Here is a 115,343-nt window from a genome sequence, read left to right on the forward strand (position 1 = left end):
GGTAGAAGTCCTAGATGGAATCCCAATCATTTCAATTCGGAACATCCCACTCCGTTTGGGTTACAACCTAGTTTTAAAACGAAGTTTTGACATTGTATTTTCATTATTTTTTATCCTGTTATTCAGCCCTTTTTACCTTCTGATAGCGATACTTGTAAAAGTGACAAGTAAAGGTCCGGTCTTTTACAAACAAGAAAGAGTGGGATTGGACAACAAAGTATTTGGTATGATCAAATTTCGTTCGATGGTCGTGCAGGCAAAAGAAAAGTCTGATACACTTTGGACTGTCAAAGATGATCCAAGGGTAACAACCGTTGGTGCTATCCTACGCAAACTATCATTAGACGAAACTCCTCAATTTTTTAATGTATTACTTGGTGATATGTCCGTTGTAGGTCCAAGACCGGAAAGACCGTTTTATGTCGAAAAGTTTCGAAACGAACACCACCAATACATGCGTAGGCATGCGGCAAAAGCGGGGATCACTGGTTGGGCCCAGGTACAAGGATTTCGCGGTGATACCTCAATCGAAAAACGGATTGAGGCCGATATCTTTTATATAGAAAATTGGTCGTTATTACTTGATATCAAAATCATTTTACTCACACCACTGAAAGCAATCATAGATAGGAATGCGTACTAGGAAACCATATGGATGAAAAAGAATTAAAAAACATTGCGAATCTAGCAAAACTCAATATTAACGAATCTGAAATTTCAGGAATGTTAAATGACTTCTCTCGCATTGTGCAGTATGTGGATGAAATCAAAAACCTGGACACATCAAATGTGGGTGATGATGAGATTTACGAACAAATCTTTTACGAACTTAGAAAAGATGTAAGCGAAAATGCTCTCAAAAGAGATGATTTGGCAAAAATTGCACCATCGTATGAAAATGGTTATGTGGTCGTTCCAAAGGTAATTGAAACATGAAAGATTTAATTTATTTATCGTATTCTGAAATCAAAAAAAAACTTAACGATGGTTCAATTACATCGAAGGACTTAGTATCCTCATACCTCAAACGAATAGAAGATACTGATTCTAAAATCAAAGCCTTTTTGGCCATTGATAAAGACAAAATCCTTAAACAAGCAGAAGAAAGTGACAAAAGGAGAAAGGAAGGAAAACAACTCTCTCTGTATGACGGAATTCCAATAGGGATAAAAGACAATATCTGTATCACTGGAGAAATTACCTCTTGTTCTTCTAAAATTTTAGAGAATTTTGTTTCTCCTTATGATGCTACCGTTATCTCCAAGTTAAAAGATAAGGGATTTGTATTTTTTCCAAGGCTCAATATGGATGAATTTGCAATGGGTTCCTCAACAGAAAACAGTGCTTTCCAAACTTCCAAAAATCCATTTGATCCAGAACGTATCCCTGGAGGTTCTAGCGGTGGTTCGGCGGCGGCAGTGGCGGCATCCATGTTACCTGTATCTTTAGGTTCTGATACTGGTGGATCGATCCGCCAACCTGCCTCACTTTGTGGGATTTGGGGATTAAAACCTACCTATGGCAGAGTGAGCCGTTATGGTCTCGTTGCGTATGCGTCTAGTTTGGACCAAATCGGACCTTTTTCCAATGATATGGAAGGGATTTCTGATTTACTTGAGATTCTTTCTGGCCTTGATCCAAAAGACCAAACCACAGCAAAAGTAAATCCCTTTGAAGCAAAATCTGTTACAGAAATGGATTGGAAAGGGAAAAAGATTGGTGTGATGAAAACAGAAGAATTTAATTTCTCTGATGATGTTAACAAACGTTACTTGGAAGTTTTAAAATCTTTGGAAGAAAAAGGAGCAACACTTGTTCCATTAGACTTTTCACTATTAAAGTATGCAATTCCAGTCTATTATCTCATTGCAACAGCAGAATGTTCCTCAAACTTAAGTCGTTTTGATGGAATCCGATATGGTTTAAGAAAGGAAGGATCCGGAAAATTGGACGATTTATATGCGGAGTCAAGAACCGCTGGATTTGGAAATGAGGTGAAACGTAGGATTTTACTTGGAACATTTTCACTTAGCTCTGGTTATTACGATGCTTATTATGGCAAGGCACAAAAAGCAAGAGTTCTCATCCGGAAACAATATGCAGAATTTTTTAAATCAGTAGATGTTATTTTGCAACCAACTTCACCTACAACAGCCTTTAAAGTGGGAGAAAAAACAAAAGATCCAATCCAAATGTACCAAGCAGATATTTTAACAACCTCTGTTAACCTAAGCGGAGTCCCTGCCATCAGTTGCCCTGCGGGTCTAAACAAAAACGGATTGCCGATTGGAATCCAATTGACCACTTCCCATTTTGATGAAGTAACATTACTCAGTTTTGCAAAAGCCCTTTCAAACTTAGAAATCTGTAAAACTCCGTTACCAAAAGAGATTTCCTAATATGGATGAATTGACCAAAAGAGTCATTCCTTGTTTGGATATCAAAGGGGGAAGGGTTGTCAAAGGAGTACAGTTTGTAAACTTAATCGATGCAGGGGATCCTGTATCTTGTGCCATCGCTTATGAAGAAAACAAAGCAGACGAACTTTGTTTTTTAGACATTACTGCTTCCTCAGACAAACGAGACATTCTTTTGCATCTAGTGGAAGAAGTGGCAAACAAACTATTTATCCCATTCACTGTTGGTGGTGGGATACGTACGATAGAAGATGTCAAAGCTGTCCTAAACAAAGGTGCCGATAAAGTTTCGATCAATACAAGTGCCTTTCAAAATCCAAAATTACTAAAAGACGCGAGTGAAATTTATGGTTCACAATGTATCGTTTGTGCCATCGATGTGAAATTCCATCCGGAACGAAAACGCTACGAAGTGTATCTCAATGGTGGTAGAAAGGAAACAGGCAGAGAGGCCTTGGATTGGGGAAGGGAAGCATATGAAATGGGAGCTGGGGAAATTCTACTGACTTCTATGGACAAGGATGGTACAAAAGATGGATTTGATATCACCTTAATGAAGGCCTTTACGTCTCATTTATCCATTCCCATCATCGCATCTGGTGGAGCGGGAAATCCAGAACATATGGCAGAGGTAATTTTACGTGGTGGTGCTGATGCAGTACTTGCAGCTTCTATTTTTCATTTCGGTGAATTTTCAATCCAAGAAACAAAACAAACGATGAAAGAGATGGGAATCAAAGTGAGATTATGAATTCCTTCCATCCACTCGATTACGTTTTTTTTCTCCTTCCTTTTTTTGTTATTTTTTTCATCTTAATTCGGTTTCGTTCGAAACACCAATCCACAAAAGAGTATTTCCAAGCCGAAGGGAGTTTGAGTTGGTTTGTTGCAGGAACTGCAATGGTTGCCACAACATTTGCAGCAGATACCCCGCTTGCCGTAACAGAAATTATACGAAACCAAGGAATTTCAGGCAATTGGATTTGGTGGTACATGGCCGTTGGAGGTTTTGTCACTGTTTTTTTCTTTTCTAAACTTTGGAAACGTTCTGGTGCAAGCACCGACTTAGAATTGATTCAAATTCGTTATAGTGGAAAAGAAGCAAATTTTTTAAGGGGATTCAAAGCCTTCGTCATCGGTTTTTTATTAAACTTGGTGATCCTCGGTTGGGTCAACTTAGCAATGCTAAAAATTATCCCTGTTTTTTTTCCAGGGTATGATGCGACTCAGATCCTCATTTTGTTACTCGTGTTTGGTGTGTTTTATACCGCAATCGCAGGACTTCGAGGGATCTCTTATATTGATGTCTTTCAGTTTTTCCTTGCTTGGATTGGCTGTATCTTATTTGCTTATTTTGCAATCAATCTTTCATCCATCGGTAGTTTGGAAAGTTTAAAAAACAAATTACCAGAAAACAAACTTCTCTTTTTTCCTACGGGAGAAAATGGTTCTTTGCCTTGGGATCATTTTTTAATCCTTCTCACAGTCCTATGGTGGTCTAGTTGGTATCCAGGTTCTGAACCAGGTGGTGGCGGTTATATCGCTCAACGGATACTTGCTACCAAAAATGAAAATGCTGCTTTAAAAGGTAGTTTGTGGTTTGTGATAGCCCATTATTTTGTAAGACCTTGGCCATGGATCCTAGTGGCCCTCGTATCACTCGTGTTATATCCTAATTTAACAGAAGTGGAAAGTGGTAAAGGATTTTTAATGGTTTTAAAGGAAGGTATGCCGAATGGTATGATGGGGTTAATGTTAAGTGCATTCCTTGCTGCTTATTTATCTACATTGGCAACACATTTAAATTGGGGTGCATCTTATCTAGTGAACGACCTGTGGAAACCTTTGCTTCGGCATAAACAGTCGGATTCTCATTTGATCAAGTTATCTTATTTCATCCAATTGGTAACAGCGGCTTTTTCTTATGTTTTGGCAGTTTATGGATTGGATACAATCAAAGGTGCTTGGGTGTTTTTATTGGAAGCATCATCTGGAATTGGTTTTGTTTTGATTTTCCGTTGGTATTTTTGGAGGATCTCAGCTTGGACAGAAATACTAGCTTTAATTCTATCACCGATTTTTTACCTTCTCTATTCACAGTATTTACAAATTCCTTTTCCGTATTCGATTTTATTTACTTCCTTAAGTTCCGCATCTGTTCTCATTTTTTCAAGTTTTCTCCTTCCAGAAACAAAACCAGAAATCCTTTTTACTTTTTACGAAACAACCAAACCACCTTACTTTTTTTGGAGAGGTTTTTTTGCCAAACATCCAAAATACAAACAAACCATTTACCATAACCAAATGATGGTATCACTCTTTGGGACTCTTTCTGGTTTATCATTTGTATTTGGTGGATTGTACTCTGTCCAATGCCTATTATGGAAAGAAGGGAATTTGTTTTGGGGAATTTTGTTCTTTTTCGTAGGAATTGTTGGTTTGTATTTTACAGTTCAAAAATCAGAATCAAATCGGATTTCGAAATAAACCCAAACTATGGATAGTTTCGAATTTCAGAAATGACTGATGAAAACAAATTCCTACTTTTTATATCATCAACGCTTAATGTTTGAAATGCCATCATAGAATGATCACAATCACTTACATTGATTTGTTTATAACTTAAATTTCCGAGCCTTGCGCTATTGGATGTCACAATTCCATCCGAACTTGTAAATCCAGCATTATTTAATAATGTACAACCTGTATTATAATAAAATGTTTCACCAACCGTACAATTGGATAAAATCCCTGCAAAACTGATAAATTTTGAATTCAAACCAGAATTTAAATACGAATCATTGAGAAGATCCAAAACATCATTACTGGCTCCAGATAAATTCGTTTGTAGATTCCCATTGTTTGTATAAGCAAGCTCTTGTCCACCTTGTGTATCCACTAAGTAAGAACCCAATTCATTCACAAAATTATTTGAATTCAAAAAACTTTTGGAAGCAAACGGAGAACCAAACTGTGGGCTTGCCAATGTGACCACCAATCGCACAAAAGGTAAGGAACCTGTTTCCTTTGCCATAGCAACACGTGTCACAAGCCCTCCCATTGAATGGGCAATGATTGTCACTGAATCCGAATCGGAAAAATTGGATCGTAAGGTTGAATGGAACTGCCGTCCATTGACAAGAATGCTATTGGATGTTCGATACGTATAAAGGTAAATATCAAATTCGGAGTTTGCAGAATCCCTTCCTTCTTGGAAGTGTATAAGTCCATTGGAAAATGTATTTTTAATATTTTGAATTTTTTTTTCGTCATTGGTTATCGGATCAGAATCCCTCTCTGCAGGATTCCATCCATGGACAAAAACTAATTTCTTTTTATTTGATTTAGGAAACCATTCTGCATTTAAAAATTGAGAATTGGACAGGTTCCTTGAAGTTCCGGGGATAAATCCAAATAATTTTTGGTTTGGATTCGGAAGGATTCCAAGAAGGGCTAATAGTAAAACTTCATCGTTCTTTTGTTTCTCGGAAACAAATTCTTTACGGTAAAAATCATAAATACAAGTTTGAAAAACAAAAGAAAAAACAATGAAATGAAATAATAATTGGAGGAATCGCTTATTGCGAAACATGATGTAGCCTATCCAATGTAATTCCGCATGCGACCACAACATTGAGTGAGGTAACAGCTCCATACAAGGGAATTCTAGCAACATAATCGGCATCTTCAAGTAAAATCCGTTTTACACCTTCACCTTCATTTCCCATAATCACAGCCATTTGGGAAATGTCAGGGAGTGTATCCCATATCTCCTCATCCCCTTCTTCGTCGGTTGCTAGAATCCAATAGTCATTTTTTTTGAGGAATTCAATCCCATGTTTCAAATTGGCAACGCGGTAAATTTGGATGTGGTGGATGGCCCCCGCTGAAACTTTTTCCACAACAGGTGTGATAGGTGATGTATCGCGATCAGACATTAACACGTGTTTAACACCCATACATTCTGCCGTACGCAATAAATTTCCCATATTTCCAGGATCTTGGATGCGGTCTAAAATGAGAATTGGGCCTTCATTTGGACTTATATTTTGTTTGAATTGCTCAAAACCAAGTGAGGAAAAAGACTTTTGTTTTGTCCGAATGATGACATATCCTTGGTGGTTTTTATCATGCGCAATTCTGTCCAATTCACGACTGGAAACCGTAGTAAACTTAATGGAATTCGGTAAATAGGATTTGATCCTTTGTTTTTCTTCGTTTCCAATCCCATCCTTTACAATCACTTCACGAATGGTTTTTATCCCTCGTTCGGGTGCCATTTGTTCTAAGGATTCTAAAAATTCATAAAAATTACGTTTCCCAAAAAGTATTTCTACTGGGCTTTTTTCCATGTTGTTTTTCCTTCCTTTGTATCGGCGAGAAGGATACCTTTGTTTTCCAACTCTTTTCGGATTGAATCCGCCATCGCAAAATCTTTGTTTTGTTTCGCTACTTTTCGTTTTTCAATTTGTTCCAAAATCCAATCTTGTGAAATTCCATCTACAGAATCACTTTCCGGTTTCTGAAATTGAAAGATCCCAAACAAGGCATTCATCTTAACAAATAGCGAAAGGCATTCTTTAAAAAACTCCTTTGGTTTTTCAGAACTGGTTTGGTCCAATGATTGGTTCACAATCCGAACCAGTTCAAACACAGTCGCAAGGGCCTTCGGAAGATTTAGATCATCCGCCAGTGCATTCAAAAAATCCATGTTCAATTTTTGGATCTCTGGAATCAAAAAATTGATCCCTTCAAAAGTAGCAGGTATTTCATCCCAAAAGGAGTAGGTATCTAATATTCGATAAATTGTATTTTGGATTCTGTCCAAGGCAACTTTTGATTCACCTAACTTTGCCAATGAAAAGTTCAACTTACTTCGGTAATGAGCAGAAATCAAATGGAACCGAATCACTCTAGGATCAAAACCTTTCTCTAAAATATCTCGTAAGGTATAAAAATTACCCTTACTTTTTGACATCTTTTCACCATCAACTAACAAATGTTCACAGTGAAGCCAGGTTCCAACAAACTCTTCTTTGGGATACGCACCAGTTGTTTGGGCAAATTCATTTTCATGGTGTGGGAAAAGTAAATCTATCCCACCTGTATGGATGTCGATGCCTGATCCGTAAATTTTACGAATCATAGCTGAACATTCTAGATGCCAACCAGGCCGACCATTCCCGATTTTCGTATGCCAACATTTTTCAGATTCCGATTTTTGATTTTTCCAAAGGACAAAATCTCGGACATCATCCTTATCATATTCATCCGCATCATAACGAACACCAGATTTCATACCAGATACATCGATCTTAGATAACTCACCGTATCTTTCAAACTTCTGAATGGAAAAATAAACATTTCCTTCTCGTTCATAAGCAAGTCCATTGGTTTGTAATGTTTCAACGAGGGACACCATATCATCTATGGATTCTGTTGCCTTAGGATAATGTTCTAATTTTTGGACATTCAACGTATCTAAGTCTTTGAAAAAAGCCTCTGTCCAAGGTTTTGTAAATTCTTCTACACTGATATTCCGTTTGATGGACTCAGCAATGATTTTATCATCAATATCAGTGATGTTCATCGATTGGTTTAATTTATAACCACCGAGTAACAAGGACCTACGCAAAACATCGACAAACAAAAACGATCTGATATTTCCGATATGGGCAAAATTATAAACAGTTGGCCCACAAGAATAAATCGTCACTTGATTTACATCTTTAGGTTGGAATCGTTCTTTTTTTCCTGATTTCGTATTTTGAAAGAAAAAGGGAATTGTTGTCATAAAGCAAAAATTTCTTTCACAAACTCTAAGTTGGCTTGTGGTTGTTTCTCTTTTCCCGCTTCGTTTCCTTCCGTTGGATACAACTGCATCCGTTTATCACAGTTCATATGGTTAAACAAAGCAAAGGTAGATTTCGGATGAGACATTTGGTCTTCCATACCACAGGAAAAGAGGGCAGGGATTTTGATTTTTTTGGCAAAGTTCATCGCATCAAAATAGGATAACTCTTTTTTATAATCGATTTTTTTAGTGGCACGTTTTTCAAAAAACGGTGTGAGTTCTCGAACCCAAGGATTCCCTTTTAGCGACATTTGATCTTTGTCAATGTAACTAAAAGAAGCTGTCTCAAGGATCAAACCCTTGATTCGATCCGAATATGCAGCACCAAACACTGCCAAGGCTGAACCTAAAGATTTCCCATGTAAAATGATTTGGTCACCATCAATTCCATCGGTTAACCTTAAAAATTCAATGGTTCGAATCACATCCAAATACAGTTTTCTCATGTAAAACTCTTCTTTTTGGTCAAGTCCATGCGCAAAGTAATTTGGAGTCCAACCGATTGGGGATTTACCAGTGACCGGATCCACTGGCATTTGGACCATCTCCTCGCCATGACCCCGTAAGGTGATGTGAAGCTGCGCCACACCTAAATCAGAATATCCCTTTTGGATTTCTTCAGGTGTTGCTAGATAATCGTGGAAATAAACGACAACTGGCCTATCACCTCGTTTTCTTGGAATTGCAAGTTTACCATGTAACACATGATTGTCGATACTTTGAAAACTAACGTCATTCAAAGATTCCCAGATAAAACTTCCTTTCAAAACTGTTTTGTATGTGGCTTTGATAGGGACTTTTTTAAGTTCCGAGATCCCACTTTTCCAAAATGTATCTAAATCACTGGGTGGGTCCAGTTTTGGAACTGTTTGAAAACACTCGTCAAAACTAACGATTTGAGGCATGAGAATCCAACTTCGGAGAAAATTGACCTAAAAAACTATACATCGTTTGCAAAAGCAGGACAGAAATTGTCATAGGTCCCACACCACCTGGCACTGGTGTGTAATAAGAAGACTTATCTTTTGCCTTTGAAACTTCAATGTCACCCACATTCCCAACATTGTACCCCGCATCCAAAATGACAGCACCCTCTTTGATCCAATCTGCCTGAATGAATTCTGGTTTGCCAACAGCACCCACAACAATATCCGCTTGTTTCACAAGTTCTGGTAGGTCCTTTGTTTTAGAATGGCAAAGTGTAACCGTTGCATTCAAATTGGTTAACATGATGGCCATAGGTTTTCCAAGAATGGGAGACCTTCCGACAACTACAGCATGTTTTCCAGTCACATCGATTCCATATTCTTGCAAAAGTAAAACCATCCCGTACGGAGTGCACGGATAGTACGCCTCGCTATCCATCGACAATTTCCCAAATGAAATCGTAGTCACACCATCCACATCTTTTTCTAAAGCAATTTCATCAAAAGCCTTTCGTTCATCAATTTGGTGAGGGACCGGGTGTTGTAATAAAATTCCATTGATAGAAGGGTCTGCATTCAATTTGCGAATTTCCGTTAAGAGTTCTTCTGTAGTTGTTTCTTCTTTTAATCGGATGTATCTTGAATTCATTCCTACTTTTTCACAGGCTTTCACCTTCATGTTGACGTAGGTTTCGGAAGCAGGGTTATTCCCAACAAGGATGGTGGCAAGGGTAGGAATTCCCTTACCATCTGCTTTTGCTTTTGCTAATGTTTCTTGGATTCGATTTCGGATTTTTTCGGAAATCGCTTTACCGTCTAATAGGATGCTAGATTTCATTCTGTAAGTTCAAAATTTCAGAGAAAATTGAACTGGCAAACAGAAAAAACCATCCATGATTCCAAGTTTAGATCCAAAAGAGACCAAAACCTCCCTCAGTAAAAATTCCCTTCCCTTACAAGGTTGGGTGCAAGGCCTTCGCGGCAATAACCATGTCCAGTTTTTACAACTTCGCACCAACGGGGAAATCTTCCAAGTTGTCTGTGAAAAAGAGAAATTGGGAGAAGAGGTGTTCAAACAAATCAAAACCCTCCCGCAGGAAACCTCATTAGAAGTTGCCGGGACTTGGCAAGAAAACCCCAAGGCACCGGGTGGCGAGGAACTGCTCCTCTCATCTTTCCAGATTGTAGGAAGCTCTGCTGATTATCCCATTACGCCCAAAGAACATGGTCCTGATTTTTTACACAACCATCGCCATTTGTGGTTACGCTCCAAACGCCAACTTGCCATCCAAAGGGTTCGCTCCGAATTGTCTTTTGCCATCCGCGAATTTTTCCGTAACGATGGTTACACCCTGATTGATACACCCATCTTGACAGGTTCGATTGGAGAATCGGCCGGGACTCTCTTTTCAACAGAGTACTTTGATTTAGGCCAAGCCTACTTAGCCCAAACGGGTCAGTTGTATTTGGAGACGGCAGCGTTTGCCCATTCCAAAGTATATTGTTTTGGACCGACCTTTCGTGCCGAAAAAAGCAAAACCAAACGCCACCTGACGGAATTCTGGATGTTGGAGGCAGAAACCGCATTCCTCGGCCAAAACGGGAATTTGGACCTGCAAGAACGATTTGTGAAATCGGTTCTGAAAACCACAATAGAACGCACCAAAGACGATTTAAAGACTCTGGATCGTGACCCAGAACCCCTTCTTAACTACTTGGAGAAACCTTTCCCTCGAGTGGACTACGGAGAAGCCATCCAAGTCCTAACCAATGCTGGAGAGGCGATCACATGGGGCGAGGACATCAATGCAGAACGCGAACAAATCCTCACAAATCACTTTGGCACAGCCATCTTCATCCAAAATTTCCCAAGGGCCATCAAAGCCTTTTATATGAAACAAAATCCAAACGATCCAAGGACTGTTTTGTCTGCTGACCTCATTGCTCCCGATGGGATTGGTGAAATCATTGGTGGTTCAGAACGGGAAGAATCCTATGAAAAAATCGTGGACCGACTGAAAGAAGAAGGCCTGCCTCCAGAAGATTATTCTTGGTATTTGGATCTACGTAAGTATGGATCGGTTCCACATTCTGGTTTTGGAATGGGTCTCGAACGTGTGATTGCATGGGTATGTGGTTTGCCTCATATCCGCGAATGCATTCCATTCCCAAGGATGATTTACAGACTGACTCCTTAATTTTTTTTAAGGGAAAAAATGCCATAAGACCGATCCTTTTAAAGAAAGAGAGGTACCTTATGGCACAACAAGCAACCCAAGTTTTATCCACATCCGTCGAAAAAGAAGCTTGGGATTTATATGAGGTAGGTTCCAACGAAGATGTTGTGGTCCTTGCCAAACGCCATCCAGACAATTTTTATGTGCAACACCTAAGTTACCTAGCTCTTTACGAACTGACAGGTCGAGCTACCATACAAGCACCGAAAGGAATTTCGAATTTAGCACCACTCGTTGATGCAATCCAAAATTTTGAACTGGGAAAAACTGCGGAAGCGAAACAAAATTTAAACTTGTACTTCCAAACACAAACAAATCCTCTTTGTTTTTCCATCATCCAAACTGCGATCAAAATATATTTCAGACAAGAAGCATATGAAGATGCCAAAAACATCCTTACACGTTATAAAAAAGAATGGAATGATCTCTCTTTTCTTAAAGAAGAATTAATTTGTAGTTATTATCTCAAACGATACGATAAAGTCATCAAATTGTTTCGTGATAACATGAAACTTTTAAATGATTCGGATATCCATAAACTTGTGGGAATGGCTTTACTCTTTTTGGATCGCCACAAAGAAGCAAATCTTATCTTTGAAAATATTCCCAATAAATTAAACCTTCCAAGTTTTGAAGAGAAACGTAAAATGTATGACTCCGTGTATCGTAATATTGCTGAGTTAGAAAAAAAATCCAACTCCTTAGCTCATAAAGATTTAGAGGATATGGGTTTTGCGTATCTTTTTAATGGTGAGTATGGAAAGGCTGAAAAAATGTTTTTATCTCTTACTGAGAAACTAAAATCAAAACTCTGCACCGTGTGATATTCTTTCTAGATTCGGGGTGGCTAAGGAATTTGGCTGCCTCATCTGTCGGGATGATCAAATCAGTTTGGTTTTTCCCTGCTGTCGAAAGTGCCAGAACAAAATACGGATTTTTTCCTACCTTCGTTTCATAAGCCTTACCATTTTGGTCTGCTCGGTAAACAATATACCCAGTTTCAACGGCATACGCGTCTTTTACGTAAAGTGGGGAATACACATCTAGTCCACGATCTGTTTGGATTTTTGGAAATAACGCACGTTTTACGAAAAGATGCCTTGCATCTACTACAAGACCTGAAAACTCAACAGGGATCACATCTTCACTGAATTCGGGAACTCGTTCTGTTCCATATTCCATGGGAATGTGTGCAAGGATTCCATCTTTCCCTTTAATGGGAAGGCTTGCCTTTGCTTCCAAAACGTTTTTTACAAATTGAAAATCGTATTCTTCTTTCTCCGCACCAATATAGGAATTGAGTCTGAGGCGGGCTTGTTGGTTGACTTGGGTGTATTCAAAAATCGTATAATCGGCATTAAAAAGAATGGATTCTAACCTCTGGCTAAGCCTTACCTTTAGTTTTTCTTTGGCTTTTTTCCTCGCCATCGAATGGGCTTTGCCTTGGCTAGTGGCAGTGTTTTTTCCAGAAAACTCTGGATCATCTTCATCAAATACAATTTTAGGAATTGTCTCTTTTACATTTGAAACGATCAATTGGTCTGTCCAATTGACATAGGATGCATAAATGTCCTTATCCTCAATTGGTTTGGAGCCAAGTGACACACTGAGTATGATAAGGGATAAGAGAAGGGAAATCAGGCGGATTCGTTTCATACCTTTCATTTCGGCAATAAATGGAATTTTCTTTCCAATTCGTTAAATTCCGTTATGAGGGGAACTCCTTTCGGCAAACTTTGCAAGATGTTTTTTCCATAGGATTTGGTGTGAATCCGAGGGTCTAGGATACTCACCATTCCTGTATCCGTCTGGGAGCGAATGAGGCGTCCAAATCCTTGCCTTAGGAGTAAACATGTCTTTGGAACCTGCATCTCCCAAAATGGGCTTTTTCCTTTTTTTTCCATATCCTCCATTTTTGCTTGGAGCACAGGTTCTGTAGGAACTTGGAAGGGGAGTTTTGTTACGATGACATTTCTTAATTTGTCACCTTTGATATCCACACCTTGCCAAAAACTGGAAACACCAAAAAGCACACTGTTCTCATTGGCAAGAAACTCTCGTTTGGCGGCAATAGGACCCATTTCCGTTTGGGCAAATATCGGATAGGGAACCAAATTCCGAATCTCTTCATACAATTCAGAGAGTAATTTATTCGATGTGAATAAAACAAATGCATCCCCTTCGGATAGTTTTAATAACCTTGTGATCCAATAAGATAGATCCGTTTTATTTCGTTTTGGATCAGAGACTGGGTCGGCAATTTGTTTTGGCACAAACAATAAGGAATGGGTGTTGTATTGGAAAGGAGAATGTAGGGTTTTTGTTTTCACTTCCGTTGTCCCTACTTCTTTTAGGAAGTATTGGAAATTTCCAGCGGTTGGGGAGAGAGTAGCAGAGGTTAAAACCACGGAATCCATGTTTGGAAATAGGGTATTCGCTAAAATTTCATCTGTGTTCTTCGGTTGGGAAAACAAATAATAAAATGGATCTTTTGCGGATTGTGGAGGAGGTTCAATCCAGAATACTAAATTGGGATTGGACTTCAAACGAAAGTCATTGAGAAACGAGGAAGCCTTTTTTAGATTCAAAGCGACCATTTCAAGTCCCATTGCCATTTCTTTTTCTTCTATATCCTCACTGTCTTTTTTGTATTTGGATAATAATCCTTCTAATACGGAAGCCAAATCTCCTATGGTATCTTCCAATGCTCCGTTATCCAATTTGATTCGCTCCGTATGCCGACTTGCAAATTGATTGAATTGGAGTGGTATCGCGGAAAGTAACATTCGAAAAAAATCATTCGCATAACCAATGCTTGCTTCTACCAACTTGATTATTTTTTCATTGGATTTGATTTTTAAGACAAGTCCGGTTCGTTTTTCAGGGAAATAGAGGTAATGTAATAAATTCAAAATGAATTCATAACGAATTTCCGAACCAAAGGCTTTTCCAACGATTTCGGGGAAAACATGCGCTTCATCAATGACAAGTTGTGAAAACGGTGGTAATAATTTAAAATCACCAGCTAAGTGACTGGCAAGCAAATGGTGGTTGACGATGAGAATATTTGCTTTTTTCCATTTTTCTTTTTCTAAAAAATAATAAGAAGAACTGAAGTTGGGACAATTTCTCCCCAAACAGTTGTCAGACTCCCTTGCCACAGAAGACCAAAAAGAGTTGGAAAGAAATCCATCATACTCGGCTCGGATCCCACTTTCTGTTTGTTTTTCCCAATTGACAAAATAGGGTAAAGAAGACTCCATTTCGGGTCCAAAATCCCCACGTTCCATCACACGATTGTACTTTCGTTTGCAAAGGTAATTACTGGCACCAAGTGCCACCATGGCATTTATCGGAACCCCAAGCGCTTCTGAAACAAGAGGGATGTCTTTATAGAGTAACTGGTCTTGGAGGGACTTTGTTTCTGTTGAAACAACAACTGTACATTCATTTTCCAAAGAAAAAAGGGCACTGGGGATGAGGTAGGCAAGTGACTTACCAACTCCCGTTCCTGCCTCAATGACCCAATTGGTCCCACCATTAAAAGCAGATTCGATAGACTCGGACATCTCCATCTGTTCCCGACGAACTTCATAGTCCTTCCAAAGTTTTGGAAGTTGTTTGGTAAAAACTGTTTTGACGTCCAAAATTTAATGCCTATTTCGAAACAGAAGCATAACACAAATAACTGTTAAACTAGTAACTGAAAGTAGAGAAACAGTCATGATCAAAATTCCCTGCCAATTGAGTTCAGAAGTAATCAATGTGAAACCACTCCTTTTTCTTTGCGATTCTCTAGAGCTTTTACAACGAGAAAATAGATAAATCCGTAAATCAAAAAGAGAGAGATCACAACAGACCTGGCAACCACTGCCTTTGTTTTTGCATCATCCACATTTTTTCCTTGGTTTTCAGCAAGTAAACCCATAACCTCAGGATTCATTTTGTCTAGGTATTCAGGAAGGTTCATATAACAGAACGAAACAAAGATAAAAAGTAAAAACCAAGGAGTGATGTATTTTAAAACAAATTGAATGAGTTTGGGGAATGGGATTAGACTTCCTTCATTCGCATCCTTAGCCCCTCGTTCCACACCAATCTTAAAAACAAAGATAAATATTTGGATGGAAGCCAGAATATAAATCATAATGGTTCCAATATAAAAATCTGCAATGTCTAGTGCCGCAAAATCTTTGTTAAAATATATAATGGGTAAACACAAAACAAAGGTAAACAAAAACAATAACAAAGAAGACTTTCGCCTTCCAATGCGAAACCCTTCTTCTAAAAATAATATCCCAGGTTGCAACATGGTAACCGATGACGTGATGGCAGCAAGGAACAAAACCAAAAACCAAAGCCCACCAAAAAAATTCCCACCAGGCATCATTCCAAATACAGAAGGCAATGCGATAAAACCCATTCCAAAAGTCCCAAAGGAAGTTACCTGCATTCCCAAAAAGAGAAACGCAACTGGAATGGTAATCATACCACCAAACACGACTTCTGCGAATTCATTGAGCGAAGCGGAAGACAAACTTGATAAAACAACATCGTCTTTTTTCTTTAGAAAACTCGAAAAAACGAGTGCAATCCCAAATCCAGTCGATAAAGAGAAGAAAATTTGTCCTGCAGCACTGATCCAAACCTTAGGTTCGGTAAGTTTTGTCCAATCTGGATTCCACATCACAGCAAGGCCTGCTTCAATCCCAGGAATCGTGAGTACACGAACCAAAATGATCGTGGCACAAATCCCCATCAGGGGCATGGCAAATTTCGCAAATGTCTCTAAACCCTTTGACAATCCCCGGTATACTAGTAAAAAATTAAACAATACACAAAACAAAAAGAAGATGATGATGGGCGAATGGAAACTAGATCCATTTTGTCCCGCTCCCGTTAGGGTCATAAAAAATTGGGAAGCAATCTCAGTCATACCATCCCGTGAGGTTGCCGATAAGGACATTTGGCCTGTTAAAAAATAATACGCATATGCCAAACACCAAGATTCGATGAATACATAGTATACATAGATCATCACAGGAATCATCACACCGATGGCACCTGATAGTTTGAGGGGAAATCCTTTTAGGTATTCACGGAAGATAAAAGGGGTGCTATGGCCATGTTTTCCCCCCATCCTTCCCATGGTCCATTCTGCCAAACAAACAGGGATTCCAAGCAGAAGGAAACTGATGATGTAGGGAACCATAAACGCTCCGCCACCGTTTTGTGCCGCTTGTCCCGGAAAACGCAAAAAATTTCCAAGCCCAATGGCACCACTTGCAACCGCTAAAATCAAACCAATGCGACTGGCCCAACCTTCTTGGTGTTCCGCTTGTCTCTCTTTCATCTGGGACTATTGAATGGTTTTGGAATTATGTGACAAAATCTTTTTGCCGGGGAGGTGAGAAAAAGCAAGGTCCTTAGACCTTGCTTTGTTTATTTTCAATTTAGCCTAAAAAAAGCTCGTTTTTTTCCATTTTGAGAACTTTTGAAACCAGATTCTTAAAATCTTCTGGTGGTTCTAAAAGTCCAAGTTCCACTTTTGACAGAAACGGAGTCGAAACTTTTAATTTCTTTGCGAAATCATATTGTTTGATTCCTAACTCACGTCGGACTGCCCAAAGTTTGTTTTTCAATCCATTGGAAAACTCAGGGTAGATGTCTTCCACAGCGCTTTCGTTGAAGAGTTTATCAACGGACGTTTTGAGATATTTGGCACAAGACGACTTAAATTTTTCAGTCGGATCTTGGGCACCAGTCTCAATTTTGGAAAGATAACTCGGAGATACCCCCAAAGCCCTTGCCATATCGTACTGTTTGATGCCTCTCTTCTTGCGAAGCATGTAAATGTGATTGTTCATTTATCCCCCCTAACAGTCAAAATATGTCAAATATGGCAAAATTCAATAAAAAAATTTTGCCATATTCCAAATCTTGTGGGAGGTTATAGTGTAACTTCTTTTAGTCGGTCACTGGCGATGACTAAATTATAAGTGGTTTTGAGACCAGAAACCTTTTGTTCAATGAAAGAATTTCGTTGTGCACCTTCCATTTCCGATTTAATCCTTTCCCGAACGGCAGCATAAGGCATTGGAATGCGGTTTTGAGGATTTCTTGGATCTTGGTCGGAGTAGGCATATAATTTCCCAGCTTCATACGCATCACGCATCTGTGATTCTGTTACATTCACAGGAATCGCTTTGATTTCATCTTGGAGTGATTTTAATGCCAAACTCACCTTCATTTTATCCAATTGCATGAGGTAACCAATTTCGGATTCAATTCCTTGGACACGTTTCGAAGTTTCTGCAATTTTACCTTGGAGGATGGTAGATTGGAATAGATTTAACATATCCCATGTTTTTGCTTTTTCTGTTTTGTATTCTTGTTTGAGTTGGAATGGAATGGCTTCAAAATCACCAGTTAGGTCTTTCCAAGTGTAAGACTTTCCATCTTTGTAAGAGAATAAAGCATAATCTGGTGTAAACAATTTTGGATCTACATCATCTGGACCAGTGAACCTAGGAAGATTTGCAACCGTGATCCCACTTTCTTCCGTGATTTTTTTCAGTTCTTTTTGGTACAATCCTTGTTCATACTCTTTCATTGTATGCGAAGCAAATTGATTTGCCTTGTCAGCAGATTCACCCTCAGTGAAATAAGCGATGCTTGCTTTTGTTTCTGCATCGTCATGAGTTTTTCCGTATTCAATCGCTTCTGCTTTGAATGCATCAAAAACAGATGTAAAATACTTTCCAAGTCTTTCTGGGTGGACTTTTTCCGTTCCAAGGGAACGAACAACGTAAGCCACTCTGCCTTCACCTTGTTTTGCGTAGGCGATGAATTTACCTTCTTTCACAACTCTCACTTCATTTAAGATATCTTCCAATGGAGTTTCAGCACAGTTTGTACAAAATGGTTCTAATTTTCCACCAATTGGTTTTCTTGTCATGTCATCAGTTACTTTTGCAATTTCGGTTAAAATGTCTTTGTCTGACATTCCATTCAAACGATCCGCCAAGTCTTTTGCATTTTTTAGATTTTCCGTTTCATTTTCTCCACGAACAAGCGCAAGTTGGAGGTTGATGAATTCTAATGGTTTTTGTTTTAGTCCATTTTTTACATACTCACGCATATAAACATTGAGTTTTAAAAAATCTTTCACGAGGGATTCAATTTTGGCAACATCAGCTTCAGAAACTTTTTTTGAGGAAATTGCATCTTTTAAAAGGATTTTTTCCAAGGCGATACTTTCTAAAATTTTTGCTTGGATGTCTGCGCTAATCGGTTGTGGTTCCGAGTTGCCACGTTTAGACGCTTCAATTACAAAATTCATCTCTCTTCGTGTCACCGTACCACCATCAAAGGTTGCGAGGATTTCTGAATCCTTGGAACAATTGAGAAGGGGAAGGAGAATCAAACCAAGTAAAATCACTCGGTGTATATGGTTGTTTCGAATCATTGGGTTTCCTTGTCTTTTACAGTCTTTAAAATTGATTAATATTTGCGAACGGGGCGTTCTTGTTTTTTTGGTTCCTCATGGACTGGAGGTTCCTGTTTGGCCTTTTCGTTGGAAGCCTGTGCCATAGTGGCAACAGCGGATTTTCCTTGTTTGGAAGTAAGAGTGGCTTTTTCTACCCGGAGTCCTAAAATTTCCGTTTTTTGGTCTTCCAATTTTGTCATTTCGGATAAAAAAGTTTCTTTTAGGATGGGAGAATATTCTCTGTCAGTAGCAAGCCTATCTGTGAGTTTTTTTAATTCCACCACATCGCGGTCGAGTTCTTCCAGTTTTTTATAAAGATGAGCAACAGTAACCTTCAAATCGCACTTCCTTCCAAAACTTTTATTTACTTGCAATAGAGTGCAAGAATGAAATAAGAAAAATAGAAAAATTTATGAGTTTAGACGATTTAGTAGTTTCCACTGAAAAAATAGATACAGTTTACGTAACCAAATTACAGGGAAATCTAAACAACTTCACAGCTGAAAAATGCATCAAATCGGTCACCAATTCCTTAAAACATGGTTCTGTCATTTTGGATTTGGAAGAATTGAATATGGTCACCACCCAAGGGATCGTCGCCTTCAAAACCTTAAACGAAGAAGCCTTTTTACAAAAACACAAAATCATTCTCATCAATCTTCCGTTAAGCGTTCGCCAAGCCTTCCTTATGGCTGGAGTTCGCAATTTATTCCCCATCGCTAATAATGAAGAAGCCGCATTTAAAATGGCATCAAGACCCAGTAGGTAATTGCTTATGAGTTCAGGATTTAATTTTTTTCGTAAAATTTGGCATGTCCTTGGCCTTGTCATCCCCGTAACATTGTATTTGGATCCTTTCCAAGGTGCATTTGATCTCGTTTATGCGACAAGGGCAATCCTTGTCACTTCCCTTGGTATCTTTCTGATTTGCCTAATTCTATTAGAAATTGTGAGGCTCACTCACAGTGGGTTTGAAGCCTTTTTCTATCGGTATTTTGGATTTCTCATGAAGGAATCGGAGCGCCAAAGGTTTAATGGTACGGTTCCTTATTTTTTGGCAAACCTAATCGTTGTTTGTTTTTTCCCCGCTGAAGTTGCCATTTTGGCCATTCTCTTTCTGGTGATAGGAGACCCTTTTGCGGCATATGTTGGTAGCCGATATGGAAAACATCGTTTCTATAATGGGAAATCCATCGAAGGTGTTTTTGGTTTTTTAATCCCTGCGTTTTTGTTTTCAGTCCTTGTGCTGTATCTCATCACGAAGTCCCATCCAGAAAGTTTTTTATCCCTTTATGACCACCACGGGTTTACTTGGACACCCATTGCCATCGTGTTTGTATCTGTCCTTGTTTCTTGTGCGACAGAATTTTTTTCCAATACCACTGCAAAAGGACTGATCGACGATAATCTCCTCATCCCTGTGTTTGGTGCCATTTCACTATCTGTTTTATCTTTATTGTATTTGGATTACACACCGATGGACTTTTTCTTTGACCCAAGTGCTTTGTACATCCAAAAGTAGTGAGGGCATTCTAAATTTCCTTTTCCATTCACCGTCACAATCACAGCAAAACTGGGATTTACCTTTTAAGACACAAGTCCTAAATTGGTTATTTCCATTGTAACCGTAAGGTTCTTTCTTTTGTGATTGGTTTTTGGCCCGGAATTTCAATGACGTATGTTAGGTGAATATCACCCAATGTTTCCATTCGAAAGGGTTTGGATGCGATCCCAGTATGACGAAATTCCTCTTTTAAAAGTGCTCCTAAATAATGAAATGAAACCACTGTATGAGGCTTTAATTGATTCCCTTCCATTCGTTCCTTGGAACTGCCATAAGACAAATAGGCATGGTAGTTGGACTTAAATTCATAAGCTTCTACCCCATTCCAAGGGTTTGTGAATTCCACACGAATCCCTGGTGTTTCCCTGGCAGTGAAGTATAAAAAATTACCAAAATCTTCGAAACTTGGATTTTCCTTTTTAAACTTGGTTTGGTCTAAGAACACCAAATCGTTTTCAGTTTTGGGTTCTGTGCAGTCGAGTGCTTCGTTAAAATTATCACAAAACTGAAATACCAATGATTCTTTTTCTTTGCACTGGAAAATAAAAACACTACTGAGGACCAAAACAAAAGAACATACTAATTGGCAAACTTTTGGTTTGCAAGAATCGAATCGATTAAGACTTAAATTTATTAAACTCATAAGATTCTCGTAAGGTATTAAAAAAATAGATCACATCTTTTTCTTTAAAATAACTTTGTGCGTAGGGAAGGGGGGTCAATTGCCCACGGGAAAAGTAGTATACAGTTTCTGCATAAACACCTTGGAACAAGTACATCCTATGAAAATCATCTTTAGATTTCGCGACAACAATGTTATGCGAAGTAACATATCCTGGAACTAATAGGCAACTCATATCTTTTTTTTGTAACAAAGATTGGAATTCTAAACATTCCTTTTTTTTCTCTACAATTTCTTCTCTGTGGATCCTTTGTTTGAAAGACAATACCTTAGTATATCGCCCAGGGTAACTAAACTCGCGTTCCGTTTCATCTGGTGTCCATTTCGGCAAAAGGACAGATTCATACATGATCTTAGAAAAACGTTTTTCTGCTAGTGCCTTTAATTCGAAAAAAATATCCTCATTCTCATAAGACAGGATGAGAAAAAAGGAAGCACCCGCTGGCCTTTCTAAAATTTCTTGAGGCATTTAGTCTTCCGTGACCCCAGTGACCGTAAACCCATCAAGTAACATGTAAGGAACAAAGGAAGATTCACCTAAAAGTTCACCTTCTTTGGAGATGGCTTCAATTTGGTGGAGGGCATCAAAGGCATTGCCTACAATTTGTACTTCACGAACAGGGATTTTTTCTCCCCCTTCCAAAAGGTACCCACCCTTCACCACTCCAGAAAAATCACCTGAGGCCCCATCCTTTGTTCCCGAGATACGATTTACAAACAGTGTTTTCCCTGGTTGTTTGAAAAACTCGTCTTTGGAAGAGGTGCCGGGTACTATTTGTAATTGTTTTGGGCCACAACCAGGTAGGCTTTGTGCCCCACCAGTGGCACAGCCATTGGAAATTGGAAGGCCCGCTTTTTTTGCTTCGTAAGTATTATAAAAATAGGATTCCAAAACCCCATTACTCAGAACTTTTTTCACACTCGTAGGCATTCCCTCTCGATCAAAACCGGTGGAACCCATAAAACCAATATTTGTTGGATCATCAAAGAGAGAGAGCAGAGAAGAGGCTACTTTTTCACCTAACTTTCCTTCCATTTTTGATTTCCCTTTTCGAAGGCTTGTCCCGTTCAAAGAACCCACAAAAAGTCCAAGGAAAAAAGAATACACAGCCTCAGGTGGGAGGAGGACCTTTCCTTGGAAACTAGCAGTTGGTTTCGCATACAAAGCTCCCATACATTTGTCTCCAAAGTTATGGAACGCTTTTTTCCATAAGGATTGGAACTGCTCTTTGTTGAACCCACTCGCCGAATCATAGTCAAAACTTCCTACCAGTTCTCCGTCAACGCCCATACCCATAACGGATGCAGAAAGTTCTGCCCCAAGTTCATGTGCCATCACACCTTTCGAAGAAACAATTAATTTATAACCTTTGCTAAGCGAAAAGTCACCTGAATCAATGTTTACTTTTCCATAAAGGTCATTACGCCAACCAAGAGCTTCTTTTGCATAAGAAACCAAATCCTCGATACCCATAGAATCAAGTGATGGGTCATACGTGTTAAATTGGTTTGTTATTGGCCGTACATCTGGTAAGGTTAGATCAAGATCTGGAGTGGATTGGCTTTTTGCCAATTGGTAAGCTTCCTCAATGGACGTATACAAACTTGGAATATGATTTGAAATGAGAAACCCTTGGTTTCCTTCATGAATCACCCGAATCCCGAACATATTTTCTTCTGTCGCTGTGCAGTTATTGAGATCGTTTTTCTCTAAACTCACATCTTCGGAAAATCCATAACTGGAATAGATCTCCACCTGTTCGATTCCATTTGATTTTGCTTTTTGGATTAAATGAGTCAGTAAATCTTTTTGGTCGTTTAAACGTTTTTCTATCGATCCACGATCCATTTATTTACCACCAAGCAATACTTTCGTGCGAACATATGGCCCACCAGCATCCACTTTTGCAGGTTGTCCTTTTCCACAGTGCCCTGAACCCAAATCCCATTTAAATTCCTTTGATACCATATCCACATTCTGTAAAACATCAAATGCAAGACCAGATACAGTGACACCTTTTAGCAAATGGGTGATTTTCCCATTTTGGATACGGTATGCTTTTTGTACGGCAAACATAAATTCACCAGTGGCATCTGCTTGCCCATTCTTAGCTCCATCCAAGTAGTACCCGTCCTTCGTATTCGCAATCATTTCCTCCAAACTTGAATTCCCAGGGAGTAAAAATGTATTTCGCATCCGTATCAGAGGAACATCGCCGTATTCCCAAGCCCTTGCAGAACCAGTAGGTGCCACTCCAAATCGCTCGGCTGTTTCACGGTTATGCAAATAAGAGGTTAAAATTCCGTTTTTGATGATCACAGTGTTTGTTGGAACCACCCCTTCATCATCTACTGGGATCGTACCACCTGCACCTTCATAGTATTCGGAAAAACCAGAGTCGCATAACGTCACCAAGTCGGACCCAACACGGTGTCCAATTTTCCCTTGTGCCACAGATCCAGATAAAACAAAATCAGCTTCCACTGTATGACCAATGGCTTCATGAACGAGTAGGCCCACAATCGAAGGGGAAAGGATCACTGTGGAAAGGCCACCATCCGGCAGTTCACTGGAAAGTAGGTCGACTGCTGTTTTACATGCTTCTTCTGAAATTTGCGTTGCAGTTTGTGATCGGAAGAGACAATCCCATCCCCCTGTCACTCCAATGGAATGGGAACCAGATTCCAATTTTCCATCGTCTTTGGCTACGGCAGAAACACGAAATTCAGGTCTTACCAAACTAAAAAAACTATCGGCCCCATCTGTTGTGACTATGGCCTTTTCTTCATAAATTTCGGAATACCCACAACCAACTGATTGCAGTTTGGTGGATTGTTTACTAGCCTCATTTTGGATATCGAGGACCATCTTCAATTTTTCATCGACGGAGCGACCACGAAAGTCTTCGATCCCTTTTCCAATGAAATCACCAATTGCAAAATTGGCTTTGGGAAGGTTTGGAATTTTGTCTTTCCGGAGAGCTGATGATAATCTGGCTGCCTTTTTGGCGATATGAATGGCATTTTGGATGGAAACCTTTGAAATTTCACTTGTCGATGCAAAACCCCAAGTACCCGATTCTAAAACACGAACGCCAACACCAGTGCGCTTTCTTAGGGCAGTGGATTCCACTCGGCCTCGTTCTGCAAAAAAGGAACGGCTTTCTTTGTGGTGGTATCGCAACTCAACAAATCCGGATTCTTCCGATATACATTCTTTTAATAGGTCACGCATCACACACCGTCCTGGAATTTTAATTTAATTTATGAATGGGATTTGATTTTGGAATCAAAAAAATCGAGGAGAATTTTTGGTAACCATCTACCTTCAGGATTCTCAGGAGATGGATCACTGATAAATCCAACATGCCCCCCTTTTTCAGTAAGGACAGTTTGTAATAATGGATAAGATTTCCAACGGATTTCATGCCAAACTTCCGATGGCACAACAGGATCATCATCAGCATGGACAATGAGACCTGGAATTTTGATGCCAGACAAGTATTTTACGCTCGAGCAAATATTATAGTATTCGAGAACATTCGCATAACCAGAAACAGGTGCCGTAAAAAAATCATCAAAGTCAAAAAAAGACTTACTTTTTAAAACCTGTTCCTTTCGTTTTTCTGTGATATCATATATGCCAAGGTTTACCTTTTCTTTCATGGTCTCAAGAAAATGGTCTCGGTAAAAATTACCAGCCCTAGAATCAATAAAATCACAACTTCGTTTTAAGTCGAGAGGTGGGGATGTGGCCGTAAATGCCTTTGCATAATGTTCTCTTTTTTCACCAAAAAATTTTAACACCATATTGGCCGATAAAGAAAAACCAGATACAAATATAGATTTCGTAAAATGTTTAGAGATGTATTTTAAAACTACGTCAATATCTTCCGACTGGCCTGCGTTATATGGCTTTTTAGCTAGTCCTAATCCACGTCCACAATTGCGTAGGTTCATGCGCACAACTCCGTATCCTCGGTTGAGTGCTTCTTTTCCGACACTAACCATATAATGGGATTCGGAACTTCCTTCCATACCATGGACTAACATGATGTATGATCCATTCCAGGGAGACATTTTATTACGGACTTGGGATAGAGGAGGGTTATGTTCTAACCAAAGCAAATCCCCAGACCCATCATTTGTGGGAATGAGGATACTTTCTGAAAAGTACTCATCCTCCAACGCGTTGTCTGGAGGAAATAGTACATTGTAGACAGTTTGAAGGTGACGACCTTCTAAAAATCTTCTTGGTTTAAATTCTTTGTTAGACGACGTCAATTTTGTTTACGATTTTATCAACGATGCCATAAGCAAGCGCTTGTTCTGCATCCATATAATAATCTCGATCGGTGTCTTCCACCAATTGTTCATAGGATTTACCACAAGCGTCAGCTAACATCTGATTGAGTTTTTCTTTCGTTTTCACAATGTCCTGGGCATGGATGAGCAAATCCGTGGCAGGAGCTTGGATTTGTCCACCGATGGAAGGTTGGTGGATCATCACACGACCATTTGGCCAGATGTAACGATTCCCCTTTTTCCCACCAATGAGTAAAATGGATCCCATAGAAGCTGCCATCCCCATACAAACTGTATGCACAGGGGAGGTGATCATTTGCATGGTGTCATAAACCACAAGGCCTGATGTGACCACACCACCGGGGCTATTGATATAAAACGTAATTGGTTTTCCTGGATCTACCATTTCCAAATACATCAGTTTGGCAGTAAGATCTTTGGAGGATTCGTCAGTGACAGGACCCCAGAGAAAGATTTTCCGTTTTTCCAGGAACTTCTTTCCCATGTTTTTATCGCTTATGAGGTCTTGGATGGTTTCGGTGATTTCTTTTTCTGGTGTTTCTTCTTCTGGCATATTAGTTCAGTCTTTTCTGGTTAGACATATGAGGCAAGCGTTTCAGCTTGTAGTACACACCTAGAATCAGGAAAACACTAAAAGAAATAAAAAAGAAACGGAGTAAAAAGAGCGGTGGCTCTTTCCACTCTCCACCAAAACCGGCAGCACGGATGGATGCGGGAATGGCCTTGGGTTTGGTTACGGTTTTTTCCGGAAACTCTTCAAACTTTAAGACATGGGCAGTTTCGGAAAGTAAGTAGTATTTACGAGCTTCTTGTTCCAAGGCATAGGCATCATTTTTCAGACGCCTTTCCTTTTCTTCGAGTCCCTGATTCTCCACCAAAAGCCTCTCCACCTCAGCATTGAGAGTGATGAGTTCTTTTTCCAAACGCAAACGTTCCGCCATCCCCGACTCAGACAAAAGCCCAAGGTAGAGGCAGGCACAAACGTAGGTTAAGAGAAGAGAGGCTTTGGTTGCTGTCATTTTATCTTAGGTTGTAAAACGTACCCACTCCACTGTAGGTCGCATTTTTTCCGAGTTCTTCTTCGATGCGAAGGAGTTCGTTGTACTTTGCGATCCGATCGGTTCTGCTTAAGGAACCCGTTTTGATCTGACCAGAATTCGTGGCAACGGCAATGTGGGAAATCGTTGCATCTTCTGTTTCCCCAGACCTGTGAGAAACGACTGCCGTGTACTGCGCTTTTTTAGCCATTTCAATGGCACTCAGGGTCTCTGTCAAAGTTCCAATTTGGTTCACTTTGATGAGGATGGAATTACCGATCCCTTTTTCGATCCCTTGTGAGAGTTTTTTGATATTGGTTACGAACAAATCATCCCCCACAAGTTGGATCTTTTTCCCGAGTTTTTCGGAAAGTTTTTTCCAGCCTGTCCAATCATTTTCATCCAGACCGTCTTCCATGGTAATGATCGGATACTTGGATACTAAATTTGAGTAGTATTCTACAAGTTCTTCGGCTGTCTTTTCTGGTTTTTTCTCGGCTTTTAAAACATACTTTTTCTTTTTCTCATCATAAAACTCAGAAGCAGCACAATCGAGTCCAATTTTGATGTCTAGGTCTGGTTTGTAACCTGCCTTTTCGATGGCCGTGAGGATCACTTCAATTGCTTCACTATTGCTTGTTAGGTTTGGTGCAAATCCACCTTCGTCACCCACAGCGGTATTTAGGCCTTTGCCTTTTAATACAGATTTTAGGCTATGGAAAACTTCAGCACCCATCCGAAGGGCTTCGCGGAAATTCGGTGCCGAAACAGGAAGGATCATAAATTCTTGGAAGTCGATATTATTGTCCGCATGGGCACCACCATTGATGATGTTCATCATGGGAACAGGAAGTTCACGGGCAAATGTCCCACCGATATAACGGTAAAGTGGAAGGCCTGTATGTGCTGCTGCTGCTTTTGCCACTGCCATGGAAACACCCAAAAGTGCATTGGCACCTAACTTCGATTTATTGGCAGTTCCATCAAGGGAAATCATGGTTCCATCGATGAGAAGTTGGTTTGTTGCCGAAAGGCCAAGGATGGATTTCGAAATTTTGGAATTCACATTTTCAACGGCTTTGAGTACTCCTTTTCCAGAGTATCTTTTTTTATCACCGTCACGAAGTTCAACGGCTTCGTGTTCCCCAGTGGATGCCCCAGAGGGTACCGCCGCACGACCAAAAGAACCGTCTTCTAACGTGACATCCACTTCAACGGTTGGATTCCCTCTGGAATCCATTATTTCACGGGCTCTGACGGAACGAATGCTATCTTTTTGGGACATCGGGAATTGTTTCTCCTAAGGGATAATTTCCTTCCAGTCTTAGGAAATTTAAGCCTCTGACAATAAACTTTTTCGACAAAGAGCCTCGTTCCAGGAAAATGACTTAAAAAGAAGAGGGAACCGTGAACGAACGCCAAAAATTCACCCGCAATTTTTCCATCATTGCCCATGTCGACCACGGAAAGTCCACTCTGGCGGATCGTTTGCTTGAGATTGGTCTTGTCACAGACCAACGTACGAAAAAAGACCAAATCCTCGATTCCATGGACATCGAAAGGGAACGTGGGATCACAATCAAAGCAAACAATGCATCCTTTGATTACCATGCCAAAGACGGAAATATATACCACCTGAATTTAATTGATACTCCGGGCCACGTGGATTTTACGTACGAAGTCTCTCGTTCGCTTGCAGCTTGTGAAGGGGTGCTCCTCATCGTCGATGCAAGCCAAGGTGTGGAAGCACAAACTTTAGCAAACCTGTACCTTGCGATGGACCTTGACCTTCGCATCATCCCCGTGATCAATAAAATTGACCTTCCATCAGCAGACATCGACAAATGCAAATTGATGATTGAGGAATCTCTCGGTCTCAATCCCGAAGAAGCCATTCCTATCTCAGCAAAAACAGGGCTCAATGTCCAAGAAGTACTCGAAGCCATTTGTTATTTGTTACCACCTCCCAAGGGGGATGTGGAAGCACCTCTCAAAGCCCTAATCTATGATTCCTTTTTTGATACCTATATGGGTGTTGTCGCCAAAGTAAGGTTATATGATGGAAAACTTCGCAAAGGCGAAGTGATCCATATGATGAACATTGGCCGACAGTTTACCGTGACGGAAGTGGGGATCAACAGGCTCTCCATGGTGGCTTGCGAAGAATTACAAGCGGGGGACGTTGGGTATGTGGTTGCGGGGATGAAAAAGATGGGAGATGCCAAAACGGGGGATACCATCACCCATGCCAACCGCCAAACCGCTGAAGATGTCAAAGGGTTTAAAGATGCAAAACCCATGGTATTTGCTGGTCTGTTTCCGATCAACGGGGAAGACTTCGATGCGCTTGTTGATGCCATCGAAAAACTCAAATTAAACGACTCTGCCCTTACGTTTGAGAGGGAAAATTCGGCAGCACTCGGATTTGGATTCCGTGTGGGTTACCTTGGCCTCCTCCATATGGAGATTGTCCAAGAACGTTTGGAACGTGAATTTAATTTAGCCCTGATCACAACGGCACCATCTGTTAAGTTTCGGATCACCACTACCAAAGGGGACCTTATCGAAGTGGATAATCCAAGTAAATGGCCAGACCCCATTTTGATTGGAAAATCAGAAGAACCTTTTGTCAAAGCAACCATCATTGCGCCTGAATCGTATGTGGGAAATATCATGTCCCTTGTGATTGAAAAACGTGGGATCCATATGGACACGGTTTATTTATCCAAAGACAAACTCCAGTTAACCTATGAACTCCCTCTTGCAGAATTGATTTTTGAATTTTATGACAAACTCAAATCATATACGAAAGGGTATGCGTCTCTCGATTACGAAGAAGTAGGGTACAAGGATTCTAAACTTGTGCGAATGGACATCCTTGTCAATGGCGAACCTGTGGATGCTCTGTCATCCATCGTACACAAATCCAAGGCCGAGGAGAGGGGACGAGTCATCATCGAAAAACTAAAAGACCTCATCCCACGCCACCAGTTTATGATCCCACTGCAAGCCGCGATTGGCTCCAAAGTTGTGGCTCGGGAAAGTATCTCGGCCCTTCGTAAAAACGTAACGGCAAAATGTTACGGAGGGGATATTTCTCGTAAGAAAAAACTCCTCGAGAAACAGAAAGAAGGGAAAAAGAGAATGAAACAAATTGGAAACGTGGAAATCCCACAAGAAGCTTTTTTGTCCATTCTCAAAACGGGAGACTAAACGAGATTCCATTTGCCGAACGTTTCATTTGGCATAAAAGAATCCTTTCCCGATCTTCCGGTGAAAGTCACAAATTGCTTCGAGCATGCCATCATACGCGATGACCTTTTGCCATTTGGATTTGGAACCAAGTGGCGAAAGGTATACGGAGTCGTTCAATTTTTACATAGGAATCAAATCGGAAGGATTCTCCTTTGGGGATCAATCCATGGGAACTACTTGGCTAGTTTTACAACCATCCTCCGTCTTTTTGGATTTCATGTGGAAACGATTTCCTATACCAAAGACCCAAATCTAAAAACCTATAACGAAAGGTTGGTAAATCTCCATTCTCACTCAAATGTATGTTATGCGAAAAGAAAAGATGCTGAACTCCAATTTTTCGAAAGAGCAAACAATTTTCAGGGTCTCTGTTTACCGGAGTTTGGAATCCACCCGGCTTTAACGCATGGCCTTTCCCTTTTCTGGAAAGAATTAGCATCAGAAATCCATTCCAAAGTTCAGACTGCCAGTGATGGATCGGAAAAAATAGAGGACTTAAGCCAACCAAATGGTTGTGATGCGAAGGTTGCCATTTTGCTATTAGAGGTAGGATCGGGGGCAAGTTTCCTTTCTGCCTATGATTTCTTTCAGGATTCCAAAATTTTTGTACTTGGTATCATGGTCGGGGAAAGGAAAACCACTTGGCTCCCTAAAAGAGAAACCTTACAAAAAAAACTTGGATTGAAAATCCAAACCGTACCAAACGAAAATCTGATCGAATTCCCGGACGAACGTTTTTTAAACTCAAATCCTAAACCGTTTGGAAAAGAAAACCAAAGTCTCCCATTTCGCGAAGGAATCAGGTTTGCCAAAACTACAAATCAAATCAGAGATTGGATCGAAGGGTTTTATAATAAAACCAATATCATCCTCGATCCCATTTACAGTGCCAAGTCGACCTTCCATCTATTTGAGGATGAAAACATGGGACAGGCACCCAAATCCAAAACTCCCTTACAAACTCTAAAATCATACATGCCTACGGGAAGCGAGAACCTACCTTTCTTTTACCTCCACCAAGGAGGCCAAATCCAACACTTGGACTTGGTGCTGAAGAGGCCAAACACATGAAGTACCCCCATCTCCCACTTGTCTCCATTATATTACCAACGCATAACAGACGATATCTGCTAGAACGGTCGATCCAATCTGTATTAGACCAAACCTATCCAAACTGGGAACTCCACATCATCGATGATGGCTCAACTGACGACACTTGGTCCTATTTAGTCTCAAACCTCCCAATTTGGAAACGCCAAATGATTCCCATTGGTAGATACAAAAAATCAATCCAAATCCACCAAACAGAACGTAATGGGGTGAGTTCCGCACGTAATCTTGGATTAGAGAAAACTGAAGGGGAATGGATCACACTACTCGATTCTGATGATGAATGGTTCAAAGAAAAACTAGAAAAACAAATTGATTACCACCTAGAGAATCCAGAACTCTTCTTTTCACAAACCAATGAAATATGGAATAAAAAAGGAAACATTCTCGAACCAAAAGGAAAGTACAAAAAAATACCGGGAAGGTTCTTAGAACAATCACTTGAACTCTGTATGGTCACTTGTTCTAGTTTCATTGCACACAAACAAACATTATCCCAAATTGGATTCTTTCGTCCTGAAATGAAAACATGTGAAGATTATGATTTGTGGAATCGCATTTTATTATCTGGGTTTAACATTGGTTTATTGGAAGAAAATCTCCTCATACGTTTCGGTGGTCATGATGACCAGTTGTCGATGCAATACAAAGCGATCGAAAGATTTCGATTGTATTCTTTGTTATCTATCAGAAATGAAATGATTTTTGCATCGGGTGATGGGAACCAAAAGAAAGTAGAAAATGGAATTCCAATGGTTACGAATCAAATGGACCAAATCTTATTACGAAAAGCCATCCTCAATCGATTGGATACCTTATTCCAAGGCAGGTTGAAACGAGGAAAAGAAATCCAATTTTTAACCCACATCCAAACCCAAGTTCTAGAAAACTTAAAAATTCCCAAAAAGGAATTGTTGACTTTGCTTGATGACTCCCTATTCTAATGGATAATTTTTGAGGTCCTATGAATCGTATCCTTTTTTTATCGCTACTCATTGTTGGTTTTAGTTTCACTGTTCCCATTTTCTCACAGGAAAATCCAGGCCATGACATTCGTTTTAGAGTCTCAGTTAACAATGTGCCTTATCCCACAAAAACCAATCCCTATTACCTAAGCCATATCCTAGAAGTGAGGATCTTTCGCCATTTGAACTTGGATTTTTCACCGAGTGAATTGGAAGCGATGGTTGATTTTATGATCACACATGCATCCAAAGACCACCCAAACCAAATTTATCTACCTGGGTATGAGAAAGAGGAGGAGCTTATCATTGGCTTTCGCTATATCGAAAAAGAGGGAGATTTACTTTTCCTCGTGGTCACAAATTTTAACGTCGAAAAAAACAAAATTGATACGAGTGATTTCCAAAAACAATTAGCGACGATCTGCCAAGTAAAATCCAATCGATTTGTATACTTTGAAGATTTGTACTCTGAAAAAAAAGTATCGGAATACAAAGAAGAAGGTAAACTGTTAAGCCTTGCGAATTTATATTTAATGGACGAAGACCCAAATAACGATGATTTGGTGGAACCACTCTTAGATAAAATCTTAAAAGATGAATCAAAACACCCATTGGAAAAATTTTATGCTTTTTTGACAAAAGGCCAATTGGCTCTGATCCAAAAAAACTTCACCACCGCAGAAGAGATCAAAGGGAAATCCAATCTTTATTTAAGTGCGCTGAAAGGGGAAGACAAAGAAAGAGCGGAATATGTACTAAGATTGTTTTCTAAGGAACTGGAAACAATGAAGGCCTTTCAAAAAACGAAAAACCAACTCTTTCAAATTTAGGCATAAAAAAACCCGGAGTGTAAGTCCGGGTTTTTCATTTCTTTCTGAAAATACAGTTTTTGAATTAACTTGAAATGTATTCTCGATTGAGGCGCGTGATGAAGTTCACCGAAATTTCTTTCGGACAAGCAGCTTCACATTCGTATTGGTTCGTACAATTTCCAAATCCTTCTTTGTCCATCGCACTCACCATTTTACGTACCCTTTCTTTTTTCTCTACCACACCTTGTGGTAAAAGTGCCAAGTGGGATACCTTTGCCGAAACAAATAACATTGCGGATGCATTTTTACATGCAGCCACACATGCCCCGCACCCAATGCAAGTGGCAGCGTCCATCGCAAGGTCAGCATCCACTTTTGGGATTGGGAGTGCGTTTCCATCAGGTGCTCCACCTGTGTTTACGTTAATGTAACCACCAGCCTGGATGATGCGATCAAATGCAGAACGGTCCACAACCAAATCCTTGGTCACAGGGAACGCTTTTGCTCGCCAAGGTTCAATCACAACGGTATCCCCGTCTTTGAACTTTCGCATATGCAATTGGCAAGTTGTGGTTCCTTTTTCTGGACCATGAGGAACACCGTTGATCACCATAGAACATGACCCACAAATCCCTTCCCGACAGTCATGATCGAAAGCAATCGGATCTTCTCCTTTTTTGATGAGGTCATCATTCACAACATCTAACATTTCTAAAAAGGACATATGTTCATTTACATTGTTTGCTTCGTAACTGACCATACGACCTTTGTCGTTTTTGTCCTTTTGTCTCCAAACTTTCAGGTGTAACTTCATATTATCCATTATTTGTAGCTCCTTACGGCTAAGTGGATGTTTTCGTATTCGAGTTTTTCACGGTGTTCTACTGGAGTTTTTCCTTCTCCTTGGTATTCCCAAGCCGATACGTGGCAGAATTTTTCATCGTTACGTTTCGCTTCACCATCTTCCGTTTGGTGTTCTTCGCGGAAGTGACCACCACAAGACTCTTCCCGAGTAAGGGCATCAAGGCACATGAGTTCGCCAAACTCTAAAAAGTCGGCAACTCGACCTGCTTTCTCTAACTCTTGGTTGAGCTCAGACCCTGAGCCTGCTACTTTTACATTCTTCCAGAATTCCTCACGGAGTTCAGGGATTTTTTTCAAAGCATCTTTTAGGCCTTTTTCGTTACGTGCCATACCACATTGGTCCCACATGATCTTTCCAAGTGCCCTATGGAAATCATCTGGTGTTTTTTTCCCATTGATGTTTAGAAGTTTGTTTGTCATTTCACGAACACGGGCTTCTGCTTCTTTGAACTCAGGTCGGTCAGTAGAAATATTCTTTGCACCTTCTTTGGCAAAATAATCACCGATGGTGTAAGGGATCACAAAGTAACCATCTGCAAGACCTTGCATCAGAGCAGAAGCTCCTAGTCGGTTCGCGCCATGGTCTGAGAAGTTTGCTTCCCCAAGGACATGGAGGCCAGGGATGTTTGACATCAGGTTGTAATCCACCCAAAGTCCACCCATCGTGTAGTGAACCGCAGGGTAAATTCGCATCGGAACTTTGTATGGGTTTTCGCCAGTGATCCTTTCATACATTTGGAAGAGGTTGTCATAACGGTCTGCCACAACATTTTCTCCCAATCGTTTGATGGAATCAGAAAAGTCCAAATACACACCTAATCGTTTGTCACCCACTTTTGGTCCTACACCGAGGCCATTGTCACAGGCTTCTTTCGCCGAACGAGAGGAGATATCACGTGGGGCAAGGTTTCCGTAAGATGGGTATTTTCTTTCTAGGTAATAATCTCTTTCTTCCTCTGGAATTTCGTGTGGAGGGCGAAGGTCATCCTTTTTCTTAGGCACCCACACTCGTCCGTCATTTCGGAGGGATTCCGACATCAGGGTGAGTTTGGATTGGTAATCACCAGATTGAGGGATACAAGTTGGGTGGATTTGTGTATAACATGGGTTTGCAAATGCTGCCCCTTTTTTATAAGCACGGTAGGTTGCCGTTACATTAGATCCTTTTGCGTTTGTGGAAAGGTAAAATACGTTTCCATACCCACCGGAAGCCAAAATCACCGCATCCCCAGCATGGGAAGAAATCTCACCGGTCACAAGATCACGGACAACAATTCCTTTTGCATGTCCATCCACGAGTACTAACTCAAGCATCTCTGTTCTTGGGTACATCTTTACCGCACCACGAGAGATTTGTTTTTCTAGAGCAGAGTAGGCACCAAGGAGTAACTGTTGGCCAGTTTGTCCTTTTGCATAAAACGTACGAGATACTTGGGCACCACCAAAGGAACGATTCGATAAAGTTCCACCATACTCACGGGCAAACGGAACTCCTTGCGCCACACATTGGTCAATGATGTTGGTAGAAACTTGTGCCAAACGATAGACGTTTGCTTCTCTTGCGCGGAAGTCCCCACCTTTTACCGTGTCATAGAACAATCGGTAAACCGAGTCACCATCGTTTTGGTAGTTTTTTGCCGCATTGATCCCACCTTGGGCTGCAATCGAGTGGGCACGTCTTGGGCTATCTTGGAAACAAAATACAGATACTTGGTAACCAAGTTCGGATAGTGTGGCTGCAGCAGAGGCTCCCGCAAGTCCTGTTCCGACAATGATCACTTTGTACTTTCGTTTGTTCGCTGGGTTCACTAATTTGATGTCTTGTTTGTGTTTGTCCCATTTTTGTTCTAATGGGCCCGATGGTATTTTTGAATCTAATTTCATATTCTCTCCTAAAACCCCTTAACGCACATACCCGAGTAAAATCGAGAGTGGCATGGAACAATTTCCAATCAAAACGAGGAGTCCAAGTCCTGTGGAAATCTTTTGGATGGTGGGATTGTGTTTTGGTGCAAGGATGCCTAACGTTTGTAACATGGAACCCAAAGCATGGGAAAAATGCAGAGCAAGGAAAACCATAAAAACTACATATGAGATCGCAATGGTTGGGTCTTGGAATCCGAGGATTACCATCGCATACACATCATGCACCACATCTCCATTTTTTAAAATGTATTCGTGAGAGTAGTGGTCTGGGTTGGTATATCCCAAAGTGAAATGTGCTAAATGGTAAATGAGAAAGGTTAAGAGTAACAACCCACTATAAGCCATTGTGCGAGACGCAAACGATGCTTGGATCGTGGAATTCTTTGCATAAGAGACCGGACGGGCACTGCTATTTTCCAATTTTAGGAGGATGGCGGTGCAAACATGACCCACAAAAGCCACAAGGAGTCCAATCCGTGCCACCCAGAGAAGGGGACCTAAATCTTTGAGAAACTTTGCGTAGGTGTTTAATTTTTCTGGTCCTTGGAAAACTTGAAGGTTTCCGACCATATGAAGGATCACGAATCCAAACCAGATAAATCCAGTAATGGCCATTATGATCTTCTTTCCAATTGAGGAACGAAAGAAGTCTAGACTCAACGTCATTGAAGAGCTCCTGTTAGAGTGTAGGTGTAAATTTTTCTATTACGTCCAAATTTAGACAGATTCCACTTTCCGTAAATTCATAAATCTTATTAGGGCCAAAATGAGATTTTGAGTTTGTTTCTCAATAAAGTAGATGGGGGAAGTCGGATGAAAAAAGAGATTGAGTCCCTTCCTGGAATCGAAATTCTGATTTCAGTTTGCGACCCATTCCAAAGAATCGAACCTTTCGCACTGCATTGTCCAAAATTTCCACCTGTTTGGTAAACATTTGCATCTGTTTTTCCATTGGAAATTGTGGGAGTAGCCTCCCTAAGACCAATTTGGAAGAACGAAAACAGTTTTTAAAAGCTGTGGGCCTTCCAATCCTTGTTTCCATCCAACCAAGGCATAACAAAGATAAAAAAGAATTACAACTTTTCATTAAAACCGAAAACCTAACAAAAGTTAACATTTCGAAATTTCAAATTTTGTTTTTTGCCAGTGATGGGAATCGTCAATTGTTAATCCCAGATGAAAGTAAAACTCCAGAACTGATTTGTTCCATCCAAAAAAAAATCCAACCCAATTCGATATACAAATGTTTGGTTGGGCCCTATGTTTTTACCCAATTATGGAATTCAATACAAGTACAATCGATTTCATTCACAACAGAAGACCAGATTCGGCATGTGATCGATGAGGAAGACCTAAACGACGTCATCCTTTGGTTATAAAAAACTTGAAGCCTGTAGGACAAATTGTACCTTTTAAAAAACTTTTCTTTCATTCGTGTTGACAGTTAGCTCCCAAACATTTACCGTTTCCTGACTTATATGTTTTCCAATCTCCGACATGACATCCCTTCTGGCCTCGTTGTATTTTTAGTTGCACTCCCTTTGTGTTTAGGAGTCGCACTCGCTAGTGGCGCACCTTTATTATCGGGAGTGATTTCCGGTGTGATCGGTGGAATTGTTGTAGGAGTCATTAGCCATTCAAATACAAGTGTCAGTGGACCTGCTGCAGGACTTGTTACGTTGGTGCTTGCTGCTTTGGCAGGCCTTGGAGACTACCGAACTTTTTTACTTGCCGTCTTTTTATCTGGGCTCATCCAAATGGGACTCGGATTCCTGCGAGCTGGATTCATAGCCAATTACATCCCTTCCAATGTGATCCAAGGCCTTCTTGCTTCCATTGGGATCATCTTAATCTTAAAACAAATCCCTCATGCGGTAGGATTTGATATAGACCCAGAAGAAGATTTTATTTTTTTCCAAAGGGACGGTGAAAATACATTTTCTGAACTTTTGAATATCAAAAAATATTTCTCCTGGGGTGCCTTAACCATTTCCTTAGTTTCACTCTTATTCATGGTGGTTTATGACAAACTAAAATGGAAAGGACTAAAGTATATCCCATCACCGATCCTTGTCATCCTAACTGGAGTTTTGCTAAACCAATGTTTCTTTTTGTTCTTTCCTGGACTTTTTCTTTCAGAAAAACATCTGGTTTCGATTCCCAAAATCCAAAATTGGGATTCAATTTTTCTTTATCCAGATTTTTCAAACATTATGAGTCCAACGGTTTGGTATTATGCATTTACCATAGCTGCTTTTGCCACTTTGGAAACCTTACTGAATTTGGATGCAGTGGAAAAGATTGATCCACACAAAAGGCTTGCTTCTCCTAACCGAGAACTTGTAGCCCAAGGGATCGGAAATTCATTATCAGGTCTTATCGGTGGGCTTCCGATTACTTCTGTGATTGTTAGAAGTACGGTGAATATATATGCAGGTGCAAAATCAAAAATTTCAACTATCTTTCATGGAATCCTACTTGGCTCTAGTGTTGTATTTTTAAGTTCAGCTTTCAATCTTATCCCTTTATCTTCGTTAGCTGTGATTTTAATTGTAACCGGATTTAAATTAACCAATATTGCATTGTACAAATCCCTTTACAAAAAAGGAATTTATCAATTTTTACCTTTTGTAGCAACGATCCTTGCAATTATTTTTACCGATTTACTCACAGGTGTTTTAATTGGTTTGAGCATTAGTTTTTTATTCATCTTAAAGAATCATTACAAAAATCCATTTTCCGTAGAAACGGAAAACCTAAACATAGGCGAGACCATTCGTATTGAACTTCCTAACCAAGTTTCGTTTTTAAACAAAGCATCCATCAAAGATACGTTATGGTCTCTGCCTGAAAATACAAAAGTAATCGTGGATGCTACCATTTGTAATTTCATTGATCACGATATATTAGAAATATTAGAAGAATTCAAATCCGTTGTTTCTGTTGAGAAAAACATACAATTGAATTTGATTGGTGTAAAAGAACACTACGAACTGACAGACCAAGTGCAATTTGTGAATATCTTGGACAAAGAAGCACAACAGAAACTATCACCTAACGAAATTCTAGAATTTCTCAAAAGAGGAAACGAAAGATTTGTAAAAGGTAAATGGTCCGAAAAATATTTTAAACACCAAGTAAACGCCACAGCATTTGGACAAAATCCTATCGCAGTTGTTTTGTCTTGTATTGATTCTAGAACGAGTCCTGAAATTATATTCGATGCTGGTCTTGGCGATCTCATATCCATTCGCATCGCAGGGAATATCGTAAACCAAGAAATTTTGGGAAGTTTGGAACTATCTTGCGCTAAAATCGGAACAAAACTCATCGTTGTCCTAGGGCATTCCAACTGTGGAGCTGTTTCCAGTGCAATCTATTCACTAAAAGACGGAAATATCGCAAGTATCACAAATAAAATCCAAAAAGCCATCGATGGATCCGATTCCAAACTTCAAGTTGGAAAAGAAGGGAACGAACATATCTTCAATCATGTTGTGAAAGCAAATGTATTAAACTCCATTTCAGAAATATTGGAATCAAGTGTTTACTTAAAAGAGCAGGTGGATTCTGGGGCCTTTAAAATTGTACCTGCCTTTTATGATACGTCTTCAGGGGAAGTGCAATTTTTTGATTTTGTGAGAGTTGGCTCACACTAACCGAATTTTTCATTTAAACTTCGTTTTCGTAAACTGGAACAAATAATGGTTTGAAAGCAGATCGATTGTAATATCCTAAAAATGCGTTGGCAAGGACAACAAAAATACCAATTGGCAATCCATCTTGTGCCAACATCAAATGGACAAAGAAAATATTTATGGCAATTGGTGCGATGATGACGGATGCTAAAGGCACAAAACGTCCAAACAAAAACGCCAAAGCACATACAAGTTCTGTTAATTTAAGCAAAGTAATGAAATAACCCGAAGCCTTCAATCCTTCGTTGAAAACTTTAAAATTACCAGTTAATTCTGGCTCTTGAACCAAATTAAACAGAACGGCAATGGAAGAAAAAAGAAAAAGAGCACCTAACAAAACTCGAACAATGGTATACACAATTTTCATCAATTTCTCCTTCAGATATTGCAAACAAAACCATCATTTCCGTACTAAAATCCTGGAAACAATTCACAAATATCTACTAAATCGTAAGGGATTTGCCTCCCATTTCCAACCGTAAAATTTTAAAATTTAATGCAATTTGCTCATTTTTCTTGCTTCCTTGGGCAATATATTCCCAATCCAATGAAATTGATGATTAGGCATAATCGTTGAGAACTTTGTATTTTTTATTTCTATCGGCCTTTTTCTTGTTTGTTTCCTGTCGCTCAACCGAGAGAGATTTAGGTAATACCAAAGAAAAGGAAGGAAAAAGGTCCTCCTTTGCGTTGCAATATGAATTTGACCTTCCTACAAAAGTACTAAAAGTGGGACCCAATTTAGAAATTTCGATCGGGAAATTTGCCCTCCATTCATTCCAATCATTCGCATCACAGGTATTTGATGTAAGTTCCTTCAAAGTGAGAAATGAAAACGACACACTTTCCCCTGGGACAATTGTTCTACGTAAAGTTCAGGTCAACCGGACTCTTTATTTTGAAGAAGGGACAACCAATTTCCAACATGCCACGTTTGCATCGATTGTAGAATTTATACTCGTAAAAGAATCGGGTGAATCCTACCGCATCTTAGGTCAGTCAGAACCGATCCAAACAAAAACGATTCCATTTAGTCCGAATGACCAAGAATCAGAAATGACAATTTCAACAAGCATTCGAGAAGCCATCGAAGTAGGACTGAATCAAATTTTGGATCCAAAAATTGATGAGAAATTAGAACCAAATAGTAAGATGTTCCATAAAAGAAATTAGGTTTCCTAGATTTTTATTGAAAATCAAATTGTCTGAAACCCAATTCCAAAGACTAAAATAGAGCGAGAGATAATGAAAATTAAAACAAGAGCGATAAATATAATATTAGCATTTTTGATCATAGGTTGCGCAAGTGATACCATCTTGATCAAAAAAATAAAACAAGAGAACAAAAAAGAATCAAGTGAACTGATCGAAAAAGACAATACATTATGGAACCAATCAGGAGCCCTCGGCTTCAAACCAATCCATTATGCAGCTGAATACGGCGATATTGAATTGGTGAAAAAGTTAATCCAAAAAGGTGCGAATGTAAACGAAAAAACGGGAACTTTTTTCTCAGGTAGTACCAAAGATGGAAACTTAACACCACTTCATTTAGCAATTGAATATGGCCATTTAGAAGTTGCAAAACTTTTGATTGAAAATGGAGCAGACATCAACTCACAAACCTATCGAAATTACACGATATTAACAATCGTATGGAAAAAAGCATGGTTGGCTAAAGATTTGGAAAAACTAAAAAAAGAAATCGAATTTGTTTCTTCCCTGAATACAAATCTTGAATTCTCAGATAACCCACTTGCAAATTATATCATTTCATATTATCCAACATTATTTAATAACATCGATTTATTCCAATCATACATGCAAAAAAATTTATATTTAAATTGCTGTAACCGAGTCGCATCACCAATGCTAGGTTTCGCCAATCTAGATTCAAAAAAACAACAGGAAAGGCAAGTCAGCTTAGAAATTTTAAAAATCATTCTCGAAAAGGATATCGATTTAAATATACAAAATCCAAAAGAAGGACTGTCTAACCGCACTGGATTCCAAAGGGTATTCGGTTACGAAAACAAGGAAGCTACGGAAGCCAAGGCATTAATTCTGAAAAAATACCCGAATATCCTTACTCCAGAAAGTAAATTTATTTCATCTGGTAGAGAATTCTCATACTTTGTTTACGACGTACTCATTGGTTGGTGGCTCAATTTTTTCTTCTGATTTGAAACGTTTTGCCATTAGAGGCAATCGAGTCATCTGCTAAAACAAAGTTACTCTTGTATAGAATGGAACCATTTCAGTGTAACCCATGTGAGTGATCTAATGTGTTACCGATGTGCCTTTCTATACAAAAACCCCCATCCCAAATGCGACATAATACTAATTATGGGAAGTGACTCACTACCTCACGTAAGAATCTACTCGAAACTCTAGTCATTGCATCCTCTAAAAATCTACTCCAAACAGATATCGTTACAGTTTGCCACACGGACTGGAATCCAAACCAAGGAATCCTAGGAACAGGGAATCCGATTGTTCCTAAATGGAGGATGCGTTTCGAATGAGTCTTGGTTGCAAATCTTGAAACCGAATTTCCTTTTTTACCTCATTTATGTTTTTTTAGTTGCAAATGCCAAATGGATGGATTTCATTTTCTTCCAAAGATTAAAAACGGAACATTGTTCAACCCAATGAATTTCGGTGTTTTATCCATGAGGAAAGGAATGACAAAGCAAACGATTCGAGATCCAAAAGTTGTGATCATCGGTGCGGGTATGACAGGAATCCTTCTCGCCATTGAATTGGAGAGAATGGGAATTAAGGACATTACGCTTCTAGAAAAGAAAAATGATTTGGGAGGGACTTGGAGAGAAAATACCTATCCAGGTGTTGCCTGTGATATCCCTGCCCATATGTATACGTATAGTTTTGCACCGAATCCTGAGTGGAGCCATCGGTTTGCCCATGGAAACGAAATCCACACCTATTTCAAACGAGTGAGTGATGAGTATAGGGTCACTCCCAAAATCCATTTCAATGAAGCAGTGACCGAAGCATCGTACCAAAATGGGAAATGGACCACAAAAACATCCAAAGGGGAAACTTATATTTCGGATTTTCTGATTTCTGCTACAGGGATCTTACACCATCCAGCAAAACCAAATATCCCTGGTCTTGACTCATTCAAAGGAAAATGTTTTCACACTGCAGAATGGGACCATTCCGTTCCTTTGGAAGGAAAACGGATTGGTGTGATTGGCACAGGTTCCACAGCAGCGCAAGTGATTCCAGAAATGATCAAAGTTGGCAAAAAGGTTTCTGTATTCCAAAGGACACCCCAATGGATCGTGAAAGTGCCAGATACCGTTTATACCGAAGAGGACAAAAAAAAATGGAGAAAGGAACCAAATATCTTAAAACGATTTCATAAATGGTATACCTTTGCCGTCGAACAAACATTTTCTAAGGCCGTGATTGGAAAAAAAATCCCACATTTGCTCATGAGTTTTTTGTGCAAACGAAACTTACGAACTTCCATTAAAGACCCAGTTCTCCGACAAAAACTAACACCGAATTATCGGGTTGGTTGCAAACGAGTCATTGTTAATTCCACTTTTTACGATGCCATTCAAAAACCGAACGCGGATTTGGTAACGGAAGGGATTGAAAGGATCACCGAAAATGGTGTCATCACTAAGGATGGAAAATTACATGAACTGGATGTTTTGATTTTGGCAACTGGATTCCATCCATTTAATTTTATGCGTCCCATGAACCTAACAGGCGAAAATGGAATATCCATTGAAACTGTATGGAAAAAGAAAGTGCAGGCATATCGTTCCCTATTCATCCCCCACTTCCCCAATTTTGTTTTGATGCTCGGTCCAAACACCCCTATTGGAAATTTTTCCGTCATTGCAATGAGTGAGGTCCAAACGAAATATGTATTAAAAATCATCGAAGACTGGCGCAAAGGTAAATTCGATGCAATCGATGCGAAAGAGGAAGCATTACAACGATTTGCTGCTTATTTAAAGAAAGGAATGGCAGGTACGGTGTGGCTCGGAGGTTGCCAAAGTTGGTACTTAGATCCAGATGGTGACCCTGCAATGTGGCCATACACTTGGAGCAGATGGGAAAAGGAAATGAAAACTCCAGACTACCAGGATTTTCATCTCATCACAACGTAATCTTTTTTTAAAATCCTAAACAACATTTTTGCCGGTATCCAATCAAATGGTACCGGCTTTTTTGTATCTTAATTCTGGCTGGATACCAACTTTCCTTCGATATCTCGTAAGGTTCTATCCATAACTTGTAAATTGGTAGATTCTATCATTTTTTCTACATTACCTGTTCTAAAAAATCCGTAAATTTCAACTGTCAAATCAGCTTCTTCTAAAATGGTATTGGTTGCGATGAGTTTTGTGCCTTTATAAAGAGTATACTCACATTGGACTTTGTAAGATGTCTCTCGTATTTGGACGGGCCAATACGCAGTCAGTGGGTAGATAGCAGGCCATGTCCACCAGTAGTTATACGAATCTGAATACTTAGGTGTAATCGTGATGTCTAATGCGTAATCATCTGCTGTGATTTTGGAATTGTTATCGGGTATTGAAACCTTACTAAAGATCCGAGCTGATTTTAGATATTCAATGAAGACAGGTTTCCATCCATTGACAAAACTTAGGCGATCATACGTAATGATATCAAATTTCCCAATGTATACCTGATTTGGGTATTTAGCAATCGATGAAACAGAATCTTGTTTTGATGGAGGGATTTGTTTGATGTCGACTTGGCAATTCAGAACGAAAACCAAAATGATAAAACGAAAGAGATAGTTACGCATATTGTTTGTTATTCTAATCGAACTAACAATTGTCAAGTTTATATCGATCGATCGTTTCGGAATTTCTGATAGATTGGAAAAGTTCATTTTTAAAGATCAATTTCTTCGGCGACGATGAGAAATGGATTTTTATTCCCATCTAACGCACTTATGATTTGATCCAACGATTTTTTTTGAATCCCAATACAACCTGACGTTGGTTTGGTTTCATTCCAAGGGTGAAGGAAAAGCATACTCCCCATGCCCGCAATCCTAGGATTTGTATTGTGTTCAATGACTAAAAAAAGTTCATAAATCTCAGAACTCCATAATGAATGGGCACCCTTTTCTTTTCGGTTTACCAATTGGTTATAATGTTTGGAGTTGGAATCGTCGTTCCAATGATGATTTTTAGAAATTTGCGTGTATTCTAAATTACGAATGGATCGTTTTCCTTTTCCCAGCATCCGTTTGATTGGAAAAAAACCCAACGGGGTGAATCCATCCCCTTCTCGTTTTAGATTGGAGGAGATTAAGCCACTTCGACCAAACCAAACAGGGATGTTCTCGATTTTTGTTTCCCAATGGCCGAGAACCAGTTCAAAAAGATACAACTTCCCAACCGTCTCCCCTGGTTCGCCGAGTACAAGGACCACTTGTTCCGCTAGGTGGAACTCCTCCGGAAAGAGAATCTCTCTCCCTTTGTTTGCAGGCGATGCTTCTTTTTGGAAAAAAAATGGAGAAAAACAGAGGAAAAATACAATGATGGCAAGGTTTTGGCACGGAAATTTTAGGGAAATCGAGAATTTGGAAGGAAAAAAAGAAGGTTTTTGGGAAATTGGTTCTGATTCCAATTGTGTATTGCGAGTAGACCGCTCCCCCTGCTGGGCTCGAACCAGCGACCCAATGATTAACAGTCATTTGCTCTACCGACTGAGCTAAAGGGGAATCTCGAATCTGTGACCATGCTACGGAGAAAGCCCGCTAGGTCAACGAAAAAATTATGTCATGACGACGGAAAATTTTGAAAAAATTCTAAAATTTCCCATCCCGTAGGCTGAAAAAATGGATGTTTCCAACTAAAGATTCCTTCATTGTGACATAATCCTCTCCGTTCCTGGTAGAGGAAAAAATAGAAATTTTATATGTTGTTTGAGATGGGGTTCTTGCATGAAGATTGAGAGGCATTTTACCAAAGGGAACAAGGGTTTATACCCGAATTTGACATGGGTTCGTAAGGACTCCAAAATTACCAATACAGACGGATCCGTTGTGTTTGAAGCAAACGGCGTCGAAGTTCCTGATTTTTGGTCGCAAGTTGCTACCGATATCCTCGCACAAAAATACTTCCGCCGAAAAGGTGTTCCCAAGTACCTCAAAAAAGTAGCGGAAAAAGGAATCCCTGAATGGTTGCAACGTTCGGTTCCTGATGATGAAAAGCTCATCGCCCTAAACCCAGAAGACCGTTATGTCGGAGAATCTGATTCCAAACAAGTATTCCACCGTTTGGCGGGATGTTGGACCTATTGGGGTTATAAATACGGGTATTTTTCTGACGAAGACAGTGCCCGAGTTTTTTATGAAGAAGTCATCTTTATGCTCGCAAGCCAAATGGCAGCTCCGAACTCCCCACAATGGTTTAATACGGGCCTCCACTGGGCGTATGGAATTGATGGAAAATCGCAAGGACATTATTACGTAGATCCAAAATCGGGAAAATTAGTAAGGTCCGCTTCTTCTTACGAACACCCACAACCACATGCATGTTTCATCCAATCTGTGGATGATGATTTAGTGAATGAAGGGGGGATCATGGACCTTTGGGTTCGTGAAGCTCGCCTCTTTAAATATGGTTCCGGAACAGGAACCAATTTTTCAAACCTTCGCGCTGCCAATGAATCCCTTTCAGGTGGTGGAAAGAGTTCTGGTCTCATGTCCTTCCTAAAAATTGGGGACAGGGCTGCAGGAGCAATTAAGTCCGGAGGAACCACTCGGCGTGCAGCAAAGATGGTTTGCCTCGATATGGACCACCCGGACATCGAAGAGTTCATTGATTGGAAAGTACAAGAAGAGAAAAAAGTAGCTTCCCTTGTGACAGGATCCATTCTCAATAACAGACTTTTAAACGAAATTATGAATGCTTGTTCTTCCGCCAAACAAATACTTGGTGAAGAAAAGGCATACGATCCGGCTGCCAATGTGGATCTCAAAAAAGCGATCCAAAAAGCAAGAAAAGCCTTTGTACCTGATAACTACATCAAACGAGTGATCGACTTATCCAAACAAGGATACAAAGATTTACTTTTTGAAGAACTCACAACTGACTGGCAATCTGAGGCTTACAACACTGTCTCTGGACAAAATTCCAATAACTCCGTTCGGATCACCAATGAGTTTATGGAAGCAGTGGAAAAAGACCTCCCCTTCCACCTCATCAATCGAACAGAAAAAGAAAAAGCTCGCAAAGAAGGACGTGAACCAAAGGCAGCAAAAACCTTACGAGCTCGTGACCTTTGGGAACGGATTGCAAATGCTGCTTGGAACTCCGCTGACCCAGGTACACAATACCATAGCACCATCAATGAATGGCACACCTGTCCAGAAGACGGTGCGATCAATGCATCAAACCCATGTTCGGAATACATGTTCCTTGACAATACGGCGTGTAACTTGGCTTCTGCGAACCTTGTCAAATTTCTAAAAGAAGATGGAACCTTTGATGTAGAAGGATATAGGTACTTAAATAAAATTTGGACCATCATCCTTGAAATTTCGGTTCTTATGGCACAGTTCCCTTCCAAAGAAATTGCGGAATTGTCATACAAATTTAGAACCTTAGGCCTTGGGTATGCAAACCTTGGTTCCCTTCTGATGATCATGGGAATCCCTTATGATTCACAAGAAGCAATGGCTGTTACTGGTGCCATTTCTTCCATCATGCACATGACTGCTTATGCAACTTCTGCAGAGATGGCAAAAGAACTTGGACCATTTGCTGGTTACGAAAAAAACAAAGAACATATGTTACGTGTGATGCGTAACCACAGACGTGCGGCTTACAACGCTCCAAAAGAAGAATATGAAGGATTGACCATCACTCCAGTGGGAATCAACCCTTCGTTTTTACCTTCTTACCTACTCGAAGCAGCAAAAGAAGATTCTGACCGAGCATTGGAACTTGGGGAACAATATGGTTACCGCAATGCACAAGTAACTGTGATCGCACCAACTGGAACCATCGGTTTGGTTATGGATTGTGACACCACAGGGATCGAACCTGACTTTGCACTTGTAAAATACAAAAAATTGGCTGGTGGTGGTTACTTTAAAATCATCAACCAATCGGTTCCTGCGGCACTAAAAAAACTTGGGTATAGCCAAGCAGAACAAGATGCCATCGTGAACTACTGTAAAGGCCATGCAACATTTAATGGTGCCCCAGGTGTTAACACGGCACGATTAAAAGAAAAAGGATTCACTGAAGATGTATTGGAGAAATTAGAAAAACAACTCCCTTTCGTTTTTGATATCCAATTTGCATTTAACAAATTTACATTAGGTGAAGATTTCCTTGCAAAAACCTTAGGCATTGACCCTTCCCTTTACAACTCAATGGGATTCAATTTACTTGAGACATTGGGATTTACGGCAGATGAAATTGCACAAGCAAATGACTATGTTTGCGGAACAATGACAATCGAAAACGCTCCTTTTATCAAAGAGAAGGACCTTCCTGTTTTTGATTGTGCCAACAAATGTGGTAAATACGGAAAACGTTTTTTATCTTATCAATCACACATTCGAATCATGGCAGCGGCTCAACCATTCATTTCGGGTGCAATCTCCAAAACGATCAACCTTCCAGAAGAGGCAACCATAGAGGATGTAAAAAATGCATACCTTATGTCCTGGAAAGTGATGATCAAAGCAAACGCTCTCTACCGAGACGGATCAAAACTTTCACAACCACTTAACTCCGTATTCCAGTTGTTAAGCGCAGTTGGTGAAGAGGAAGAAGAACTAAGCACAACTTCCGCTCCGAAAACGGTAACAGAAGTGGCAGAAAAACTAGTGTATAAATACATTTCGGAAAGAAGGAAACTCCCTCACCGACGTGCAGGATACACTCAAAAAGCAATGGTGGGTGGTCACAAAGTATACCTCCGAACAGGAGAATACGAAGATGGCCAACTTGGTGAAATCTTTATCGATATGCACAAAGAAGGTGCGGCTTTCCGTTCCCTTATGAATGCATTTGCGATAGCAGTTTCGCTTGGTTTACAACACGGGGTTCCATTGGAAGAGTTTGTAGAAGCATTTACTTTCTTCAAATTTGAACCAAATGGAATGGTGTCTGGAAACCCACACATTAAAATGTCTACTTCTGTGATCGATTACATCTTTAGAGAACTTGCGATCACTTATCTTGGTCGATACGACTTGGCACAGGTATCACCAGAAGACTTAAGGACTGACGAAGTGGGAAGGAAGGCGGAACCTGCACGAGAAACTGCGGGAAAGTCGGAAACTAACGCAACTCGCACTCCGTTACCGGTAAATACGATTTCCATGAAATCGGTTCTGGAAGACAAACAAGAAGTGGCAGTTGTGGCTGGTCAAACCCCACAACCAACACAAGCGCAGTCTGCGGCAGCGACACTCAAAATCATCGCGGAAGCAAGGACCAAAGGGTATACAGGAGATTCCTGTACTGAATGTGGATCCTTCCAGATGGTGAGAAATGGTGCTTGCCTCAAATGTATCTCTTGTGGTTCCACAACCGGTTGTTCGTAGCAAAATCAAATTCCCTCTTGTAAGATTTAAATTGCGAGAGGGATTGAAAACTAATCTCTCATATCTCTAAATCTAGTGGGAGTGGGATAAAAAAGACCGCAGATTTTGCGGTCTTTTTTATTTTGTGACCAAACCATTTGTTGTGAAGAGAGAAGGAACCAAGTTGTGGAATGATTTCTGTTTCCTGATTCAATAACCAGTCCAATTGAAAAAAAGCAAGGAAACCCTCTGAATCGAGTTTGTATTTACCAGAATTTTTTAAGGAGTGGGTGCGGGTTCAATAGAACCTTCCTCAGACTTTGGAACACCACCACCTAATTGATTTAAGTTGGGAAGATCCACTTTTGGTGAGGAGAATGTCCCCCGTATTGGGATACAGGTTTTCCCTGCTTCTTGTGGTAAAAGTGCAACCATACCAACCAAATCTTGCCTTTCATTAGCAAATTTGTCAGTGAAAGTAAAACAAACTTTTAAATCCAATTGTGAAAATGAAATCGTATCTGAGAGGCGAACCACACCTTGGAATTGGAATTTTGCGATGTTTGAATCGAGGTTTCCCCTTTCGATGAGTAGTTTTCCAGATCGAATTTTAAAGAGTAAATTGGCTCTTTTGATATCGGTTCCCTTCAAACTTCCTAAAAAAGGAATCTCCATCGACTCTTTGATTTTTCCACCAGAAAGAGTGATTTCGCCTTCCCCATTCCATTTGGTGACTTTTTCGTCTAACGGCGACAGACGAATCGGCAGATCCAATGTTTGGATGCCAAAGGAAAGGTCACTTCCTTCAAAACTAAAATAACCTACATTCACATCCCCTTCCAATCGGGATTGTAATAGTCCGAAAAGTGAAATTCCAAGACTTACTTCTTCCGCTTTGAGTGCAGTACCAGTGGGAAAACTCACAACAAAACTATCAAAAGATTTTCGACCAATCATTGGAAAATGAATTTCTTTTGCATCCATAAAGATGCCTGTTTCTTTTCCCGTTTTGATCAGCATAGAACGAACAATTTCATTCAGAGGGAAAATAAAAATTGTGAAAATTAGAAACGAAACAAAAGATATGGCGATTAAGGTAAATACTTGTTTTCGATTGACTTTAGAATGTTCTTCATCCGACTCTTCCTCAAAAAAATCATTGTCTTCTTCAAGGAGCGATTCTTGAACGACAACATCCTCATCTAAATCAAAATCTTCCTCGAATTCATTTTCTTTTGCCATTTTATTTACCTTTAGACAAACGACTATAAGACGATACTTTTAGGTTTACATCGTAAATTTCTTTTTCTGCAAAAGGTTTTCGAAAGCTAAGAAGGTCTACTTTAGCCTGGATTTGTTTGTTTTTTTCGATATCGTAAACAAGTTTAATGATATCTTGTAATAATACAGATCGAAACGATACATCAATTGTGATTTTATTATAGTCCTTTTGGATGACATTACTTGTATCCTTCATCGTTTGGACTTTGTCCTTTAGGTTGTACCGAACCAAAATTTGGTCGAGTTTGGAATACATCACACTTACATCTTCTTCACTTCCACCAGACTGTAATCCGCGTAAATAATTGTACTCACGAATCACTCGGTCAAGTTCACCTGCTTGAGATCTTGTTTCAAATATCTCTTCGGAAAGCCTATTTCTAAGATCGGATAACAATGTCACGATGGTATATAGGCCAAGTAATGACACAAAACTAATAAGTCCAATGACAAGGACTCGTTCTCTATCGTTCAATCGATCAAACATTAAGGTTCATCCTTCGGTGTCACAACATCCATTTTGATTTTAAAACTAACTTTGAACTTATTTACACCGGTTATCAGACGTTTGTTTTGGATTTGGATGTTTGTAAATTTTTCAGATTTCTCTAACGCAGATTGGATGGTTCCAATTTCTCCAAACTCATTTACCCTTCCATAAATCTGGATTTCTTTTTCTTCAAAATTGAACTGGTCCAAAATAAAAGGTAAAACATCAGGAGATGGGAACTGTTCTGTTGCTTCGTTTAAAACATCTAAAACACTCTCTTGGGACAAAAACAAACGATAGATTTCCGTTTTTTTTCGTTCTGCTTTGAGTTTTTTACTGGCTGCGTCAAGTGGATCCTCGTCTTCTCCTAACTCACCACCAATTCCATTTTTGTATTTTTCCATTAATATCTGTTTGCCTGCGGCAATTTTGCGTTTATCCAAAATGATACCAATGATAAACACCCCAAACAGGAGGATGAGTGAAATACTAACTAAGATGATGTGTGGTTTGAATGCGGAGAGTTTGAACCTGTTTGTGTGGATCTTTTTTGCAAACCCTGTTTCTAAAAAATTCACTCGGTGACGGGATTCAAAATGAACTCCCGTTGCCACAGCGGTCACAAAACTCGGATCATTGATTCCTAAAAATTCATACCGCCCTGTTTTTGTTCCTAACTTCTCCTCAAAATAGGCAGTTAAACCCGGGTAAAGACTTGCCCCTCCTGATAATAGGATCAGTGTTGGCCTTTCTTTTTCAGGAAGTGAGAAGATACTATTTTCTACTTCATGGATGATTTGGTCGAGTTTTGCCAAAATGAATTTACGAAGGGATTTTAGTTGGGTGGCACTGATATGGAAATGGTTTAAAAACTTAGTTTCATCTACTTTGTCTATGGTATCAAATAAGAAACCAACAGGAAGTGATTCTTTGACAAGTCGTGCTTCTTCCATATCAATTTTTAGAAGGTTTGAGATCTCAGTTGTGACTTCCTCTCCACCAATATAAATTTGGCGAGTATGCCTTAACTTTCCTTCAAAAAGAACATTTAAGATACTATACCGACCACCTAAATCGAGTTGTAAGATGGAAGTATCTGCGACTAATAATGGATAATTCTTTGTGATGAGAGATGATAGCACAAAGGAATCCAAAGAAAGGCAACTTAAAGTCAAATCACCTTTGGCAAACGGTTTTAGTGCACGAAAAAGTTCGGAATGGTGAACATTAAATGTAATCACTTCCGAGTTTTCTTTGCCAGTCCTCCATGTTTTACCAATGACTTCTAGTTCCTCCATTGGATAGGGAACTAAATTTTCAACTTCAAATGGCAATACTTCTTGGATGGCTTTTTCGGAAACAAGAGGGACCGTTAAGTCCCTAACAAATAAATTATGGATTCCTAAATTGAGTAAAAATCGATTTTCCTCAGGGAAAAAACTTTGGATAAAACGAATGATGTTGTATTCAAACGGATCTCCTTCGTTTTCGTCCAGTTCTACAACAGGTAAACTTTCTGTTCGAAGGATCACCACTTTGCCCAAAACTTTTTTGAATAATACACCTTTTAAAAAAGTAGAGCCGTAGTCGATTGCAAGGTATTGGTCAAATGATAACATAATTAATCTTCAGTATAGTATAACATCTGGTTGTTGGTAAGATCAAATAATCCTGTTACCTTACGAACCACTTTATCCTTTATAATCCCAACCCCTGTAATTTTGTAAACTTCACCTTTGGTTTTGATCCGGCCACCAGAAACATCCGTACCTTCTCCCGCAAGCTCCTTGTACAGAGTAAGGTCACCAGTGGTTTTCACTTGGAACTCAGGTTCTGTCTCCAGATCTTTCAATTCTTTAATATAGCCTCCTTTCTGCAACTTGAGTTTCAAAATTTTCATGGCGGCTTGTTTGGTCATAAAATCGGACAGGGAAATCAGGACAAAATAGGGAGCGGTATTGATATTGATCCGATCGTCATAGGAATCACCCGCTGGCAAATATGCCGTGATATTATTGGAAAGCACATAATCTTTATCGGAACGAAGGGCTCTTTCCTCCTCAGTCATAAAGTCCTTCGAATTATTTTTGTCGTAATCCTTCGGTTTTAAACTCTCGTAAACGGTCGCGCGATCAAATCCTTTCACATTTAATAACTCTGAAAGGGAATAAAAGGGTGCGTTTTTGATCTTTCGGGGAGGACTTAGGCGCCCATAGTAGTATTGTTCCGCTCCTCCCCCTGTTTCCTGGTGGTTTTCATCGATCCAATCCAAAATCGGAAAAATCATCTCACGTTTGAGACCAAACTGGTAAAACAACCGTGTCACCATTTCAATTGTCCTTTGGTTCGGTTGGTCATCATAAATTTTCACAAGCGAGTTGATATTGATTTTCCCATCTTCTGGACTCATTGTGTAATAGATCACACCACCTCCAAGTGGGATGGGAGGTGGGTCCATGGCAAGGCCAGACTGGTACAATACTTCTTCAGGGATTTTTTTTAAAGCACCAATGGCTCCCATAAATCCTGCTTTCGCTAACATATGGGCTCTGAAACCATCTGCCTGAGCCTTTGCCACACTGTATTCAGTCGCGGCATCTTCAAAAAATTTCGAAGCCGTGAAAAGGGAAGCAGTTCCAATGGCCATCACAAGGAGATAAACCATAAATCCTTGTTTGAATTTTTTATTTGTAAAGAATGACTGGATGCGCAAGTGATTCATATTTAACAAAGGCACTCCCCACAAGTGATATAATTTCAAACCGAATGAGCCTTGGAATTTTTTTCGTGGTCCTGGAATTCCAATCATCAACCCATTTATCGCCTCTTTCAGAATACTTCATTTGAAAACTTTTTACATTCTCAAGTAACACATGTTCAACTCCACCTTGTGTTGGAAAATTATCTACCATTTCATCTTCCCGTCTGATCAAATAGGACAATCCTTCCAATTTTGGATTTGGCATTTTTCGTAAGTAAAAAGAAACCTCTCGGACAGATGCTTGTCCTTCTTCTTCGGAGTTGGGATTTGAGGTAGCAAATACGATTCGGTCATTCCTTGTTCCCGTTACTCCTTCTTGTTTTCCTACAAATAAAATTCGTTTTTGGTTATCGATAAAATAAGCTCGAGATAATGTACCACGGATATTCTCCATCGCATACAAAATATCCTTTCGGTTTGCTCCTTTATTAGAGGCACCTTTTTTAGAAATTTTATTGGCTGTATAAAAAACTGAGAAAATTCCTGTAAAGATCACAGCCATGATCATAACCACAATGGAAATCTCAACTAAGGTAAAACCTTTGCGCAAATTAAGATGGTGATGAATGGGAGAGAGAAAAAAACGAACCTTCATTAGTATTTTGTACTCCGAAAGGTTTCCACGGTATAAGTTTGTTTTTTGTTACCATCCATATAAAAAATAGATACTTTGACTCGAAAAACTTTTAATACCCCACCCGTTTCAAAACTTTTTTTTTGTCCCCTTTTTTTCATTAAATCGCTAAGACCCACATCTTTATCACCTAACATATCTTTTGGGGCTTTTTTTCGAAGTTCTTCTGCGTTTGGACCACCCGCGAGTTTCAAGAGGTCCATTTCTTCTTCTTTGATTTCAGTTTCAAAGCTATAACCAGGAAATGCATCTATCGTACCTTTGGATGTATCAGTTTGCATGGTGGTAGAAGAATCCACTTGGGCCATTTTGATTTTTGCCAAATGGACAGCATTGGAAAGTAAAACCGCCTTTTTTTGGTAAGCGATTCCTTCGGCAATCATGGAATAGGTGTACGTCATCACCATGGCTGCCATCGCCATTGCAATGGTGACTTCAAATAAAGTAAAAGCAGACTTAAAGGACTTAACGAGGTTGTGTTTTTGCATTGGGATCAATTTGTTCATCTCGTTCATCAAGTCCGTACGACACTTTTGAAATCGGGTTTGATTCAGGTTCCGGGAAATATTCCGTTTTATGGATTTTTACTTTTCCCCCATACCGATAAATTTGAAGGGTTCTTTTGATTTCTGTATCGGAGCCTATGTATAAAAATAAATCAGTAGTGGTGCCTTGTGGAGTGAATACAATCCGAATTTTTCCCTCATTCCTGGGTTTTCCACCTAAGTCCCGTACGCTGACGATTTTGGAATAAAAAGGAAGGGTTACTTTTTTTAGAATTGGTTCTTCTTCGAGTCCAGACTCTTCTCGTTTTAGTAAAAAAAACTGGTATTCTCTCTTTTCAAATTCATATTCAAAAAGCACTGCTTGGTTTGTGAGTTGGGCTTTGTTGTATCCAAACTTAAACGACTCTTGCAACTTAACAGAGATATCTTCCGTCGAAGGGATGATGAGATTGCGAAGGGATCCTCCGACTATCACCATCACTAACCCTAAAATAGAAATGACTACGACGATCTCAATCAGAGTGAGACCGTCGCGAATTTGTCGTTTCCTAAGAGGAAATTTTATTTTAGCGGAAAGCGGCTGGGTAATCATCAGGAGAGAGGATGTTAAAATCTTTGTTTTTTCCATCTCCACCTTCTTTTTTATCTTCACCAAGGGTTAGGATTTGAGGGACAGCACCTTCAAATTTTAACACATATGGGGTTTTCCAAGGGTCTTTCAAAACGGCTTTTTCCCGAATGATGGGTTCGTAATCATCCCCTATTTTGTCATCATCTGGTTTTTCGATTAACGCTTGTAAACCTTGTTCTTCCGATGGGTATTTGTCATAAACTTCCAAATAACGTTCCAACGCTGTTTTCAAAACGGCACTGTCATTTTTCAGTTTCAGTTTTTTTTCGCCTTCACCACGGTTACCGATACTTGAGTAAAGAATCGCCATAAGGGAACCCAAAATGAGCATCACCACGGTGATTTCAATTAGAGTGAGTCCCTCACGGATCTTTCTGTTGTTTCCTTTCATTTTCATAAACTCTACATCCCCTGGATTTCTTGAGTTAGTTTGTACATAGGCGTCATAATCGCCGCCATAATGGTAAAAATAATTCCACCCATTACTATGATCATCATAGGTTCTAAGGATTGGGTCAAAGATTTTATTGCTGTATCGACCTCAGATTCGTAGATTTCTGAGAGTTTATTCATCATTTCGGGAACTTTATCGGATGCCTCACCGGCGCTTAGCATACCTAAAACCATTTGGGGCAGGACTTGGCTCCCTTGTAAGGAATCCGATAATTTTCCCCCTTCCTTAATTTTGATGATGGCAGCATCGATCTCTTCTTTAAAAACCGTATGCCCTACCACATCAGAAACAATATTGAGAGAAACAATTAAAGGAACTCGGTTGAGAAGCAGGATGGAAAGGTTCCTCGCAAAATTGGAAACTAATATCTTTCGCAGTAAGGTTCCAATCACAGGAAGCCTCAGCAAAAAAGTATCCCAAACTTTTTTCCCATCTGGTGAAGATTTCCATTTCATGAAACCAAGGAAGGCAAATGAAATCATTCCTAGGATAAAATACCAATAATTAGTGAGAACATAAGATAAAAAAATCACTGCACGTGTGAGAAGTGGGAGTTTCGCATCAAAAGAAGCAAACAACTGTTCAATTTGTGGAATGACCACTACAAGTAAAAAGATCGATACTCCAAGGGAAAGTAATCCCATAATCATTGGATAAATCATGGCCACTTGGACTTTGGATTTTAATTCAGAAGATTTTTCTTCTAGCTCAGCTAACCTGTGCAAGGTGTTTTCATAATTCCCTGTTGATTCTCCAACAGAAATCAAACTGGGGTATTGGTCAGGGAACACGGTTTTGTGTTTTTTCATGGACTCAGAAAGACTTGATCCTTCCGTAATGTCCGCCCGCATCTCAATCAAAACTTTTTTAAAATAAATATTTTCTACTTGGTCTATGATGGAAAGTAAACATTTATCAAGTGGGATTCCCGCACCAATAAGAGTCCCCAATTGTTTGCAAAAAAGACCTACTTCTTTTCTTGGAATCCGATATAGAAGTTTCGATAAAAAAGGGAATAATTCTCGTTCTTCTTTTTCTCGGTCTTCCTCAATGGATCTAACGTATAAACCTTTTGCCTTTAATTTATTTCGTGCCGCTTGTAAATTAACAGCATCGATAATGTTTTTTTCTTCTTTTCCTTTTTTATTAAAAGCAACGTAGGTATACAGTGGCATAGTTTAAGATACCCGTAACACTTCTTCTGGGGTTGTCACTCCCTCAATCACTTTGTACTTTCCATATTCTTGTAAGGTGGAAAGTCCATTTTTTACCGCAAGTTCCTTGATACGGTTGGCATCTGCCCCTTGTAAAATGGCACGTTTGATTTCATCGTTCATGGTAAGGAGTTCGTAAAGCCCTGTCCTTCCTTTGTATCCAGAATTGAGGCAAGAGCTACAACCTTTCCCACGATACAAAACTCCATTTTTTAATTCTTTCCTTTGGATACCGAGACCAGCCAAATCTTTGTCAGTTGGCTTGTAGGATGTTTTACAATCTTTACAGATTACACGAACAAGCCTTTGTGCCATAAAACCTAACACAGAACTTGTGATGAGGTAAGGTTCAATTCCCATATCCACAAGCCTTGTGACAGCGGAGGACGCATCATTGGTGTGAAGGGTGGAAAATACCAAGTGGCCCGTGAGGGAAGCTTGGATGGCAATCCTTGCTGTTTCCTCATCTCGGATCTCCCCTACCATCACCACATCCGGATCTTGTCGTAGAATTGAACGAAGGCCTGCCGCAAAAGTAAGTCCAATTTTTTCATTCATCTGCATCTGTGAAATCCCTTCCATTTGGTATTCCACTGGGTCTTCACAAGTGATGATATTTCGTTCTTCCGTATTGATTTCAGATAAAGCTGAGTAGAGAGTCGTTGATTTACCAGAACCAGTTGGACCTGTGACCAAAATGATTCCATAAGGTTTGTAGATGAGTTCTTTAAAATCTTTTAAAATCTGAGGATTAAATCCCATGGTTTCTATGGAATATTTTTGGTCCGTTTTATTCAAAATCCTCATTACAATCCGTTCCCCGAATTGGCATGGGATGATAGAGACCCTTACATCCACATCTTTACCAGCTAACCTAAGTTTAATTCTACCATCTTGCGGGAGCCTGTTTTCTGCAATATTCAAATTGGACATGATTTTGATACGAGTCGAAATTCCCGCCAAATACGATTTAGGTGGACTTAATACTTTCTGTAAAACCCCATCCACACGGTAACGAACCACAACTGATTTTTCAAATGGTTCAACGTGGATGTCAGATGCCCTTTCGGATACAGCTTGTGATAAAATCACATTCACCATTTTGATGATTGGTGCTTCGTTTGATAAATCAAGTGCGTCGGACTCAAAGGCATCGGAAAGGTCGCCGAAACTTCCGTCCATCTCATCCATCATTTCTTTGGCTTCTGCAGTTGTTTTATCAAACTGAGAATGGACGATGCGCATGATTTCGTTTTCTGTTGCTAAAACGAATTGGATTTCATATCCTTTTAAGAAGGAACGCATGTCATCCATTGGATGGAGGTCTGTTGGATCAGAGGTAGCTACAAAAACTTTTTTTCCTTTTACAAGGAACGGAACGATTTTAGAACGTTGGACAAGTTTTAAGGGAATTTTATTAAAAATATCTTCATTTGCAACAAACTCAAGTTTGTCGTAAAACTCCATTTTATGGAGTTTCGCAAGTGCCTTTAGGATATCGGTTTCGGAAGCGAGACCTTTTTTTTGGATGATATGAGTGATGGGAAGATTTGTTTTTTCCTGTTGTTTGGAAATGTCTTCTAAATCCTTTATCGTAAGGATTCCATCTTCTAAAAGAATCTGACCTAAACTTTTTCTCATCTCAGTTTCTTTTCTCGTTCATCCACCATCCTTTCTTGTTCATTTTTCTTTTGGATGGTCATTCGGTCTGATTTATCCCGATCATCTAAGATGTGAGGTGTGAGGAACACCATCAAATTGGTTTTACGATTTTGATTGGTGGTCCTACGAAACAAAGTGCCAAGCAGTGGGATCTCCCCTAAAATTGGGATTTTTTGTACTTTCTTTTGTTTGTCATTGGAGAGTAATCCTCCAATCACTATCGTTTGAATATTATCCACTACGATTGTTGTTTTGATATCTCTTTTGTTAAAGGTTGGGTTTCCACCAGTCGCTTCAGAAGAAATCCCCGCCACGTTTTTGATTTCTTGGTAAAGATCAAGAGTGATCCGATTGTTTTTGTTGATATGGGGTGTGAACTTTAGTTTAATCCCTGTTGGGCGGTATTCAAAGTTTGCAACTGTTACCGCATTGTCACCACCAAGACCTGCGTTACGGTTTTGGGTACGAACGGGAACATCCTGGCCCACATTGATCTCCGCTTCTTGGTTGTCCAAAGTCAAAATCTGTGGAGCAGACAATACATTAAAATTTTCATTCGTGGAATTCGCATTTAAGATACCAATGATTTGTTGTCCACCACGACGGATAAATCCAAGTGAAAAACCAGAGAGAGTGTTTACATTCGTTGGCCGACCATTTTTGTCAATGACCCCACCTTGTGCCGCAAGACCTGTGTTAAACTGTCCATAAGCTAATTCTTGGTAACGCCAATCAATACCAAAGTCATTGAGGTCTGTAGAACTTAACTCAACAATGAGAACTTCGAGTAACACCTGTTTTCTTGGTGTATCAAGGATTTTAATGATTTTTTTAATTTCTTCCCATTCTTGAGGTGTGGCTGTCACAATGAGTGAATTGGATTCTTTATGCGCAACCGCCTTTATTTTGTCTTGTTTTCCAGGAACCTTTGGAGCTTGCGGAACTGGTTGTGGGGGCTGTGCCGGTTTTCCATCTGCACCCGCTTCCCCTGGTTGGCCTTGTACTGGTGCGACAGGTGCATCTGGCATATCCAATTTCACTAGGATGGCAGCAAGTTTTTCTGCCTCATTGTATTCTAATGTATAAATATGAATGTCACCAGCAGAAGAAATCGAACCTGGTCCATCAGCTCGTACATCCAGATTGTCAACTAACTTGAGTAATTTGTTGATGTCGGAAGTTGAACCTGAAAAAATCAAGGTATTTTGGTTTTTAGGAATGATGATATCTGTATCAGGAGATGTGACTCGTTTGAGAATGGGTTCGAGTTCAATCGCATTCGAAAATTCTAAGGGAACAATTTGAGTGATGGTTTTGTTCAAAGCAACTTCAGAATCCGAAACTGGATCCTTTCCAATCCGCACAATTTGAGATTTTGCAAGTGCATCTTTGATTTTTACCACTTTGATTAGGTCATTTTCTTCTATGAGACCAAACCCTTGTGTCTCTAAAACAGACTTCATAAACCCATAGGCATCTTCAATGCGAACACGTTTTTGTGAAATGATGGTGATCTTTTTCCCTTTCACCGCATCATCGATCAAAATATTCTTTTTGATGATGGCACTCATTCCCATAAGGAAGTCTTTCAGTTCTGTATCGCGCCAGTCTGCTGTGAAACTTGCGGGTTCTTGTGATGTTTTTGCTTTTGGTTTCCCTTTTTCTTGAGAGAATTGGGGAGTCACAATCATATAAAGGCAAATGCAAAGGACAACGAATGGGAGACGATTTCTCATTTTAATTCCGAATGATAAATTCATATGTGATTATTTTGCCTTGTCTTTCTAAATCCACTGTAATTTTCGGGGCTTGTTTGATCGAACCCCAAATTTCCAACATTTTCTCTGTTTCATTGAGTGGCATTCCATTCACACGTTTGATGATATCACCACCACGTGCTCCAAGGGAGTAAAAGACATGGTCTTTTGCCACTTGATAGATTTTGTAACCCTCGATCTTTCCGTCTACCAAATGAGGGCCAAACCTTGCATTTTTGTAGATGGTATTTGGGTCTTTCAGTTTGCGATTGACGTCTTCTCTGGAAAGGACTTTCTGAATCGTTTGGCTAGAAGGCCCTAAATTGGATACGGGGGCTGCATCTTTTGGTCGGATCCTCTCTTTTGCCTGTGCGGGGGTTTCTCCAATATTCACCCGAAGGCTAAGACCCCCTTTTTTCAAAACTACATAATGCTGTTCAATGGTCTGGACTTTATAACCACCCACCATCTCCCCGACGCCGTATTCTTCCGAGTCATTGTTTTGTTTCTCACGAATGGTCACACGGGCAAAGGACCAATGGCCAGACAAAGTCCCTGTCACAAGCATTTGGTCGTCATCCCCATTGTCTTGGGCAATTTCCGGATCGAGGGGAGAACCATCCGCACCCCGTTTGGTGGCATCATTGGGATCGAATGCTTGGCCACGGATAAGGTTGCCTGTGACCATATCTTCGTAGGTACTCACTGCCAAAATCACTTCTTGTCTAGTTTGTTTGGGACGGACTTGGCTTCCTACGTTCATTCCCGTTTCTGTAGAAAAAAGGAGTAAGAGGACAAGTTTTAAGAGATAAGCGAGCGAAAAAGAGAATAATAAAACGACCGGAATCAATGTCAAAAACTGACTCGATTGGATTCTTTGAAGGATTAAATTCATGCTCCCCACAAACCGGAGAAAAACTCCGATTACATTCCGGCTACTTCAGATTTGGGAAGTTTAGTCACATGTTTTTCAGTCATGCCGAGAGCCGATTCAGGATTCATGATTTTCCCGTTTCGAAATACCTCAAAATGCAAATGTGCTCCTGTAGCCGTTCCTGTCCTTCCGACAAGGGCAACCACACGGCCCATCTTCACCGTTTCCCCAACCTCAACTAAAATCTGGGAACAATGGGCGTAAACTGTTTTATACCCATTTTTATGTTGGATGGTAACGGAATTTCCATACCCACCATTCCGGCCAGTAAACACCACTTCTCCGTCGGCAGCCGACAAAACGGGGGCACCCACTTTCGCAGCTAGGTCAAGGCCTGAATGGTAAACACGGTTGTATTTATTGAATGGATCCACACGACGACCAAAACGAGAAGTCACACGGCTTTGGGGAACAGGTAAAATGAAAACTTTTTTCAGGACAACGCGGGAAGAAGATGCATTTTTCACTTGGACGGGCACATCCAAAACTTGGCCAATTTTCAATTGGTCACTTGTGAGTGAGTTTGCTTTTTTCAGTTTAGGAACATCAATGGAAAAGGAACGAGCAATTTTGGATAGATTGTCTTTCTTTTGGACCGTGTATTTTTTTACGACGATCCCAGATTCATGAACGACAGTATTACTCACCACAGGGGAAACATCGATGTATTTCGGAAGGCCAAGGGAAGCAAGTTCTACTTCTTCCTCTTCTCCTGTTTGGTTTACACCGACAGAGAAGAGTTTTTGCACTTCTTGTTCTTGGGATTGGTTTCCAAAAATACGAAATACATTGGAATCTCCAGAAGGCAAAGTTTCATTGATTTCTTGTTGGAGTTTCTGGAAAGGATTGGCAAGAAGAACCGTCCCAGGAACGAAGAAAAAAACAAATGTAAGGAATGGAATCACCTTCACAGTTATTGTATCGGGTAACCGAGTGAAGATTCTTGAACAAGAAAGAAAGAAAGCTGGAAAATGAAAATAATAGAACAATGAAAGCATCCCAAACCTTTATTTCTTTGTTTTTTTGGAGTTCTGTTCCACAAGTGAGAACTTTTGGTTCACCCACTCTTCTACATCATCCAAATCATATTCTCTTTTTTTCACATCATCATTGATGATGTAATCAGCGAGTTTCCCTACCGAAGACTCACGTGTCTCTTGGATCGGGTATACCTTTAACTTCAAAAGAGAAGGAGTTGATTCGATGTAGATCTTCACGAGGGTCCCTTTTTTCCAAACTTCCGTTTGGGAAAATTTGATTTCTTCACGGAGTGAATACGTCTTCCCATCATAGAATTCATTGATCTCCCTAAGCCTTTCTTTTTTGATCAATCGTTGCGAACAGTGGCTGAACACAAGGAGAAGAACGAGGGGGATTACACGAATGATACTACAAACCAAAGCAAACTCTCAGGAAAAGTCACCATGGTGCCTCAATTATGAAAAGTCTTTTTTATTTTTTGGACCAAAAGCGACAATCACTGACCCAAATGGAGTGTGAATCCCAAACGAGCAGAAGTTGGAAGTTTGTTATATGAATGGAATGGGTCAAAAGTGATCCAAATTGAAGTGGGGATCCGAAGGGGATTCCCTCATTTCCAAATCCTTGGCAATGTCCCACAGGCGACCAAAGAAGCGCGAGATCGCATCCGTTTGGCCTTAGAGGCCTCTTGTTTTGTTTTTCCAATCGAAACCATCATCATCAACGTAAAACCAACCCATATCCCAAAGAAACGGATTTCCCTCGATTTAGCCATTGCCGTGGGAATCCTTTTGGCCACAGAACAAATCCCTGACCTTGCCAGTGGGACCTTCTTTTTAGGAAATTTGGGACTCGATGGGAGCCTTGTTGGTGGGAAGGAACTCCTTCCCTATCTTTGGCAATACAAAAGCACAAAGGATACTCGCTTTTGCTTACCCCAATCCTTACAAAAAGAATCCTTACCACGAGGTGAGTATTTTTTCCTTTCCCACTTAGAAGATTTGCGAACCTTACCACACCTAACACCGGAAAGGAGAATCGAAAATCCAAACGAGAGCCAAACCTTAGTTTGGGAGAGTGTGCATTTGGACCCCTATCAGATGAAGGCCTTCCAAGGACTCTTGTATGCAGTTCTCGGAAACCATCACAGTGTTTTACTGGGAAGCCCTGGTGTTGGTAAAACCATGTTACACCGGTTACTCGAACCACTCCTTCCTGAAACGTCAGCTTGCGAAAGGAATCCGGTTGGGATTTGGACAAGTTCTGGTGAATTCGAAACCCCAACCAAAAAAAAACCTTTTCGCTCCCCGCACCATTCCACAACAGAAGTGGGTCTCATTGGAGGAGGACTCCCCTACCAACCTGGCGAAATTGCAAAGGCAGAAGGTGGGATTTTGTTTTTAGATGAGGCTCTAGAATTTAAAGATCGAATTTTAGAAAGTTTACGGATGCCAATGGAAGATTCCTATTTAGAAATCACAAGGATGAACGAAGTAACAAAAATTAAAACAAATTTCACCCTCCTACTTTCCACTAACCCTTGTCCCTGTGGCAATTACCAAAGCCAAAACCACTGCCACTGTTCCCTACAAAGGATTCGATTGTACTTACAAAAAATCAGTGGTGCTTTTTTAGATCGGATTACCATCTTCCAAACCCTTTTCGAATCCCCTTTGGAACGAACCATCCATTTAGAAGAATCAAAACTAAAATCGATACTGAACAAAAGATTTGTTTTTAGAAACGAAAGAAAATTAGCAGACAACGAAGAAAGAACTTTTTTAAGACAATTGGACGACGCGAGTGAAACGAAACAACTTTCCTTACGAAAGAAAAAACAAATTGTTTCTCTCGCAAGGACGATTGCAGATTGGAACCTCTCTCCCCGAACAAAGGAAGTACATATTCAGGAGGCTTTGCATTATACTTTGGGATACCAATGGATTTATAGCCTAGGTTAAACTACTTGGAAATGAAATGTGATATTTCCATTGCGATTTTATTGATCGCATAATCCATATAGGCTGGATCATCTATCTTTTTCTTATAGGTATCAAATTTCTTTTGGATGGTCGATGCCATACCCCTTTTTCGTAAAAGAACAGGGTCTGGTCCAAATTCATCGGTTTCTGCTAAATTCCCAAATACACTAAATTGACTCATGTGGTTACTTCCTTGTAACAATCAAACTCTCATCCTTGAGAGCGTTTCCCTTGTGGGATACAAAACCAATCGGTTCAGTACAAAATTCCCTTGATGAAGTATTTAGAAGATTGACGAATAAAAACGAACTTCCTTTTTTTCAGTGATATGGATCAAATTAAAGCTAGGTGTTAGGTGGTAAAAGGCAGGTATTTCCTGTAATAAATAGAAATACACCTTCCGCATTCTTGCACGTTTTGTCGCATGAAGGCTTTGTACGGGGAAAAAACCAAAGGCTTCGTTCCAGGTTTTCACTTCCGAACAATGGAGGGTATCGTTCTCAATGCTGATTATGTCAATTTCTCCGAGCCGTTTTCGGTAATTTTGGAATAGGATGGTATGTCCCAAAGATAACAAATACTCTCGGGCCTTCAATTCTCCTTGTTTCCCTTTGGTGACTCGACTCATATGGTTTGACCCAGAGGGTTTAGTAGATTTGAGAAAAAGGTATGGCTTGTTGGATGTATAAATTTAAGTCCTTCATAAGATCCACAAACTCAAGGTGTTTTAACCTTCTGCCCTCGGCGTCTTTTGTGACTCGGATCACAGGCCTTAACGGTTTGTCTTTGTTTGATTCAATGACCATACCCATTCTGAGGTCAGAAAGTACAACTCCGGATCCTACTGGGAACATAGAAAGTTTATTTAAAAAGAGCCTTACCATTTTTAAATCAAAACGGTTCACGTTTTCACTGATCATAATCTTCATCGCTTCATAAGGAAGGATGGCAGCACGGTAAGGCCGCGGGTGGATCATGGCAGCAAATTGGTCTGCAATCATAAATACTTTTGTGAGTTCTTCAATTTGGTTGGCAAGGATACGTTGGGGGTAACCGGATCCATCCACTGCTTCGTGGTGTTGTAAGGCGACTATGGCAAGAGAGTTTTTTAATTTTAACCTTTGGGTGAGGATTTGGTAACCAGTCACCGGGTGGCGTTTGATGGTTTTTAGATCTAGTTCTGTGAGGTTTCCTTTTTTTTCGGAAACCTCTTCTGGAACGGTTACCATCCCAATGTCCGCAAAAAGTGAGGCCAGTGCTAAATCAATGAGTTTGGGTCTTGAAAACTCAAGGAAGTTTCCAAGCATCACAGAAAAGAATGTCGCATAACAGATATGAGTGTATAGGTAATAACCAGAATGAGAATGGGATAAAAGTAAAATGGGAATTTGTGCGTTAGTTTTTGTATGGTCAGCGATTCGTTCTGCAATTTCTCGAAATTCTCTGATCTCCGTATAACGTCCCTCAGATGCTGATTTATACGTTTTTTGTACCAAGTCAAAACAATCTTTGAAAACCGCATTAAATTCAACTTTGGAAGAATTGGTTTTCTCTAGTAGGTATTTGTACCGAGTGGAATTTTCATCATCTTGGTAGAACGGAAGGTTGGTATCAAAATAACCGGGGCCACCAGCGCCAGGAGATTTGTCAGTTTGATCGGCAGTGACTTTTTCTCCGTCCGTGAGGATAAAGGTAATCCCAAATTGGACCAAACGGTCTAAGTCTTGTTGTGTGATGGGTTGGTCGGCTCCAACAAAAACAGTGTCCTTATCCAAGTAAAGAGACTTGGTAAACTTAGAACCAGCCTCTAAGTCACGTATGGAGATTTTCCGCATAATTGCGTAAATCTTAGTAAGAAGCTTAGAAACTTCAATTGTTTTTCTTTTCTCGTTCCAAAACGAGAATCCGAAAGACAGCGGCGACAACTTCATACAATTCTCTTGGAATTTCTTTCCCATTTGGGAGTTGTGCGAGTGCATTCACCATCACCTCGTCTTTGACAATGAAAACACCTGCCTCACTTGCGACTCGTACTAAGTTTTTGGCAAGGTTTCCTTCTGCTTTTGCCACTAGTTTGGGAGCTTTATGTTCGTTTGGGTTGTAGGCAAGAGCCACCATCTTCTGTTTCATCTATAATCCCCGTTATAGTTCGTATCATCCCACTCTCCAAAAGAAATCCCACCAATTTGAGGGAAGTCCCGTATCAAATCCTGTAACATTTGTTTGAGGGAGGGATCCGAAGGATGTGAAAGAGGGGCTTCTTTGCCCTCGGACAGAATTTCGATCCGAATCGGATTCTCTTTTTCTGGTTCGTAATAAAAAATGATTCCATAAGGACCAAACCCTTCGGATTTCCAAAACACATAAAGAGCAAAACCGTTTTCATTGGGTTCCACGGCCATCGTTAGGTTTTCTTTGTGTGTATGATTTTGGTAGCAAAAGCAATCACTTGCCTTTGACTCCCCAAGGAAATAGTTCCAAAGACTTCCCAGTGTTGATTTGTCGGCGGATTGCGTTTCATGGGCAACGTGTTTGGCAAACGCCTCCCAACGGGAAATTTTTTTTGCCTTCGGATGGGAATGGAGGCGAAAGACTTCTGGCCTCTCCGTTAGAATTTGGTCTCTCTTTCGAGAGAGTTTTTCTCTCCCCACTGGCATGATTTGGTTTTGGAATTTTGCCTTCTCGAAAAACCCAACTGGTCCCGTTCCTTTCGAATCCGAAGCCAATGGTTTACCAACCACACGAATGAGTTGGCTTGTGGAGTTCCCCGTGGGATTAATTGGAAAAGAGAGAAGGTTCACTCCCTTCCCTTCGGAGAAAATCACAAAAACTCAACCTATGGATGGGAGAAATTCCAAGTTTCCTTAGTGCTTCTCGGTGTTCTTCGGTCCCATACCCCTTATGTTTCGCAAACCCATACCCAGGGTATTTTCCATCCATCCTCTCCATGTATTCGTCTCGGTAGGTTTTGGCAAGGATGGAGGCTGCCGAAATCGATGGAACCAAATCATCTCCTTTGGGAATGGAAAGGTATCCGCCAATGGGTGTTTGGATTTTCAATTTATAATTCCCATCTAAAAAGAGAAAAGGTTTCCTTTCTCCCTGATGTGTGATTGGTTTTTGCCAATCCTCTCCATTCGAAGTTTCTTTGCTTTTAGTTTTCTTTCCTATGGGATGCTTTGAGGTATTTGTTCCAAGAAAGTATTGGAGGCCTGAAGGGCGAAATTTCGTTAGGTGCTTTGGCAAAGCCCTGTTGATGCCATAAAAGATTGCTTGGTTGATATTGAACTTGTCGATGAACTTTGCACTCACAAAGCTTACATGCCAATAAGTTGCCAGTTCTAGAATTTCTTGGCGAAGGGGTAACCTTTTGGGTTCGGGGATTTTTTTGGAATCGCGGAGGCCTTTTAGGATTTCACCGGCCTTTATCCTTTCAAGAGTTTTCCTAGAAAAGGAAACACAGCCAATAGCAACAGGACCCGCAAGTGTGCCACGCCCTGCTTCATCAAAAGAGAAACAAACGAATTCGGGGATTTGGAATTCAGGAAAAAACGGCCGTTTGATGGCCGTTAGATCGAAAGGAATTATGCGCTAGGTGCTTCCGTGGCTGCAGCTGCTTTAGCGGCCTTTGAAGCTTCGTCCTGTCTCTTTTTATCTTTGGCGACAATTGCTTGTCCGCCCTTTCTTTCTTTGATACGTCCCGCTTTTCCTTTTTTATCTCGTAAGTAAAAAAGTTTCGCACGTCTAACAGAACCCTTACGAACGAGTTCAATCTTTGCGATGCGTGGGCTGTGGAGTGGGAAAATTCGTTCCACTCCGATATCGTAAGAAACACGTCTTACAGTGAACGTTTTGCTTTGTGATTTGTTCGCAATGGAGATCACAACACCTTCGTAAACCTGAACACGTTCTTTTCCAGATTCAACGATTTTGTAGTGAACTTTTACAGTATCACCAATTTCGAAATTAAGTTCGTTCTTTGCTTCGCCTGCGAGTGCTGTTTCTAGAATCTGATTCATGGCTTCCTCTAAGAATGATTTCTTGTTTTGCGGTTTTTTTGCCGCCATTTCCGGATCTCTTCATGATGTCCACCGAGGAGCACGTCAGGAACAGTCCAACCCATAAAATCATAGGGTTTTGTATACTGGGGGTATTCCAATTCTTCCGTTTCGTTGTGTGATTCTTCTAGAAGGCTTTCTTCCTTCCCCAAAAACCCCGGTACAAACCGCGATAGGCAATCTGCCACAACGAGAGCAGCTAAATCCCCCGATGAAATAACATAGTTTCCAATGGCCACTTCCCTGTCAATTAAATGCTCCGTGACACGGTGATCGACCCCTTCATAATACCCAGAAATCAAGGTAAAGGTATCAGAGGATTCAAAAATTTCACGAGCCAAGGTTTGGTTGAAGAGTTCACCCGAAGGACTGAGTAAAATGACCTTCCCTTTTTTTTCACCTAGGGATTCGAGGGCTCGGTAGATCGGACCCACTTGCAAAAGCATGCCTGGTCCACCCCCATAAATGGTATCGTCTACTTTTTGGTGTTTGTTATCGGCAAAGTCACGTAGGTGGATGGGATTGATTTCCACAACCCCTTGTTTCACTGCTTTCCCAGGAATTCCGGTATCAAAATAAGAAGTGATTTTTTCGGGGAAAAGGGTGATGAAGTTAAAGCGCAAACCACTGCTCCCACTCGATGCATTCGATGGTTCGATGTTCCAAATCCCAGTCGCCGACAAATTGGTTAAGAAAGGGAATGAGCACCGTTTCCCCTTCGCCTTGGATGGGTTTGCATTCTAAAATGGGATGTGCTGGGTTATCGATCACTTGGGTGACCCGGTAACCATGTGAGGCTTTCGTTTCCTTGGAAATGATGGTGAGTCCAATTAAGTCTTCGGTATAAATTTCCCCCTCGTTTGGTTTCGGAAGGTCTTCTTTTTTCCAAAGCAGAGAAAAACCGCGGTACTTCACAACGGTTTCTGGTGTATCAAACCCTTTGATTTTCACAAGAAAATGGTTCCCATTCGGGCGAATGGATTCGATTTCGATGTTTGCTGTTTTTCCGAGAGGGTCCTGGACCGTGCAGGTGGTAGGAGCTTTCAGGGCATTCAGAGTTTCCCCTTCCGTGAAAACCTTGATCAACCCTTTGATTCCATGTGAGGATCCAAAGACCCCCACTTTCACTAAACTTGGTTTAGTCGACAATTTCTAAAGTATAGTTTTTGCCTTGTTTGGTTCCGGCGGCTTGTAACACCGTACGGAGTGATTTTGCTATCCTTCCGTTTTTTCCGATCACCTTTCCGAGGTCTTTAGGTGCCACCCGAAGTTCGATCACAGTTTCTTCCTCTCCGGGTACTTGGTTGACAGCCACCTGGTCAGGTTGGTCAACGAGAGATGTCACGATATAACGAACTAAGGAATCCATATCCACAGACTAACCTTTGAATTTTGACCAAACGTCGTCTTTTTTCAAAAGAGCAAGCACGGTGTCAGTTGGCTGTGCCCCTTTTTTTAACCAAGAAAGAGTTTTTTCTTCGTTGAAAGTAGCTTTTTTAACAGTGGATGCAGTTGGGTGAAAGTGTCCAATCGCTTCGATGAATTTACCATCTCGTGGAGCGCGAATGTCTGCTGCCACAATGCGATAGTGCGGGTCTGCTTTTGTTCCCGTTCTTTGTAATCTTAATTTAACCAAGGAAAAATACCCCTTTTCTAGCGAGTTTTTTAAATAGGGACGTTCTGTCAAGAGCGAGTTCGGCCACTTGCAGCAAGTTCCTTTAATTTTTTACCTTGAGCGTTTGGATCCCCTGTTTTATAGAGTCCAGAGCCCACGACTGTGATGTCCACACCGAGTTTTGCGAGTTCTTCCATATTGGATTCGTTCACACCACCATCCACTTCGAGTTCGATATTGTACGGTTTGGTGAGTTTACGAACGGCAGCGATTTTTTCAAATCCCGACTTCACAAAGGACTGCCCGTAAAACCCTGGGTCCACTGTCATTAGGAGAACCAGATCAAGGTAAGGCAAAATTTGAGAGATGGATTCGGGAGGGGTTTGCGGGTTCAGTGACACACCCACTTTGATCCCTTGTTTTTTGATCTCTTCTGCAAGCCGGACAGAGAAATTCGTGGTTTCGATATGAAAGGTAATGCAATAGGGTTTTAAGTCAAAGTATTTGGGAACATGCAGTTCTGGGTTACTCACCATTAGGTGGACATCGAGTGGGATGTCTGTGTGTGACTTTACCTCTTTGGTAAAGGCTTCTCCAAAGGAAATCTGGGGAACAAAGTTCCCGTCCATCACATCAATATGGATGAGATCGATACTTTCTTTTTTATATGTAGGAAGTTCTGTGGCAAGTCCTGTGAGTTTGGCTGCAAGGATGGAGGCTGATATTTTCATCTTAATAGGTTCCCTTTAATTTCCAAACTTTGGCAACACCTGTTTCTTTCCCTACCAAAGTAACCTTGGTATCGGTAGACCGATGGACCACTAACCTCAGGATTTCATCTTCCTTAAGTGATTGGCTTGTTAAAATTTCTTTTTCAATTTCAACACCCTCACCAGGTTTCGTATAACTCACTTTAGCTGAATACACATCATCGTCATCAATCTCGTATTCTAAAAATTCATAATCATGGACAAGGGATGCCGAAGGTTTTAAAGCATAAGGTGCAATTTCAGCACCTGATGGTTTTAATGCAAAGGAAGCAACAAGTCCATGCCCTGAACGAAACTCTGGTTTGGTGGCTTCTTTAATGGAATAAGGAATTTTTTTCCGCTGTAAATAATCAACAGCGAACGGGACTGGGATGCCAACAAGTTTTGTTTCGTCACTGTTCTCTTTCAAACTTTGGTTTGATTTTTTATCAGAACTAGCTTCTGTGACTAGGAGGTAAATCTTTTCGCCGGAATGTGTTTCTTTGCCAGGTGCAGGGATTTGGTCGATGATGGTATCTGCAGGTTCATCGCCCACGGCAGGCACGTAGGTAATCCCACCAATTTCTAAGGGCACATACACTTCACCGGATAATACTTTTTCAAGGATCGCTTTCGCACGTTTTAAGTCTTGTCCCTTCACATCAGGGATTGTGACACGATCAAACCCAATGTTTACGGTTAAATAGAGTTTGGATCCAGCTTCCACTTCTTTTCCAGCATCTATGGATTGGCTTAGGATGATCCCATCTGTTTTTTCAGGGATTCTTTCTGATTCCAATCGGACTTTGAGTTGCAAACGTTGGAGTTCGTTATGCACTTCAATGTAATTTTTACCAATCACATAGGGCATCATGACTTTTTGCTCTTCTTTTGTCCGAACAACAACCACAAGGAAGGCAGCCACAAAAAAAACCAAAAGTCCTAAGGATACAAATAGAACATAACCACTGTAAGGTAAAATTTTAAGAAACTTTTCTTTCACGTAAATGATTCTCCGGTCAAAACCCGCGCCCCATTAAAAAATTCAAATCCCTTCATGGGTTTTTTCCCTTCGGGTTGTAGGGACTCTATACCAAGCAGGTTTCCGTCTCCACAGAGGCAGAAAAGCCTTTTTTTCTGGTGCAGAAAAAAGGAACCTGGTTTTGTTTCTGCAGGAAGAGGAATCGTCTCTTCTGATGGGCTCACTAGATACGAGGAGATCAAAATCATTTTTTTCCCCCGAAATTCCGTCGTGGCAAGTGGGTCTGGGTAAAGGGCTCTGATTTGGTTGTGGATCTCTGTCGCAGACTTGGTCCATAAGACGGGCCTGTGGTTTGCCGTAATCTTTTGGCAATGTGTGGCTTCGTTTTCCTTTTGCGGAGTAGATTTCCAGGTTTCCCCCGTTTCCTCCAATGTTTTTAAGAGGCGGATGAGTTCTCTCCCACCTTCTTTTGTAATGGTTTGGAGGAGTGTGCCCGTGGTTTCAGAGGGTCCAACTTCCCAAGATTTTTGGGAAATGATATCTCCGGAATCCACTTCCTTTGCAAGGTATTGGATGGTAAACCCAGTTGTTTTGTCTCCATTCAGTAAAAAACTTTGGACGGGGGATGCGCCGCGGTATTTGGGAAGTAAACTCCCATGGAGGTTGATACTCCCCCATTTGGGATCCATAAACACATTCTCAGGGACAATCGAACCATACGCATACACAACATGCACTGGTGACTTGTATGATAGGATGGAATTTTGTGCGTCAAAGTCTGTGCGAAGTTTTACGGATTGGATCACTGGGATTTTATTTTCTTCTGCCAAAACTTTCACTGGAGTCGGGGTGATGATCTGTTTCCTTCCCACTGGTTTGTCTACATTGGTCACAACAAAATCGACTTGGATGCCAGCATCTAGGAGCATTTGTAATAATTCTTTTGAGTGTTCAGGGGATCCAAAGTATCCAATTGAGAGTTTCATTTTTTTTCCTTACGCAATTATACAAGTTCTAAAGGATCCAAATCATATTCAATGTAACATTTGGAATCCAATTTGAATTTTTGTTTTGTTTCTTTTAAGAGGTTACGGAGGGTTGCAATCGATTTTGCTTTGAGTAATATATGATACCGAAAATTATTATCGATTTTATAAAAAGGGCATTGGCTTGGGCCAAGCATCACAATGGAATCATCTTTTAGTTCCTTGATCAGTTCTCCATAAACAACGGATTGTTTATTTGCCACTTCTTCATATTTGGAACGAAACACAAGCCTTGCCAGTCTTGCAAAGGGTGGGTAAAATAGATCCTTACGGAATTGTAATTCCCATTCAAAAAAAGCAGGGTAATTTTGTTCCTTGGCCATCTTTAGGACTGGGTGTTCTGGGTCATTTGACTGGATGATGACTTCCCCTGGTTTTTCCCCACGACCCGCTCGACCTGCCACCTGCGAGACAAGGGCATAGGTCCTTTCACTACTGCGAAAATCAGGAACACCTAACCCGTGGTTGGCGTTAAGAATTCCGACAAGGGTCACATTGGCATAATCGAGGCCTTTTGCGATCATCTGGGTACCTGTGAGGATATCAAGTTCCCCTTCCCCTAATTTTTCCAAAACAAGTCTCGTGACATCTTTATTTTTGGAACTATCTTGGTCGAGGCGTTCAATTTTTGCTTGTGGGAAGTGTGATAATAAATACTCTTCTAGTTTTTGGGTACCAACACCAAAAAGATCCAAATCATCACCAAACATTTGTTTTAGATTTCGAAAACTGGATTTATAACCGCATAAATGGCACCTAACAGTTTGGTCTGAATGGTAACAAAGAGTCGCTGTACATTTTGGACAATGTACAAATTCCTTTGTATGTGTAGAAAAAATAAAGGGATTGTATCCCCTTCGGTTGAGGAGTAAAATGATTTGTTCTTTTTTTTTCAACCGGTCGGAAATTTTAAATTGTAAATCACCGGAGATGAGTTGTTTGTCATCTTGTTTGTCTGACATCTCCACTGTTGGTAATTTTGCTTTTGGATTGGCCCTTTTTTCCAATTTGGAGAAACCAATTTGTCCTGACATTGCCAAGTAATACAATTCCACACTAGGAGTTGCCGAACCGAGAAGTAACTTTCCATTTGTTTTTAAGATTCTTTGTAAGGCTACTTGACGAGCATGGTAACGAGGAGCACCATTTTCTTTATAAGAACCATCATGTTCTTCATCCATGATGACAAGTTTCACATCCGAGAGTGGGGCAAAGATTGCAGACCTTGTTCCAATACAGATTCTTTTTTTCCCTTCTTTTAAATCCAAATAGTTTTGAAACTTTTCAGAGATTCGTAAATGCGAATGCAAAACTGCTACTTGGTTTGGAAATATGGCCTCGATCCGAGTGATCGTTGGGTAAGTGAGTGAAATCTCTGGAACTAAAAAAATCACACTTCCTTTTGGAGATTGCAAAATGTCTCGCATAAGATGGAGGTAGATTTCTGTTTTCCCACTGCCTGTGATCCCATATAACAAATGTGTATTTGAAATATTATTTGTTTTGATTTCATCAAATGCTTTTTGTTGCAAATCATTTAACGGATGTAACAAGTGAGACTGGACTTTCACATCATTCGTTTCTTTTAGTTTTCTCTTTTTCCCTTTTGGCACCATAAGGAACAAAGCTTCCCCGAGGGAAGAAAGGTAATGTTCTGACATCCAATGGGCAAGTTCCAATTGTTCATGCGTTAAAACAGGTTCGATATCAATTTGTTTGAGAATGGTTTGGGTTTTATAACTCGGTTCATTTTGGTGGATTCCGATGACCACTCCATCCCATTCTTTCCCATTTAAGGGAACAAGAACGCGTATTCCTGGTGTTATGGAATCCATGCCAACTGGCACTTCATACGTTAAGGTTTTACTTTCCCACGATACGTTGAGGGCTACTTCCGCATATTGGATCATCTTATAAATACGGTTTTAAAATGGATAAATGTGAAATGAAACTTTCTTCTAAATCTTGTTTTTCCTTTCCATATTGGAAGAGGTTCGTTTCTGAATCGGCTTTTTTTGCTTTTTCGCCGAGGAATACAAGTGCCTCAGGGGATCTTGTGGTGAGCATAGGAATTTTTACACCATCTAAATCCCATTCTTCTACTTTACCCAATTGTTCTTTTGCTTTCTCTGGCCCAAATAATAACCTTGCAGAGGAACCAAGGATGACAATGGCTTTGATTCCAAACTCTTCCACTGTTTCCTTTACGTGAACTTTACAAGATTCTAACCGTTGTTTCCAATCTGTTTCTTTGGAATCTGTATGTGAGAATGTACAGGCTGGGTATTCCTCATAAAAAAACTCTTCATAAGAAAATCCAAATACCTTCCGAATGATCCCATCCCAACTTACCTCTGTTAACTTGTCTTTAAAAATTTGATTGGGACGTGTTTTCGTAAACGGTTTTTCTTTGGCAGTGGTTGCACCTGAATAATGTAATACCAAAATTGGTTTTCTTCCTTTGTGTAAAAATTGCCTCACTCCACTTAGTTTCCCTTGGCAGAGTGTACACGAAAAATTGATCAGGTCCCTATTTTTACGTTGGCTTTCCTTTTGTTGTTTTTTCTGAATTTCCAATGATTCTGGAACTTTGGATTTCCAAGGGAAAACAAAATCATTGGGATCTGTTTCCTCTTGGAAGCGAAACACTGACAAAGTTTGGTTTTGAATGAGAAATTTAGTTTCTTTTAAAATATCGGTAAAATTTTCTAAAATTGTTTTTTGGTTCATATCAACCTTCTGTTAATTGATCAACGGAAATATTGAGGGAACGTAACTTTCTGTACAAATGAGTTCGTTCGATCCCAAGTGCTTTGGAAGTGCGGGTGACATTCCCTTCACAAATTTGTAAGGTTTTGATGATGTATTGCCTTTCAAATTCTTCCTTTGCATGTTTTAAATCTCCACGGGCCACCATTTCGTTTGCTTTTTTAAAACCGTGGAGTGCTTCTTTTACATCTTTGGCTCTGATGGTTTCCCCAGGAACTAAGATACTCAATCGTTCGATGATATTGGCAAGTTCTCTCACATTGCCAGGCCAAAAATGGGAGGAAAGTGCATCCAATCCTTCCCTGTCGATGGTTTTATTCGGTAAATGGTTTTCAGTGATGGATTTTTTTAGATAATACTCAACGAGAAGTGGGATGTCTTGGTTTCTTTCGCGTAACGGTGGCAATTCGAGAGGGATCACGTTCAACGCATAAAATAAATCCTCTCTAAATTTTCCTTCTCGGATTGCTTCTTCTACATTGGAATTGGTCGCCGCAATGATCCTGACATCGACAGGGACTGAGTCTTTGCCCCCTACACGTTCAATTTTTTGGTCGAGGATGGCCTTTAATACTTTTGATTGGAGGGCCAAACTTAGGTCACAAACTTCATCCAAAAATAAAGTTCCATTTTGAGCTTGTTCCCACTTCCCTGGTTTGATCTCTGGGTTTTCAGTTTGTGATTCACTTCCAAATAACTCTTGTTCCATACTTTCTTCTGGTAAGGATGCACAATTCAATTCTATATAGGGTTCTAATTTTCGTTTGGAATTGAGATGGATGGATCTAGCAGTTAGCTCTTTTCCTGTACCATTTTCTCCATAAATGAAAACGCGAGCGTTGGTTTCTGCGGCTTGGTAAACGGCAAATTTCACTCTCGTGATGGAAGGTGATTCACCTAAAATTTCATCCACTTCCAATTGGAAGTTTGGAATTTCATTGTCCTTTGTTTTTTCAATGGAAGATTCGATGGTTTGGATTACTTTTTCTATGGATAAAGGTTTTTCCAAAAAATCAACGGCTCCCTTCTTCGTTGCATTCACAGCAAGTTCGATGGTTCCATGTCCTGATATCATCACGATGGGAAGGCTCGGATATAATTTTTTACATTCCAAAAGGATTTGTAATCCATCCTCCTTTCCGACCCAAACATCAAGTAAAACAAGGGATGGCCTTTCTTTCGACAAAGCCTTTAAAAGTGTTTTCCCATTAGAAAAATCTTCTACTGAATAGTCTTCATCTTCCAGAATCACTCGTAACGTTTTACGAATTTCCTTTTCATCATCCAAAATATAAATTAATTTTTGCATTAGGAAAGTTCCAAAGGAAGTTCGATACGAAACTTACATCCACCTAACTTCGAATTTTCTACGGAAATATGTCCATGGTGGTCAATAATTGTTTTTTGCACAATCGCAAGTCCAATCCCAGATCCATGTTTTTCCTTGGTGGAAAAATATGGCTCAAATATTTTTTCCCTCCATTCCTCTTTTAACCCAGGACCAGAATCATCGATTTCAATCACAATGCTTTTGCGAAGAGCCTTTTTTTGTAATTTGGACATAACTCGGATTTTTTTACGTCTCACTCCTAAAATGTCCATTTCTTCTTTGGTATTATCTTGGGACAAAATCGCTTCGACAGCATTTTTAATCAAATTATTCACAACACCAAGAAATAAGCGTTTGTCGAGAAAAACCTCTGGCAAATTTTCAGCCAGCTTCAATTCAAAATCAATATCCGTAGTATCTCGAAAAAGTGCCACCGCTTCTTCTAAAATTGGATTTATATGTTGGTTGATGAGAACGGGAACAGGCATCCTTGCAAATTCGCTAAATTCTTTCACCAAATGTTCAAGTACTCGCACTTGGCCAATGATGGTTTCCGTCGCATCAAAAATTACAGATTCTAAATTTTCTTTTTTGGGATTTTGGAATTTCCTTTGGATCCTTTGTGCTGACAATTGGATGGGGGTGAGCGGATTTTTAATTTCGTGTGCCATTCTTTGGGCCACTTCTTTCCAAGCTGCAATCCTTTGAGTGTGCATAAGTTCATCCGATTTGGCTTTTAGGTCACTTACCATCTGATTGAAACTATCAATGAGAATTCCCATTTCCCCTTCTTCCGTTTTTTCCAAACGGATGTCAGATTCCCCAAGTGAAACTTTTTTTGTGGCATTTGCCAAATTGATGATCGGTTTTGAAATTCGCCTTGCAAACAAAAAAGAAAAAAGGATAGCGATGAGAAACATGGAAAACGAAAAACTAGCAATTGTAATGCGCACACTAAAAGGAATTTTTTCTTTCCACAAACTAACTTTTTCATAGGTGGATGTTGCGTTGATGATATTAAAAACATCTGATTCCAAACCACGGTGGATTCTTTGGGCAACGATCACTGACTCTTCTTTGTTTATGGAAAACTGAGCCACAAGATATGATTTGTCTGATGAATAGTACCGACTCAAATAAATTCCATTTTCTTTGGTCTCTGTAAATTCTAAAACGGAAAAATACCGATACAAATTTTTTGATTCAAATTGAACTTTGTCTTTTTCTATGTAAGCCAAATAAAATTCATTTTTTTCAAAAAGACCGCTTTTGATTCCTTGTTGGAATATGGAAACACTATCTGAGTTATCCTTAAGTATTAAGGATCGAAATTTTTTTACAATTTCCAAAAATGAAGTTTCGTTTTCTTTTTCGATCGAATCGATAAAATGATTTGCAGACCGAAGAGCATTGGAAATATCAACTTGGTAAAATCCTTCAATCAACCTTCCTGTTAAGTTAGAGGACAAAATGAAGATTGGCAAAGAAGGAACAAGGGCAACAAAAAGAAACGCAAGTGTTAAACGATAACGAATCGAACTTCGGATTTTACCTGTTTCTCGGTTCCTTCGATTGCGATAGATATAACTTAAAATTAAAGATAAAATGAAAAAGGGAATGAGGATGAAAACATAAGTGTCTAATTTCGAATAAAAGGAAATGTCCTCTTCTTCTCTAAAAAAAACAAGTTCGGAAAACCCAATGGAAACGGCTAAAGTGAGGAAAAAAATAAAAATATCACGTAAGTAGTATCGATTTTCATCAGATAAGTTGGGAAATAAACGTAATAGTCTACTTGGCATTCGTTTCAAAGTTTTGAACCACTAGAGTTTCTAATGCGTGTAGAGCCTCCTCCTCATTTTTCCCATCGGCAATCACAGAAAATACAGTTCCAGGTCCTAAGGCTAACATCATAAGACCCATAATGGATTTACCATTCACTTCAATATCATCTTTTTTTACGAAAATTTCACAAGGGAAACTGGCTGCTACTTTTACAAATAAAGAAGCAGGCCTTGCATGCAGTCCCGTACTATCTTCTCTAATCTTTAATTGGATTTGTTTCAATGGTGCTCTGCTGGATATAGGTATTGAGTTTATTGGAAAATTCTTTTGCGCTATTTTTTCCCATCTTCCGTAACCTTTGGTTCATGGCTGCTGTTTCCACGATGATGGGAATGTTCCTTCCAGGTTTAACCGGTATTTCGATATAAGGAACAGAAACACCTAAGATTTCTTCCATACTTTGTTCGATGCCGGTCCGCTCATAATCTCCAGAAGTTTGTTCTTCCCATTCTTTTAAGTTGATGATGAGTTCAATCAGTTTATGATCCCGTACTGAACCAACACCAAACAAATCTTTGATGTTGAGGATTCCAAGTCCCCGAATTTCCATATGATGGCGGAGTAAATCAGAACAAGATCCAATCAAATAACTTTCACTTAGGCGCCTGATCTCCACCATATCATCAGCAACAAGACGATGGCCACGTTCGATCAGCTCTAAAGCCGTTTCACTTTTCCCCACACCAGACCTACCAGTGAGTAAAGTACCAATTCCAAATACTTCAATGAGGACTCCATGGCGCATCGTCCTTGGAGCAAGCGCTCGATCTAAAATTTGTGAGATGAGGGTGATGAACCTATGTGTGGCAATTTCAGTTTTGAATAAGGGGATCCCTTTTTCTTTCGCACGTTCCACAAACGGAATTTGTGGTTCATTCCCATGGGTATAAATGATACAATTGAGGTGGAATTCAAAAAACTTGTCTGTAATCTCTCGTAATTTGAGTTCGGATAATGAATTGAGGTAAGCCCATTCTCCTTTGCCTAAAATTTGGATCCTGTCATTGGCAAAAAAATCAAAAAACCCAGTGAGAGAAAGTCCAGGGCGATTGATTTCCGCGCTATTGATTCGGTTGGAAAGTCCCACTTCTCCCGTGACTAACACCAGTTGTAAATCGTCATGGTCTCGGAGGATGGTCTCCACTGTGATTCCCGGAACTGGCATTCGTTACCCCTTAAGTGAACTCATTCGTTTTCGTTCGTTGGATGGAAGGATTCGTAAAACCTTTCGGTATTTTGCCACTGTTCTACGGGCAATTTCAATACCTTTTTTCTCCATGAGCTCCACAATGTCTTGGTCTGAGAGAGGATTGTTTTCATCTTCTTCTTTGACCAAATTCCGAATGATCTCATGGATTTTTTTAGAACTTTCTTTGCCACCCTCGGCTGATTTCACACCAGAGGAAAAAAACCATTTTAGTTCAAAAATTCCCCAAGTTGTTTGGATGTATTTATTCGTTGTGATCCTTGAGATGGTTGATTCATGTAAACTTAATTTTTCAGCAACTTCCTTGAGAGTCAGTGGTTTGATAAAACCGATTCCTCCTCGAAAAAAATCCACTTGAAAATCGATAATACAACTGACCACCCTTTGTAAGGTTTGCCTTCTTTGTTGGATGGAACGGATGAGCCACTGCGCAGAACTGTATTTGGTTTGGAAGTATTCCTTTTCTTTTGGAGGCAGTTTGTGGTTAAGTAGTTCTTTGTATTCTTCTTGGATGGTGAGTTTGGGTAACCATTCATCGTTGATGAAAATATTAAACTCGTTTCCAACTTCCTTGACTACCACATCGGCAACAACATAATCTATTTTCCTACCTTGGTAGGTTGTGGCAGGGTATGGTTCTAATTTTTTAATCAACCTTGCTAAGTTTAAAATTTCTTCTTCTGTTATTTTTAAATTTTTAGCAATTTTTTTATAATCTACTTTTTCTAAGTCTGAAAGGAACTCACCAATTAACTTGTGCAATACGATATTATCGGGAAATAAAATCCTACCTTGGATGAGTAAAGTTTCTTGCATGTCTCTTGCACCAATCCCAATAGGATCGAGTTCATTGATCACTTGTAAAACACGCCTAAGTTTTGGTTCCGGGTATCCCATTTCTTTCGAAACTTGTGAAAAATCGTCTGTGATAAATCCTTTCTCATCAATCATACTGATGAGAACTTCCCCAATTTCAAATTCTAACTTTGTGAGTTTGATCAGTCGCAATTGGTTTAGTAGGTGTTCTTCTAAGGTTTCCCCACGAGTTGAGGACTCAATGTACTTTTGGTTTCTATCACTTGCTTCGGAATCATACGACCTTGGGCCTTCCAAGGAGTAACTGTCCTGCCAATTGACATCGGTACTTTTTTCATGATTGAGTTTTTCCAATCGTTTTACTTCATCGATGGAAAAAAGTTCAGGCATTTTGGATTTTTCATCCACACCCACTTCATCGAGAAGTGGATTTTCCAATAATTCGTTTTGGATTTTATCGGAAAGTTCCAAAGTAGAAAGAGACAAAAGTTCTATGGACTGACGTAAGTCCTGGGTCATTACCAGTTTTTGCGTTTGGCGTAAAGAAACTGAAGCCCCGAGTTTCATTTAAAGTTTAAAATCCTCACCTAAATAAATTCTTCTAGTTTCCGGGTCATTGATCAAATCATCCGCCGTACCCGAAATCAAAATCCGGCCGCTATACATAATATAGGCGCGGTCCGTAATTTTTAAAGTTTCCCTTACGTTATGGTCAGTGATTAAAATCCCAAGCCCTCTTTCCTTTAAGGATTGGATTACGTTTTGGATGTCCTTGACGGCAATCGGGTCAACACCAGCGAATGGCTCATCTAACAAAATAAAGTCGGGGTTTGTCACAAGAGCTCTTGCAATTTCACACCTTCTCCTTTCCCCACCAGAAAGTGTATATCCCTTTTGGTTTGCCACTCGCATGATTTGTAATTCCATTAAAAGTTCATCTCGTCTACGAATGATTTCATCCCCAGGTAAATTCATGGTTTCGAGAATGGCTTCTAAGTTTTCGGCAACCGTTAACTTTCGGAAAATACTTGCTTCTTGGGCAAGATATCCCACTCCCATCCTCGCGCGGATGTGCATAGGGGCTTTTGTTAAATCTTCATTATCAATGAATACATGGCCTTCATCAGGGGTAACAAAACCAACACTCATGTAAAAACTAGTGGTTTTACCTGCGCCGTTTGGGCCGAGTAACCCTACAATTTCCCCTTTTTTGATATAAAAACTCACACCATCTACAACCTTACGTTTGTTATAGATTTTTACTAAGTTTTCCATCCGAAACGTTTTGACATTCGGATCATCGACTTCCTTCTTCTTTACAGTTGGTTTATTTTTTTTCACCATTCGGGATTACCTTTAGCCCATCTGTTAACAAGGCTTTGTCCGATTTTGGAAATAATATGATTTTCCCTGCAGAAACTTTCGTTTGGTCTCTGACGAGAGTTGGATTTCCTTCCAACACCAATTCATCTTTTTTTTCAAAATACGTAGCAAACTCTCCTGTGGCTTTTGCCGTTTGTGTTTCCACTTGCACGTCACCCCGAGCCACTGTTTCATTACGTTCATCAAATCGTTCGATAAAAACAGAAGTCAGTTGGCCTCGTTCTACCAAATCTTTTTTGTTTAAAAATACAATTTTAGGACTTTCTGATAGATAGGAATAACCTTTCTCTTTATCATAAAATAAGACTCCTCCTTCCATCCGATATCCATTTTCCTTATCTAAATAACTCACATTCCCAGTGGCTTTGATTTCTTTGTTATTTTTTCTACTTTCTAAAAGATCAGCTTTGAACTCTGCATTGTTTCGAAACATATAGGCATCACCTTTCATGGAAGTTACGGTTTCTTTCCCTTGGTTCAAATGGGTTAATGTTTTACCAGAAAAGAGAGTGAGCACTCGTTCTTTTGTGACCGAATCTCTTTCTTTATCTTTTTTGTTTTCATAACTCACTTGGTAAATGGTGGCATCGCCATCCAATTGGATACTACCTTGTTTCACAAAATAAGAAAGGGTTTGACCAATGAGAAATCGATTTTCCGAAAACAAAAAGGGTTCTCCTTTTAAATCAATTCGGTCTTCTTTTTCGGTAAACAAAGCATCTTCACCAAAAACCTGGAATTCATCTGATGTCACCACAACCTTTCCTGTAAGAGTGGTTTTGGCTTCTTCCAAATTGCGAACGATGGATTGGCATTTGATTTTCACAATCTTCCCGTCTTTTTTTTGCGTCAAAACCGGTTGATTTTCTAAGCTCACTGTGCCAGCCATTTTATCATAAATGCCACGAGTTGCTGTGAGTGTGACTCCGTTCTGAAAGTCTTCTACAATGACTTGGCCTTTCAAATTTCCAATTAATGCTTCTTCCCCAATGATTTCAATTTCTCTGGCACTGAGTTTGATGGTCTTATGCATGATGTAGGCACCACCACCTAAGATAAAAACTTTTACCGGGAATCCATTGACCAAACGTTCTTCTTGGGTCAAACTGCTCCCACCCCAAATGATCGGAATTTTATCTTTTTTTTCCTTTTTGGTTTCTTGGAAAGGAAGTGAGTCTTCCTTTTTGAAAAAATCTTCAGTGCCATACAAAATGGGAATCGGAGAAGCTACCAAGTTGCCCATAAAAAAGAAACAAATTAGGATTCCCACAATGGATTTCATGGTTTGTCCTTTAGTGGGTTTGTGCCACCAACCGTAATGGCTTTCGGTTGGATGATGGTAAATTTATTTAAACTTTTATCCGCACGAAGTCCTTTGCCTCGTATGGTGGTTCCGTCCGAATAAACCAAAACATCCGCTTCTGAAGATAAGGTTTTTTCATCCAAGTTATAAGTTAATGATTCTGATTCGATGAATTTTCCATCATTCGTTTTCAAACGAACTTTTCCTTCGAGTAAAACTGTTTTGGTTTGGTGGTTGATTTCACCGCGATCTCCCGTCATCATAGAAGTCACTTTGCCCTTTTCAAACTGATGGAATGCAAATCCATATACGATGGTTTTGTTTTCTTTCGGAAAGATATAAGATTCATCTCCCTTCAATTTCCATTCTAATTCACCAGTATCTTTATAAGAAGAGCGACTGAAATTTCTCATCGAAACCATCGACCCAGATTCTTTTTCAACTTCAATGCGAAGGTATTCTTTGTCTTTACAAGTGGCCAATACCAAAAGCAAACACAATGTCCAACCCTTCGTTTTCATTGGATGTGGATCAAACCTCGAGGAACTTGGTTTTCACCAAACGGTCTAACTCCAAAAGTTGGGTCAGAAGAGTTTTCGCTTTGGCCAACGGAAATTGAGTCGTTGCATCAGATAATGCTTTTTCAGGGTCAGGATGGACTTCCATAAAAAGACCTTCCACACCAACGGAAACAGCACCACGCATCATATGAGGGATAAACTCTCGTAGTCCACCTGTTATGTTCCCTGCAGCACCTGGAAGTTGGGCAGAATGTGTTCCATCAAAGACAATTGGGATCCCATGTTTGTGCATCATCGGAATGCCCCGCAGGTCAAACACCAGATTCCCATAACCGAAACTAGCCCCACGCTCTGTGACCATGTATTTTTCCGAACCAGATTCTTGGATTTTGGTTTTGATATGCCTTGTGTCATCAGGAGCCATAAATTGGCCTTTTTTTACATTCACCCACTTTCCCGTTTCAGCAGCCTTTGCGATTAAGTCCGTTTGGCGGCTAAGGAAGGCTGGGATTTGGAAAATATCTACTGTATCTTTTAAAGGATCAACTTGGATGGTTTCGTGGATGTCCGTGAGCACTGGGACATTGTATTTGTTTTTGATAAAATCAAGCAATTTCCTACCTTCCTCCAAACCAGGACCACGGTAGGAATTGATGGAAGACCTGTTAGCTTTGTCAAAGCTAGACTTAAAAATATACACAATCCCTAACTCATCACAAATGGCCTTCATCTCACCACAAACCCTGTCGAGTAAGTCTTTGTTCTCCATCACACAAGGTCCGGAAATGAGAAAAAAAGGATTTCGACCTCCAATTTTTTTTCCAAAAAAATCTCTTTCTTCAATTAAATCGTACATCTTAATCCTCCGATTTTTTAGCAAGTTTCGAAGCGGCTTTGATAAAACCAGCAAAGAGTGGGTGTGGGTCTGTTGGTTTGGATTGGAATTCTGGATGGAACTGTACACCCATAAACCAAGGATGGTTTGGAATTTCTACGATCTCCACCAAACTTCCATCAGGTGAAAATCCAGATAAATTCATTCCTTTTTTCTCAAAATCATCTTTGAAACGTAATGTGAATTCAAAACGGTGCCTGTGGCGTTCTGAAATCCGATCCGCTTTGTATTCCGCATGTGCGAGTGTTCCTTTCTTTACCACACAAGGATAGGCACCAAGTCGCATCGTCCCACCCATTCGTTCGATTTCCTTTTGTTCTTCGATCATGGAAATCACGGGGTATTCTACATTCGGTTTGAATTCAGTGGAATTGGCATCTTTGAATCCTAATACATGGCGTGCAAATTCAATGACAGCACATTGCATCCCCAAACAAATCCCAAAAAATGGAATTTGTTTTGTCCTAGCATATTGGATGGCTGCAATTTTACCTTCGATACCGCGTTCCCCAAACCCACCTGGAACTAATACCCCATGAACCCCTTTTAAGTGTTCTTTGATATTTTTAGAATCAATGTCTTCTGGATTGATTTTGATCACATCCACTTCAACATCATTGGCAATTCCACCATGTGCTAAGGATTCGTAAACGGATCGGTAAGCATCTTGTAAGGAGATGTATTTTCCAATTAACGCAACTTTTACGGTCTTTTTCGTATTACGAATTTTTTTAACCATATTTTCCCATTGGGAAAAATTGAGTTTTCGTAAGTCCATTCCAAGGGCATTTAAAACTACTTCATCCAATTTATCTTCTCTGTACATCAGAGGAATTTCATAAATGGAAGTTGTGATGTCGACGGCAGAAATTACGTTTTGTTCTTTCACGTTACAAAAAAGTGAAATTTTATTTTTCATCTCTTTTGACATTGGTTTATTGATCCGGCAAATCAAAACATCAGGTTGGATCCCAAGTGCAAGTAACTCTTTTACTGAGTGTTGTGTTGGTTTTGTTTTGGCTTCCCCTGCCGCTGTAATCGTTGGGACAAGTGTTAGGTGGAGGAACAATACTTGGTTACTACCATGTTCGTAACGCATCTGCCGAATGGCTTCTAAAAAGGGAATGGATTCGATGTCACCAACCGTTCCCCCAATTTCCACAATGACAAAATCTGTTTCTTGGTCCCTTGTTAAATTATAAATACGATTGCGAATTTCATTGGTGATATGTGGAACAACCTGTACGGTTCTTCCCAAATAATCCCCTTTCCGTTCCCTTTCGATCACGGCATGGTAAATTTGCCCAGTGGAGACTGAATTTTTTCTTGAGAACTTAGATTTGGTAAATCGTTCGTAATAACCTAAATCCAAATCGGTTTCAGCACCGTCTTCGGTGACATACACTTCGCCATGTTGGTACGGACTCATCGTACCTGGGTCAATGTTGATATAAGGATCCATTTTTTGTAAAGAGACGGTATAACCTCTCGCTTCAAGCAAACAACCGAGAGCGGCAACAGTGACCCCTTTCCCCAAAGAAGAAGAAACACCACCGGTAATGAATATATATCTGGTCTTGGACAAACTGGACCTCAAAAAAGAATGTTTTTTACAGACTGTCGGGATTTGGGTCCAAAATCAATACGTTTAGGAGGGAGATTTCGCTTTTTCTAAAATCTTCGTAGTCGATTTTCCAGAAACAAAAGGTAAAATTTGAATATCCGCTCCCATCTCTTTTAAAATTTGGTATTCTGGGAGGGTTTCCACTTGGTAGTCTCCCCCCTTGGAATGGATGGAAGGTTTTACTTTTTTAAGGATTTCTAAAGGAGTGTCTTCCGTAAAACTAGAAACAAAATCTACAAAAGACAAAGCGGCAAGGACAAACATTCGATCCTCACAAGAATTGATGGGTCTAGATTCCCCTTTCAGTCGCCTAACACTGGCATCTGAATTGACTCCAATCCACAAGAGATCACCTAAATCCCGAGCCTGGGCCAAATAACTCACGTGACCTGGGTGGAGGATATCAAAACAACCATTGGTAAACACAATTTTTTTCCCTTCCAGTGACTTTCGTTTGGATTCAATGGCTTCGTTTGGAATGATTTTATGGTGGAGATCAGAATAAAAACTCATGATTCTTCATCCAAATACCCTAGATTTTTTAAGGCATCTTCAATTTCAGTTTGTGTGACAGTGGCTGCCCCTAATTTTCCAACTACAATGCCAGCACTCACATTGGAAACAAGGGCTGCTTCTTTAATGCTCATACCTGTTGCCACAAAGGCAGTGTAGGTAGTGATCACCGTATCTCCAGCTCCAGTCACATCAAATACTTCTTTTGCAACTGTAGGGATATGATAAAACAAATCCGTTGTCCTTTCGTAAATGGACATACCCTTTTCCCCACGAGTGATCATCATTGCATCAGGAGTGAGCTCTTTTGCAATTTCACGGCAAGCATTTTCAATTTCAGCATCGGTGACCAATTTTTTCCCAAGAGCTTTTCCCGCCTCATGGTGGTTTGGTGTCATGATATGGATATTTTTGTATAAGAAAAAATGACTTACCTGAGGATCAACAGTGACTATTTTTTTTTCAGCATTACAAACAGCAATGATGGCTTGGATGAGGGAAGGAGTGAGGTAACCTTTATCATAGTCGGATAAAATGACGGCAGAAGCATCCTTAATTTTTCCTTTCAGTTGGATTATAATTTCAGTTTCTTCCTCTTTTGTGAGGGGTATGATCTCTTCTCGATCCACACGGCATACTTGTTGGTGGGATGCAATGATCCTTGTTTTCAGAATGGTGGGAATTGTTTTGGATTTGAGTAATACCAAATCCTCTTTGGCCACTGCATTTGAAAGTAAGATCCTTTCCAAATTTTCCCCAGCCTTGTCTTCGCCTATCCTTCCAAATACGATACCATTCACACCGATTGAAGTTAGGTTTTGGACTACATTCCCAGATCCACCTAAAGTTTGTTTTTCGTCCCTTACCCAAACCACAGGTACTGGTGCTTCAGGTGAAATCCTCTCCACCGAACCAATTAAATATTCATCCAAAATCAAATCCCCGATCACGAGCACTTTGGTATTTGACAGTTTGGCAAATGATTGTTTGAGAGAAGATTTTTTGATTTTCAACAAAGCCGATTCCTTGAATTGGTTTACAACTAAACATGGAATCTAAAACCTTTCTCTGTGTCAACCTTCCCCTTACCACTCTTTCCCTTACCTGATGTATTTCTCTTTCCAGGTATGTTTTTGCCCCTACACATCTTTGAGCCAAGGTATCGGATGTTACTTGATTTTTGTTTGGAAAATGGTGGGGAAATGGGAATGGCCCCTTACCCGAAGGGGTGGACTGGAAATGGACTGCCTCCCATCCCGGAGGTGGTTGGGTTTGGGCATATCATCCAAAAAGAGTCATTGCCTGATGGAAGGTCCAATATCATTTTAGAAGGAATTGGAACAGCAGAAATTGTAAGTCTCAGTTCCACAGAACCGTTTTACATCGCGCAGGTTTCAAGAAGGGAACACGAACGAAATAAAAATGTTCCTACTGAACTGAAGGAAAAAATTGAAGAACTGATTGTTCTCACCAAACGTATATTACTTGCGGAAGGGGCAGAAGAAGATTTAATTCTTAAAATGAATCAAATTTTATCTCATCCTTACCCAGTAGATTTTATCGCTTCCTTAATCTACTTTGATTTTAAGACGAAACAAAGGATTTTAGAAACAACCCATTTAGATACCAAAGCAGACCTATTAAAACAAGTGTTAATGGGTCTTAATTTGGGTGAATGATCGATTTGTTTTTTAACTCTGCCACTAAGAATAGGAAAGCCGGAAACTCAGTATTGTTTTCTCTATAAAATACACGAGGATTTGTCTCCTTTGCATTCAAGTATAAATAACTAGAATTTTCCTTACGGATATAAGCTCGTTCCAAATAATGATTTGTTTGCGAATACAATAAAAATTCTTTCATCAAATCACTAATCGCCACATCACCTTCGGATTGTTTGTTTGTAGCCACAAAAAAGAGTGAGGTTGTATCCCCTTCCTTTCTTTCAAAATGAAATTCCACATCCCAATGGCCTTTTTTTCCAAAACTGGAATCAAATTCTGTTTTCTCACCCACCAAATTTGGAATGAAATCCAAAGTTTCCCAAGGGATTTCATTTCCTAAAAAATTTTCTTTAGCTAGGTAGGAACGCCAGTGTTTGGAAAGCCCTCGCACTTTGATTTTAGGCATCTGTAATTGTTCTCGCAAATACCCACGAAGTGTTAAAAATCCAAGAAATCCCAATTGCACTTGGGTGATGGATTGGAAATCCCAAATTTCCTCTTCTTTCAGAGGAGATAAAAACAAGGAATCCATGGCATAAAAGTCTTGGTGTTGGTATGGATAAAAGACACCGGCCTGGGAAGAAACAAAGGATCCATCTAAACGATTCACATTAAAAGTATCGACGGACTTGGGAAAAGAGAAGAGTAAATTCCGCCCCAGGTTTGGAGCGGAATGTTTGGTTACAAAACGAAGGACTAATCGGCAGCGTAGAGTGCTGCGATTTTGTCCTTATATTTTTCAGTGATCAAATGGCGTTTCATTTTGAATAAGTTTGTCAATTCATCACCCACCTCAAATGGTTTTGTGATGAGGATGAACGGAGTCACCTGCTCAAAAGATTTAAAACCTGTTTTGGTGTTGTTCAGGGCTTTGATTTCTTTTTTGTAAAAATCTAGGACTTTCGGATTCTCAATGAGTTTCTGTTTGTCAGTCTCGTTGATTCCATTTTCCTTTGCCCAAGCAGTGAGTTGGTCAAAATCAGGCACCACAATGGCACCCAAATTCTTTTGGTCTTGCCCAATCACCATACACTGTGAAATAAAAGGAGACTCAGTGAGTTTGTCTTCGATTGGAATTGGCTCAACGTTTTCACCACCAAGTAAAACGACAGTGTCTTTTGCCCGACCAGTAATGGTAAGGGTTTTTTTGAAATTGAACATTCCAATATCACCCGTGTCCATCCAACCATCTTTCAAAACCTTTGCAGTGGTTTCCGGGTTTTTATAATACCCTTTCATCACTTGTGGCCCTCTGATGTGGATCACTCCCCTTTGTCCATACTTACCAGAAACTAGTTTTTGGTTTGCATCCACATGTGTGAGAACCTTTCCCACATCGTCACGGATTTGTACTTCGGTTTCTGGAGTGATCACACCCACAGACCCTTGGACTAATTTTTTAAAGGTCCGAACGGAGATCACAGGTGACGTTTCTGTCATCCCATACCCTTCGAGAACATTGATCCCAATGTCATTGAAGAAAGCATCTACGTGTCTTTGGAGTGCACCACCACCAGAAACAGATGCCTTTAATTCTCCACCAGTTGCTTCGCGGATCTTGGAAAGAACCACTAAGTCGAGTAGAAAATAAGGAACCGCAAAGAGGACTGCCACTGTGAAGTAATAAATTCCTTTGCATAACGAAACGATGGGATTCCTTCCTACATAGTCTACTTGGTTCCCTTTTAGAAACCTTGTGGCAGCATTAAAATGTTTAGAGAAAAAATATGCCAAATTAAAAAGCCCACGGCGGATCGCAGGGGTTTGTTTAGGATCATTGATTCTCGTATAAATCCCGTTATAAATACTTTCCCAAAGTCTAGGAGCAGATGCCATAAACGTTGGTTTCGCTTTTTTCATATCATCACGAAGGTCGCGAACATTTGTATAATAAGTTGCGCAACCTGCTGCAATGGCTAGGTATTCGAATACCCTTTCGAAAACGTGCCAGACAGGAAGTATCGATAACATACGTTCGTCGGCTTTGATCTCAATCATACTTCCAAGGATTGCTTTTGTTTGGTGGATCATGTTACTGTGTTTTAACATTACTCCTTTTGGCATCCCAGTCGTACCTGATGTATAGATGATGGTAAAAAGATCATCAGGTAAAATCGCTTTCATACGATCTTCAGCTTTTTTAGAACCTTTTGCTCTCAACTCTTTTCCCTTTTCAATGAGGTCGTAGAGTTTGAGAACACCCGTAGCTGTGGATTTTTTATCCATCACGATGAGGGTCTTTGCAAATTCCAACTGCGATCTGTTTTTTTGGAATTTCTCAAGCATTTTGTCATTTTCTAAGAAAACTACTTTTGCTTCACAGTGATTGAGAATATAAACAATTTCTGAATCCGTAATATCGGTCCCACGCGGAACATCTGCTGCCCCTGCCATAAGGATTCCATAATCGGTAACAATCCATTCCAATCGGTTGTCTGCGAGCAAGGCTACATTTTCCTTTGCATTGACACCTAAATCAATGAGTGCTTCTGCTAAGTTGATACCAAGGTCGTAGACTTCTTTGAAGGTAACGGGTTTATAGGACTTCGATTCGTCTTTACTTACGAATGCGGGGCGGTTCCCAAATTTTTCAGCACTCTGCTGGAAGAGTTCGGGCAAATTGGCTGGCATGATTCTGACTCCTTTCTGAAAAGAAAACGGTAAAAGGTATCTTTAAGGGACTTTTTTAACGAACATGAGTCAAGACATTTTCATTCTTGTCATCGAAATCAAGGAACGTCCAAAATTTTGTTTCGCATTGCACAATTATGGCAGATCCGACTTGGACCATATATGGGAACGGATCACGAGTCCTGTTAGGTCTTCATGCACCAACCCGTACTGACGGTACACAATTTTTCCAGAACGATCAAACACAAGGACACAAGGAATGCCTTCCACATGGTAAAAATCAGTCATTTTCCAGTCTTTATCAAGTAAGGTGGGATAATCCATTTTTAACTCGATCATGTGTTCTTTGATTTTTTCCAGAGGCTCCGATGTATCCGTATTGATCCCTCTAAAAACAAAATCATCTTCACTTACGGATTGTTTCCATTCGTTGATGGTAGGGACAGCCTTCGCACATGGCTCACACCAAGTGGCCCAAAAATCAAGAACTATCACTTTCCCCTTCCAAAGGCCAAATGATTCGGTACCACCATTGAGTTTGGGAATTGGGTTTGGATAAAAATCTACCGTTCCTCCCTCAGGTTTACAAAAAAAGAAAGATAGGAAAACGAGAAGATAAATTCTGGACCTTAACAAACGGATTAAGACAGCTTTCATTTTTGGAATCATTAATTTACAACTACTTCTCCAATTTAGACGAATGGAATGCATACGTAAAGGGAAACTGGAAGGGAAAAGGAATTTCTATGATCCCAACTCTTTCGGAACCTTACGAATCAGGCGATGAAACTTCTGTTACTTGGAAGTTTCATGGAAACCTAACCAAATCCAATTTCTCTCGAGGCAAAACCAAATACCCTCTCACTTGGTCGGTAGACGGAGAGATTCTTTGTGATCGGATCAAACTGGTTTCTCACACAAAAGATTGGGAATGTGAAATCCAAGCCATGACCAAAGACCGATTCCATTTGCATGTGGTTCCAAGGGGTGACAAAACCAAAATACTTTTTTCGGGTGTTGTGACCAAAAAACGAGGTTTATTCGCTTTCCTCTAATACATGGCGGAAAACACCTTCAGTGATTTTTGCCGCGTTTTCCCAACGAAACTCCTCAAGAGACAGATCCACTGGTTTTGGGTTTTGAAAGAAAACATCAATCGCGAGCGCCCACTGTTTCACATCTTCCTTGGAATCGGTTGCAAAGTACTGCACTCCATCCTTTCCAATTTCATGAAAGGTTGGAATGTCTGAAACAATACAAGGGAGTTTATGGAATAGAGCTTCTACCATTGGAATTCCAAACCCTTCATACTTGCTCGCAAACAAAAACAATCCAGCACGTTTGTAAACATGTTGCAGTTCAGAATCGGAAACCGAATCTAAAATAAAAATATCTTTGTAAAGGGTCCGCTCTTGGATGAGCTCTTCAATGAATTCCGGTGATTCCCAACCAATTTTTCCAACGATGACCCAAGGCCTGTAGTGGTGTGGGTTTAACTTCCTATATTCCCGAAAAACTTCCAATAAAAACGGATAATTTTTCCGAGGTTCAATGGTTGAAACCGATAAGAGAAAACCAGTGCCCAAGTCCTTGATACGATTGGAAAGTTTTGTATCCAAAAGTTTGGTCATCTCTTCTGGGTTCACACCTGGATAGGCAACACCAGTTTTTTCCATTGGATATCCAAATTTTTTACACATATCATCACTTGTCTGTTTGGATATGGATAAAATAAAACTTGACCGCCTAACAGAATAACTTTGAAACAATCTTTGTTGGACCTTTGCAATCCAACGCATTGTATTTGGGTACAAATACAATACCAAATCACAATACGTTAATACAGCTTTTAAGTCCTTAGGTAAAAAAGGAGGTAATACTTGTTGGGAACCCCAAAACAAATCTAATCTATGTGTCAAAAGGTAAAATGGAACGTATACATTATAATACAATCCTCCCTTCCACTTCAAAAATCCACCACCATCTACCCACCGAACATTAGCTAACTCTAATACTTTTTTGTGATCGGCATGGATGGGCAAATGCGAAAAAAGCAAAAACTCATATTTCTCTTTACTCGGGAATGCCTTTAACGTTTCCGCAATGAGACGTCCTACACCTGAAACCCGCGTGGAAAGAGGTCTTGCATCCAATCCAATTTTATAGGTTTTTACCATCTTTCTTTCACCTTTAGGGAAAGTTGGTGGAAATCAATTTTGGATTCTAGATAATTCACAGCTGATTTTTTACCAGCCACAAGGCCGAAACTTAATGTTGTTTTTTGATTAAATTGGTAAGGTTTGTCCTTCAATGGAAAATAGATAAAATTCTCTTCATCTAACAACGAAATCCCACCACAAATATCCCATTCATTTTTAGGTTTTAAAGAGACAATGATGTCAATGAATCCTGCGGATAACAATCCTAATTTGTAGGCAATACTTCCCATGGCACGTAATTCAAAATCTTCGCTCCAAAAAGGATCACTAAATAGACCTTCTTTCATTTCAGAAACAGAAACGAGTAAAATTGGTTTTTTCTTTCCATCCCGAACATCCTGTAACGGATGCAATACGGAAGAACTTTCGACAATCAAGGTTCTAAAATTTTCATCGGTTGCATAAGGAGCTTGGAGTTTTGCAAAAAAACTATGTTTGCCTTTGGAAAAAAATTCACCGGTTGCAGGGTTAAAGATAATCCCCCAAATAGGTTCCCCATTTCGCACAAGCCCAAGGCTTAGTGCAAATTGGTCATTTTTTTTTACAAATTCTCTTGTCCCATCGATAGGATCTAAAATCCAAACCCATTCCTTATCCAAACGACGATTCGTGTCCGCTTTTTCTTCCGATAAAAAACCATGGTTAGGAAATTGTTTTGATATTTTTTCAAATAAAAACTCACTCGCATACAAATCTGCTTCCGTGACAGGGTCGTTTCCACCCTTATCACGGATTTCAAAATCTGACCGATAGATGTTTAATATGGAATCACCGACTGTTAATACCCACCGCCAAACTTCCTGAAACTCTTGTTCTTCCATTCCTTCCTAAATATCGGTAAACGTAATTTAATTCTTTTTTTCTTCTTTGTGAGCACCTGAACCCAAGTCAAGTCCCTCTGGTTTTTCCAAAACAATTTCTTCCGAAGGCAAAGTTACATAGGTTTCAGGATCAACTGGAAACTGGTATTGAAAATAAAAGTTTTTATATTTTACATAAAAAGTATTCGTTCCTTCCGGACGTTCTGTTTGTAAATCTTGGAATTTTAAATCCTTTAATTCTTTTTTCGGATTTGCAAAACGTTTGGAGAGAGTACTCCGAACAGAATTCACTAAATTGGCTTCAAAATTCTTTTTCTTTTGTTCATCTGTGAGTTTTGGGTTACGTATGTGGTCTTCTAATCGAGTAAATTCTTCCGCCAAACCAGTGTTCTGTTGCGAATAGAGAGCCATTCCACTCAAACTGATGATCGTGATCCATTTAAAAAACAAGTTCATACGTTTACTCCTAATTTTCTCATGATATTATCTCTAATGGTGTATATGCCAATAAGAATTTTTTATCTAAATGAGATCCAAAGCGAACCTCCACCTTTCGGTTATCTCCAGAACCAGAAATACTTAAAATACGGCCTTCTCCGTAGACTTTATGTCTTACTTTGGTTCCAATTTGGAAATCACCACTTCCAACCTTTGCTTGGATGGATTCAAACTTTTCTTCGGATTTTTGGAACCTTTCTGCACGGGGAGTGGCTTCAGGCCTTCTCACACCATATTTAGATTCCGTAAACTCACCTTCCATATATTCTTTGGGAATTTCTTCTAAAAACTGAGAAGGAAACCTAGCATCCACTTCTCCAAATTTCCGAGTGAATCTTGAATAACTGATATCTAAATGTTTTCTTGCTCTTGTAATGGCAACGTAGGCCAATCTCCGTTCTTCTTCTATCCCTTCAGGTGAATCAATTGATAAAAAATGTGGAAAGGTTCCTTCTTCCATACCCGCCATAAATACATGATGGAATTCTAATCCTTTGGCATTATGAACTGTCATAAGGATGACGTAATCTGGGAGATCTTTTGTATTCTCTTCACTTGTGATGAGTGAAATCGAACTCAAATATTCTTCTAAACTGGCTTCAGGATTTGTTTCCTCATATTCTTTTAAGGCATTCACAAATTCATTGAGGTTGGAGAGTCTGGAAAAGGAATCTTCCGTCCCTTCGTTTTCTAAAAACTCACGGTATCCTGAATGTTCCAAAACATCATAAGCAATTTCAGAAGGAGTTTTTTTTCCTAAATCTTCCATTTCGGAATCCAACATACGGTAAAGAGAATTTAGTTTCTGTAATGTCCCTTTTTTGATATCAGGAACTTGTTTGTTCAAACATTCATAGAGAGACAAACCTTCTCCAACGGAATGGTTTAGTAGCCGATTCACTGTAGTATCGCCAATCCCTCTTGGAGGTGAGTTGATGATCCGGAGTAAAGAAGTCGAATCAACTGGATTGACAATCACGGAAAGATAAGCAATCAAATCCTTTACTTCTTTACGATCAAAGAAACGAAAGCCCCCAAAAATCTTGTAAGGGATGGCACGTTTGCGAAGGGCTTCTTCAAAATAACGTGATTGGGAATTGGTTCGGTAAAAAATTGCAAAATTGGAATACTTTTGACCTTTACGAGCATTCGCTTGGATTTTTTGAACAATGCCTTCTGCTTCTTCCATTTCGTTTTGAAACGAAGTGAATTTTATTTTATCACCTAACGGATTTTCCGTTCGTAATGTTTTATTTGTCCGTTGTTTGTTATGTGAGATTAAGGCTGCAGCTGATTCAATGATGGTTTTTGTAGATCTATAATTTTCTTCGAGTTTCACCACAACTGCATCCGGATAATCTTTTTTGAAATTTAATATATTCGAAATATCAGCACCACGCCAGGAGTAAATCGACTGATCATCATCACCAACCACACATAAATTTTTATGAAATGATGAAAGTGATTGTACCAAATGGTATTGGATTTTGTTTGTATCTTGGTATTCGTCTACCATGATGTATTTCCATAACCTTTGGTATTTTTCTAAAATCACCGGGAAATCACGGAATAAAATGACAGTTTTTAAGATTAAATCACCAAAATCTAATGCATTCCGAAGGTCTTTTCTTTTTTCATATTCTAAGAAAACGGAAGCAATCGTTTTTGAGTAAGCATCATCTACTTTTTTTTTGGCAAATTCTTCTGCCGTTAAAAATGCATCCTTTGCTTGGGAGAATTGATTGGCAAGACTTGAAGGACGAAATTCTTTTGTGTCCATGTCTTTTGACTTTAGAATTTCTTTGATCAGTGATTCTTGCATATCACTATCATAAACTGTAAAATTACTACCAAGTCCTAAAACTTTTCCTTCTCTTCGTAATAAATACAAACAAAGAGAGTGAAAGGTCCTTACCAAAGGTTCAGAATTTCCTTCTGGTAACAAACTCCGACAACGACTTCGCATCTCTTCTGCCGCTTTATTGGTAAAGGTTACTGCGAGAATTTGATTGGGATAAATATTGTGATTGAGGATTAAATTTGCAATTCGATAAGTAATGACCCTGGTTTTTCCAGAGCCAGCACCAGCTAATATGAGGAGTGGGCCATCAATAGTTTCAACAGCTAATCTTTGTTCTTCGTTTAGACTGGCTAACTCCACTTAGAAACGCATGTCTCCGATACCAAAAACAAATTGGAAACTATTATTATCAGGATACAAACCAAATGGTCGATCCTCCACTCCCGTATAACGTATCCTTTGCGCAAAATACAATCGTAAAGGTAAAACAGGGATTTGGATCCTAAGTCCAAAACCCCAAGAAAAACGGAAATTTGACATCGATAGGTTTTTACTAGAAAGGATTAAGTTTCCTGGATCATTGACGACAAGTGGAGAATCAGGCAATTTTTGTCCGAAAGCATTGTAGTTTTCGAACAAATAGGTTTCGACCGGTTCCGAATACCTTTGTGCTCGCACTAAGTTATCATAATTTTTAAAAAATTCCCGCCTTTCTCCAACGGCACGGTTGATCTCTTCAAACATAGATCCAGCATCAAAAAACACAACAAACCATAATAACGATGGCTCAATTGGAAACCGTAATTCTGAAGTAAATAAAACACGGCTCGCCGCCCCGTCTTTCCATTCATCTGGGTAATACTTATCGTCAAAAAACCAACCACGAAGGGATTCATAACCTCCAAGGAACAATCGATCTTGGACTTGGATGTAAGGAATTCGTTCCTTGTCTTGGCTTCCATACTTAGGCTTTCGTTCATACGTAAAAACGGAAGAAGTACGGAATTGTTGCACCACCCTCCACCGCCTAAGCGCATTCTTTCGAATGAGTCCAAAAAATGTATAATCAAACCAAGTATGATAATATTCTAAGATAGGACTAAATTGGTCAAAATGGCTTTCCCCACCCAAATACTGACCAACATTATCGATTGAAAAAATTAAATTAAAACCTTGGGTGGAATTAAAAATATTATCCCGGCTATCGTAGGCAATCCCGTTTGTCAATTGAGAGCGGAATTGCCAACCCCGGTCCACCTCTGCAAGAACCTGGTCCGACACAAGTGATGTTGGTCTAGTCGAAGCAAAAAAGGAAGGAGAGTAACGATGGAAGTGGGTCCAGTTGATTAAAAACCTGTGTCCAATCCCCGCACTCACACCAACCCCGGTCCTTTCATAAGAAGCAACTTCTTTAATCCCTTGGTTATTGTTTTCTGTGATCGAAGTTGCTCCCACAAACAAAGTTCTGGATGAATAAAAAGCAGAGAGTGTTAAGGACCAAGGTTTATCCATAAACCATGGTTCTGTCCAAGACAATTGCAAATACCTACGGATTGGACCAAATTCAATACGACCTGTGATCTGTTGGCCAGTTCCGTTTAAGTTATTTTCACCTAACTGAGTGAAAATGGAAAAGCCTGTGATGGTTCCGTAACCACCCCCCATAGAAACAGTTCCTGTGGGTTGCTCCACAAGCTCTATGATCAGGTTCATTTTGGTTTCATCTGAACCCGGTCTCATATTGAAGTTAACTTCTTTAAAGTAACCTAAGTTAAAGATCCTTTCTCTGGAACGATTCACTAGGGATGAATTAAATAAATCTCCAGGTTTAAATAATAATTCCCTTCGGATCACTCGGTCTTGGGTTTTTTTATTCCCTTTGATGATAATATTTTCGATAAAGGCTAAGTTGTTTTCACGAATTGTAAAATCAACGTGTATGAATTTTTTGCCCCGTAATTTTGGTTCAGCTTCATACAATTTACGTAGCCTTGCGATATTCAAACGGTTGAATTCTTCATTACAATCAGCGATTGCATCTGTGTTTCCTCGTTTATCACAATTTTCATACCTAGAGAGAGAAGAATCACTTAATTCTACAACTTTACGCCTTGGTATTACCTGCGCGAACAAATAACCTTTTGCTGAATAGGCTTCGTTGATCGATGCTCTATCTTTTTGGAATTTTGTTTCATCAAAAACTTCACCCACATCGGCAGGGGCAAACTCGTATTGGTCTTCCAAAAACTTAACAGGGTAAACGGGAGCCCACTCTTCTTTTGGTGTACCAATCGGGTTATTTTCTTTATTTAAAAATTGTGGCATCCCATTCGGGGCAATGGTTAAGTCATGATTTGTCGTATAACCGTTGTAAAAATATTGTTCCCCTTCAATGATTTTAAAATTTACGATGACAACCCGTTTGTCTTTTTTCTTTGGATTTTCCCAACGGATTTCCCAGTTGGTACCCTCATTACTGATCTCAGCATCCACATACCCACGAGATTTTAAGTAAGCGGCAATTTTTTGTTTATCTGATTCGAAAGCAGACTCTTTAAATACACCCGATTCAATGATCCCACTTTCCTTCAAATCCATGATCCCTTGGATATCATAGGTATCAATTTCGTTGTTTCCAAATATATTGACTTTACTAACGGGAATTTCTTCCCCTTCATCGATGATAAACTTCACCTTAACCGTGTTTGTTTCCGGATTCACTGGTTCGGTTTCAAATCTAACGTAAGCAAGGAAAAACCCTTCATCCCGGTATTTCTTTAAAATGACTTCTTTGGAAAGCGTTACTTTTTTAGGAGTGATGACTTCGTTTTCCTTTAGAGGGATTTTATCGCGAAGGTCGGACGGGAAAACTTCATCTGCTCCAATAAAATCAATGTCCTTAACACGAGGGCGCTCTTTGACAATGACCAAAATTTTGACACCATCACCGTCGGCTTCCCCTTGGATATCGATATGATAGAAAAAACCTGAAACAAACAAGGCTCGCATATCGGCATTGAGTAAACCTTGTGATAAAGCGACACCAGGCCTCATATCCATTAATTCTAAAATATCATCGGAGGAGGTGTTGATATTGCCTTTAAATTCAATTTTAGTAATGACTTTATCTAGGTATACAGATCGATTCGACCATAATGATACCCACTCTGTTGATACCAAAATCAATAGAGATAAAAGAAATAAACTATAGAGTTTGAAATGTTTTCGAATGTTCAAAAATTACTTAGATGTGCCTTTTACCATAGCTAAATTAAAGCGACTGACACCGGCGGCATTCACAGCATCTATCACCTTAACAACAACTTGGTAGGACGCACCACCATCCCCGCGAATGATAACTTTATTTTTTTTAGGATCCCTTTCTTTTTCAGGTCCCAAAAAACTATTTATTTTTTCCGTAAGACCTTCTAAGGCAACCGGTTCGGAATTTTGATCCAAATAAATTTTACCTTGTTTGTCTACAGTGATCACAAGTTCATCTTTTTGTTTTTCTTTCGCAACACTCGAGGAACGAGGTAACTCTACCTTTAAAGCAGTATTTTTTTCCAATGTTGCGTTCATTAAAAAATAAATGACGATAAAAGAAATCACATCGATGAGAGGTGCCAGTTCGATGTTATTAAACGACTTTGTGGATTTACGAAATTTCATTTTTCGATTATCGTTTATTCAAATGAGGTAAAACAAGATCGGTTACGTTTTCCATTTCCGTAATTTTTTCTTCCTTCATTCGGGTAAAAACGTTATAAAAAATATAAGCCGGAATTGCTATGGCAAGACCCATCGCTGTTGTGATCAGAGCTTCTGAAATCCCTACTTCAGCCCCTTGGGTTCCCGCACCTTCTGCAAAGGATCGAACAATCCCGATCACTGTCCCAAGAACACCGAGTAACGGAGCGATGGTGGCAATTGTACCGAGACCTGTTAGGTAACGTTCCATTAGGTAAATCTGGCGGAACCCTTCTTGCCTAATGTCCTCTTCCCAGAAAGCAACCCCTCGGCGTTTGAGATCAAATGCCAATCGAAGTAAGGTTGCCGCAGGGGACTGTACTTCTTGGGTTAAGACGTCTTTTGCATCGTCCCATTTTCCCTCCCGTGCAAGTTCCCTTACCTTTCGGAAATGGTCTTGTGAGATACTCTTTAATCTCCAAAAGTAAACAAGTCGTTCCACGATGATGGTAAAACCCACGATGGATACAAAAATGATTAGAATGGGAATGGTTTGCGGAGGAACCGATGAAATGATTGAATCTGATTTAGCGAAAGGAAAAGACATGAATGAGACCCCATTGGAGGATTACGAATAGAGTTTTCAGTCTTCCCTTTTTCGCCAAATACTATTTTTAAAGGACTAACCCGCTTTTTTCATAAGAAGGTCCGTTGCCGCTTTCAGAACGGCGGTGGTGACTTGTTTTCCCCCGATCATCCTTGCCAACTCACGTTTCCTCTCTTCAAAGTCTAAAACGGAAGCTTCCGATACCGTTCGGCCACCTTCTTGTCGTTTTTCGATCTTAATTTGGTGGTCTCCTGCGGCTGCCACTTGTTGGGTGTGGGTGATGAGGAGGATTTGCGAATTCCGCGCTAGTTTTTTTAGTTTGGTTGCCATGGCTTCTGCGGCTTCCCCTCCTAGACCCGTATCGACCTCATCCAAAACAAGCATTTGGGGGGATGGTGCCTGTTTTCCAAGCACACTGCGAAGGGCAAGCATCACACGAGAGAGTTCCCCTCCAGAGGCCACTTTCCGCAGTGGCCTTGGTTTTTCACCCGGATTGGCACTGAAATAGAACTCGATTTGGTCTAAACCCGATTCGGAAAGGAAATAGGATTTCGAACCTTCTTCCACTTCCCCTTCAGGATTTTCTTCCCAACGGAGGACCACTTGGAGTTTCCCTCCTTCCAATCCCAAGTCCAACATTTCCCTTTGAACTTCTTCTTCGAATTGTGAGATGGCATTCCTTCTGAGTTTGGAAAGTTGGAAACCCAATTCTTTTAGTTCCGAAAGGCATTGGTCTTTTTTGATCCTGAGGAAATCTTCATCCCCAGCCTGTTCTTTCCAACGTTCCAGTTCCGATTTTTTCTCTTCTAAGAGTTGGTTGATTTCACCAATGCTCACATTGTATTTTTTCTTCAATTTTTTGAGATCTTGGAGCCTTGCTTGCACCATATCGAGTCTCTCGGGACTAAAAAATAGTTCTTCTTCCTCTTCTCGGATCACTGATTTCAAAGACTTAAGCCGGTCATACACATCTTCCCATTCTTCTAACATTTCCCTCTTTTCAGGGATGAGGATGGTTACCTTTTGGATGGCATGGATGAGGCTTGGGAATACCTTTAAGATCGAATTTTCCTTTTCAGAAAGTTCCTCTAACACCAAACGATAGTTTTCCGCAAGTTTTTCACCGTTGGCGAGTAAACTTTCTTCAGAACTTAAACTTTCCTCTTCCCCTTCCTTTGGTGAGATGGTTTCAATTTCCTCCACTTCGTATTCCAAGATTTCCTTTCGTTTCAACATGGTTTTCCTAGTTTCTTCAAAATCAGAAAGTTTTTGTTTCCAATGCCGATACTGTTGGAGTGCTGACTTAAATTTAAATTTAAGCGATTCTAAATTTCCAAATCGATCGAGGAATTCCAATTGGTTGGATTTTTCTAATAAAAATAACTGCTCATTTTGGCAATGGATCTCTGCCATTGTTTTCCCTAGTTCGCGAAGGTGAGTGGTGGAAGCAAGGCTCTCTCCAATTTTCACACGAGCTTTTCCATCTTTCATCAATTCTTTGGTAATGAGAATTTCATCCCCCGTATACCGAAACCCCTGTTCCATCAAATAGTCCTTGGCCAAGTTCTGTCCTGTGAGTGACAAAACTGCTTGGAGGGAATACCGTTCCTTCCCTTGCCGGATATTGGCTGTGGAACATCGCCCTCCAAAAAGAGAAGCCAATGCATCGAAAATTAAAGATTTTCCAGCACCAGATTCTCCAGTGAAGACAGTGAGACCGTCCGAAAGGGAAAGTTCCAAAGATTCAAAAAGGGCAAAATCCTTAATTTTCAAATGTGTGATCATATAGACTCCTGTTTGCTATACAAAAAGTTACTACTTAACAAATAAGTAGTCAATAAAATTTTTTAAAAAACATGAAAAATCTCAATTTCTCTTCCCTTCCTTTTTGAAATTCTGGTGGAAAAGGCACCCCATGAAAGATCTTGAAGGCAAAATCCATCTCGTTTCAAGTTTACCCCTCTTCCGAAGTCTTTCTAAAAAGGAAAAAACTTGGGTGGCTGAATCCGTTCACATTGTCGAACGAGAACGGGATGAAATCTTATTTACGGCCGGTGACAGTGATAGGAGTTTATTTCTCATTTTATCTGGTGGGATCAAACTCTTCCTTCCTAAAAAAGGAGAGGGAAAACGCGAAGAAGAAGTCCAGTATTTAAAAAAAGGAGAATACTTTGGAATCCAAGCCCTATTAACAGGAGAAAAACACAACCATACAGCCGTTACTGTGAGTGAATCTAGATTCCTTGTCCTCTCCCAAAACGAATTCCAAAAATTAATCCAAAAAATCCCTTATCTTTCCATCACATTTTCCAAAATGCTCACCAAATCCTTACGGAGTGAACTTTTAGGAGGCAAAGAATACTTTCGAAATTCAGTTGTATGTTTGGTGCACTCTGACCCCATCACAAAGGATCGTTTCGCAAGTGAATTGGTTGAAACAATTGAAAAGGAATCGGGGAAAAAATCGGTTATCCTCCATTTTTCTCAAAATGGAAATGGAACGTCCCCTCATTCCAAGTCTTACAAATTCAAAGACGCAGATCGGATCAAAGAAACATTAGGCAAACACTATGCCAGTCATTCCTTTATTTTTTTAGAAGTTTTCCCCGAAACAGATACCGAATTAAAACACTTGTTAATCGATGAAGCCGATCATATCGAAAATTTGATTTCCAAACAAACACAATCCAATCTTTGTGACTCGATCACAAAGGACTCAAGAGAAAACGAAATCCTCTACCATGAAACAAACATTCGTGATATCTTAGACCATGGTAAATGGGAAATTTTTATCAGGCGGAAGGCAAGGGAACTCTCCGGTGTGGAGATGGGAGTGGCGCTTGGTGGGGGAGCGGCTCTTGGTCTTGCCCAAGTTGGGATCATGAAGGTCATGGAAGAAGAAGGGATCATCCCTGATATGATCGCTGGCACAAGTATCGGCGCCATCATCGGTGCTTTTTGGGCCAGTGGTCTTGGCTACAAAGGAATCCTGCCTTTACTCGGAGAAATTGATAGTTTGTTCAAAATGTTTAAATTGGTGGATCTATCCTTTCCTGGACAAGGTTTACTCCATGGAAAACATGTGAGGACACTCCTTGAAAAGTATTTAGGGGATTTGTATTTTGAAGACCTTCCCATCAAACTCCGCCTCATCAGTTGTGATATTTCCACAAGACAGGAAATTGTTTTGTCAGAAGGGAAAGTACTCGATGCCGTGATGGCAAGTATTTCCATCCCTGGAGTTTTTGTTCCGCAACCACAAGAAAATGGAAAAACCTATGTTGATGGTGGGATTGTGAACCCACTTCCTGTTTCGGCTCTCACACAAGAAGGCATCCAAAAAATCATCGCCATCAATTCTATGCCTAGTTCCAAAGATGAAATGAAAACAAATAAAATGTTAAATTTGAATGTACTCGATATCATCGTGAACAGTTTGTATTCCCTTCAATACCGAATTGGAAAGTACAGTGCTCAAGAAGCAGATGTGTATTTAAACCCTATTTTACCCAATTCAAATTGGTTTGAGTTTTGGAGGAGTAAAGAATTCATTGAACTGGGAGAAACAGTTGTTAGGAGTTCCTTAGAAGAAATCAAACAACTGTTTAGCGAAAAATCTTAATCTCTGTCAGGAGAAAGGATCACAATATTAAAGGGATTCCTTTCGTTTTTTTCAACGTCAGACAATGTCTCAGAAAAACGTAAGGCTCCTGTGATCACCGTTCCTGTTGTAAGCCCGGCAAAGATCCCTTCTTTTTCATATAAGTCTGCTTGCAAATGTAAGGCTTCGTCTTTTGTGACATGGAAATAATGGTCGATGAGTTTGGGATCATATACAGCAGGTAGTTTGATCCTTTCCCTTTCTTTTGGGTTATCTGTTTTCCCATATTCCATAAACGGTGAATTTTGTTTCCCCGCAATGATGACCTTTACCCTTCTGTCTTGTGACTTGAGGTAACGCCCAATCCCCGTGATCGCACCACCAGAACCAGGTGCTGAAATCACAGCTCCTACTTTCCCTTGCAAATCACGCCAAATTTCCGGTCCCGTTGTTTTGAAATGGAAATTAGGATTGGCCGGGTTTTCCAGTTCGTCTGGAAGGTAACCACCTAACTTCTTTGCTTTTTCATCGGCAAGTTCGGCTAATTTGATAGGATCAGAAGTATTGGTAACGGTTACATCTGCTCCATAACTCCGTAAAAGTTGTACCCGTTCTGGGGATGTGGTAAGGGGAACCAGGCAATATACAGGGTATCCTTTTACCTTACCGATCCAAGTGAAACTCACAGAAGAAGAACGAGCACCCGTAAGGATGATGGGCATCCCTTTTTTGAGTTTCCCACGTTTTTCGGCGTCTAACACCATTGCGATGGCAGTGCGGTCTTTTGCCGATCCTGTTGGATTTAAAAATTCAGCCTTTAGGTAAAACTGGACACCGGAATATTCCGATCCAATCTGATTCAAGCGGATGAGAGGTGTGTTGCCAATCAATTGCAAAACATTGTCTTTGATTGGTTTGGCAACGGAAAGTTCCTTTCCAAAGATGCCTTGTACATTATTCAGTGCTTGCAACAAACTGTTGCCAAAGTCATCAATGCCTTTGGAAATTGGATCGATCATTTATTTTACTTTTATTAATTCTACGTCAAAGATGAGAGTTGAATTTGCAGGAATGGGACCCATTTCCCTCGCCCCATAACCATACTGAGGTGGAATGGTAAGTTTCCGTTTCCCACCTTCTTTCATCCCCACAATTCCCCTTTCCCAACCTTGGATCACTCTTCCTTGGCCCAATTGGAAACTAAATGGTTCCCCTCGGTCTAAGGAAGAATCAAACACCTTTCCGTTGGTCAATTTCCCCGTATAGTGAACGACAACTGTTGTTCCACGGATTGCTTCCTTGCCTAACCCTTGTTTGGTGTCCTGGATGAGCAATTCATCAGCAGAAATACCCGCTGTAACAAACATCAAAAAACTGAGAGCCAAAAATAACTTCTTCATGGGGCTTATTATACACTCTTTCTGTACAACCAGGGAACTTCTTTTTGGTTCTTTTCCTCAAATTTTTGAATAAAATCTGCTTTTTGCAAGGTAAGTCCGATGTCATCCAAACCATTGAGTAGGCAATGTTTACGGAATGCATCCACTTCAAATGGATACTGATTCCCTGCTTCCGTAATCACAACTTGGTTTTCCAAATCGATTTCTAAATTGGCTCCTGGTTTTTGATCTATCACCTGGAAAATCTCTTCGATTTGGGATTCAGGTAACACAATCGGAAGCATTCCATTTTTGAAACAGTTATTGTAAAAAATATCCGCAAAAGAAGGGGATAAAATCGAGCGAAAGCCATAGTCTTCTAAAGCCCAAGGGGCATGTTCTCTGGATGACCCACAACCAAAATTGTCTCTGGTAACGAGGATAGTGGCTCCTTGGTACCTCGGAGCATTGAGGACAAAATCAGGATTAGGTTTTTGCCCTGCATCGTCTAAGAATCTCCAATCATGGAACAAATGTTTTCCAAATCCAGACCTTTCAATTTTTCGAAGGAATTGTTTCGGGATGATTTGGTCGGTATCTACGTTTGCTTTGTCAAGAAGGACTGCGATCCCTTTTAATTTGGTAAATGCTTTCATCTTATTTCCACTCCCGAATGTCTACAAAATGCCCTTCTACGGCCACAGCAGCTGCCATGGCAGGTCCTACTAAATGAGTCCTTCCCCCTTTCCCTTGCCTTCCTTCAAAATTTCGATTGGAAGTGGAGGCACAACGATCACCCGGGGATAAAACGTCATCGTTCATGGCAAGGCACATCGAACAACCTGGGTTCCGCCATTGGAAACCAGCTTCTAGAAAAATTTTATCGAGGCCTTCGCTTTCTGCTTGGCGTTTCACACGTCCTGATCCTGGCACAATGATCGCTTCCACATCTTTACTGACCTTTTTCCCTTTTACGGTTTCGGCCACAACGCGGAGGTCTTCTATCCTTGAGTTGGTACAGGAGCCAATGAAAACTTTATTCACTTTCACATCGGAAAGTTTTTGGCCTGGTTTTAAATCCATATAAGCGAGAGCTGATTCAGCCGATTTTTTTTGCACAGGATCAGTGAAATCATTTGGACTTGGTACTGTCGCTGTGACAGGGATCACTTGTCCTGGAGATGTCCCCCAGGAAACCATTGGTGCAATGTCATTTGCACTCAGCGTGACTGTTTTATCAAATTTTGCACCAGGGTCAGTGGCATAGGATTTCCATTTCGCTGCCGCTACTTCAAACGCATCACCCTTAGGCGCAAAGTCACGTCCTTTGATGTAATTGATTGTGGTTTCATCAGGAGAGATAAGGCCAGCTCTTGCACCTGCTTCAATGGCCATATTGCAAATGGTCATACGCCCTTCCATACTAAGGGAACGAATCGCTTCCCCTGTAAACTCGATGACATAACCTGTGGCACCGTCAGTTCCAATTTTACCGATGATGGCAAGTACGATGTCCTTCGCAGAAACGAGAGGTGAAAGTTTTCCATCCACTCGGATTTCTAAGGTTTTCGGTTTCTTTTGGACAAGGGTTTGGGTGGCGAGCACATGTTCCACTTCTGAGGTTCCAATTCCGAAAGCCAGAGCACCGAAAGCACCATGGGTTGCTGTATGAGAATCCCCACAAACAATTGTCATACCAGGGTGTGTGATTCCAAGTTCTGGTGCCACAACGTGTACAATTCCATTGTCAGGGTGGTTGATATCAAATAATGTAATTCCGTTTTCTTTACAATTGTCCATTAACGTTTGCATTTGCAAAACGGAAATGGGATCCACTGACTTCCAATCTCTTGTCCTTGTGGATACGTTGTGGTCCATGGTCGCAAATGTTGCGTCAGGGCGTCTTACCTGTCGATTCGTAAGTTTTAAACTTTCAAAGGCTTGTGGGCTAGTCACTTCGTGGACAAGGTGGCGGTCAATGTAGATCAGGCAGGTCCCATCTTCCTCGTGAACCAAATGGTCATTCCAAATCTTCTCAAACATGGTTTTCATAACTAGACTCCCCCACTTCCAGTCATAACTCGGACATGGGGGTCTGTGTCCAGGGAATTTGAAAAAATAGATTGATTCTTATGGAGTTTGGACTGTGGAGCCGTCGACGTAACTGCCTGAGATGCCTGAACAATGTGTGGCGGCAGTCCCACCACCACCGCCAGTCAGCGGAGCCGTATATACACTGATGATGAATCCCACACTGGATTGGGTGACCTTACAGGATCCCACAACTCCCGTTTCCGTACACTTGGCAGTTTGTTTGGTCCCGGAAAGGCAACTTGTCAGATAGCCGTAGTAGTTTTGGCAGACACCACCACCCACATCGCAGGCAAATTTGAAGGTCTTTGTGGAACCACCATTCAGTAAATCCGTTAGGTCCGAATCAGAAACCGTTTGTACGGCTGTTCCGTCGGTGAGTACAGAGAGTGGATTGGCACTACCACTTTCCTTTTGGTAGAGATACAATAGATAACTTCCAGATTTCGTAAATCTAATGATGGTTTGGGTAGAATCGGTTTTTGTATACTCCGTTCCTTCTTTGGCTAACGGGGCAATATTCAATTCCAATGGGCAACTAGAGGAAGTATACACCGCTACTTTCGCATAACGGGAAAGTACGACTCGCGTTCCAATTTGTGCACCTTTGATTTGCATCACAGCATAATACGTATCCCCAGCGAGTAAAAAGGAAACAGATTGGGAACTTGTTGTGATCCCGGTGTATCCTGCCTTCAATTGGGAACCGAGGCCTGCCACTGTGCAACCATTCTCACCTGTTTCCTTTGCTAAAAAAAGTGATGTTGCCGTATCATTATTCGAAGTTTGTCCCGAACAATTGGTAACAAGAATCGAAAGGACAAAAAGGAAACTGAGAAACTGGATCCGTCTCATTTGGTATAACATCTTAGTATCTCCCTCGAAACGTTAGGATGGTTTTCCCTATTTGGATTTCATCCAAATGGTGTAACACTTTCGGACGTAATAATTTTCGGCCATTTAAGTATACACCTGCCTCTGAGACACAATCAAACAATATATACTTCCCTTTTCGATTTTTTATCTTTGCATGAAGTCCGGAAACACTCGGATCATGGAGGACAATATGATTGGATTCATAATTACCAATGGTCATTTCGTTCCATTGTAAAGGAACAGGTTCATACAGTTGGTTTCCTTCGCGGACTTGCAAGACGGCATAGGTGTAAGACGTTCCTGGTAAACTTTCCTTTTCTTTTGTTAGCAGGGCGATTTCTCTGTCTTTGGCTGCTTTTTCTAAGGTTTCCCCATACATCCTGTCATATACGGCAAGTTCATCCTTTCGTTCAAATGTCTCCACAAGGGAAACTGGTTCGATGTGTTGGATTGCTACTTGGCTTGTTTGGGGTCTTTCATACCCACGCAAGTAATACAAGGCAGCCAAACAAAGTAAGATCAAAAATAAACTCACAGGAAAAAAAACGAGAGGGTCAGATAAGGTTCTGTAAATGGTTTGGAATGGTGAAATTTGGTATTGGAACTCAAAATTAATTCCTGTGTTCACGGAACTGAGTGTTCCTAAAACAACATTTTCTTTCCATAGAGACAATCTCCAAGGAGAAACATATGTCAAAATCCAATCGGGTTTTGTGGTATCTTGTAGGTCATGGAATAACGATTCGATACTTTCTTGTTTCGCAATGGAATAAAAATTTCCCTTCGCATAACTTACCAATTTATTCGCTTCCAATGAGTTAGGCGAAAGAACAATGAGTTTTAAATTTTTTTCGCGAATCCTTTTGGCAAATTCTGGGATCTCAAAACGATCAGGCCATTCTTTTGAAAAACTCACTAAAAATAAAATATGGTCTTCCGTTGAATTGATTTTAGGGATCGATTCAACCAATCTTTCCCAATTACGGATTGGAAATTGAGGAGTCTGTTCTTTTGGATAGGGAAATGAAACATCCAAAACTTGAGATCGGATTCTGTCGAAAACATGGAAGGAATTGTCTGATTGGATATGGAGTTTTGTTTGCCCACCACTCTGTTCGGAAATTTTTACTAATTGGTTTGCTAGGGTAAGTAACCAACGTCTGTCTTCAGCATTCGTATAACTGGGAAGAGAAAGGTATAAATTCAAAGGATTTTTTTCAGGATGACGATTCCAATATAAGTTGTCTGTCAACCGAGCAGTGTCTAACAGTTGTTCGGAAATAGTAAAATCATTCGCTTCATTGATTCCACTGGCATGAACTCGGACTTTTACTTCTGGATAGGATTGAAGGTCAATGGAACGTAGAGTGATCTGGTTTTCAGCAAAAATAGGAAACCAAATCAACAAAACAAAAAGGAAAATCCAATTAGGAAAATAAAATCGAGGCTTCCATAAGTTGTTTTCCATATTCTGAATTGGGCTCCAATTGTTGGTTTGAAATTGGAAGTGATTCGACAACTTCCCCTTCTTTCATTATCGTAACTTGGGAGGCTAGACTTGCGACGATCCGAAGTTCATGGGTAATAAAAACAACAGTCATTCCAGATTTTGCAAGGTTTAACACTGTTTCCAAGACAATTTTTTCGGAAAATGCATCAAGGCCCGTTGTAGGTTCATCCAAAATCAAAATTTCTGGGTGGCGTAAAAAGGCAAGGGTCAGTAAAATCCTTTGTTTTTCCCCACCAGAAAGATTCCTTGCGAATTGTTTCCAATGCCCTTTCGAAATCGAGAGTTTGTCAAAGTAAGAAAAAATTTGATCCATAGAAATCTTACCCAAACCGGACAATCGAACAAAATCGAGGATTTGGCTTTCAATGGTTCGGTAGGGATGGAAGGCTAAATTCGGGTTTTGTGGGACTAAAAAAAGTTTTTCTTTGGCCTTAAAAACATTCGAAAGCACATCCTCACCGAGAATAGAAAAAACATCATAATCCAACTTGGACCCTTCTGGTAAAATTCCAAAACAGGCCATGGCAATGGTAGACTTTCCCGACCCTGATTCACCGATGATCCCATGAATGGTTCCTTTCTTAATTTCTAAATTGATTTTTTTCCAAATGAAATGACCATTTACTGTTTGCAAGGTGGCATTTTGGATTTGGATGAGTGGCACTTCAGTCAAGGCCAAATAAATCCTTTTCAATGATACTGCAAAGGATATGGCCAATCAGAATATGAGATTCTTGTATCCTTGCCGTGACATTTGAAGGGACGATGATTTCCACATCGGCTTTTCCTTTTAATTTGCCACCATCTCCACCCAGAAATAACACTACCTTCATCCCTTTTTTTTTGGCTTCATCCACTGCCAATATGATATTTTTGGAATTCCCCGAGGTGGTAAGACCCACAAATACGTCTTTTGGTTTGCCAAAGGCTTCGAGTTGCCTTTGAAAAAGGTATTCGTATCCATAATCATTGGAACATGCAGTGAGAACCGCCTGGTCACTGTTTAACGCGATGGCAGGTATAGCTTTCCTTTCATTTCCTGACTTATAACGAATCACAAGTTCTGCTGCAATGTGTGAAGCATCACAACTAGACCCTCCATTGCCAGCAAAGTACAAAATTCCGTCTGTTTTCAGAGATTCGACAAGGATTTTTCCAGCAAGTGATATGTTTGGAAGAAGAGTTGGTAGAAGTTGTTCTTTCACTCGAATGGATTCTTCGATGTGGGTTTGGATTAATTGACTATGCTCCATGTTCTTATTCCTTTTCTCTTCTTTCTCGTATTAAATTGATTTTATTTCCAAATTCTTTTAAGGCATTTCCAAAACCATAAAGATTTTTCGTTTTGGAATGTGGGTTCGAATCATTTTGATTTCCTAAGTTGAAATAAAATAACTCATCTCGGACAAGGCGTTTTTGTCTTTCCGTTGCTACCTTAACAAAAAATTCTTTGCACTCTTCACCAATGGCAAGCATCACAAGGGCCATAGAATTAGGAGAGATCTGTAATAATAGTTGTTCTTGCCAAAATCGTTCCCAACCGAGGACAATCCTCCAGTCTTCTTTAGGAGAGTCTGCCTCTAAAAATAAATCTGCTCTTGGAATGGCTTGTAAGTCTAAAAAATCATCTAAATTTCGAATTTCTTTGTTTAGATTTTGGTTTAATAATCCTTCATCTACAAATAAAACTCCCGTCCATTTTCCATCTTTGTTTTTGTACAAATGGTTATCAGTGATGAGGATAATGGAATAATCCTCACCCTCAATGCGAAAGAGTTTTTCATTTGTTTTGGTTAATCGAAATTTTTTTGATTCAGTGACAACTCCAGATGAGATTTGTTTGGTGGGGAGTTTTTTTTTCCAGTTTTCAGAAGCTGCCGCCCACTCCATGGCAAAGGATTTGGGTTCTTTTTTCCTCTTTGATGGATCCAAATCTGTTTTGTTTTGGCGAGTTGAGAAAATGGAGAAGAGTGTTTTCCAGAACCCTTTGTTTTGGGGAGATTTACTTTTTGCCATAGTCTTTCCTAATATTGGAAGGTCTTTCCAATTTTAAGCGATCCAATTCATAGAGTTTTGCGTATTTCAGGTAGGTAGAAAAAGAAGAAGCAAACGCAATCCATAGCCCAGGGATTCCATCCAAAAACCCAAATTTAAAAAGATAAATTTCCAGAAATTTTCCGAAAGGTTTGAATATTGTTTTCATCAACGAAAACCTTTCTCCTTTCGCATAACGAGTGTAAGCAACAATACTTGAAAATTGATTGATGGTTGTGATTTGGTGACTAAAGTCGCTAAAACTATAATGCAAAATATCGCCTTTCATTTGTTTGCCAATGGAACCTGGTTTTAGTTCGATAAAATCGTGTGGGTTTTCTCCGATCCAACTTGCATTTTCTTTTTTGAACAATCGGTAACGCCTTTGGGGATACCAACCACTATAACGAATCCAACGTCCTAAATGAAAGGTGAGTCTTGCAATTTTGAAACCATCACAGTTTACCTCTTCCGATTCTAAAAATCCTTTTATGGATTTTTGCAAAACATCATTTGCTCTTTCATCTGCATCAAGGGATAAAATCCATTCATTTTGGCAAAAGGCGATGGCTTTATTTTTTTGTTCGACATGGCCCGGGAAAGGAGCTTCAAAGAATCGCACTTTGGAAAAGGATGTGGCAATTTCTTTGGTGCGGTCCGTACTCAAAGAGTCGAGGACAATGATTTCGTCTGCAATGGATTCTACCGATCGGATACAATCCCAAATATTTTTCTCTTCATTGAAGGTGATGATGGCCACCGACAATTTTCTTTTTCTCTTGCCATCCATAGGAGTTAAAACCTATTCTTGGAACCAAATATGTTTGGGAAAGAAACATTTCATAAGATTTCCTTTGTTTTTCTGGCTGTTTTTTTTATTGGTTCACCTTTTTCCATTAGCCTTAGCCAAATCACGGGTGGACTGTCCCTCTTCTTTTTATTCCTAGACCAGATCCAAAAAAGAAAATTTCCAAGTTTTCCCTTGCCTCTTATCTTTTGGGTGGGATTGTATTTGAGTTTTTTACTCACACCCCTTTTCCATACCGAATCCTTCCATTGGAAACAGAATATCGTTAAATCGGAGTTTGGTGATATTTGGATGGGATTGTTATTACTGCACCAAAACTACCTAAGCAAATTGGAAAAAAAGAAACTAAAATCCTATGTAGTTTTAGGAGGGATGTTTCTCATCCTTTCTGGGATCGTATCTTTCGTTTTCCACTACCGTTTGGCTCCTTATGTAATGGATGGTTTTCGGTATGTGGAAGGAAAAAGGCTCCCCCATCTTTTGGCTGAGATAAAAGGGATTTCCCTTTACCTTCCCATTGGTTTCCAGAGCACCCACCTTACCTACGGTGGGCTTTTGGCAGTGTACTTGCCGCCTGTATTTGCCACAACTTACCGTTTGGTGCGAAGGAAAAGTTCCATTGCTAAATTCTCTTTTTTTTTCGCAGGTTCTTTGGTTATCTCTGCATTCGGTTTGGTATTGTTATTTTTAAACCAAAGTAGATCAATTTGGATTGGTTTTTTATTGGGAATTTTCCTTCTCATCCAAAAACAAAAAACTCCCCTAAAAAAGTTAATCCCTTGGATCCTTGTTGGATCCTTTTTCATTTTATCAATTCTTGTCCTTTTTTACCATACAAATTGGATCTTCCAAAGAGCGATTGATGACGTATTCGCTAAACGTTCGTTAGAGAACCAAAGGATCTGGATCCACAAAATGAATTTTTCCATCCTAAAGGATAATGTTTTATTTGGGATTGGGGCTGGGAATTATGAAACATCTTTTATCGATTATGCCATACCGATTGTAGATTCCATTCCCGAACTCTATTATGATTTATCGATCACTCCCAAATCCCATACCCATTTTGATTTTTTACACGGAATCCTTCTCGGTGGGCTGATCGCTTTTTGTTTTTCCATTGGGTTTTTATGGTCGATCACAAAAAATTTAGAAGGGGTCAAACGCCATTTCTCATTTTATCTGGGAATATTTGTGATCCTCATTGCTGGTAGTTTCCAATGTTATCTGTTAGACGATGAAGTATTGCTACCCTTTATGGGTCTTTTGGCTTTACTGCCAACCCAAAAATTGGATTTGTCTCCTACAAGTCGAATCCAAAAAAAATTTCCAAGGGAAGCTGTCATTCAGTTACCAATGTTTCGATTTGTACCCATTAGCTTTGGGATTCTTGTTTTCTGGATTTGTTTGAGTCTCACAACCACATACCTTTGGAGTCGCACAGAAAATAAAGACTTAAGCCTTCACAGAGCAAGGACAAAGGATAATTTTCCAAGCCCACTCTCTCAATTGTCCCTCAATGCCAAAACTCCCGTCCCTCTTCCAATACCGACAAAAGAATGGTATTTTAAACTTTCCGGATGTTTGGACAAGGAAATGAATTTTAAGAAGGATCCTGTCCCAAGAAAGAAACCAATTCGACTCGTAATCCTATGGGACGAAGCATATCGTTCTGATCTGCCCCAATCGATTGCCATTGAAATCCGCAAACGAGAAAGTTTTGACCAAGACAAAGAATACCGCGTGCAGGCTGAATCAGTTGTGCGTAAGATCTCCCTTCCAAAGATTGGGAAGGAGCATTGGATCGAAGTGGACCCTCTTGCATTCGAGAATAACACGCCAGAATTTGTGGATTTTGGATTTTGGTACTCCTGGGATTCAGAAACACCGTATTTACCAAGGATCCGGATCCAAGGCAATTGCGATTGAGGGAGAAAGTCCGCGGGCCGAAAACCGTTGAAATGTTGATTCGTATTTTGTTTGATGTAGAGAGTCCGCGGGAATCGCTTCAGTCTGCGGCCTTCCTGGCCTTTCGACCTCAGCCCGTCTTGCTCGTCACCTCAGGCTTCTAAAAAGCCTTCCCGGGGTCGCGATTGAAGAGATGTTGATTCGTATTTTGTTTGAGGGAGAGAGTCCGCGGGAATCGCTTCAGTCTTCGGCCTTCCTGGCCTTTCGACCTCAGCCCGTCCTACTCGCGACTTCGGACATCCTGTCCTCAGAAAAATGGCTTCACGCTCCCTATGGGTCACTACCATTTTTTTCGCTCGTAGTCGTTCGATTCATACCTGGAGCGGGAATCGAACCCGCACGGGATTACTCCCACAGGATTTTAAGTCCTGTGTGTCTACCAGTTCCACCATCCAGGCGTATGTTGTAAGAC

At 40.1% G+C, this 115,343-nt stretch carries 112 protein-coding genes and 2 tRNA genes (1 of these 114 only partly in view); 24 read left to right on the forward strand and 90 right to left on the reverse strand.

Going from position 1 to position 115,343, the window contains the following annotated elements:
- The 5 genes in view from EHQ62_RS03345 to EHQ62_RS03365 are tightly spaced (at most 8 nt apart) and all read left to right on the forward strand, a layout consistent with a single transcriptional unit that may run on beyond the window.
- Nucleotides 1–643: the end of an undecaprenyl-phosphate glucose phosphotransferase gene (locus EHQ62_RS03345; protein ID WP_135640828.1), read on the forward strand. It extends 758 nt beyond the left edge of the window; the window shows 643 of its 1,401 coding nt (coding positions 759–1,401); the start codon falls outside the window, past its left edge; it ends in the stop codon at nucleotides 641–643.
- Nucleotides 644–651: 8 nt separating this feature from the next.
- A complete protein-coding gene (gatC, locus tag EHQ62_RS03350; protein ID WP_135640829.1) occupies nucleotides 652–936 on the forward strand; it encodes an Asp-tRNA(Asn)/Glu-tRNA(Gln) amidotransferase subunit GatC in 285 nt (94 codons plus the stop codon).
- Nucleotides 933–2,399, forward strand: a complete 1,467-nt coding sequence (gatA, locus tag EHQ62_RS03355; RefSeq protein WP_135640830.1) for an Asp-tRNA(Asn)/Glu-tRNA(Gln) amidotransferase subunit GatA — start codon at nucleotides 933–935, stop codon at nucleotides 2,397–2,399. Before gatC ends, gatA begins: the two co-directional genes overlap by 4 nt.
- Nucleotide 2,400: 1 nt before the next feature.
- Nucleotides 2,401–3,168 (forward strand): imidazole glycerol phosphate synthase subunit HisF, encoded by a 768-nt coding sequence (gene hisF, locus EHQ62_RS03360; protein WP_135640831.1) that lies wholly within the window; start codon nucleotides 2,401–2,403, stop codon nucleotides 3,166–3,168.
- Nucleotides 3,165–4,904, forward strand: a complete 1,740-nt coding sequence (locus tag EHQ62_RS03365; RefSeq protein WP_135640832.1) for a sodium:solute symporter family protein — start codon at nucleotides 3,165–3,167, stop codon at nucleotides 4,902–4,904. Before hisF ends, EHQ62_RS03365 begins: the two co-directional genes overlap by 4 nt.
- A 7-nt stretch (nucleotides 4,905–4,911) precedes the next feature.
- Here the strand turns inward: EHQ62_RS03365 and EHQ62_RS03370 are convergent, their stop codons facing one another.
- Genes EHQ62_RS03370 through folD form a run of 5 tightly spaced genes read right to left on the reverse strand, consistent with a single transcriptional unit; the run spans nucleotide 4,912 to nucleotide 10,035 of the window.
- Entirely contained in the window at nucleotides 4,912–6,009 is a 1,098-nt protein-coding gene (locus EHQ62_RS03370) for an alpha/beta hydrolase (RefSeq protein ID WP_135640833.1), read from the reverse strand.
- Entirely contained in the window at nucleotides 5,996–6,769 is a 774-nt protein-coding gene (rlmB, locus tag EHQ62_RS03375; RefSeq protein WP_135640834.1) for a 23S rRNA (guanosine(2251)-2'-O)-methyltransferase RlmB, read from the reverse strand. The genes EHQ62_RS03370 and rlmB overlap by 14 nt, the downstream gene beginning before the upstream one ends.
- A complete protein-coding gene (cysS, locus tag EHQ62_RS03380) occupies nucleotides 6,751–8,211 on the reverse strand; it encodes a cysteine--tRNA ligase (protein WP_135640835.1) in 1,461 nt (486 codons plus the stop codon). Before cysS ends, rlmB begins: the two co-directional genes overlap by 19 nt.
- Nucleotides 8,208–9,176, reverse strand: a complete 969-nt coding sequence (locus EHQ62_RS03385) for an acetylxylan esterase (RefSeq protein WP_135640836.1) — start codon at nucleotides 9,174–9,176, stop codon at nucleotides 8,208–8,210. Before EHQ62_RS03385 ends, cysS begins: the two co-directional genes overlap by 4 nt.
- Nucleotides 9,160–10,035, reverse strand: coding sequence for a bifunctional methylenetetrahydrofolate dehydrogenase/methenyltetrahydrofolate cyclohydrolase FolD (folD, locus tag EHQ62_RS03390; RefSeq protein ID WP_135640837.1), 876 nt, complete (start codon nucleotides 10,033–10,035; stop codon nucleotides 9,160–9,162). Before folD ends, EHQ62_RS03385 begins: the two co-directional genes overlap by 17 nt.
- 55 nt (nucleotides 10,036–10,090) lie before the next feature.
- Between folD and asnS the strand changes: the two genes are divergently transcribed.
- Both asnS and EHQ62_RS03400 read left to right on the forward strand, forming a co-directional pair.
- On the forward strand, nucleotides 10,091–11,395 hold the full coding sequence (gene asnS / locus EHQ62_RS03395) for an asparagine--tRNA ligase (RefSeq protein ID WP_135640838.1): 1,305 nt from the start codon (nucleotides 10,091–10,093) through the stop codon (nucleotides 11,393–11,395).
- Nucleotides 11,396–11,454: 59 nt separating this feature from the next.
- Nucleotides 11,455–12,258 (forward strand): hypothetical protein, encoded by an 804-nt coding sequence (locus EHQ62_RS03400; protein ID WP_135640839.1) that lies wholly within the window; start codon nucleotides 11,455–11,457, stop codon nucleotides 12,256–12,258.
- On the opposite strand, the gene EHQ62_RS03405 is transcribed toward EHQ62_RS03400, so the two are convergent.
- From EHQ62_RS03405 to EHQ62_RS03430, 6 genes are all read right to left on the reverse strand, one after another.
- Nucleotides 12,221–13,090 (reverse strand): hypothetical protein, encoded by an 870-nt coding sequence (locus EHQ62_RS03405; RefSeq protein WP_135640840.1) that lies wholly within the window; start codon nucleotides 13,088–13,090, stop codon nucleotides 12,221–12,223. The genes EHQ62_RS03400 and EHQ62_RS03405 overlap by 38 nt on opposite strands.
- 5 nt (nucleotides 13,091–13,095) lie before the next feature.
- Nucleotides 13,096–15,081 (reverse strand): ATP-dependent DNA helicase, encoded by a 1,986-nt coding sequence (locus EHQ62_RS03410; RefSeq protein WP_135640841.1) that lies wholly within the window; start codon nucleotides 15,079–15,081, stop codon nucleotides 13,096–13,098.
- Between the two features lie 113 nt (nucleotides 15,082–15,194).
- The gene (locus EHQ62_RS03415) at nucleotides 15,195–16,787 is read right to left on the reverse strand and encodes a sodium:neurotransmitter symporter family protein (RefSeq protein ID WP_135640842.1); all 1,593 of its coding nucleotides are present in this window, start codon (nucleotides 16,785–16,787) and stop codon (nucleotides 15,195–15,197) included.
- Between the two features lie 100 nt (nucleotides 16,788–16,887).
- Nucleotides 16,888–17,283 (reverse strand): helix-turn-helix domain-containing protein, encoded by a 396-nt coding sequence (locus EHQ62_RS03420; RefSeq protein WP_015678327.1) that lies wholly within the window; start codon nucleotides 17,281–17,283, stop codon nucleotides 16,888–16,890.
- A 101-nt stretch (nucleotides 17,284–17,384) separates the two neighbouring features.
- On the reverse strand, nucleotides 17,385–18,902 hold the full coding sequence (locus tag EHQ62_RS03425) for an LIC12015 family putative lipoprotein (protein WP_135640843.1): 1,518 nt from the start codon (nucleotides 18,900–18,902) through the stop codon (nucleotides 17,385–17,387).
- Between the two features lie 35 nt (nucleotides 18,903–18,937).
- Nucleotides 18,938–19,261: a hypothetical protein gene (locus tag EHQ62_RS03430; protein ID WP_135640844.1), complete on the reverse strand. Its 324-nt coding sequence runs from the start codon at nucleotides 19,259–19,261 to the stop codon at nucleotides 18,938–18,940.
- 74 nt (nucleotides 19,262–19,335) lie between these two features.
- On the opposite strand from EHQ62_RS03430, the gene EHQ62_RS03435 reads away from it, so the two are divergent.
- Entirely contained in the window at nucleotides 19,336–19,692 is a 357-nt protein-coding gene (locus EHQ62_RS03435; RefSeq protein ID WP_015678196.1) for an STAS domain-containing protein, read from the forward strand.
- Nucleotides 19,693–19,698: 6 nt separating this feature from the next.
- A complete protein-coding gene (locus EHQ62_RS03440; protein ID WP_135640845.1) occupies nucleotides 19,699–20,445 on the forward strand; it encodes a diacylglycerol/polyprenol kinase family protein in 747 nt (248 codons plus the stop codon).
- A gap of 88 nt (nucleotides 20,446–20,533) precedes the next feature.
- On the opposite strand, the gene EHQ62_RS03445 is transcribed toward EHQ62_RS03440, so the two are convergent.
- Genes EHQ62_RS03445 through eno form a run of 8 tightly spaced genes read right to left on the reverse strand, consistent with a single transcriptional unit; the run spans nucleotide 20,534 to nucleotide 27,817 of the window.
- Complete coding sequence (locus EHQ62_RS03445) at nucleotides 20,534–21,130, reverse strand: hypothetical protein (protein ID WP_135640846.1); 597 nt, start codon at nucleotides 21,128–21,130, stop codon at nucleotides 20,534–20,536.
- A complete protein-coding gene (locus tag EHQ62_RS03450; protein ID WP_135640847.1) occupies nucleotides 21,105–21,638 on the reverse strand; it encodes a DUF4416 family protein in 534 nt (177 codons plus the stop codon). The genes EHQ62_RS03445 and EHQ62_RS03450 overlap by 26 nt, the downstream gene beginning before the upstream one ends.
- Nucleotides 21,639–23,018, reverse strand: a complete 1,380-nt coding sequence (locus EHQ62_RS03455; RefSeq protein ID WP_135640848.1) for a TldD/PmbA family protein — start codon at nucleotides 23,016–23,018, stop codon at nucleotides 21,639–21,641.
- Entirely contained in the window at nucleotides 23,019–24,404 is a 1,386-nt protein-coding gene (locus EHQ62_RS03460; protein WP_135640849.1) for a TldD/PmbA family protein, read from the reverse strand. It abuts the gene before it with no gap.
- A 29-nt stretch (nucleotides 24,405–24,433) separates the two neighbouring features.
- A complete protein-coding gene (locus tag EHQ62_RS03465) occupies nucleotides 24,434–25,453 on the reverse strand; it encodes a YheT family hydrolase (RefSeq protein WP_135640850.1) in 1,020 nt (339 codons plus the stop codon).
- On the reverse strand, nucleotides 25,440–26,048 hold the full coding sequence (locus EHQ62_RS03470) for a ClpP family protease (protein ID WP_135640851.1): 609 nt from the start codon (nucleotides 26,046–26,048) through the stop codon (nucleotides 25,440–25,442). The genes EHQ62_RS03465 and EHQ62_RS03470 overlap by 14 nt, the downstream gene beginning before the upstream one ends.
- Nucleotide 26,049: 1 nt before the next feature.
- Nucleotides 26,050–26,514, reverse strand: coding sequence for an FtsB family cell division protein (locus EHQ62_RS03475; protein ID WP_135640852.1), 465 nt, complete (start codon nucleotides 26,512–26,514; stop codon nucleotides 26,050–26,052).
- A 1-nt stretch (nucleotide 26,515) separates the two neighbouring features.
- Nucleotides 26,516–27,817: a phosphopyruvate hydratase gene (gene eno, locus EHQ62_RS03480; RefSeq protein WP_135640853.1), complete on the reverse strand. Its 1,302-nt coding sequence runs from the start codon at nucleotides 27,815–27,817 to the stop codon at nucleotides 26,516–26,518.
- Nucleotides 27,818–27,939: 122 nt separating this feature from the next.
- Between eno and lepA the strand changes: the two genes are divergently transcribed.
- From lepA to EHQ62_RS03500, 4 genes are read left to right on the forward strand one after another with little or no spacing between them, the layout of a single operon-like run.
- Nucleotides 27,940–29,745, forward strand: a complete 1,806-nt coding sequence (lepA, locus tag EHQ62_RS03485) for a translation elongation factor 4 (protein ID WP_135640854.1) — start codon at nucleotides 27,940–27,942, stop codon at nucleotides 29,743–29,745.
- A gap of 12 nt (nucleotides 29,746–29,757) precedes the next feature.
- On the forward strand, nucleotides 29,758–30,858 hold the full coding sequence (locus tag EHQ62_RS03490; protein ID WP_135640855.1) for a 1-aminocyclopropane-1-carboxylate deaminase: 1,101 nt from the start codon (nucleotides 29,758–29,760) through the stop codon (nucleotides 30,856–30,858).
- A complete protein-coding gene (locus EHQ62_RS03495; RefSeq protein ID WP_135640856.1) occupies nucleotides 30,855–31,841 on the forward strand; it encodes a glycosyltransferase family 2 protein in 987 nt (328 codons plus the stop codon). Before EHQ62_RS03490 ends, EHQ62_RS03495 begins: the two co-directional genes overlap by 4 nt.
- A gap of 20 nt (nucleotides 31,842–31,861) precedes the next feature.
- Nucleotides 31,862–32,692 (forward strand): hypothetical protein, encoded by an 831-nt coding sequence (locus tag EHQ62_RS03500; protein ID WP_135640857.1) that lies wholly within the window; start codon nucleotides 31,862–31,864, stop codon nucleotides 32,690–32,692.
- Between the two features lie 64 nt (nucleotides 32,693–32,756).
- Here the strand turns inward: EHQ62_RS03500 and EHQ62_RS03505 are convergent, their stop codons facing one another.
- The 3 genes from EHQ62_RS03505 to EHQ62_RS03515 are packed head-to-tail and all read right to left on the reverse strand — an operon-like array spanning nucleotide 32,757 to nucleotide 36,130.
- Entirely contained in the window at nucleotides 32,757–33,488 is a 732-nt protein-coding gene (locus tag EHQ62_RS03505) for a succinate dehydrogenase/fumarate reductase iron-sulfur subunit (RefSeq protein WP_039929027.1), read from the reverse strand.
- An 8-nt stretch (nucleotides 33,489–33,496) separates the two neighbouring features.
- Nucleotides 33,497–35,422 carry a fumarate reductase/succinate dehydrogenase flavoprotein subunit gene (locus EHQ62_RS03510; RefSeq protein WP_135640858.1) on the reverse strand — a complete coding sequence of 642 codons (1,926 nt, stop codon included), beginning with the start codon at nucleotides 35,420–35,422 and terminating at the stop codon, nucleotides 33,497–33,499.
- Between the two features lie 18 nt (nucleotides 35,423–35,440).
- Complete coding sequence (locus tag EHQ62_RS03515) at nucleotides 35,441–36,130, reverse strand: succinate dehydrogenase cytochrome b subunit (RefSeq protein ID WP_135640859.1); 690 nt, start codon at nucleotides 36,128–36,130, stop codon at nucleotides 35,441–35,443.
- Between the two features lie 197 nt (nucleotides 36,131–36,327).
- Between EHQ62_RS03515 and EHQ62_RS03520 the strand changes: the two genes are divergently transcribed.
- The gene (locus tag EHQ62_RS03520; RefSeq protein WP_244241615.1) at nucleotides 36,328–36,843 is read left to right on the forward strand and encodes a hypothetical protein; all 516 of its coding nucleotides are present in this window, start codon (nucleotides 36,328–36,330) and stop codon (nucleotides 36,841–36,843) included.
- A gap of 99 nt (nucleotides 36,844–36,942) precedes the next feature.
- On the forward strand, nucleotides 36,943–39,123 hold the full coding sequence (locus EHQ62_RS03525; protein ID WP_135640860.1) for a SulP family inorganic anion transporter: 2,181 nt from the start codon (nucleotides 36,943–36,945) through the stop codon (nucleotides 39,121–39,123).
- A 13-nt stretch (nucleotides 39,124–39,136) separates the two neighbouring features.
- Here EHQ62_RS03525 and EHQ62_RS03530 read toward each other — a convergent pair whose 3' ends face one another.
- Nucleotides 39,137–39,529 (reverse strand): DoxX family membrane protein, encoded by a 393-nt coding sequence (locus EHQ62_RS03530; protein WP_135640861.1) that lies wholly within the window; start codon nucleotides 39,527–39,529, stop codon nucleotides 39,137–39,139.
- A 206-nt stretch (nucleotides 39,530–39,735) separates the two neighbouring features.
- On the opposite strand from EHQ62_RS03530, the gene EHQ62_RS03535 reads away from it, so the two are divergent.
- The 3 genes from EHQ62_RS03535 (at nucleotide 39,736) to EHQ62_RS03545 (ending at nucleotide 43,313) form a co-directional block, all read left to right on the forward strand.
- Nucleotides 39,736–40,335 (forward strand): hypothetical protein, encoded by a 600-nt coding sequence (locus EHQ62_RS03535; RefSeq protein WP_135640862.1) that lies wholly within the window; start codon nucleotides 39,736–39,738, stop codon nucleotides 40,333–40,335.
- A 72-nt stretch (nucleotides 40,336–40,407) separates the two neighbouring features.
- Nucleotides 40,408–41,343: an ankyrin repeat domain-containing protein gene (locus tag EHQ62_RS03540; RefSeq protein WP_135640863.1), complete on the forward strand. Its 936-nt coding sequence runs from the start codon at nucleotides 40,408–40,410 to the stop codon at nucleotides 41,341–41,343.
- Nucleotides 41,344–41,846: 503 nt separating this feature from the next.
- Entirely contained in the window at nucleotides 41,847–43,313 is a 1,467-nt protein-coding gene (locus EHQ62_RS03545; protein WP_135640864.1) for a flavin-containing monooxygenase, read from the forward strand.
- 68 nt (nucleotides 43,314–43,381) lie between these two features.
- Here the strand turns inward: EHQ62_RS03545 and EHQ62_RS03550 are convergent, their stop codons facing one another.
- From EHQ62_RS03550 to EHQ62_RS03560, 3 genes are all read right to left on the reverse strand, one after another.
- A complete protein-coding gene (locus EHQ62_RS03550; protein WP_135640865.1) occupies nucleotides 43,382–43,978 on the reverse strand; it encodes an LBF_2127 family putative lipoprotein in 597 nt (198 codons plus the stop codon).
- 89 nt (nucleotides 43,979–44,067) lie between these two features.
- Complete coding sequence (locus tag EHQ62_RS03555; protein WP_135640866.1) at nucleotides 44,068–44,811, reverse strand: L,D-transpeptidase family protein; 744 nt, start codon at nucleotides 44,809–44,811, stop codon at nucleotides 44,068–44,070.
- Between the two features lie 21 nt (nucleotides 44,812–44,832).
- Nucleotides 44,833–44,905 (reverse strand) — tRNA-Asn (locus tag EHQ62_RS03560).
- A 222-nt stretch (nucleotides 44,906–45,127) separates the two neighbouring features.
- On the opposite strand from EHQ62_RS03560, the gene EHQ62_RS03565 reads away from it, so the two are divergent.
- Entirely contained in the window at nucleotides 45,128–48,751 is a 3,624-nt protein-coding gene (locus EHQ62_RS03565) for a vitamin B12-dependent ribonucleotide reductase (protein ID WP_135640867.1), read from the forward strand.
- 258 nt (nucleotides 48,752–49,009) lie between these two features.
- Here the strand turns inward: EHQ62_RS03565 and gspN are convergent, their stop codons facing one another.
- The 14 genes from gspN to EHQ62_RS03635 are packed head-to-tail and all read right to left on the reverse strand — an operon-like array spanning nucleotide 49,010 to nucleotide 62,385.
- Complete coding sequence (gene gspN, locus EHQ62_RS03570; RefSeq protein WP_135640868.1) at nucleotides 49,010–49,972, reverse strand: type II secretion system protein GspN; 963 nt, start codon at nucleotides 49,970–49,972, stop codon at nucleotides 49,010–49,012.
- Nucleotide 49,973: 1 nt separating this feature from the next.
- A complete protein-coding gene (locus EHQ62_RS03575) occupies nucleotides 49,974–50,498 on the reverse strand; it encodes a hypothetical protein (protein ID WP_135640869.1) in 525 nt (174 codons plus the stop codon).
- A complete protein-coding gene (locus EHQ62_RS03580) occupies nucleotides 50,498–52,120 on the reverse strand; it encodes a cell division protein FtsA (protein WP_135640870.1) in 1,623 nt (540 codons plus the stop codon). The genes EHQ62_RS03575 and EHQ62_RS03580 overlap by 1 nt, the downstream gene beginning before the upstream one ends.
- Nucleotides 52,121–52,122: 2 nt before the next feature.
- Nucleotides 52,123–53,223, reverse strand: a complete 1,101-nt coding sequence (locus EHQ62_RS03585; protein WP_244241616.1) for a type II secretion system minor pseudopilin — start codon at nucleotides 53,221–53,223, stop codon at nucleotides 52,123–52,125.
- Nucleotides 53,186–53,857, reverse strand: a complete 672-nt coding sequence (locus EHQ62_RS03590; RefSeq protein WP_135640871.1) for a type II secretion system protein GspJ — start codon at nucleotides 53,855–53,857, stop codon at nucleotides 53,186–53,188. Before EHQ62_RS03590 ends, EHQ62_RS03585 begins: the two co-directional genes overlap by 38 nt.
- Complete coding sequence (locus EHQ62_RS03595) at nucleotides 53,857–54,384, reverse strand: prepilin-type cleavage/methylation domain-containing protein (protein ID WP_135640989.1); 528 nt, start codon at nucleotides 54,382–54,384, stop codon at nucleotides 53,857–53,859. The genes EHQ62_RS03590 and EHQ62_RS03595 overlap by 1 nt, the downstream gene beginning before the upstream one ends.
- Entirely contained in the window at nucleotides 54,362–54,994 is a 633-nt protein-coding gene (locus EHQ62_RS03600; RefSeq protein ID WP_135640872.1) for a prepilin-type N-terminal cleavage/methylation domain-containing protein, read from the reverse strand. Before EHQ62_RS03600 ends, EHQ62_RS03595 begins: the two co-directional genes overlap by 23 nt.
- Complete coding sequence (locus EHQ62_RS03605; protein WP_135640873.1) at nucleotides 54,969–55,430, reverse strand: type II secretion system protein GspG; 462 nt, start codon at nucleotides 55,428–55,430, stop codon at nucleotides 54,969–54,971. Before EHQ62_RS03605 ends, EHQ62_RS03600 begins: the two co-directional genes overlap by 26 nt.
- Nucleotides 55,431–55,435: 5 nt before the next feature.
- Nucleotides 55,436–56,662, reverse strand: coding sequence for a type II secretion system F family protein (locus EHQ62_RS03610; protein ID WP_135640874.1), 1,227 nt, complete (start codon nucleotides 56,660–56,662; stop codon nucleotides 55,436–55,438).
- A gap of 3 nt (nucleotides 56,663–56,665) precedes the next feature.
- On the reverse strand, nucleotides 56,666–58,342 hold the full coding sequence (gspE, locus tag EHQ62_RS03615) for a type II secretion system ATPase GspE (protein ID WP_135640875.1): 1,677 nt from the start codon (nucleotides 58,340–58,342) through the stop codon (nucleotides 56,666–56,668).
- Nucleotides 58,339–60,099 (reverse strand): type II secretion system secretin GspD, encoded by a 1,761-nt coding sequence (gspD, locus tag EHQ62_RS03620; RefSeq protein ID WP_135640876.1) that lies wholly within the window; start codon nucleotides 60,097–60,099, stop codon nucleotides 58,339–58,341. Before gspD ends, gspE begins: the two co-directional genes overlap by 4 nt.
- A 1-nt stretch (nucleotide 60,100) precedes the next feature.
- The gene (locus EHQ62_RS03625) at nucleotides 60,101–61,015 is read right to left on the reverse strand and encodes a general secretion pathway protein GspC (protein WP_135640877.1); all 915 of its coding nucleotides are present in this window, start codon (nucleotides 61,013–61,015) and stop codon (nucleotides 60,101–60,103) included.
- Between the two features lie 29 nt (nucleotides 61,016–61,044).
- Entirely contained in the window at nucleotides 61,045–62,052 is a 1,008-nt protein-coding gene (locus EHQ62_RS03630) for a peptidoglycan DD-metalloendopeptidase family protein (RefSeq protein ID WP_244241617.1), read from the reverse strand.
- A gap of 9 nt (nucleotides 62,053–62,061) precedes the next feature.
- Nucleotides 62,062–62,385, reverse strand: a complete 324-nt coding sequence (locus EHQ62_RS03635) for a type II secretion system-associated lipoprotein (RefSeq protein ID WP_244241618.1) — start codon at nucleotides 62,383–62,385, stop codon at nucleotides 62,062–62,064.
- 165 nt (nucleotides 62,386–62,550) lie between these two features.
- Here EHQ62_RS03635 and EHQ62_RS03640 point away from each other — a divergent pair, with 165 nt between their 5' ends.
- Complete coding sequence (locus EHQ62_RS03640; protein WP_135640879.1) at nucleotides 62,551–63,996, forward strand: ATP-binding protein; 1,446 nt, start codon at nucleotides 62,551–62,553, stop codon at nucleotides 63,994–63,996.
- A 1-nt stretch (nucleotide 63,997) separates the two neighbouring features.
- On the opposite strand, the gene EHQ62_RS03645 is transcribed toward EHQ62_RS03640, so the two are convergent.
- From EHQ62_RS03645 to rfaE1, 28 genes are all read right to left on the reverse strand, one after another.
- Nucleotides 63,998–64,198: a hypothetical protein gene (locus EHQ62_RS03645; RefSeq protein WP_012476271.1), complete on the reverse strand. Its 201-nt coding sequence runs from the start codon at nucleotides 64,196–64,198 to the stop codon at nucleotides 63,998–64,000.
- Between the two features lie 102 nt (nucleotides 64,199–64,300).
- The gene (locus tag EHQ62_RS03650; protein WP_135640880.1) at nucleotides 64,301–64,645 is read right to left on the reverse strand and encodes a YraN family protein; all 345 of its coding nucleotides are present in this window, start codon (nucleotides 64,643–64,645) and stop codon (nucleotides 64,301–64,303) included.
- A 19-nt stretch (nucleotides 64,646–64,664) separates the two neighbouring features.
- Nucleotides 64,665–65,852, reverse strand: a complete 1,188-nt coding sequence (locus EHQ62_RS03655; RefSeq protein WP_135640881.1) for an HD-GYP domain-containing protein — start codon at nucleotides 65,850–65,852, stop codon at nucleotides 64,665–64,667.
- A gap of 34 nt (nucleotides 65,853–65,886) precedes the next feature.
- Nucleotides 65,887–66,147: an EscU/YscU/HrcU family type III secretion system export apparatus switch protein gene (locus tag EHQ62_RS03660; RefSeq protein WP_135640882.1), complete on the reverse strand. Its 261-nt coding sequence runs from the start codon at nucleotides 66,145–66,147 to the stop codon at nucleotides 65,887–65,889.
- The gene (locus tag EHQ62_RS03665) at nucleotides 66,144–66,818 is read right to left on the reverse strand and encodes a hypothetical protein (RefSeq protein ID WP_135640883.1); all 675 of its coding nucleotides are present in this window, start codon (nucleotides 66,816–66,818) and stop codon (nucleotides 66,144–66,146) included. Before EHQ62_RS03665 ends, EHQ62_RS03660 begins: the two co-directional genes overlap by 4 nt.
- Nucleotides 66,793–67,605, reverse strand: a complete 813-nt coding sequence (locus EHQ62_RS03670; RefSeq protein ID WP_208720619.1) for a ribonuclease HII — start codon at nucleotides 67,603–67,605, stop codon at nucleotides 66,793–66,795. Before EHQ62_RS03670 ends, EHQ62_RS03665 begins: the two co-directional genes overlap by 26 nt.
- A complete protein-coding gene (gene rplS, locus EHQ62_RS03675; RefSeq protein WP_039927894.1) occupies nucleotides 67,602–68,036 on the reverse strand; it encodes a 50S ribosomal protein L19 in 435 nt (144 codons plus the stop codon). The genes EHQ62_RS03670 and rplS overlap by 4 nt, the downstream gene beginning before the upstream one ends.
- Nucleotides 68,037–68,044: 8 nt before the next feature.
- Nucleotides 68,045–68,698 (reverse strand): tRNA (guanosine(37)-N1)-methyltransferase TrmD, encoded by a 654-nt coding sequence (gene trmD / locus EHQ62_RS03680; protein ID WP_135640885.1) that lies wholly within the window; start codon nucleotides 68,696–68,698, stop codon nucleotides 68,045–68,047.
- On the reverse strand, nucleotides 68,688–69,203 hold the full coding sequence (gene rimM / locus EHQ62_RS03685; protein WP_135640991.1) for a ribosome maturation factor RimM: 516 nt from the start codon (nucleotides 69,201–69,203) through the stop codon (nucleotides 68,688–68,690). Before rimM ends, trmD begins: the two co-directional genes overlap by 11 nt.
- A gap of 10 nt (nucleotides 69,204–69,213) precedes the next feature.
- The gene (locus tag EHQ62_RS03690) at nucleotides 69,214–69,444 is read right to left on the reverse strand and encodes a KH domain-containing protein (protein ID WP_012388646.1); all 231 of its coding nucleotides are present in this window, start codon (nucleotides 69,442–69,444) and stop codon (nucleotides 69,214–69,216) included.
- 9 nt (nucleotides 69,445–69,453) lie between these two features.
- Complete coding sequence (gene rpsP / locus EHQ62_RS03695; RefSeq protein WP_135640886.1) at nucleotides 69,454–69,711, reverse strand: 30S ribosomal protein S16; 258 nt, start codon at nucleotides 69,709–69,711, stop codon at nucleotides 69,454–69,456.
- Between the two features lie 47 nt (nucleotides 69,712–69,758).
- Nucleotides 69,759–70,421, reverse strand: coding sequence for a ribulose-phosphate 3-epimerase (gene rpe, locus EHQ62_RS03700; protein WP_135640887.1), 663 nt, complete (start codon nucleotides 70,419–70,421; stop codon nucleotides 69,759–69,761).
- 1 nt (nucleotide 70,422) lies between these two features.
- The gene (locus EHQ62_RS03705) at nucleotides 70,423–71,442 is read right to left on the reverse strand and encodes a PASTA domain-containing protein (RefSeq protein WP_135640888.1); all 1,020 of its coding nucleotides are present in this window, start codon (nucleotides 71,440–71,442) and stop codon (nucleotides 70,423–70,425) included.
- Entirely contained in the window at nucleotides 71,439–72,407 is a 969-nt protein-coding gene (gene fmt / locus EHQ62_RS03710) for a methionyl-tRNA formyltransferase (protein WP_135640889.1), read from the reverse strand. Before fmt ends, EHQ62_RS03705 begins: the two co-directional genes overlap by 4 nt.
- A 17-nt stretch (nucleotides 72,408–72,424) precedes the next feature.
- Entirely contained in the window at nucleotides 72,425–74,377 is a 1,953-nt protein-coding gene (gene priA, locus EHQ62_RS03715) for a replication restart helicase PriA (RefSeq protein WP_135640890.1), read from the reverse strand.
- A 1-nt stretch (nucleotide 74,378) separates the two neighbouring features.
- Entirely contained in the window at nucleotides 74,379–75,197 is an 819-nt protein-coding gene (locus EHQ62_RS03720) for a hypothetical protein (protein WP_135640891.1), read from the reverse strand.
- A gap of 1 nt (nucleotide 75,198) precedes the next feature.
- A complete protein-coding gene (locus EHQ62_RS03725) occupies nucleotides 75,199–76,545 on the reverse strand; it encodes a sigma-54-dependent transcriptional regulator (protein ID WP_135640892.1) in 1,347 nt (448 codons plus the stop codon).
- Entirely contained in the window at nucleotides 76,545–78,368 is a 1,824-nt protein-coding gene (locus tag EHQ62_RS03730; protein WP_135640893.1) for an LIC_11548 family sensor histidine kinase, read from the reverse strand. The genes EHQ62_RS03725 and EHQ62_RS03730 overlap by 1 nt, the downstream gene beginning before the upstream one ends.
- Nucleotides 78,358–78,633: an HPr family phosphocarrier protein gene (locus EHQ62_RS03735; RefSeq protein WP_135640894.1), complete on the reverse strand. Its 276-nt coding sequence runs from the start codon at nucleotides 78,631–78,633 to the stop codon at nucleotides 78,358–78,360. The genes EHQ62_RS03730 and EHQ62_RS03735 overlap by 11 nt, the downstream gene beginning before the upstream one ends.
- Complete coding sequence (gene hprK, locus EHQ62_RS03740) at nucleotides 78,608–79,576, reverse strand: HPr(Ser) kinase/phosphatase (protein WP_135640895.1); 969 nt, start codon at nucleotides 79,574–79,576, stop codon at nucleotides 78,608–78,610. The genes EHQ62_RS03735 and hprK overlap by 26 nt, the downstream gene beginning before the upstream one ends.
- A 3-nt stretch (nucleotides 79,577–79,579) precedes the next feature.
- A complete protein-coding gene (gene rpoN, locus EHQ62_RS03745; RefSeq protein ID WP_135640896.1) occupies nucleotides 79,580–81,001 on the reverse strand; it encodes an RNA polymerase factor sigma-54 in 1,422 nt (473 codons plus the stop codon).
- The gene (gene lptB, locus EHQ62_RS03750; RefSeq protein ID WP_135640992.1) at nucleotides 81,002–81,709 is read right to left on the reverse strand and encodes an LPS export ABC transporter ATP-binding protein; all 708 of its coding nucleotides are present in this window, start codon (nucleotides 81,707–81,709) and stop codon (nucleotides 81,002–81,004) included.
- Between the two features lie 52 nt (nucleotides 81,710–81,761).
- Nucleotides 81,762–83,099: an LptA/OstA family protein gene (locus EHQ62_RS03755; protein ID WP_135640897.1), complete on the reverse strand. Its 1,338-nt coding sequence runs from the start codon at nucleotides 83,097–83,099 to the stop codon at nucleotides 81,762–81,764.
- The gene (lptC, locus tag EHQ62_RS03760) at nucleotides 83,096–83,641 is read right to left on the reverse strand and encodes an LPS export ABC transporter periplasmic protein LptC (RefSeq protein WP_135640898.1); all 546 of its coding nucleotides are present in this window, start codon (nucleotides 83,639–83,641) and stop codon (nucleotides 83,096–83,098) included. Before lptC ends, EHQ62_RS03755 begins: the two co-directional genes overlap by 4 nt.
- 10 nt (nucleotides 83,642–83,651) lie before the next feature.
- Entirely contained in the window at nucleotides 83,652–84,497 is an 846-nt protein-coding gene (gene kdsA / locus EHQ62_RS03765; protein WP_135640899.1) for a 3-deoxy-8-phosphooctulonate synthase, read from the reverse strand.
- Between the two features lies 1 nt (nucleotide 84,498).
- A complete protein-coding gene (locus tag EHQ62_RS03770) occupies nucleotides 84,499–86,121 on the reverse strand; it encodes a CTP synthase (protein WP_135640900.1) in 1,623 nt (540 codons plus the stop codon).
- Nucleotides 86,122–86,184: 63 nt separating this feature from the next.
- Nucleotides 86,185–86,673 (reverse strand): D-glycero-beta-D-manno-heptose 1-phosphate adenylyltransferase, encoded by a 489-nt coding sequence (gene rfaE2 / locus EHQ62_RS03775; RefSeq protein WP_135640901.1) that lies wholly within the window; start codon nucleotides 86,671–86,673, stop codon nucleotides 86,185–86,187.
- The gene (gene rfaE1 / locus EHQ62_RS03780) at nucleotides 86,670–87,689 is read right to left on the reverse strand and encodes a D-glycero-beta-D-manno-heptose-7-phosphate kinase (RefSeq protein WP_425269519.1); all 1,020 of its coding nucleotides are present in this window, start codon (nucleotides 87,687–87,689) and stop codon (nucleotides 86,670–86,672) included. Before rfaE1 ends, rfaE2 begins: the two co-directional genes overlap by 4 nt.
- 111 nt (nucleotides 87,690–87,800) lie before the next feature.
- Between rfaE1 and EHQ62_RS03790 the strand changes: the two genes are divergently transcribed.
- A complete protein-coding gene (locus EHQ62_RS03790) occupies nucleotides 87,801–88,352 on the forward strand; it encodes an LON peptidase substrate-binding domain-containing protein (protein ID WP_244241628.1) in 552 nt (183 codons plus the stop codon).
- Here the strand turns inward: EHQ62_RS03790 and EHQ62_RS03795 are convergent.
- The 3 genes from EHQ62_RS03795 to EHQ62_RS03805 form a co-directional block, all read right to left on the reverse strand.
- Entirely contained in the window at nucleotides 88,336–89,007 is a 672-nt protein-coding gene (locus tag EHQ62_RS03795; protein ID WP_135640904.1) for an LIC11631 family protein, read from the reverse strand. The two genes, EHQ62_RS03790 and EHQ62_RS03795, sit on opposite strands and share 17 nt — an antisense overlap.
- An 86-nt stretch (nucleotides 89,008–89,093) precedes the next feature.
- Nucleotides 89,094–91,028 (reverse strand): AMP-dependent synthetase/ligase, encoded by a 1,935-nt coding sequence (locus EHQ62_RS03800; protein WP_135640905.1) that lies wholly within the window; start codon nucleotides 91,026–91,028, stop codon nucleotides 89,094–89,096.
- A 135-nt stretch (nucleotides 91,029–91,163) separates the two neighbouring features.
- Complete coding sequence (locus tag EHQ62_RS03805) at nucleotides 91,164–91,697, reverse strand: TlpA family protein disulfide reductase (RefSeq protein ID WP_135640906.1); 534 nt, start codon at nucleotides 91,695–91,697, stop codon at nucleotides 91,164–91,166.
- A gap of 77 nt (nucleotides 91,698–91,774) precedes the next feature.
- Here EHQ62_RS03805 and EHQ62_RS03810 point away from each other — a divergent pair, with 77 nt between their 5' ends.
- Nucleotides 91,775–92,083: a hypothetical protein gene (locus tag EHQ62_RS03810; protein ID WP_135640907.1), complete on the forward strand. Its 309-nt coding sequence runs from the start codon at nucleotides 91,775–91,777 to the stop codon at nucleotides 92,081–92,083.
- Here the strand turns inward: EHQ62_RS03810 and EHQ62_RS03815 are convergent.
- From EHQ62_RS03815 to recN, 8 genes are all read right to left on the reverse strand, one after another.
- Entirely contained in the window at nucleotides 92,066–93,205 is a 1,140-nt protein-coding gene (locus EHQ62_RS03815) for a glycosyltransferase family 4 protein (RefSeq protein WP_135640908.1), read from the reverse strand. The two genes, EHQ62_RS03810 and EHQ62_RS03815, sit on opposite strands and share 18 nt — an antisense overlap.
- Nucleotides 93,199–94,068, reverse strand: coding sequence for a 3'(2'),5'-bisphosphate nucleotidase CysQ (locus tag EHQ62_RS03820; protein WP_135640909.1), 870 nt, complete (start codon nucleotides 94,066–94,068; stop codon nucleotides 93,199–93,201). Before EHQ62_RS03820 ends, EHQ62_RS03815 begins: the two co-directional genes overlap by 7 nt.
- A 27-nt stretch (nucleotides 94,069–94,095) precedes the next feature.
- Nucleotides 94,096–94,524 carry an LIC11625 family surface-exposed protein gene (locus tag EHQ62_RS03825; RefSeq protein ID WP_135640910.1) on the reverse strand — a complete coding sequence of 143 codons (429 nt, stop codon included), beginning with the start codon at nucleotides 94,522–94,524 and terminating at the stop codon, nucleotides 94,096–94,098.
- Between the two features lie 19 nt (nucleotides 94,525–94,543).
- Nucleotides 94,544–96,727 (reverse strand): ATP-dependent helicase, encoded by a 2,184-nt coding sequence (locus EHQ62_RS03830; protein WP_135640911.1) that lies wholly within the window; start codon nucleotides 96,725–96,727, stop codon nucleotides 94,544–94,546.
- On the reverse strand, nucleotides 96,728–99,604 hold the full coding sequence (locus EHQ62_RS03835; RefSeq protein ID WP_135640912.1) for a BamA/OMP85 family outer membrane protein: 2,877 nt from the start codon (nucleotides 99,602–99,604) through the stop codon (nucleotides 96,728–96,730).
- Between the two features lie 3 nt (nucleotides 99,605–99,607).
- Nucleotides 99,608–100,039, reverse strand: coding sequence for an ExbD/TolR family protein (locus EHQ62_RS03840; RefSeq protein ID WP_135618375.1), 432 nt, complete (start codon nucleotides 100,037–100,039; stop codon nucleotides 99,608–99,610).
- Between the two features lie 7 nt (nucleotides 100,040–100,046).
- A complete protein-coding gene (locus tag EHQ62_RS03845) occupies nucleotides 100,047–100,664 on the reverse strand; it encodes a MotA/TolQ/ExbB proton channel family protein (RefSeq protein WP_039927833.1) in 618 nt (205 codons plus the stop codon).
- Between the two features lie 75 nt (nucleotides 100,665–100,739).
- Entirely contained in the window at nucleotides 100,740–102,449 is a 1,710-nt protein-coding gene (recN, locus tag EHQ62_RS03850; RefSeq protein ID WP_135640913.1) for a DNA repair protein RecN, read from the reverse strand.
- Nucleotides 102,450–102,579: 130 nt separating this feature from the next.
- Here recN and EHQ62_RS03855 point away from each other — a divergent pair, with 130 nt between their 5' ends.
- Nucleotides 102,580–104,286, forward strand: coding sequence for a patatin-like phospholipase family protein (locus EHQ62_RS03855; protein ID WP_135640914.1), 1,707 nt, complete (start codon nucleotides 102,580–102,582; stop codon nucleotides 104,284–104,286).
- Here EHQ62_RS03855 and EHQ62_RS03860 read toward each other — a convergent pair.
- The 10 genes from EHQ62_RS03860 to EHQ62_RS03905 all read right to left on the reverse strand — a co-directional run bounded on the left by EHQ62_RS03860 (nucleotide 104,283) and on the right by EHQ62_RS03905 (nucleotide 112,945).
- Entirely contained in the window at nucleotides 104,283–105,284 is a 1,002-nt protein-coding gene (locus EHQ62_RS03860; protein ID WP_135640915.1) for a PLP-dependent cysteine synthase family protein, read from the reverse strand. The two genes, EHQ62_RS03855 and EHQ62_RS03860, sit on opposite strands and share 4 nt — an antisense overlap.
- Complete coding sequence (locus EHQ62_RS03865) at nucleotides 105,285–105,665, reverse strand: FKBP-type peptidyl-prolyl cis-trans isomerase (protein ID WP_135640916.1); 381 nt, start codon at nucleotides 105,663–105,665, stop codon at nucleotides 105,285–105,287.
- Nucleotides 105,666–105,673: 8 nt separating this feature from the next.
- Nucleotides 105,674–106,300, reverse strand: coding sequence for a 3-isopropylmalate dehydratase small subunit (leuD, locus tag EHQ62_RS03870; protein ID WP_135640917.1), 627 nt, complete (start codon nucleotides 106,298–106,300; stop codon nucleotides 105,674–105,676).
- Nucleotide 106,301: 1 nt separating this feature from the next.
- Entirely contained in the window at nucleotides 106,302–107,696 is a 1,395-nt protein-coding gene (gene leuC, locus EHQ62_RS03875; RefSeq protein WP_135640918.1) for a 3-isopropylmalate dehydratase large subunit, read from the reverse strand.
- Between the two features lie 78 nt (nucleotides 107,697–107,774).
- The gene (locus EHQ62_RS03880; RefSeq protein ID WP_425269521.1) at nucleotides 107,775–108,590 is read right to left on the reverse strand and encodes a hypothetical protein; all 816 of its coding nucleotides are present in this window, start codon (nucleotides 108,588–108,590) and stop codon (nucleotides 107,775–107,777) included.
- Nucleotides 108,591–108,603: 13 nt separating this feature from the next.
- A complete protein-coding gene (locus EHQ62_RS03885; RefSeq protein WP_135640920.1) occupies nucleotides 108,604–110,079 on the reverse strand; it encodes an FHA domain-containing protein in 1,476 nt (491 codons plus the stop codon).
- A complete protein-coding gene (locus tag EHQ62_RS03890; RefSeq protein ID WP_244241630.1) occupies nucleotides 110,039–110,785 on the reverse strand; it encodes an ATP-binding cassette domain-containing protein in 747 nt (248 codons plus the stop codon). Before EHQ62_RS03890 ends, EHQ62_RS03885 begins: the two co-directional genes overlap by 41 nt.
- 1 nt (nucleotide 110,786) lies before the next feature.
- On the reverse strand, nucleotides 110,787–111,374 hold the full coding sequence (locus EHQ62_RS03895; protein WP_135640922.1) for a D-sedoheptulose 7-phosphate isomerase: 588 nt from the start codon (nucleotides 111,372–111,374) through the stop codon (nucleotides 110,787–110,789).
- 4 nt (nucleotides 111,375–111,378) lie between these two features.
- Nucleotides 111,379–112,137 carry an LBBP_01157 family protein gene (locus EHQ62_RS03900; protein WP_135640923.1) on the reverse strand — a complete coding sequence of 253 codons (759 nt, stop codon included), beginning with the start codon at nucleotides 112,135–112,137 and terminating at the stop codon, nucleotides 111,379–111,381.
- Nucleotides 112,124–112,945, reverse strand: a complete 822-nt coding sequence (locus EHQ62_RS03905) for a glycosyltransferase family 2 protein (protein WP_135640924.1) — start codon at nucleotides 112,943–112,945, stop codon at nucleotides 112,124–112,126. The genes EHQ62_RS03900 and EHQ62_RS03905 overlap by 14 nt, the downstream gene beginning before the upstream one ends.
- Before the next feature lie 30 nt (nucleotides 112,946–112,975).
- On the opposite strand from EHQ62_RS03905, the gene EHQ62_RS03910 reads away from it, so the two are divergent.
- Nucleotides 112,976–114,892, forward strand: coding sequence for an O-antigen ligase family protein (locus EHQ62_RS03910; protein WP_135640925.1), 1,917 nt, complete (start codon nucleotides 112,976–112,978; stop codon nucleotides 114,890–114,892).
- A gap of 353 nt (nucleotides 114,893–115,245) precedes the next feature.
- Here the strand turns inward: EHQ62_RS03910 and EHQ62_RS03915 are convergent.
- Nucleotides 115,246–115,329, reverse strand: a tRNA-Leu gene (locus EHQ62_RS03915).
- Between the last annotated feature and the right edge of the window lie 14 nt (nucleotides 115,330–115,343).

This window comes from Leptospira jelokensis (assembly GCF_004769635.1).
GTDB classification, from domain to species: Bacteria; Spirochaetota; Leptospiria; order Leptospirales; family Leptospiraceae; genus Leptospira_A; species Leptospira_A jelokensis.

Bases quoted from the DNA above. Each gene is read 5' to 3' on its own strand.
- gatC (WP_135640829.1), top strand. From the start codon at position 652: ATGGATGAAAAAGAATTAAAAAACATTGCGAATCTAGCAAAACTCAAT.
- gatA (WP_135640830.1), top strand. From the start codon at position 933: ATGAAAGATTTAATTTATTTATCGTATTCTGAAATCAAAAAAAAACTT.
- hisF (WP_135640831.1), top strand. From the start codon at position 2,401: ATGGATGAATTGACCAAAAGAGTCATTCCTTGTTTGGATATCAAAGGG.
- EHQ62_RS03365 (WP_135640832.1), top strand. From the start codon at position 3,165: ATGAATTCCTTCCATCCACTCGATTACGTTTTTTTTCTCCTTCCTTTT.
- EHQ62_RS03370 (WP_135640833.1), bottom strand. From the start codon at position 6,009: ATGTTTCGCAATAAGCGATTCCTCCAATTATTATTTCATTTCATTGTT.
- rlmB (WP_135640834.1), bottom strand. From the start codon at position 6,769: ATGGAAAAAAGCCCAGTAGAAATACTTTTTGGGAAACGTAATTTTTAT.
- cysS (WP_135640835.1), bottom strand. From the start codon at position 8,211: ATGACAACAATTCCCTTTTTCTTTCAAAATACGAAATCAGGAAAAAAA.
- EHQ62_RS03385 (WP_135640836.1), bottom strand. From the start codon at position 9,176: ATGCCTCAAATCGTTAGTTTTGACGAGTGTTTTCAAACAGTTCCAAAA.
- folD (WP_135640837.1), bottom strand. From the start codon at position 10,035: ATGAAATCTAGCATCCTATTAGACGGTAAAGCGATTTCCGAAAAAATC.
- asnS (WP_135640838.1), top strand. From the start codon at position 10,091: ATGATTCCAAGTTTAGATCCAAAAGAGACCAAAACCTCCCTCAGTAAA.
- EHQ62_RS03400 (WP_135640839.1), top strand. From the start codon at position 11,455: ATGGCACAACAAGCAACCCAAGTTTTATCCACATCCGTCGAAAAAGAA.
- EHQ62_RS03405 (WP_135640840.1), bottom strand. From the start codon at position 13,090: ATGAAACGAATCCGCCTGATTTCCCTTCTCTTATCCCTTATCATACTC.
- EHQ62_RS03415 (WP_135640842.1), bottom strand. From the start codon at position 16,787: ATGAAAGAGAGACAAGCGGAACACCAAGAAGGTTGGGCCAGTCGCATT.
- EHQ62_RS03420 (WP_015678327.1), bottom strand. From the start codon at position 17,283: ATGCTTCGCAAGAAGAGAGGCATCAAACAGTACGATATGGCAAGGGCT.
- EHQ62_RS03425 (WP_135640843.1), bottom strand. From the start codon at position 18,902: ATGATTCGAAACAACCATATACACCGAGTGATTTTACTTGGTTTGATT.
- EHQ62_RS03435 (WP_015678196.1), top strand. From the start codon at position 19,336: ATGAGTTTAGACGATTTAGTAGTTTCCACTGAAAAAATAGATACAGTT.
- EHQ62_RS03440 (WP_135640845.1), top strand. From the start codon at position 19,699: ATGAGTTCAGGATTTAATTTTTTTCGTAAAATTTGGCATGTCCTTGGC.
- EHQ62_RS03445 (WP_135640846.1), bottom strand. From the start codon at position 21,130: ATGAGTTTAATAAATTTAAGTCTTAATCGATTCGATTCTTGCAAACCA.
- EHQ62_RS03450 (WP_135640847.1), bottom strand. From the start codon at position 21,638: ATGCCTCAAGAAATTTTAGAAAGGCCAGCGGGTGCTTCCTTTTTTCTC.
- EHQ62_RS03455 (WP_135640848.1), bottom strand. From the start codon at position 23,018: ATGGATCGTGGATCGATAGAAAAACGTTTAAACGACCAAAAAGATTTA.
- EHQ62_RS03460 (WP_135640849.1), bottom strand. From the start codon at position 24,404: ATGCGTGACCTATTAAAAGAATGTATATCGGAAGAATCCGGATTTGTT.
- EHQ62_RS03470 (WP_135640851.1), bottom strand. From the start codon at position 26,048: ATGCCAGAAGAAGAAACACCAGAAAAAGAAATCACCGAAACCATCCAA.
- EHQ62_RS03475 (WP_135640852.1), bottom strand. From the start codon at position 26,514: ATGACAGCAACCAAAGCCTCTCTTCTCTTAACCTACGTTTGTGCCTGC.
- eno (WP_135640853.1), bottom strand. From the start codon at position 27,817: ATGTCCCAAAAAGATAGCATTCGTTCCGTCAGAGCCCGTGAAATAATG.
- EHQ62_RS03495 (WP_135640856.1), top strand. From the start codon at position 30,855: ATGAAGTACCCCCATCTCCCACTTGTCTCCATTATATTACCAACGCAT.
- EHQ62_RS03500 (WP_135640857.1), top strand. From the start codon at position 31,862: ATGAATCGTATCCTTTTTTTATCGCTACTCATTGTTGGTTTTAGTTTC.
- EHQ62_RS03505 (WP_039929027.1), bottom strand. From the start codon at position 33,488: ATGAAGTTACACCTGAAAGTTTGGAGACAAAAGGACAAAAACGACAAA.
- EHQ62_RS03510 (WP_135640858.1), bottom strand. From the start codon at position 35,422: ATGAAATTAGATTCAAAAATACCATCGGGCCCATTAGAACAAAAATGG.
- EHQ62_RS03515 (WP_135640859.1), bottom strand. From the start codon at position 36,130: ATGACGTTGAGTCTAGACTTCTTTCGTTCCTCAATTGGAAAGAAGATC.
- EHQ62_RS03525 (WP_135640860.1), top strand. From the start codon at position 36,943: ATGTTTTCCAATCTCCGACATGACATCCCTTCTGGCCTCGTTGTATTT.
- EHQ62_RS03530 (WP_135640861.1), bottom strand. From the start codon at position 39,529: ATGAAAATTGTGTATACCATTGTTCGAGTTTTGTTAGGTGCTCTTTTT.
- EHQ62_RS03540 (WP_135640863.1), top strand. From the start codon at position 40,408: ATGAAAATTAAAACAAGAGCGATAAATATAATATTAGCATTTTTGATC.
- EHQ62_RS03545 (WP_135640864.1), top strand. From the start codon at position 41,847: ATGACAAAGCAAACGATTCGAGATCCAAAAGTTGTGATCATCGGTGCG.
- EHQ62_RS03550 (WP_135640865.1), bottom strand. From the start codon at position 43,978: ATGCGTAACTATCTCTTTCGTTTTATCATTTTGGTTTTCGTTCTGAAT.
- EHQ62_RS03565 (WP_135640867.1), top strand. From the start codon at position 45,128: ATGAAGATTGAGAGGCATTTTACCAAAGGGAACAAGGGTTTATACCCG.
- gspN (WP_135640868.1), bottom strand. From the start codon at position 49,972: ATGGCAAAAGAAAATGAATTCGAGGAAGATTTTGATTTAGATGAGGAT.
- EHQ62_RS03575 (WP_135640869.1), bottom strand. From the start codon at position 50,498: ATGTTTGATCGATTGAACGATAGAGAACGAGTCCTTGTCATTGGACTT.
- EHQ62_RS03580 (WP_135640870.1), bottom strand. From the start codon at position 52,120: ATGTTATCATTTGACCAATACCTTGCAATCGACTACGGCTCTACTTTT.
- EHQ62_RS03585 (WP_244241616.1), bottom strand. From the start codon at position 53,223: ATGAATCACTTGCGCATCCAGTCATTCTTTACAAATAAAAAATTCAAA.
- EHQ62_RS03590 (WP_135640871.1), bottom strand. From the start codon at position 53,857: ATGAAGGTTCGTTTTTTTCTCTCTCCCATTCATCACCATCTTAATTTG.
- EHQ62_RS03595 (WP_135640989.1), bottom strand. From the start codon at position 54,384: ATGCAAAAACACAACCTCGTTAAGTCCTTTAAGTCTGCTTTTACTTTA.
- EHQ62_RS03600 (WP_135640872.1), bottom strand. From the start codon at position 54,994: ATGATTACCCAGCCGCTTTCCGCTAAAATAAAATTTCCTCTTAGGAAA.
- EHQ62_RS03605 (WP_135640873.1), bottom strand. From the start codon at position 55,430: ATGAAAATGAAAGGAAACAACAGAAAGATCCGTGAGGGACTCACTCTA.
- EHQ62_RS03610 (WP_135640874.1), bottom strand. From the start codon at position 56,662: ATGCCACTGTATACCTACGTTGCTTTTAATAAAAAAGGAAAAGAAGAA.
- gspE (WP_135640875.1), bottom strand. From the start codon at position 58,342: ATGAGAAAAAGTTTAGGTCAGATTCTTTTAGAAGATGGAATCCTTACG.
- gspD (WP_135640876.1), bottom strand. From the start codon at position 60,099: ATGAGAAATCGTCTCCCATTCGTTGTCCTTTGCATTTGCCTTTATATG.
- EHQ62_RS03625 (WP_135640877.1), bottom strand. From the start codon at position 61,015: ATGAATTTAATCCTTCAAAGAATCCAATCGAGTCAGTTTTTGACATTG.
- EHQ62_RS03630 (WP_244241617.1), bottom strand. From the start codon at position 62,052: ATGCTTTCATTGTTCTATTATTTTCATTTTCCAGCTTTCTTTCTTTCT.
- EHQ62_RS03645 (WP_012476271.1), bottom strand. From the start codon at position 64,198: ATGAGTCAATTTAGTGTATTTGGGAATTTAGCAGAAACCGATGAATTT.
- EHQ62_RS03650 (WP_135640880.1), bottom strand. From the start codon at position 64,645: ATGAGTCGAGTCACCAAAGGGAAACAAGGAGAATTGAAGGCCCGAGAG.
- EHQ62_RS03655 (WP_135640881.1), bottom strand. From the start codon at position 65,852: ATGCGGAAAATCTCCATACGTGACTTAGAGGCTGGTTCTAAGTTTACC.
- EHQ62_RS03660 (WP_135640882.1), bottom strand. From the start codon at position 66,147: ATGAAACAGAAGATGGTGGCTCTTGCCTACAACCCAAACGAACATAAA.
- rplS (WP_039927894.1), bottom strand. From the start codon at position 68,036: ATGAATCAGATTCTAGAAACAGCACTCGCAGGCGAAGCAAAGAACGAA.
- EHQ62_RS03690 (WP_012388646.1), bottom strand. From the start codon at position 69,444: ATGGATTCCTTAGTTCGTTATATCGTGACATCTCTCGTTGACCAACCT.
- rpe (WP_135640887.1), bottom strand. From the start codon at position 70,421: ATGAAAATATCAGCCTCCATCCTTGCAGCCAAACTCACAGGACTTGCC.
- fmt (WP_135640889.1), bottom strand. From the start codon at position 72,407: ATGAAACTCTCAATTGGATACTTTGGATCCCCTGAACACTCAAAAGAA.
- priA (WP_135640890.1), bottom strand. From the start codon at position 74,377: ATGATCCAATATGCGGAAGTAGCCCTCAACGTATCGTGGGAAAGTAAA.
- EHQ62_RS03720 (WP_135640891.1), bottom strand. From the start codon at position 75,197: ATGAACCAAAAAACAATTTTAGAAAATTTTACCGATATTTTAAAAGAA.
- EHQ62_RS03725 (WP_135640892.1), bottom strand. From the start codon at position 76,545: ATGCAAAAATTAATTTATATTTTGGATGATGAAAAGGAAATTCGTAAA.
- EHQ62_RS03730 (WP_135640893.1), bottom strand. From the start codon at position 78,368: ATGCCAAGTAGACTATTACGTTTATTTCCCAACTTATCTGATGAAAAT.
- hprK (WP_135640895.1), bottom strand. From the start codon at position 79,576: ATGCCAGTTCCGGGAATCACAGTGGAGACCATCCTCCGAGACCATGAC.
- rpoN (WP_135640896.1), bottom strand. From the start codon at position 81,001: ATGAAACTCGGGGCTTCAGTTTCTTTACGCCAAACGCAAAAACTGGTA.
- lptB (WP_135640992.1), bottom strand. From the start codon at position 81,709: ATGGAAAACTTAGTAAAAATCTATAACAAACGTAAGGTTGTAGATGGT.
- EHQ62_RS03755 (WP_135640897.1), bottom strand. From the start codon at position 83,099: ATGAAATCCATTGTGGGAATCCTAATTTGTTTCTTTTTTATGGGCAAC.
- lptC (WP_135640898.1), bottom strand. From the start codon at position 83,641: ATGAAAACGAAGGGTTGGACATTGTGTTTGCTTTTGGTATTGGCCACT.
- kdsA (WP_135640899.1), bottom strand. From the start codon at position 84,497: ATGTACGATTTAATTGAAGAAAGAGATTTTTTTGGAAAAAAAATTGGA.
- rfaE2 (WP_135640901.1), bottom strand. From the start codon at position 86,673: ATGAGTTTTTATTCTGATCTCCACCATAAAATCATTCCAAACGAAGCC.
- EHQ62_RS03790 (WP_244241628.1), top strand. From the start codon at position 87,801: ATGTTTTTGCCCCTACACATCTTTGAGCCAAGGTATCGGATGTTACTT.
- EHQ62_RS03800 (WP_135640905.1), bottom strand. From the start codon at position 91,028: ATGCCAGCCAATTTGCCCGAACTCTTCCAGCAGAGTGCTGAAAAATTT.
- EHQ62_RS03805 (WP_135640906.1), bottom strand. From the start codon at position 91,697: ATGATTCCAAAAATGAAAGCTGTCTTAATCCGTTTGTTAAGGTCCAGA.
- EHQ62_RS03810 (WP_135640907.1), top strand. From the start codon at position 91,775: ATGATCCCAACTCTTTCGGAACCTTACGAATCAGGCGATGAAACTTCT.
- EHQ62_RS03815 (WP_135640908.1), bottom strand. From the start codon at position 93,205: ATGGTAAAAACCTATAAAATTGGATTGGATGCAAGACCTCTTTCCACG.
- EHQ62_RS03820 (WP_135640909.1), bottom strand. From the start codon at position 94,068: ATGGAAGAACAAGAGTTTCAGGAAGTTTGGCGGTGGGTATTAACAGTC.
- EHQ62_RS03825 (WP_135640910.1), bottom strand. From the start codon at position 94,524: ATGAACTTGTTTTTTAAATGGATCACGATCATCAGTTTGAGTGGAATG.
- EHQ62_RS03840 (WP_135618375.1), bottom strand. From the start codon at position 100,039: ATGAAATTTCGTAAATCCACAAAGTCGTTTAATAACATCGAACTGGCA.
- EHQ62_RS03845 (WP_039927833.1), bottom strand. From the start codon at position 100,664: ATGTCTTTTCCTTTCGCTAAATCAGATTCAATCATTTCATCGGTTCCT.
- recN (WP_135640913.1), bottom strand. From the start codon at position 102,449: ATGATCACACATTTGAAAATTAAGGATTTTGCCCTTTTTGAATCTTTG.
- EHQ62_RS03855 (WP_135640914.1), top strand. From the start codon at position 102,580: ATGAAAGATCTTGAAGGCAAAATCCATCTCGTTTCAAGTTTACCCCTC.
- EHQ62_RS03860 (WP_135640915.1), bottom strand. From the start codon at position 105,284: ATGATCGATCCAATTTCCAAAGGCATTGATGACTTTGGCAACAGTTTG.
- EHQ62_RS03865 (WP_135640916.1), bottom strand. From the start codon at position 105,665: ATGAAGAAGTTATTTTTGGCTCTCAGTTTTTTGATGTTTGTTACAGCG.
- leuD (WP_135640917.1), bottom strand. From the start codon at position 106,300: ATGAAAGCATTTACCAAATTAAAAGGGATCGCAGTCCTTCTTGACAAA.
- leuC (WP_135640918.1), bottom strand. From the start codon at position 107,696: ATGAAAACCATGTTTGAGAAGATTTGGAATGACCATTTGGTTCACGAG.
- EHQ62_RS03880 (WP_425269521.1), bottom strand. From the start codon at position 108,590: ATGAGACGGATCCAGTTTCTCAGTTTCCTTTTTGTCCTTTCGATTCTT.
- EHQ62_RS03885 (WP_135640920.1), bottom strand. From the start codon at position 110,079: ATGGAAAACAACTTATGGAAGCCTCGATTTTATTTTCCTAATTGGATT.
- EHQ62_RS03895 (WP_135640922.1), bottom strand. From the start codon at position 111,374: ATGGAGCATAGTCAATTAATCCAAACCCACATCGAAGAATCCATTCGA.
- EHQ62_RS03900 (WP_135640923.1), bottom strand. From the start codon at position 112,137: ATGGCAAAAAGTAAATCTCCCCAAAACAAAGGGTTCTGGAAAACACTC.
- EHQ62_RS03905 (WP_135640924.1), bottom strand. From the start codon at position 112,945: ATGGATGGCAAGAGAAAAAGAAAATTGTCGGTGGCCATCATCACCTTC.
- EHQ62_RS03910 (WP_135640925.1), top strand. From the start codon at position 112,976: ATGTTTGGGAAAGAAACATTTCATAAGATTTCCTTTGTTTTTCTGGCT.